Genomic DNA, 109213 nt, shown 5'->3' with positions numbered 1-109213 from the left:
TTTGACGGGGACGGCGCGGCGGTTCGCGTAACAAGATTTAAGCGCCCGGTGTCCGCGTGATCGTACATGACATTCGTGGCCCAGTCGGGGGACGCGGTCACGCGGGAGACGTTCTGGACCATCAGCGGGGTCGGGGAGGTGCTGTTTTACTACCTCGCTGCGGTGGCGGTCCTCGTGTTCCTCTACGGCGTCTACGACCGCGTCGCCCGCTACGCCCGCGGCGCGGACGACCCGTTCGACCGACTCGACGACCTACCGGGACGCGTCCTCGCAGCGACGAGAACCGTCTTCTCGAACGTCAACCAGTTCGACAGAGATCTGTACGGCGGCCTCATGCACGCGTTCATCTTCTGGGGGTTCCTGACGCTGCTCATCGGGACGACGATTCTGGGCATCGACATGGACATCGCCCGCAAGGTCGGCGAGTCGTTCTGGACCGGCGACTTCTATCTCGCCTACTCCCTGACGATGGACGCCATGGGCCTGCTCTTTGTCGTCGGCATCGGCATGGCCCTCTACCGGCGCTACTGGGTCCGCAACGAGCGCCTCTGGGGCAAACACACCGGCCCCGAGGACCATCTGTTCGTCTGGGCGCTGTTCGTCCTCGGCGTCGGCGGCTACCTCACTGAAGGCCTTCGCATCCTCGGCACCGGCTTCCCCGACTTCGAAACCGTCAGTTTCGTCGGCTGGTTCGTCGCCGACGTGTTCGCCCTCGCCGGCATGAGCGAATCGCTGGCCGTCGACCTCTACTGGTGGGCCTGGTGGTCACACGCCTTGGTCGCGCTGGCCTTCGTCGCCGCCATCCCCTACGCCAAACCCTTCCACATGCTCTCCTCCTACGCCAACGTCGTCGCCCGCGACGACCAGGCCGGCAAACGCCTGCCCGGTGTCCCCGACGACGCCAGCCCCGAGGAGATCGGCTACACGGGCGTCGAGGACTTCACCTGGAAGGATCGCCTCGACCAGGACGCCTGTACGAAATGCGGCCGCTGTTCGTCGGTCTGCCCCGCGAAGGCTTCCGGCCGCCCGCTCGACCCCCGCGACGTCATCCTCGACCTCAAAGCCTACCGCGAGGCCCTGGGTGCCGGCGACGCCGAGGAACAGCCGATCATCGCCGACGGCGGGACGAGCGTGATCAACAGCGAGACGATGGAGTCCTGCATGGCGTGTATGGCCTGCATGGACGCCTGTCCGGTCGACATCGAGCACCTCAAGCAGTTCACGGAGATGAACCGGCGGCTGACCGAGTCCGGCCAGATGGACGCCAACGTCCAGGACGCCATGATGAACGTGTTCCAGAACGGCAACACGTTCGGCGACCCCGAGCGCAAGCGCCCCGACTGGACCGACGACCTCGACTTCGACGTGCCCGACGCCCGCGACCAGCCGGTCGAGTACGTCTGGTACGTCGGCGACTACCCCAGTTACGACGAGCGCAACCGCCGGATCGCCCGCGCGCTGGCGACCGTCTTCGAACGCGCCGGCGTCGACTACGGCATCCTCTACGAGGACGAACAGACCGCCGGCAACGACGTCCGTCGCGTCGGCGAGGAAGGCCTCTACGAGATGCTCGTCGAGGACAACGCGGCCGCCATCCAGGACTGCGAGTTCGAAAGCATCGTCTGTACGGACCCCCACGCGTACAACACGTTCGCGAACGAGTACCCCGAGTTCGACGCCTGCGAGTGGACCGGCCACGACGTGTTCCACTACACCCAGGTCGTCGCGGACCTGGCCGAACGGGGCGCGCTCGGCCTCGACGGAACGGAACTGGACTACACGGTCACCTACCACGACCCGTGTCATCTCGGGCGGTACAACGACGTGTTCGAGGCACCGCGCGAGTTGGTGCGGGCGACCGGCGCGGACCTGTTCGAGATGCCGCGGAACCGGTCGGACTCGTTCTGTTGCGGCGGTGGTGGCGGCGGCCTCTGGATGGAAGTTGAGGAGGAGACGAAACCGAGCGAGGAGCGCCTGCGCGAGGCCCTGGAGGACACGGACGCGGGCGACGCGGTCGAGAAGTTCGTCGTCGCCTGCCCGATGTGCGCGACGATGTACGAGGACGGGCGCAAGACCGGCGGCTACGAGGACGACATCGAGGTCGTCGGCCTGACCGAACTCCTCGCCGAGGCGATCGGCGCGGACGGGCGGGCTTCGGTGTCGGCCTGACGACAGGTTTATTTTCCCACGCTCGCGGGCTACGTGTACATGTCGAGAAACGACGCCGACGGGCGGGCGGTTCAGCAACAGTCCCAGGAGCCACAACGGGGACGCGGTCAGTCGATCGACCCCGACATCGCCTCCATCCTGATCCGCGGCGAGGAGGTGCTGATAAGCACTCGCCCGGCGTGGTCGGCGTGGAGCCTCCACCTGTTCGTCGCGGCGCTGGCCGTCCTCGCGTCGCTCGCCGTCGGCGAGACGGAGGTGATCGCCGTCGGGTTCCTCGCCGCGGGCGGCATCGTCGGCTACGTCTGGTACCAGCGCAAGAAGGTCCGGTATCTCGTCACGGACCGCCGGCTGATCGTCGTCACGGGCATCTCCTCGAAACAGACGAACGAGACGTGGATGGAGGACGTCCGCGGCATGCAGACCGGCGCGTCGTTCATCGAGCGCTTCCTGGGGCACGGTCACATCACCGTCTCGGAGTCGATCCTCCCGCGCGGGAGCCTGCTCGCGCTGAGCGGCTTCCGGGGCCTGACCCTCGGCGGGATCCCGGACTACGAGGAGATAGCGAACGTCGTCCGCCAGCGCCAGGCCGAGCGGAAGGGCGGGAACTACTGACCGCCGCGCCGGTCCCAGCCGGACCACTCCCCGCGGAGCACGCCGAAGTACACCATGTCGACGTACTCGCCGTCGACGTTCTCGGCCTCGCGGGCGACGCCCTCGCGCTCCATGCCGCATTTCTGCAGGACGCGCTTCGACCCCTCGTTGGTCGCCAGCGCCCGCCCCCGGACGCGGTGGAGGCGCAACTCCTCGAACGCGTAGCGGACCATGAGCCGTGCCGCCTCGGTCATGATGCCCCGCCCGTGGACGTCGGGCGCGAGCCAGTAGGCGATCTCGGCGTGGCCCGCCGTCCCGTCCACGTCGAACAGGGTGACGGTGCCGAGGATGTCGCCGTCGCGCGGGCCGTCGCTCTCGGCGTCCTCGAAACTGCGCGCCCCGTCGTCGACGCAGACGGCCAGTTCGACGCCCGCGTCGTCCGAGGAGATCCGCTCCTCGAAGTGCTGGCGGGTGGTTTCGAGGTTCGTCGGGGCGGCGTTCGTCAGCGGGCGGCGGACGCGCGGGTCGTCGATGTTGTCACGGATGAACTCCAGGTCGTCCTCCTCGATGGTGCGGAGGGTGACGCGGTCGCCCCGCAGGAAGGCCGCGCCGGGCATCAGGCCGTCACCTCCCCGTTCCACTCCCGGGCGAGCAGCCCGTACGTGTGGGTGTCGACGTGCTTACCGTCGACGTACTCCTCGTCGCGCAGGACGCCCTCGGCGGCGAAGCCGAGGCGGTCCAGCAGGGCCCGCGAGGCGTCGTTGGTCTCTATCGCGCGGGCACGTACCCGGTGGAGGCGGCGCTCGTCGAACGCGTAATCGAGCAGGAGCGAGACGGCCTCGGTCGCGTAGCCCTCGCCCTGCGCCCCGGGGGTGAGCCAGTAGCCGACCTCGGCGTGGCCCGCCGAGTCGTCGACGTGGAAGAGTGCGACGTGGCCGACCGGCTCGCCGTCGACGCAGGCCAGCAAAACGACGTCGTCGCCGTCGTACAGGTCCTCGAAGCGGTCGCGCTGCTGTTCCAGGTTGGTCGGCCGATCGAACGTCATCGGACGGCGGACCGCGGGGTCGTTCCGGTGGTCGCGGAGGAAGGGGAGGTCCTCCTCCTCGACGGTCCGGAGGGCGACGCGGTCGCCGGAAAGGAAGGTGCCGCCGGGCATGCACGCATCTCTCCCTCCGGCGAAAATAGTTCTACCGAAGGTGTGTCGACGGTTCCCAGCCCGACGCGGCGACCGGTCAGAACAGCGCGGTGACGTACTCGCCGAGGTAGACCCACGTCAGCGCGATCCACGTCTGGAACAGGAGGCTCCCGAGCGCGGAGAGGGCGACGAACTCCCGGTCGCTCATCTCCGCCAGGCCGGCCGGGACGGTGAGCATCCCGCGGGTGAACAGCAGGGCGTTGCTCACGGGGACGACGACACGGCCCCAGCGGTCGAACCAGCGGTCGAACCGGTCGAGCGACGACGCGCTCACGCGGAACCAGGCCTTGTCCAGCAGGTAGCCCCGGCCGTAGCGCTTGGCGACGGTAAACAGCGCGAACTGGCCCACCGTCGCGCCCGCCACCGCGGCGAGGATGATGAGCGCCGTGTCGACCGTCGAGTCGGCGAGCAACGCGATCCCCGCGGGGACGAGCGCCTCGCTCGGCGCGAAGTACAGCAACATCGCGCCCTCCAGGATCAGGATGCAAAACAGCGCGGCGAGGCCGTACTGGTCGAGCCAGCGGCGGGCCAGTTCCTCGTCGCCGAGGAACACGAGCGCTATCCCGACGAGCGCGGCGACCGCGACCCCGGCGGCGAGCGCAAGCGGCCCGTACTCGGAGAGGAACCGCCTGATGCGGCCCCGCTCGACGGTTGAGACGTCCGACTGCATTCGTCAGCGTAAACCACCACGCCGGTAATAGGCCTTGTGACACGTCCCGGCGGGCCGTCACGTCGGCGGACCGCGCCGCCTTTTATCGCCGCGCCCCAAGGGCCGGCCATGACCCCCACCCGACGGCCGCGCCGCCTGCGGCAGGACGGCGTCCGCGAACTCGTCAGCGAGACCGACCTCGACGCGAGCGACCTGATCGCCCCGGTGTTCGTCGACGCCACCGTCGACGAGCGCCGCCCCATCGAGTCGATGCCCGGCCACGAGCGCGTCCCGGTCGAGGAGGCCGTCGCGCGCGTAGAGGAACTGCTCGGCGTCGGCGTCGAGTCCGTGATGCTGTTCGGGATCCCGGAGTCCAAAGACGAGCGCGGCACGCGCGCCTGGGCCGAGGACGGCGTCGTCCAGCGCGCGACCCGCCGGATCACCGAGGCGACGGACGCCTACGTGATCACGGACGTCTGCCTCTGTGAGTACACCGACCACGGCCACTGCGGCGTGATCGAGGACGCGGCCGCCGAGGACCCCGACGTGACGGTCCGGAACGACGAGACGCTCGACCTGCTCTCGAAGACCGCCGTCTCGCACGCGGACGCGGGCGCGGACATGGTCGCCCCGTCGAGCATGACCGACGGGATGGTCGGCGCGATCCGGGCGGGGCTGGACGACGCCGGCCACGAGCACGTGCCGGTCATGAGCTACGCCGTCAAGTACGAGAGCGCGTTCTACGGGCCGTTCCGCGACGCCGCGGACGGCGCGCCCGCGTTCGGCGACCGCCGCCACTACCAGATGGACCCCGGAAACCGCCGCGAGGCGATGCGCGAGGCGGAACTGGACGTCGAACAGGGCGCGGACGCGCTGATGGTCAAGCCCGCGCTCCCCTACCTCGACGTCGTCAGCGACGTGCGCGAGGCGTTCGACCACCCCGTCGCGGCGTACAACGTCAGCGGCGAGTACGCCATGCTGCACGCCGCCGCGGAAAAGGGGTGGCTGGACCTCGAAGGGACCGCCGTGGAGTCCCTGCTGTCGATCAAGCGGGCCGGCGCGGACCTGATCCTCACGTACTTCGCGGAGGACATCGCGGACGCGCTGTAGGCGCGCCGGCCCCGCGCGAGGGCGGCCGTCGCCCGCGTCGCCCCCGGACGGCGCGCCCCGCCGGCTGATTTCTGCCCGATCGTTGGGCGGAGTTCGGTAGACGAATGAACGATTATCCGGTGTACATACTGTCGCCCATGAACCTTATATTCGTAATATCGGGTATTACTCCGGACGCCTGTCGATCAATGTGGTTGTATTGTGGCTAAACGTTAACGCTAAGGGTTATATTGTTACCGATATTGTCCATCTACCGTGAGCTGGAACACGAACATGGCGTTTGAACCCGGAATAGAGAACGAACGTATACCTTCGGTACGTGCGTCGGGGACCCCGGCGGTGGTCGCCTGATGTTCGCGGACGTACTGCTGCAGGCGACGGTCGAGGACCTGGAGACGATCGTGGAGGGGGTGAACCTGCTGTGGGTGCTCGTCGTCACCTTCCTCATCTTCTTCATGCACGCCGGCTTCGCCATGCTGGAGGCGGGGCAGGTACGCTCGAAGAACGTGGCGAACCAGCTGACGAAGAACCTGCTGACCTGGAGCGTCGGCGTCCTCGCGTTCTTCATCGTCGGCGCGGGCGTCTCGACGGTCGTCGGGACGCTGACCAGTAGCGGGAGCATCACGGTCTCGGACCTCTACGCCACGATGACGACCAGCGCGGTCAACGACTGGGTCGGCTGGCTGTTCGGCGCGGTGTTCGCGATGACCGCCGCGACGATCGTCTCCGGCGCGGTGGCCGGCCGCGCGAAGCTCCGCGCGTACGTCAGCTACACCGTCCTGCTGGCCGCGGTCATCTACCCCGTCGTCACCGGCTTCACCTGGGGCGGCGGCCTGCTCGCGGTCACCGACGGCGCGGCGAACGGCTACATCGCCGACGCGCTCGGCGCGACCGGCTTCGCGGACTTCGCGGGCGGCATGATCGTCCACGGCATGGGCGGCATCGCCGGCCTCACGGCGGCGTACGTCATCGGCCCGCGGATGGACCGCTACAACTCCGACGGCTCCGCGAACGTCATCCCCGGTCACTCGATGACGTTCGCGGCGCTCGGCACGCTCATCCTCGCGTTCGGCTGGTACGGCTTCAACGTCGGCACGGCCGCGACGGTGTTCGCCGTCGAGGACGGCTCGATCGTGCTCGGCGCGTTCGACTACGTCGGCCGCGTCGCGCTGAACACCACGCTCGGCATGGCCGCGGGTGCGGTCGGTGCCGGGCTGGCCGCGCTGTACAAGTCCGGCAAGGTCGACACGCTGTACGTCGCGAACGGCCTGCTTGCGGGCCTGGTCGGCGTGACCGCGTCCGCGAACGTCGTCGTCTGGTACGGCGGCATCATCTCCGGCTTCGTCGCCGGGGCGCAGCTGCCGTTCGTGTTCGAGTTCGTCGAGAAGCGCCTGAAGATCGACGACGTCTGCGCCGTCTTCCCCGTCCACGGCTCGGCCGGCGTCATCGGCGCGCTGCTGCTCCCGTTCTTCCACGTCGACGGCTTCAGCGCGAGCCTGCTGGCCGCACAGGTCGTCGGCGTCGTCGTCATCTCCGCGTGGACGATCCTGGCGACCGCCGCGGTGTTCGGGCTGTTCAAGTCCGCGGGTCAGGCCCGCGTCTCGCCGGAGCACGAGCGTGACGGCCTCGACGTCTCCGAGCACGGCGTCGACACCTACCCCGAGTTCGGCAAGCCCGACACCGTCACTGACGGCGGGATGGACGTCGTGCGCACCGACGGCGGGTCGGACGCGGGCGGCATCAAGATGATCACCGCCATCGTGCGCCCCGACCGCCTCGGCGACGTGAAGCAGTCGCTCGCGGAGGTCGGCGCGCCGTCGCTGACCGTGACGAACGTCTCCGGCCGCGGCAGCCAGCCCGCCAAGAAGGGCCAGTGGCGCGGCGAGGAGTACACGGTCGACCTGCACCAGAAGGTGAAAGTCGAGTGCGTCGTCGCCGACATCCCGGCCGACGACGTGGTCGAGGCGATCGCCGACGGCGCGAAGACCGGCGAGCCCGGCGACGGGAAGATCTTCGTGATGCCCGTCGAGGACGCGCTGCAGGTCCGCACCGGCAACCGCGGTCCGGAAGCGGTGTAGGCCGCGTCGACTGCAGTCGCACTCACGGCCCGCGCGGAGCCGCGATCCGCGCCCTTTCCTGTCGCGTTTCGTTCCCGTCCGATCCACCCCGTCCCGTTTGCCCCTTCCTGTACTGTTGTGGTACCCGGTAGCGTACCCCGCCCCGTGCAACCGATCACCGATCGTCCGGTGCGGTTCGGCGAACTCGCCGGCCCGCTCGTACACGGCGCGTCGTTTTTCGACTGGCAACTGGTCGCCACACAGGAGGTGGCTGCGGCGGTCGACTACCCCTTCGAGGCGATCCTCGCGGACGACGGCATCCCCTTCGCCCCGGTCGTCGTCGCCACCTCGGTCGACCGCTACCCCGGCGTCGGCGACGAGGTCACGGTCGAGGTGGTCCCGCTCTCGGTCGGGGACACCAGCGTCGAACTGCTGTACGAGGTCGTCGACGGCGGCGGCGACCGGTTCGCGGCGGCGCGGATGACCCACGTCACCATCGCGCCGGACGGGGGCGCGCGGGAACTGCCCGACGACGCCCGTGCGGCACTCTCCGACGCGCGGGTCGACCGGTCCGTCGAGGTCGGACCGGCGGCGGATGGGGACGCGGGCGACGACCTGCCGACGCTCGCGACGTCGTTCCCGGTCCGCAGCCCCCACATCGAGGGGGCGGAGCTGGCCTACTTCGAGGAGTACCCGCGCTTCGCCGGGATCGTGCTGGAGGAGTATCTGGAGGACTGCGGGACGAGCCTCGGCGAGCTAGGCGGCGAGAAGCAGCCGTTCCGGCTCCGGGACTGGGAGTGGGAGTTCCGCGCGCCCGTGCCGTTCGAGACGACCCTCCGGGTCGAGTGCGACGTGCGGTCGGTCGACGAGGGAGCGGTCCGCGTCGCCCACGAACTGTCGAGCGGCGGCCGGACGAACATCTCGGGCGTCACCGAGTACGGCTGCTTCGACCGGGAGGGCAACCCCGTCCCGTTCGACGACGCGATGCTGGAGCCGTTCCGGGGGTGAGGCGGCGACCCGGCAGAGTGCGGGCCTACGTCGCGGTCCGCGCCCGCAGTTCCGCCTGCAGCGCCCGGCGCTTGACCAGCGCGAACCCGGCGAACACGACGACGAAGCCGACGACGGTCGCCGCGGTGAGGGACTCGCCCAGCGCGACCCACCCCGTCAGCGCGGCGAACACCGGCACGAGGTAGTTGACGAGGTTGATCTCGACCGAGCCGAGCAGGTCGAGCAGCGAGAAGTACAGCAGGTAGCCCGCGCCGCCGGCGACGACGACGAGGTACGCCATCGCGACGGCCGCCCGCGGGGTCCACGCCACGGACTGCGGTTCGCCGAGCGCGAGGCTGGCGAGGTGGAGCAGGGGCGCGCCGACGACCATCGCCCACCCCTGGAGGGCGGGGGCCGGGAGGTCCGTCCGCACGCGCTCTATCGCCACCGCGCCGACCGCCCAGGCGAGCGCGGACCCGAACACGAGCGCCACGCCGACCGCCGAGGCGTCGGCCGACCCGGGGTCCGGCCGCGCGACGACGACCACGCCGGCGAGGCCGAGCAACAGCCCCGCCACCGTCGTCGGCCCGAGGCGCTGGGTCGGGAGCGCGACGCTGGACGCGCCGGCCGTGATGACGGGGATGGCGCTCACCACCACGGCCGCGACGGCGCTGGTGACGTACTGCTGGCCGGCGAACAGCAGCGCGTGGTGGGCGGCGATGAGGCAGACGCCCGCGGCGACGACGGCCAGCCAGTCCCGGCCCCTCGGCCGCCACCGCCCCGCCCCGACCGCGGCGTACCCGAGCACGAGCACGGCGACTGCGTCGAACCGGAACGCGGCGAGCAGCGCCGGCGGGAGCACCGACAGCGACGCCTTCGCCGCGGGAAACGAGGTGCCCCAGAGGACGCCCAGGAGGACGAACCCGGCCGCCGTTCGGTACCGTGCCATACCCGCCCCTCGCCGGGCGGGGGCAAAACGATTTTCATCGTGTTGATAATTGTTGACACGGACACCTGCCGCGTCCGGAAACGGTTTTCCCGGGGCCGCACCAAGGCCGACGTATGACCCACGAGCAGTCCCGCGACCTCTACGACCGCGCGCTGTCGGTGATGCCCGGCGGCGTCAACTCCTCGGTGCGGGCGGCGATCGAACCGTACCCGCCCTTCGCCGAGCGCGGCGACGGCGGCCACCTGATCGACGCGGACGGCAACCGCTACGTCGACTGGGTGCTGGGCCTCGGGCCGCTGCTGTACGGCCACGACACGCCCGACCCGGTGCAGGCGGCGGTGCAGTCCCGCGCGAGCGAGGGGCCGATGTACGGGATGCCGACCGAGGTGGAGGTCGAACACGCCGAGTTCGTCGCCCGGCACGTGCCGAGCGTCGAGATGATCCGCTTCGTCAACAGCGGCACCGAGGCGACGGTGTCGGCGGTCCGCCTCGCCCGCGGCTACACCGGGCGGAACAAGATCGTCGTCATGCAGGGCGGCTACCACGGCGCACAGGAGTCGACGCTCGTCGAGGGCGACGCCGACCACCCGCGCCCCTCGACCGCCGGCATCCCGCAGTCGTTCGCCCAGCACACGCTCCCGGTCCCGTTCAACGACGCGGAGGCCGCCCGCGAGGTGTTCGAGGAGCACGGCGACGACATCGCGGCCGTGCTGGTCGAACCGCTCCTCGCCAACAAGGGGATCGTGACGCCGGTCGAGGGCTACCACGAGACGCTCCGGGACCTCACGGAGGACCACGGCTCCCTGCTCATCTGGGACGAGGTGATCACGGGCTTCCGCGTCGGCGGCCTCCAGTGCGCCCAGGGGAAGTACGGGATCACGCCCGACGTGACGACGTTCGGCAAGATCATCGGCGGCGGCTACCCGGTCGGTGCGATCGGCGGCCGCTCGGAGATAATCGAGCACTTCACTCCCTCGGGCGACGTGTTCCAGGCCGGCACGTTCTCGGGCCACCCCGTGACGATGGCCGCGGGCCTCGAAAGCCTGCGCTACGCCGCCGAGAACGACGTGTACGAGCACGTCAACGCGCTGGGCGAACAGCTACGGAGCGGGCTCACCGACATCGTCGCCGACCAGGCCCCCGAGTACACCGTCGCCGGGGTCGACAGCATGTTCAAACTGCTGTTCACCCGCGACGCCCCCGACTCGTTCGACGGGCACTGCGAGGCCGGCTGCCAGCAGCGCCCCGACTGCCCGCGCTACGACACCTGTCCGAAGAACGGTGCGGACGTGGCCGCCGGCGAGACCGACCGCTGGCGGCGGGTGTTCTGGCCGAAGATGAAAGAGCAGGGCGTGTTCCTCAGCCAGAACCAGTTCGAGTCCCAGTTCGTCAGCTACGCCCACACCGAGGAGGACGTGGAGACGACGCTGGAAGCGTACAAGGAGGCGCTGTAGCGCGAAATTCGCTGATCGCTTGACGGCCAGCGCGAGGTCGCTCGCCGGGAGGCGAGCGTCCGAGCGTCCGGGGAAGGGCAGGCGGTCACCACGTTAGCACCCGCGAACGAGCGCAGCGAGTGAGCGGTCCAAGGAACCATCGAGGGGCGGCGGAGCCGCCCCGAGGTGGGTGACGCCGTGATTTTGGTCGAGCTTTTGCCGAGGGAGCGCGCCGACGGCGCGCGACCGCAGCGCAAAAGGTCGTCGTGTCGTCGTTCTATTCCGGTTTGAGCCCGCCGTCCTCGACGCGCATGACGGCCTCGCCGTCGGGGAGGTTCGGCGCGTCGACCATCTTGACGATCCGCTTGTCGCCCTTGGACTTGCGGAGGTAGATGCGGAACGTGGACTTGTGGCCGAGAATGTTCCCGCCGATGGGCTGGGTCGGGTCACCGAAGAAGGAGTCGGGGTTCGACGCGACCTGGTTGGTCACGAGAACTGCGACGTTGTGGAGGTTGCCGACCTTGTCCAGGTCGTGGAGGTGTTTGTTGAGCTTCTGCTGGCGCTCGGCGAGTTCGCCCCGTCCCACGTACTCCGCACGGAAGTGGGCGGTCAGCGAGTCGACACAGAGCAGGCGGATGGGGTACTCGTCGTCCTGTGTCTCGCTGGCGAGCTCCTGGGCCTTCTCGGCCAGCAGCATCTGGTGGTTGGAGTTGAACGCCTTGGCGACGTGGATCTGGTCGAGGACGCTCTCGATCAGTTCGTCCATCGCCTCGTCGTCGTCGGGGCTGCCCTCTATCTCCCGGTCCTCCATGAACGCCTCCAGCGTCTCGTCGGAGAGGCCACGGACCATGTCGTCGATGCGCTCGGGGCGGAACGTGTCCTCGCTGTCGACGAACATCGCGGCGCCGCCGAGGCCGCCGTGCTCCTTGGGGAGCTGGACGTTGACGCAGAGCTGGTGGGTGACCTGCGACTTCCCGGAGCCGAACTCGCCGTACACCTCGGTGATCGACTGGGTCTCGACGCCGCCGCCGAGCAGTTCGTCGACCTCGTCTATCTTCCAGCTGAGCTTGCCGATCTTCTCGCGGCGCTCCAGTACGTCCGCGCCGGTCTCGAAGCCGCCGACGTCGGCGGCCTCGCGGGCGGCCTGGACGATGTCCGAGGCGGTGCTGTCGCCGACGTCGGCCGTGTTCGACAGTTCGCTGGGGCTCGCGACGGCGAGGCCCTGGAACGAGTCGAAGCCGGCGTCCTTGAGCTTCTCCGCGGTTGCGGGGCCGACGCCCGGCAGGGTTTCGAGGTCTGCATCTGCTGCCATACCTACCCCTAAGCTACCCCTGCTACATAAACCCCGGTTAACAGGAGAGTGAAAGTGAAACTACCGGACGTGAACGGGGCTGCCCCAGTCCACGTGCCAAGGTTTAGAAGGGAATCCGCGCCGGACGGCCGCGGCGAGCGCGCGGCGCACCGACGCGCTGCGGGCGAGCCGACGGGGAAGGGCAGGCGGTAGCGTCACAGCATCCGCGAGCGAAGCGAGCGGGGATCACTCGCACCGGCATACGGCGGCGAAGCCGCCGTTTCGCCGCGGCCGAGCGCAGCGAGTGAGCGGCCTTTTTGGCCGAGCTTTTTGCCGGGAGGGTCGCCGAAGGCGACCCGACCGAGAAAAAGGTCGTTGTCAAAAGGTCGTCTTAGTCCCAGGGATGTGCGCCGTCCTCGCTGGGCCACAGCGGGTACCAGTACTCCTTGTCGCCCTCGACTTCGAGTTCGCCGTCGAGGACGCTCTCCAGTTTGAACTCGGTCGCGTTGTCGCGCTCGTTGCCGGCCCGGGGGGCGAAGGGGTAGTACGCGCCGCGGCGGAAGGAGTAGATCCAGTAGGCGGGGTCGCCGTGGCGCTCGAACCCGAAGACGGCGGCCAGCAGCCGGGAGCCGTAGTCCCGCTCGATGAACGTGTCGGCGGCGAAGTGGAGGCTGGTCACGAGGTCCTCGTAGTCGTCGTCGGCGAGGACGACCCAGCGGTAGCCGTGGTCGTCCTCGTGGAGTTCGGCCTCGGTGCCGGTCTCCTCCTCGCCGGCTTCGAGGATGGCGACGACTTCGTCGACGGCGTCGGCGAAGTCCGTGCTGTCCACGCCGGCGAAACAGAGCGCGGCCTCGCCGACGGCGTCGTACCCGAGGTCGGCCTGCATCGTCAGATACGCCGTGCTCATCCCGAACAGGTCCTCCGGGTCGGCGTCGCGCGCGGCGTCGGACTCGGCGCGGACGCCGAGGATCTCCCGCAACCCGTCGAGCAGTCCCATGCGTGTCAGTCCGGCGGCCCGCGCCTTAGTCCGTTCCCCGCGGGCGTCGCCTTGTGGCGGTTGCCCTCGCCGAGCATCGGTGAGAGAAACCGGTATCAGTACCCCTCCATCTGCCGTTCGAGGTCGCGCAGGCGCTCGACGCGTTTCTCCGTCGGAGGGTGCGTGCTGAACAGCCGCGAGATCATCCCCTTGGAGATGGGGATGATGAAGAAGGCGTTCATCTCCGCCTCGTCGCGCATGTCCCGCGTGGGGATGTTGTCCATCTCGCCGGAGATCTTCAGCAGGGCGTTTGCAAGCGCGGAGGGCTGGCCCGTGATCGTCGCGCCCCCGCGGTCCGCCGCGTACTCGCGGTACCGGGACAGCGCCCGGATGAGGACGTAGCTGATGATCCAGACGAGCAGCGAGACGCCGATGGCGACGATGACGCCGCCACCGCCCTGCCGGCGGCGGCCGCCGCCGAAGAACGCGCCCCAGCGGACGACGACGAACGCGATCGTCGAGAGGAAGGAGGCGAGCGTCATCACCATCATGTCCCGGTTCTTGATGTGGGCGAGTTCGTGGGCGATCACGCCCTCCAGTTCCTCCCGGTTCAGCGTCCGCATCAGGCCCGTCGTCACGCAGACTGCGGCCTTGCGCTGGGAGCGGCCGGTGGCGAAGGCGTTCGGCACCTTGTCGTCGGCGACGGCGACCGTCGGCTTCGGCAGGTTGGCCTGCTGGGAGAGCCGCGAGACGGCGGCGTGCAGTTCGGGGTACTCGTCCTCGGACACCTCCGAGGCCCCCATGCTCCACAGCGTCAGTCGGTCGCTGAAGAAGTACTGCGTCAGCGAGAACCCGCCGAAGATCAGCGCCATCACCAGGATGCCGCCGCCGATGTACGAGACGATCACCGCCGCGAAGACGATGTACAGCGCGAACAGCAGGAACATCGTCAGGAACATCCGCAGGCGAAGCCCCCAGTCCGTTTTCCACTGCATACCCTCCGTAGGACGGCGGTCGCCTAAAGGGTCGCGCCGGCGAGGGCTTCGCGCCGGGCGGGTGCCCCGCGGTGACCGCCGAGCAAGCGGTTTAAAGGCGAGAGCGCCGTACGACGCGGTAATGAGCGAATCACGCGCGTTCTGCCCGCGCTGTGGCGACGCCGTCGCCGAGCGCGAGGGCCTGCGCCCGGGCGAGGCCCGCAGCGACCCGAACCTCTGTGACGCCTGCTACTTCGAGGACTTCGAACTCGTGTCCGCGCCCGACCGCATCGAGGTGCAAGTTTGCTCGCAGTGCGGGGCGGTCCACCGCGGCAACCGCTGGGTCGACGTCGACGCCCGGGACTACACCGACGTCGCCATCGACGAGGTCAGCGAGGCGCTCGGCGTCCACGTCGACGCCCGCGAGGTGACCTGGCAGGTCGACCCCGAGCAGGTCGACCAGAACACAATCCGGATGCACTGTTACTTCACGGGGATCGTCCGCGAGACGCCCCTGGAGGAACAGGTCGTCGTCCCGGTGAAGATATCCCGGGGCACCTGCGACCGCTGTGGCCGCATCGCGGGCGACTACTACGCCAGCATCGTCCAGGTCCGCGCGGCCGACCGCGACCCGACCGCCGAGGAGGTCGAGCGGGCGGAGGCCATCGCCCACGAGGTCGTCGCCGAGATGGAGGAGACGGGCGACCGCAACGCCTTCGTCACGGAGGCGACCGAGACGGACGACGGCCTGAACCTCAAGGTGTCGACCAACAAGATCGGCCGAAAGATCGCCCGCCGGGTGACGGCGGAGTTCGGCGGGTCGTTCGAGGACCACGAGACGCTCGTCACCGAGGACGAGGACGGCAACGAGGTGTACCGCGTCACCTACGCCGTCCGCCTGCCGCCGTTCACGCCGGGCGACGTGATCGACCCGGAGGACGGCGACGGCCCGGTCCTCGTCCGGAGCGTGCAGGGCAACCTGAAGGGGCGGCGGCTGGCCTCCGGCGAGGCCTACGAGGCGTCGTTCGAGGACGGCGACGCGCCCGAGGCACGGACGCTCGGTACGGTCGACGACGCGGCGGAGACGACGCTCGTCGCCGTCGAGGACGAACACGCCGTGCAGGTGTTGGACCCCGAGACGTACGAGTCGAAGACCGTCGCGCGCCCCGACTACCTCGACCCGGACGCGGACGCGGTCCCTGTGCTGAAGAGCCGGGCGGGCCTGCACGTGCTCCCGGCGGACGCCGTCCCGGACGATGAGTGAGGGCGACCCCGCCGCGGCCGAGGACCTCGCCGCCGTCGTGGAGAAGCCCCGCGCGGAGGTCGCCATCGAGTCGTTCCGCGCCGAGGGCGTGTACGACGACGCCCGGAAGGTCCGGTCGTACGGCGACGCCGTCGCCCTCCCGGTGACGGCACCGCCCGAGGAGACGGACGTGCGCGAGGTCGTGCGGCAGGTCGACCCGGAGCCGCGCGCCCCCGACCTCGAAACCCTGCTCCGGGAGCGCGGCTGGACGGACGACGAACTCGCCCGCGCGCCGGGGTCGTGGGCCGTCGTCGGCAGCGTGATCCTCGTCAAGTTCGACGACTGTCCGCGCGAGGGCGAGGTCGGCGAGGCCCTGCTGGAACTGCACGGCGCGGCCGACACCGTCGTCGCCAGCGAGGGCGTCGCCGGCGAGCGCCGCGAGCCATCGGTCCGGGTCGTCGCGGGCGACGGCGACACCGAGACGGTCCACACGGAACACGGGACGCGCTACGCGCTGGACCTCGCCGAGGTGATGTTCAGCCCCGGGAACAAGGCCGAGCGCGCCCGGATGGGCGACGTCGTCGACGCCGACGAGCGCGTCTTCGACATGTTCGCCGGGATCGGTTACTTCACGCTCCCGATGGCCCGCGCCGGGGCGCAGGTCACCGCCGCCGAGATCAACCCGACGGCGTTTCGCTACCTCACGGAGAACGCCGTCCTCAACGAGGTACAGGACCGCGTCAGCCCGTACCGCGCGGACTGCCGGGACGTGGAGGTGACCGCCGACCGCGTCGTGATGGGGTACTACGACGCCCACGAGTACCTGGACGCCGCGCTCGCCGCGCTCGAACCGGGCGGCGTCGTCCACATGCACGAGGCCTGCCCCGAGGACCTGCTGTGGGACCGCCCCGTCTCGCGGATCGAGGCGGCGGCCGACGAGCGCGGCCGGACGGTCGAGGTACTGGACAGACGGCGCGTCAAGAGCCACAGCGAGGGCGTCGCGCACGTCGTCGTCGACGCGCGGGTGGAGTAGGCGACCGGCGGACCGCGGCCGCTCGCCGCGGGGATCCGACCGATATCAGTCGAAGCCGCGCGGCCGCACGCCGCCGTGGTACAGCAGGTGCGCACCCGCCGCGACCATCCCGAGGCCGAGCAGTCGCACCCGCCGGCGCGTCGCGTCGCCGGGGTCGAACCGGGCGTCGAGCACCGCGCCGTACCCCACCTGCGCCGTCCGGAGGAGGAGGCCGGGCACGAGCAGGTGGGCCGTCCCGGTCAGCACCATGGCGAGGCCGGCGAGTCGCGCGTAGTCCGTCTCGGCGGCGTCGGCGTCCATGCCGCCGGCTAGGGGCCGTCGGAACAAACCTTTCATGGTGTTCCGCGCGCACGTTCGGGTATGGACCGTCAGCAACTCATCTCCCTGCTGCTCGTGGGGCTGATGCTCATGTCCTCCGTCGCGTACGCGGCAAGCGTGATCTGAGCGACGTCCGCGTCGCTACTCCGTGTCCCACACGTCCGCGATGGGGCTTTTCTTCTCGGAGCGGCCGCTCGACCCGCCGGACCCCCCCGTCGACCCCGACGACCCGCCGGCGCCTCGGCCGCCGTCGCGTCCGCTGTCGCCGGTTCGGCCGCCGCTCGTCCCCCGTCGGTCGGCGGACTGCGACCGCCCGGAACCGCCCGCGCCGCCGCTGGCGTCGCCGGGGTCGAACGCGGGCAGGTCCGGGCGGCTCATCCGGTCGACCTGGTCGCGGAACCAGTCGGGCATGTCGGTGCGGGCGCGGTCGAACAGGTCCAGCAGCGACGAGTCCGCGAGGTAGGTCGCGCCGTGGTCGTCGGGCGCGCGGACGACGCGGCCGCAGGCCTGGATGACGGTGCGCAGGGTCGTCCGGTAGTACCACGCCCACTGGTCGTCCGCGAGGCGGTGGGCGACCCGCGAGTCGTTCGTGTTCGGGAACGGGGCCTTGCAGAGCACCTGCCAGCGGGCCAGATCGCCCTCCAGGTCGAGGGCCTCCTCCATCTTCACCGAGAGGAACACGTCGGGGTCGTCGGTCGCCTTCCACGTTTCGAGGGCGTCATCGCGGCCGTCCCGGTCGTGCGAGCGGACGCGGTCGGCGACGCCGAAGTCCGCCAGGCGGTCCCGCAGGCGCTCCTGGATCGCGTAGGAGTGACAGTGGACCAGCCCCTTCTCGTCGCGGTGTTCGGCCATGATCCGGACGAGGACGCGGGCCAGGTCCGGGAGCGTCTCGTCGCGCTCGGCGTACGTCATCTTCCCCTGGGTCACGTCGTACAGCGGTCGGTGCTCGACGGGGAACGTGTGCCCGACGTCGACGAGCGCGACGTCGGCGGGGTCGAGGCCGACCTGCCGGCAGAACGCGGCCTTGTCGAGGATCGTCGCCGAGAGGAGGGCAAAGCGGTTGCCCCGGTCCCAGACGGTGTGCTTGAGGTACTTCTCGGGGTTCATCGGCTTGATCGTCAGCGGGCCGCCGTCGCCGGACGCGCCGCCGTCGCCGTCGACCGGGTCGGCCTGGTCGACGAGCCACTCCGTCGCGCTGTCGGGGTCGCGGTAGTCGTCGACGAACCAGTCGAGTTCGGAGATGAGTTCCTGCAGGCGGTCGCGGGTGCGGGCCTCCTCGGGCGTCAGTTCGGCCTGCGCGAGCAGGTCGTCCTTGCGGCGCTTGCAGGTGTCGACCAGGGCGTCGGCGTACTCGACGGCGCGCTCGACGGAGTCGACCGCCGGCACCCGGAGGTCCTCCCAGATGGGGACCGAGCGCGGCCCGAGTTCCACCGTCGCGTACATCTCGGCCCACTCCGCGAGGCCGTGTGCCTCGTCGATCACGCAGACGTCGCGCTTGCGGAACACGTCCGAGCCGGCGGTCTGCATGAAGTACGCGAGCGTCATCGCGGCGATGCGGCGGTTCGACGCGATGGCCCGGTCCGAGAAGTACGGGCAGCGGTGTTTCACGGAGCAGTCGTAGCCCGACTCCCGCACGCAGGGGGCCTGGTTGACGGGCGTGTGCTCCTCGTTGGGCAGGATGCAGGTGTAGTTGCCCTTCCCGCGGATCACGTTCAGGTCGTCCAGCAGCGGGTCGGCGGCGGCGTCGTCCAGTTGCGACACCTGCGGCGTGGTGTAGTAGGCGTCGGTCGCGTCGCTGGGCGAGGCCTCGTCGGTCCGGCGGGCGCAGCCGGCTATCGCCCGCGCGAGCAGCGACTTGCCGCTCCCGGTCGGCGCGCGCACGAGCACCACGTCGTTCCCGGCGGCGAAGGCGTCCCGGACGTCGTCGAGCGCGGTCCGCTGGTTCCCGCGGTAGGAGGGGGCGGGGAACTCGTCGTGGATCCGCTCGGGGTTCACTGTCGGAAGTCGAACACGCGCGGCGTCCTAAGGCTATCGACTCGTGGGGGTCGGCGGCCCGCCGCTTACTCCTCGCCCGGGAGGGCGGCCACGTCCGCGGCGGACGGGTCCTCCGGCAGGTCCTCGATGCAGTCGTAACAGAGGAAGTGCTCGGAGCCGTCGGCGTCGAACTCCAGCGTGACGCCGCCGGTCTCGTCGCCGTCGAACGTCCAGAGGTTGGCGATGCCGCCCGCGATCTTCACGGGGCGGCCGCAGCCGTCGCACGGGTCCGTGGTCATGCCCCTCGATCCGCGCTCGCGGGTGAAAAGGGGTTCCCCGCCGCGCTTTTGCTCCGCGCCCGCGTAGCGCCCGCGCATGGAGGTGGACTGCGAGGGCTGTGCCGGCTGTTGCATCGACTGGCGGGCGCTCGCGGACCGGGAGCTCGACCACGAGCGCCGCGGGCCGTACGAGCCGTTCGACGACGCGTACAACCTCGTCGCGCTCACCCGCGGGGAGGTGCGGACGCTCGTGGACTGCGGGATGGCCGACGCCCTGCGGCCGCGCCTCTGGCGCGACGAGGACGGGGTGACGGTCGACGGCGTCCCGCTGGCGGCGGTCGGCGGCCGCCCGGCGTTCTACGTCGGCCTGCGCAACGCGCCGAAGCCGGTCGCGCCGTTCGGCCGCGAGTCGGCGACGTGGCTCCCGACCTGTGCCTTCCTCGACCCGGAGACCCTCCAGTGTCGGGTCCACGGCGACGCGGCGTACCCGAGCGAGTGCGCGGAGTACCCCGGCCACAACCTCGAACTCGACGCCGAGGCGGAGTGCGAGCGCGTCGAGGACGCCGTCGGCGGCGAGCGGCTACTCGACGACGAGCCGCCCGACGGGATGACGGGGCCGCTGTTCGGGCCGCAGGCGGTCGGGCAGAAGGTGTTCGTCCACCCCGAGCCGGACCGCCTCGCCGGGACAGTCGAGCGCCTCGTCGCGGGCGAACTCACCGCGGGGGACCGCGCCGAGTTCGTCGCCGTCGCGGCGGCCGCCAGCCCCGGCACTACCGCGGTCGACGACGACACGTACGAACGCACCCGCGAGGCGGCGCTTTCGGCGGACTCGTGGGTCGGCCGCGCTATCGCGGACTGGCGGGAGCGGGCCGACCGCGACGCGGCGGAGGCGGCCCCGCCGGAGCCGTCGCTGGCCGAGCGTGTCGAGGAGCGGCGCGGCGCGCCCGGGACGCCGGGCTGGTAGGCGACCCGACGCCGAACCGGCGGCTTCGGTGCCGGATCGGCCGTCCCGGACCGCCGGCCGCGCGGCTCGCGGGGGTCGGGGTCACGTGCGGGTGTGAAACCCGCGAGGCGGTAGGACTGCAGGAGAAGCGGCCCTACGAGGATTTGATCTGCTCGAACTGGTTCAGCAGGTCTTCGGTCGACTCGCCGGAGTCGTACTCGACGGAGCCGTTGTACACGGTCCGCTCGTCGTCGAAGTCGGCGTCGACCTCGCTGTTTTTCTGCTCGCGCCGCTCGTGTTCGTCCTCGTCATAGGCACCCATTGACATGGCACTTACAACCATGATAAGCAACTGTCGCATTTCAATGTAACGGTCGATCAGGTTATCCGTCGGCGATTTTTTCTCCGACCGGACGACAAGAGGTTTATCAGCGGCCGTCGTACCGGCGAACGTGGCACGTCCGCTCCGATTTCGCCGATCCCCGGAACGCTGGAGCGCGTCCCGGGTCCACGACCAGTTGTTCACCGACCTCGACGACAACCTCGGAGCGACGGCCGTCGACCCGCACTTCCGGCCCGCGGGCGACTGGGAGACGCGGCGGTTCGAGATGGACAACGGCGACGTCGCCCTGTTCATCTGGGACGGCGACGCGGCGTACTGGATGGGGAACACGGAGACGCCGAGCGCCCTCTGGCGGACGGACAAGTACGGCTGGGAGGAGGTGCCGTATCAGGTCGCCCGCTGGGCGCAGCGCGAACTGCTGGCGGACCTCCACGACGAGTCGCCGTGGCTGGAGCCGTACCCGCACGTCTCGTGGTTCTTCCTGCCCGTGTTCATGTCGAAGGATGGGCGACACACCACCCGGGAGTTCTTCCGGGACCACGCCGCCGGCTTCCCCGACGCCGGGCGCGACGAGGGGCTGGGCTTCTACGAGCGGTTCCTCTCGACCGGCGTGCTGGACCCACACCGCGACGAGATGTCCGGGAAACTCGGCACGAGCCCGCAGTTCGACCTCGTCCGGATGAGTTCCGCGATGGCCGAGTTCACGGCCGCGAAGCTCCTGACCGACGCGGGCTACCGGGTCACGCCCGAGATAGAGGTAACGACGGGACACTCGCTGGACTTCCGCGCCGCGAAGGGGGACCACCAGCCGCTCGTCGAGGTGACCCGGCCGCTCCCGCCGACACAGCGCGCGGCCGACACGGCCGTCGCCGCGGTCCGCGAGACGGCCGAGACGAAAACCAGCGGCCAGCTATCCGAGCACGGCGGCGGCGCGGTGCTGTTCGTCGACTGCTCCAGCTTCCACGACGACCAGTGGCAGGCGGTCCGCGGCGAGCAGCCGGAGGTCCACCACCGCCCCGCCGTCGTCTACCGCGTCCGCCCCGACGGCCGCGCCGAGGGCTACTCGAAGGGGGCGGTCCCGCTCGACCTCGACGGCACTATCGAGTGGGTGTAGGCGGATTGCGGTGTGGTAGAGCGGGGTCGCAGGAAGCATACGGCGGCGAAGCCGCCGTTTCACCGCCGGAGCGGGGCGGAGCCCCGCGGAGGCGGCCTTTTTTCATCGACGTTTTTTGGCCGAGTGGTTTGCTCGCTGTGCGAGCGAACCCGAGGCGAAAAAAGGTCGTTTAGAACGAAACCTGGTCCGGGCCGTGCGGGCTGCCGGGCGGCGTGGGGTCGCGGTCGCTGTACCCCTTTCGACCGATCGCCTTGCTGCTGAGGGCGTTGTAGACGGCGAAGCGGGCGTCCTCGGCGGCCTCGTACGTCTCGCCGCTGGTGCGCCCGAGGACCTCGCCGAGCGTCTCGGAGCCGTTCGGCAGCTCCAGTTCCTCGTCGCCGTGTCGGGCGACGAACTGCTCGGTGGTCAGCGGGTAGTCGGCGTCGTCGAACAGGCGGTCGGTGGTTCGGTGAAGCATCGTACCCGGTACTGGGTGAAAGATAATTATAAACATTGTCCATATACGACCTTGGTCGTCGGGGTACACCTATGCTTCATTATTCGTCCTAATATGCCGCGGAATGGTCAGGGCTAAACCGCTGGCAGGGAAAGCGGACGCATGGTGTACGCGGACCTCCACGCACACACGAGGCGCTCCGACGGCGAGATGACGCTGTCGGAGGTGCCCGACGCGGCCCGCGAGGCCGGGGTGAGCGTCGTGGCGATCACGGACCACGACCGCATCCACCCCGACCTGGACGCGCCCGTGACCGAGCGCGACGGCGTCACCGTCGTCCGCGGGATCGAACTCCGCGTCTCGGCGGGCGACCAGCGGGTCGACCTGCTCGGCTACGGCGTCTCCGCCACCCCGGAACTGGAGCGCGAACTGGACCGCCTCCAGCGCGACCGGGTCGAGCGGGGCCGCGCCATCGTCGAGAACGTCGAGGACCGCCTAGGCCTCACGCTGGACGTCGACGTGAGCGAGGGGATCGGGCGACCCCACATCGCCCGGGCCATCGACGCCCACCCCGACGCGCCCCAGGACTACGAGGGCGCGTTCGACGAACTGATCGGCAGCGGCTGCGACTGCTTCGTCGCGCGGGACGTGACGCCGTTCGAGCGCGGCCGCGACCTGCTAACCGGGGCCTGCGGCCTCGTCTCGCTTGCCCACCCGCTGCGCTACCCCGACCCGGCCTCGGCGCTGGCGCTGACCGCCGACCTCGACGCAGTCGAACGGTTCTACCCCTACGGGCGGCAGGTCGACACGACACCCGTTGAGCGCGCCGTCGACGAGCACGACCTGGTCGTCACCGGCGGGAGCGACGCCCACGACCACACGCTCGGCGTCGCCGGCCTGTCGGCGGACGCGTACCGGGTCGTCGGCGAGCGGATCGGGTAGCGCAGGGTTCAAACGCGCTCGTCACCTACTGTGGGTATGCACTGCCACTACTGCGACCGGGAGGCCGCCTTCGCCGCGGAGTCGGACGGCGTCCGGGTCGGGCTCTGCGAGGAGCACTTCCGCGACCGGCTGGAGGAGCTGGCTGATTCGGAGGCGCTGGAGCAGATCCGGGAGACGGTCGACGTGGACCGAGCGGAGTAGAGTTTCAGCGGAACTCCGCGGTCGGCGTCGAGTTTGGTCGACCGAGCGGAGTAGAGTTTTAGCGGAACTCCGCGGAGTGATTCTCGCGTCCGCATGCTGCAGAGCCGTCAGTCCGACTCGCCGCGGTCCGCGCGGTGCTCGCTGATGAGCCGGTCTAACTGCTCGGCCTTGCGGTCCTTGCGCCGCTGCTCGGCGCGGTCCTCCCAGTCGGCGATAACCGCCTCCACGTCGCCCTCGCGGGCGACGGCGAGTTCGTCGACTTCCTGCATCGCCACGTCGTCGGCCGGGCCGACCGGGATCCCCGCCTCGAACAGTTTCTCGTCGGCGATATCCGAGAGGCCGCCGTTCTTGAGGACGACCCGCGGCGCGACGTCGACGAGGCGTTCGGCGGTGCTGCGGCCCGCGCCGCTGGCGTCCCGGAGGTACACCACGTCGCCCTCGGCGAGGCCGTAGGCCTCGTTCGCGGCGGCCAGCGCGTCCTTGGTGAACTCCTCGACGGGCTTTACGGGTATCAGGTCCTTCTTCTCGGCGGCGACGTCGCTGAAGTTCGAGTGGTCGAGCTTCCACAGTTCCTTCAGGCGGTCCAGCTTTCCCTCCAGCGACTCGGTGCGCTCGCGCTCCTCATCCAGTTCGCGTTCGAGCCGCTCGGTCTCGCGCTGCAGCCGGGTCACCTCGCGGTCCTTGCGGACCTCCTGGCGCTCCCGGCTCCGGGCGGCGTCGAGTTCGTCTTCCAGTTCCGCGATGCGGTCGTCCTTCTCGGTGACCGTCGATTCGAGGTCCTCGACGTGGTCCTGCAGGCGCTCGACCTGGCGTTCGAGGTCGCGGATGCGCTTTTCCTCGTCGGTGAGTTCGCGCGGGACGTGCTCGGTGCTCTCGTCCTCCTCGTCGTCGGACTCCGAGAGGTCGTCGACGACCGCCTCGACGGATTCCTCGCCGGTCAGCACGCGCGCGGTGATCTCGCCGCGGTCCATCCGCGGCGGCACCTTCCGGGCGATCCGCTCGAACTGGTCGCGGTGGTCGTCGTACGCGAACAGGGCCGCGGCGACGGCGTCGCGCTCGTGGTCGTTGTCGTAGCCGACCTCGCGGGTCCGGTGTTGCTTCTCGTCGACCGGGAGGTCGCTGACCGGGGCCCACGCCGCGGCGTCGAAGCTACGGCGGATCTTCTCGACGGTCTCGGGCATCGGCGTCACGTCCGCGGCGACGAGTATCGGGCGGCCGCGCTCGACGATCCACTCGATCACGTCGGCGGTGTCGGCGGTCCGCGTCGAGAGCACGTCCAGCACGTTCCCGTCCAGGTCGACGACGCCGACCGCCGTCGTCGTTCCGGGGTCGATCCCGACGAGCACGTGGTCGCGGCGCTTGACCAGCGGCCGGAACTCGATGCCGTCACGGCGGACGCGCTCTATCTCGACGCGGGTGTCGCCGTTCCGGCCGCGCGAGACCGGGATGTCCTCGGGCCGGCCCTCGACCTCGAAGACGGCGTTCGAGTAGCCGCCGTACTTCTCCGTGGCGTCCATCTCGTATTCGAGGCCGGCGTCGTCCAGCGCCGACTCCACCTCGCGGGCGCGGGTGCGGACCGCGCCGTGGATCCGTCGGGTGTAGCGGTCCTGGCTCCACCCGCCGCTCCCCGTCGAGCGGCCGCGGGACACCTTCACCTCGGTCGTGTCGGTGAACGCCGATACCTCCTGGCCGACGTTGCGGGCGGCGAGGCGGGCCGCCGCCTCGGCCTCCTGCATCGGGTCCTTGCCGTACGGGACGCCGTGGCGGCTGGCGACCCGCGAGAGCGGTTCGGGCTGTTCGGCCCCCGTCACCTGCACGAGGCGGGTACCGTCCGGGAGGTCCCCGAGGAAGTGCACGAGTGCGTCCTTGTTCTCCGCGAGTTCGTACATGTTGTCCGTCGCGACGATGTCCGGGCACTCGTCGTCGATCCGGCGGCGGAGCTTGCGGTACGTCACCACGTCGCGTTCTAGCTCCTCGCCGTCGAAGACGACCAGCGCGTATGAGGGCGCGTCACCCCGGACGTCCCCGCTCTGGATGTCGACGCCGAAAACCACCGTGTCGAGAGCACTCGTGCGGGTACTCACAGGACCGGGTACGGGAGGGATCGATATAAAGAACAGGACGGCGGCGGGGACCGGCTACCGGCGGCCCGCGTCCCGCCTCACTCGTCGCTCGGGAACGGCACGTCGACGACCTGCCCGTCGTCGGGGACGAACGCCTCGCCGTCGAAGGTCTCGCGGGCCTGTCGCTCGTGGGCGGCCACGTCGCCGGTGTACCGCGAGGAGACGTGCGTCATCGCTAGGCGCTTCGTGCCCGCCCGGCGGGCGATCTCCGCGGCCTCGCGGGCGGTCGAGTGGCCCGTCGCCCCGGCCCGCTCGGCGCGGTCGTCGGCGAACGTCGCGTCATGGACCAGCAGGTCGGCGTCGGCGGCCACCTCGGCGGTCCGCGACGTCGGCCGGGTGTCGCCCGTGTAGACGACTTTTCGGCCGGGCCGCGGGTCGCCGACGACCTGCTCGGGGCGGACGACGGTGCCGTCGTCGAGTTCGACGGGGTTGCCCTCGTGGAGTTCGGAGAACTTCGGGCCGACCGGAACGCCCAGTTCCTCCGCGCGCTCGCGGTCGAACCGTCCCTTGCGGTCGTCCTCGACGAGCGCGTACCCGACCGCCGTGGTGCGGTGGTCGACCTCGAAGGCGCGCACCTCGTAGTCCTCGCCCGACAGCGCGACGTCGCCCGGGCCGACCTCGTTGACCCGGACCCGGAACGTCGGCCGGGTGTTGGCGGCGAACAGCAGGTCCTCGACGTCCGAACGGGTGCCCTTCGGCGCGTGGACGGCGAGCGGATCCTCGCGGTCGTTGAAGTCCATCGTCTGGAGCAGCCCCGGGAGGCCGAGCACGTGGTCGCCGTGGAGGTGCGTGACGAACACGTGCGATATCGCGAAGCCGGTCCCGAACCGCATCATCTGGCGCTGGGTCCCCTCGCCGGCGTCGAACAGCAGGCGGTCACCCTCGCGGTTGACCACGAGGCTGCTGGGGTTGCGCTCTGTCGTCGGCACGGCCCCGCTGGTCCCGAGGAAGGTGACGCGCATGGTCATGCTCGTAGCCTCGGCCGCCCACCAGTAAACCGCCTTCGGAACGCACCCCGCGACCCCCGAACCGACCGATTCTTACCGCCGCCGCGACTACCGGGATGTGATGGACGCGCCGCTGTGGACCGACACCCACGCCCCCGACCTGGCGGACCTGCCGCAGGACGACGTGCGCGAGTACCTCCAGCGCGCCGTCGACGAGCCGCTGAACCTCGTCGTCCACGGGCCGAAGGGGAGCGGCAAGACGGCCGCGGTGCGGGCGCTCGCCCGCGCGGCCCACGAGGACCCGGACAACGACCTCGTCGAGATCAACGTCGCCGACTTCTTCGGGCGGACGAAGACCGAGATCAAGAACGACCCGCGTTTCGCCTCCTTCCTCCAGGGTCGGAGCAGCATGGCCAAGCGGGACATGATAAACCACGTCCTCAAGGAGTCCGCGAGCTACGCCCCGGTCTCGGGGACGTACAAGACGGTCGTGCTCGACAACGCCGAGGGGATCCGGGTGGACTTCCAGCAGGCGCTGCGCCGCGTGATGGAGCGCCACCACCGGACGACGCAGTTCGTGGTCGCGACCCGCCAGCCGACCAAGCTCATCCCGCCGATCCGGTCGCGCTGTTTCCCGGTCCCGATGCGTTCCCCGGCCGACGACGAGATAGCGAGCGTGCTCGAAGGGATCGTACAGGCGGAAGGCGTCGACTACGAGGCCGACGGCCTCGAATACGTCGCGGGCTACGCCGACGGCGACCTCCGCCGGGCGATCCTCGCGGCCCAGACCACCGCCGAGGCCGAGGGCGAGGTCACGATGAACGCCGCCTACGAGACGCTCGGCGAGGTCGGCGCGGACGACCAGGTCAAGGAGATGCTGGACGACGCCGAGGCCGGCGAGTTCACCGACGCCCGCTCGACACTGGACGACCTGCTCGTCGACGAGGGGTTCAGCGGCGAGGAGGTGCTCGACGACATCCTCCGGATCGCACGCTCGCGCTACGGCGGCGACCGCCTCGCCGAACTTCACCGCCTCGCCGGCGAGATAGACCTCGACCTGGCCGAGGGGACGAACGACAGGCTGCACGTCTCGCACCTACTGGCAGAGTTGGGGCGGTAAGCAGGCTGTCGTGAATGAACGACAGGCTGCACGTCTCGCACCTGCTAGCGGAACTGGGACGGTAATTCTACGTCCCGCCACACGTTTTTGTACGAAGCCGCGGCCAGCGCCGCCATGCTCTGACCGGTCGCCGCGGAGCGGTCGAGGCGGGTGCGCGACGCGCCGCTCCGCGGGCGAGTTCCGTCGCCTGCTCGTGTCCCTGTCCAGAAACGTTATCGGTGCCCCGGACGAGGCCGAACCATGACGACGCGCGGACCCCTCCACGGTTCCGGTACACCGCCCCTGAGGTGGACCATCCCATGACCGACGGCACGACCGCGACTGTCGAAACCTCCCTCCCCGAGCGGCTGGAACGGGTCGGCATCGTCGCCGGGGCGACGCTCCTGCTCGCGCTCCCGATGGGCGTCGTCGGGTCGCTCCTCGTCGCCCGCGGCTGGCCCGCTTGGGCGGCTGCGATCCCGGTGCTCGGGCCCGGACTCGCCGTCGGGGTTCTCGCTGCGACGGACCGGATACCCGTCTCCTACGGCCAGATCTGGTCGTTCTCGCTGAGCAGCTGGTTCGTCACGCTGTTGCTACTGCAGGCCAGCGGGTCGAACTCGCTGACCGCCGAGCGGTCCGTCGTCCTCGGAGCCTGGGCCGTCGGACTCCTCGTCGGCGCGGTCGTCGCGTCCCGCGGCTGGCTCCACGACCGGTTACTCTAGCACCAGCACGTACCGCGTCAGCGACCGGTGGACGCGGCGCTCGAACGCGGATTCGATCTCCCAGCCCGCGTCACGGGCGACGCCGGCCCACGAGCGGTCCGCGACCATCACGGTCCGCGGCGCGACCCGCCGGGCCTCGGCGAGCGCGCCGGCGACGAGGTCGTCCAGGTCGTGGGTCGCGATCTTCGACTGGCGGCCGTACGGCGCGTCGAACACGACGCCGTCGGCGGCGTCGTCGCGGAACGGGAGCCGCGTCGCGTCGCCGCGGAGCACGGCGTAGTCGCCGGCGAGGAACTGGTCCAGGTTCTCCCGGGTTCCCCGGACCATCCGCGCCTGCGCGTCGCTCCCGAGGACGCGCGCGCCGGCGAGTCCGGCCTCGATGAGGACGCCGCCGGTGCCACACATCGGGTCGAGTATCGTCCGGCCCGGCCCGGCCCCCGCGACGTTCGCCAGCGCCCTGGCGAGCAGCGGGTCCATGCTCCCGGGCTGGAAGAAGGCCCGATCGGTCGGCTTGCGGTCGCCGTAGTCCCGGCGGCTCTCGGCGACCTGCCACCCGAGCACGCAGGCGTCGGCCGCCTCGGCGTCGGCGACCCCGGTCGGCTCGCCCCGGGCGAACAGCGCGCGGAGTTCGTGGTCGGGGTCGTCCAGGTCCACCGCGAAGCCGCGGTCGACGAGGACGCCGCCGAGTTCGCGCTCGACGGCCTGGGTGTCGACGCCCGCGCTCCCCCGGACGTCGCGCGCCCGGACGGCGACGGTCCCCTCGCGGTCGAGCGACGCGGCCGACAGCAGCGCCCGCGCGCCGGCCACGCTCGCGTCCGTCCGGCCGACCACCTCGCTCGCGCGGTGGGTGTAGGCGAGCGTCCGGACGGCCTCGCGGTCGACGGCGGCGGCCGTCGCGAGGCCGGGCGCGACGACGGTCACGTCGGCCGCGGCGCTCTCGGCCTCCCGCGCGGCGAACGCGTCGTCCTCCCCGCCGAGTTCCAGCAGGTACACGCGAGGGCGTCCGAGCGGGGCGCAAATCAGGGTGTTGGTCCGTCGCCGACGGGGATTTATACCCCTCCGTAGCCCTGTCTCGGCGGCGACCTGTCCGCGGACGGCACCAACCTTTATAAACCTTAAATACGTCTTTTAAGTCGACTCATGACTGATCCCAAGGAAACCATCAATATCGAAAACGTGGTGGCCTCGACGGGAATCGGGCAGGAACTGGATCTGCAGAGCGTCGCGATGGACCTGGAGGGGGCCGACTACGATCCGGAGCAGTTCCCGGGGCTGGTCTACCGCACGCAGGAGCCCAAATCCGCCGCGCTCATCTTCCGGTCGGGCAAGATCGTCTGTACCGGCGCGAAGTCGACCGACGACGTCCACGAGAGCCTGCGGATCGTCTTTGACAAGCTCCGCGAACTGGAGATAAACGTCAACGAGGACCCGGAGATCGTCGTCCAGAACATCGTCACCAGCGCCGACCTGGGCCGCAACCTGAACCTGAACGCGATCGCCATCGGCCTCGGCCTGGAGAACATCGAGTACGAACCGGAGCAGTTCCCCGGCCTCGTCTACCGCCTCGACGAGCCGGAGGTCGTCGCGCTCCTGTTCGGCAGCGGGAAGCTCGTCATCACGGGCGGGAAGAAGCCCGAGGACGCCGAGCACGCGGTCGACAAGATCGTCTCGCGGCTCGAGGACCTCGGCCTCCTCGAGTAGAACCGGCACGCACAACTCGGCGGCGTCCGAACCCCCGCCATGCCAATCGTCGCGCAGCTGGACCCAGCCCCGGGCACGCCGGTCGCCTACGTCGGCACGTTCCTCCTCTCGGCCGCGTTCTACGCGTTCACCGCCCACATCGCCGCCAGGTACGTCCTCGGCGACGTGCTCGCGCGGAAGGCGCTGCTCGTCGGGGTCGTCCCGGCCGCCGCCTCGCTGTTGCTCCAGCAGTACGGGCCGGCGGTGACGATCATCGTGACGCTGCTCGCCGACTTCTTCGCCATCCGCGGCGTCTACCGCCTCGGGAACCGGTTGGCGGTGCTCGTCTCCGTGATCCACTACACGGTGACCGCGATCCTCGGGATCACGATCTACAACCTCGTCGCCCTGCTGTCGACCGCCCCGACGTAGCTGGTTTTTAGTTCCGCGTCCCCGGAGTCGGCGTATGGACCAGGCACAGCGGACGCGGATCGCGCGGGGCGGCCTGTCGCTGCTGGTCGCGGGCGCGCTGATCGCCGCGGTCGCGGCGCTCGAACTGGGGGCGTCGACCGGGGTACTCGTCGCGCTCGCGGCCGCCGGCGTCGCGCTCGCCGTCGCCGGCCGCGCGTGGGACCAGCCGGTGCTCGCGGCGGTGTGGCCCGCGCCGCTGTTCGCGGCCGTCGGGCTCGCCCTCTTCGCGGGCGACGGCCGGACCGCGCTGTTCGTGGAGGCGGGGCTGTTCGTCGTCGTCGGCGTCGCACAGCTGATCCTCTCGCAGGTGTGGGACTGACGGCGGTGGTATCCGCCGTCCTCACTCCACCAGCCGCTCTATCTCGGTGACGAGGATGTCGCTCGCGCCCTCCTGTTTCACCTCGGTGATCGTCTCGAACACGTCGCGCTCGTCGACGACGGCGTGGACCGCGACCTTCCCGTTCCCGTCGTCGTCCGCGATGTCCATCACGGTCGGCCCGCCGAGCCCGGGGATCACGTCGCGCACCGAGTCGAGGCTGTCCTCGGGGACGTTCATCATCAGGTAGCGCTTCCCGTCGGCCGACAGCACGGATTCGAGCGCCGTCTCGACCTGCCGGGCCTTCGGGTCGTCGACGGCGTCCTCGCGGGCGAACAGGTAGACGGAGCTTTCGAGCACCTCGTCGATGATCCCGAGGTTGTTCACCCGGAGGGTCGTCCCGGTGGAGGTGATGTCGATGATGGCGTCGGCCATGTCGACGTGGGGCGTGAGTTCGGTCGCGCCGGTCACCTCGACGATGTCGGGCGAGACGCCGGTTCCGGCGAAGTAGTTCCGCGCCACGTTGGGGAACTCGGTGGCGACCTTGCCGCCCGCCAGATCCGCGACGGACTCGACGGGTCCGTCGTTGGGGGCGGCGAGGACGAGCCGGCAGCGGCCGAACTCCAGGTCGAGGCGCTCGACGACGTTGCCCGGTTCGGCCTCGCGGACCTGGTCGAGCCCGGTGATCCCCAGGTCGGCCGCGCCGTCGCTGACGTACTCGGGGATGTCGGCGGCGCGGGCAAAGAGGAGGGTGACCTCCGGGTCGACCGTGTCGGCGTACAGCTTCCGGTCCGCGCCGTCGACGACGTGGAGGCCGGCGCGTTCGAGCAACTCGATCGCCGGGTCGTGCAGTCGCCCCTTGTTGGGCACGGCAATGCGCATACGCGGCGTTGGGCCGCCCCGGGCAACTACTTTTCCCTCGCGGCTCAGCCGTACAGCGCCTCGACCAGCCGGAAGGTGACGTGTATCTCGACGACGGCGGCGACCGCGAGGGCGATCCACGCGGCGGCGACGAAGCCGAACGTCCGCCGCCACTCGGCGCGGGTCTGGACGGTGTCGCGGCGGCCGGCAACGCGGAGCGCGGTCCGGGCGACGACGCGGAACGCCACGGCGCTGGCGGCGAACAGCGCCGGCAGTTCGAGCACCCCGTGGGGTGCGATGGCGACGAACACGAAGTCCCAGCCCTGCTGGCTCCCGGCGAGCGCGCCGACGTAGCCGAGCAGGATCCCGTTGACGACGAGGCCGAGGACGGTGACCAGCCCGAGCGTGAGCGCGCCGAGCAGGAAGACGGCGAACGCCCGCGTGTTGTTGGCGAGCAGGAACGGGACGGTCGGTTCGGCGGGGAACACGCCGCCGGGGCCGTCGAGGCCGATCGCCGCGAACAGGTCGACGCCGTCGACGACGAGCGCGACGCCGCCGGCCGCCCCGAGGAGGAACAGCGCGACCGACAGGAGGAGGTACCGGCGGTGTTCGCGGGCGGCGAGGGCGAGCCACTGGAGGTCCATACGGGCCACGAGGGTCGCGGGGGGAATAAATCCGGCCGCCGCGACCCGGTAGATTGACGCCGCGGGCGGGTCACGTGTCGCCCATGACAACGATGCTGGTCGCGGGCGGGCGGGTGCTCCGCCCGGACCTGACGGTGACGCGCGCCGACGTACTGGTCGACCGCGGGAGCGGCGAGATACGGGCGGTCGGCGAGGACCTCGACGCGGACGCCGACGAGACGCTGGACGCCGAGGGCGGCCTCGTCATCCCGGGGCTGGTCAACGCTCACTCCCACGTCGCGATGACGCTCCTGCGGGGCTACGCCGACGACAAGCCGCTGGACGCGTGGCTTCGGGAGGACGTCTGGCCGGTCGAGGGGGCGATGACGGCCGAGGACGTCCGGGCGGGCGCGGACCTCGGACTGGTCGAGATGATCAAGGCCGGGACGACGGCGTTCGCGGACATGTACTTCGACGTGGGCGAGGTCGTCGACGCCGTCGCCGCGGCCGGGGTGCGCGCCCGGGTCGGCCACGGCGTCGTCACCGTCGCCAAGGACGACGACGCCGCGGTCGCGGACTTCGAGGAGAGCCTCGACGTCGCCGCCGAGTACGACGGCGCGGCCGACGGCCGCGTCTCGACGGCCGTGATGCCCCACAGCCTCACGACGGTCGGCGACGAGTACCTGCGGGAGTACGTCGCCCGGGCCCGCGAGGCCGGCGTCCCGCTGCACTACCACGCCAACGAGACGGTCGACGAGGTCGACCCGATCGTCTCCGAGCGCGGCGAGCGGCCGCTCGAATACGCCGACGACCGCGACATGCTGAGTTCGGACGACTTCGTCGCCCACGGCGTCCACGTCGACGGGACGGAGATCGACCTGCTGGCCGAGCGCGGCACCGCCGTCGTCCACTGCCCGGCGTCGAACATGAAACTCGCCAGCGGGACGGCCCCGGTCCAGCGCATGCGGGAGGCGGGCGTCACCGTCGCGCTCGGGACCGACGGCGCGGCCTCGAACAACGACCTGGACATGTTCGACGAACTGCGCGACGCCGCGATGCTGGGCAAACTCGCGGCCGACGACGCCAGCGCGGTGCCCGCCGCGGCGGCCGTCGAGATGGCGACTGCGGGCGGCGCGGCGGCCATGGGCATCGACGCCGGCCGGATCGAACCCGGCGCGAAGGCGGACCTCGCAGTGGTCGACCTGGAGGCGGCGCACCTGACGCCCCGCCACGACCTCGTGAGCCACCTCGCGTACGCCGCCCGCGGGAGCGACGTGCGCCACACGGTCTGTGACGGCGAGGTGTTGATGTGCGACCGCGAGGTGCTGACGCTGGACGAGCGGGCGGTCCGGGAGCGCGCCGAGGACCGGGCGCGGGACCTGGTCGAGCGCGCCGAGGCGTAGCGTCAGTTCCCGTCGACGCGCGGGTCAAGCGAGACGTGCGCCAGGTCCTGGATCAGGCTCCCGACGACGCCCGCGGTGGCGGTGACGATGGCGATGCCGAGCACCAGCGGGATGTCCCGGTCGTGGATCGCCTGCAGGCCGACCCGACCGATCCCCTGGATGGGGAGTATCTGCTCCAAGACGAACACGTTCACCACGAGGACGCCGAGCAGTTCCACGAAGAACAGCGAGAACAGCGGGAGCGCGGCGTTTTTCAGCACGTGGCGGGCGACCCGCCGGTTCGACGCGCCCTTCGCGCGGAGCAGTTTCACGAACTCGGTGTTGACGTACTCGCTGGACTCGGCGCGGGCGTAGCGCAGTTGGCCGGCGATGAGGCTGGCTCCGAGGACGCTCGCCGGGAGGACCACCGTTCGGAAGTCGGGGATGGCGGCGATCAGTTCGGGGACGTGGTCCGCGCCGACGATCGGTATCACGATCACCCACCAGAAGTTCGGGACGCCGTAACTCACCGAGAACGCCGCGGTCGAGAGCCGCTCGACCGCGGACCCGTCGTTCATCGCCGAGAACACGCCGAGGCCGACGCCGCCGACGATGGCAAACAGCATCGCCGGCACCACGTACGCGAGCGTCGCCGGCAGCGTGCGCGAGAGCACGTCCGTCACCGGGGCGTTCTGGCTGTAGGACTGGCCCCAGTCCAGCGTGGCGACCCCGACGACCCACCGGAGATACCGCTCGTGGAGCGGCGCGTCGAGGTTGCGGCTCTCCCGGTACTCCCGGATCGCCTCCTTTCCGGCCGCGTCGGCGTCCTCGGCCGAGTCGACCTCGGGCCCCGTCGCCGCGCCCCAGGCGATGGCTCCTTCGTTCGGGTCGTCGGTCAGCGCGACGAACGCGAACGTGACCGAGACGACGAGGTACAGCGCGAACACGGCGAACAGCACCCGCTTCGTGACGTGCTTCCAAGGCGGCATGGTGGAGGGTTGCCTCGAAGGTGACGGAGCGATCATAAAAATTTAATGAACGTTACTGAGACACGTGGCACCGTACCGCGAGCGACATCCGCGACCGACCGCCCAACGATGACCCCCCGCCTTCCCGAGCGGTCCCCGCCGCTCACCGAACGAGGTGTACAGCGACGTGAGTAACGACGGCGACACGGCCCCGCTGGAGCCCGTCGACTGGGACCGGGTCGACGACGCCCGGTCGGTGCCCTGGCGGCTCGTCGGCCTGCTCGGCTGTCTTGGCCTGCTGGCGGCGGCCAGGCTCCACTACGGCGAACACGGCGACATCTTCCTCGAGTTCCCGTCGCGGCTGACCTGGGTGTACCGCGCGAGCCTCGTCGTCCTCGCGTTCCTCGTCGTCCCGCCGCTCGTCCGGAACCCGGCGCGGACGCGCCGCCGGTGGGAGCGGTTCAAGTCGAACCGCTTCGCCGTCGTCTGCCTCGCCTTTCTCGCCGGCTACACCCTGCTCGTGCTGGTCGGGCCGGCGTTCATCGACCGCCCGAATCTCGGGGTCGGCAACGGCTTTCAGCCCCCCGCGTTCCTCACGGCGCCGCTGAGCGGCGACTGCCTCGGCCCGGTCGTCTCGTCCGGCGGGGGGAAGCTGTGTCGCGGGACGCTCACCTACCCGCTCGGCTCGGCGCATCTGGGCTACGACATGCGGCCGCTCCTGTTCTGGGGGATGCGGACGACGTTCCAGGTGGCCGCGATCACGACGGTGATCATGGTGCCGCTCGCGACCGCGGTCGGCGTCGTCAGCGGCTACGTCGGCGGCTGGGTCGACACGCTTCTGATGGGGTACGTCGACGTCCAGCAGTCCGTCCCGGCGTTCGTCGTCTACATCATCCTCGCGTTCGTGTTCCGGACGAGCCTCCTGTTGCTGGTCGTCGTGTTCGGCCTGTTGAGCTGGGGGAGCATGGCCCGGCTCGTCCGGAGCGAGACGCTCCAGCGGACCGAGGAGTCGTACGTCGAGGCGGCCAGGGCGGCGGGCGTGAGCCACCTGACCGTCCTGCGGCGGCACGTCCTCCCGAACGTCTCGAACACGGTCGTCGTCGGCGCGACCCAGAAGATCCCCCAGATCGTCCTGATCGAGGCCGCGCTGACCTACATCGCCCTCGGCGACGTGGGGCAGTGGTACCCCTCGTTCGGCCAGACGATCCGCACCGGGCTCGACCCGTACTACCGCGCGACGTCGCCGGGCGTGATGGACATGTGGTGGGTGTGGCTGTTCCCGGCGGTCGTTCTGGCGGCGACCGTGATAGCGCTCAACGTCGTCGGCGACGCGCTGCGGGACGCGCTCGACCCGCGGGGTGAAGCATGACCCTGCTCTCGGCGTCGGACCTGACGGTGACGTTTGAGGCCGACCGCGGCACCGTCCGGGCGCTCGACGGGGTCGACTTCGCCGTCGAGCGCGGCGAGACGGTGTGTCTCGTCGGCGAGAGCGGCTCCGGGAAGACCGTCGCCTGCGAGACGCTGACCCGCCTGCTGCCGTCGACGGCCGCGGCCGAGGGGACGGTCCGGTTCGACGGGCGCGACCTGCTGTCGGTCCCCGAGCGCGAGATCCGGGCGATCCGCGGCGACCGGATCGCCCACGTGTTCCAGAACCCGCAGGGGGCCCTAGACCCCGTCTACACCGTCGGCGAGCAGATCGCCGAGGCGGTCCGCATCCACCGCGACGCCTCGAAGTCGGCCGCGCGCAAGCGCGCCGTCTCCCTGCTCGACCGCGTGGGGATCCCCGACCCGGCCGAGCGCGTCGACGAGTACCCCCACGAGTTCTCCGGCGGGATGAAACAGCGGGTCGTCATCGCGATGGCGCTGGCGACCGACCCGGACGTGCTCGTCGCCGACGAGCCGACGACCGCCGTCGACGTGACGACCCAGGCCGGCATCCTGGAACTGATCCGCGAACTGCAGGCCGAGCGCGGGATGGCGGTCGTGTTCGTCACCCACGACCTCGGCGTCGTCGCGCAGGTGGCCGACCGCGTCGTCGTCCTCTACGCCGGGAAGGTGATGGAGCGCGCGTCGGTCGGGGACCTGTTCGACGACCCGGCCCACCCCTACACCGAGGCGCTGCTCTCCTGCCTCCCGCGCCGCGGGCGCGCGCCGGAGCCGATCCCCGGCGACTTCCCGGACCCGACCGACCCGCCGGACGGCTGCCGGTTCCACCCGCGGTGTCCCCACGCCGTCGAGGAGTGCCGTGCGGGCGACCAGCCGCCGATCGTGCCCGCCGACGCCGCCGACCACGTCGCGTCCTGCGTCCACTACGGCGCGGACGGCGACCCGAGCGTGCTGGCCGGCGACGCCGACGGGTCCGCTCCCGACGGCGACGACCGCGCCGCGGCGGAGGGGGTGAGCGAGGATGAGTGACCCGCTGCTGTCGGTCCGGGACCTCAAGCGACACTACCCGATCCGCGGGGGCTGGCTGCGCCGGGTGACCGGCCAGATCCGGGCCGTCGACGGCGTCTCGTTCGACCTCCGGCGGGGGGAGACGCTCGGGCTGGTCGGCGAGTCCGGCTGCGGCAAGTCGACGGTCGCCCGGTCGGCGCTGGGGCTCGAACCGCCGACCGAGGGGACCGTGGCGTTCGACGGTGACGACGTCGCCGACCACTCCCGCGGGGAGCGGACGGCGTTCCGCCGCCGCGCCGGGATCGTGTTCCAGGATCCCGCCTCAAGCTTCGACCCGCGGATGACCGTCGGCGAGTCCGTCGCCGAGCCGATGGCCGCCCACGGGCTCGGCGCGGAGCGCCGCGCCGACCGCGTCGACTCACTGCTCGAAACCGTCGGCCTCGACCCCGCGGACGGGGACCGGTACCCCCACGAACTCTCCGGCGGGCAGAAACAGCGGGCGGCGCTGGCGCGGGCGCTGTCGCTCTCCCCGGACCTGCTCGTGCTGGACGAGCCGGTGAGCGCGCTCGACGTCTCCGTGCAGGCGGAGATCCTCGCGCTCGTTGCGGAGCTTCAGGAGGCGTTCGACCTCGCTGTCCTGCTCGTCAGCCACGACATGAGCGTCGTCTCGCAGCTCTGTGACCGCGTCGCGGTGATGTACCTCGGCGAGATCGTCGAGCGCGGCCCGGCCGACGCGCTGTTCGACGACCCGGCCCACCCCTACACCGAGGCGCTGCTCTCGGCGGTCCCCGCGCCGGACCCGGACGACCGGCTCGAGGACGCCGCGCTCGACGGCGAGGTGCCCGACCCGTCGGACCCGCCGTCGGGCTGCCGGTTCCACACGCGCTGTCCGTCGGTGATCCCGCCGGACGACGCCGCGGTCGACGACGGGACGTTCCGCGCGGGGTTCGCGCTCCGGGTCGCGCTCCGGAACGGCAACGTCGGCGCGCGGTCGGTCCGCGAGCGCCTCGCCGACGGCGGGGACCCGGACGACGTGTCGCGGTCGGCGGTCCGGGCGGCGATCCGCGAGGAGTACGGTCTCCCACCGGAACTCGACGCCGACCCCGCCGAGCGCGCCGTCGCGGACGCGCTCGACGCAGTGGCCGCCGGCGACCCCGACGCGGCGGCGGAGCGGCTGTCGGACCGCTTTCACAGCATCTGCGAGCGCGAACCGCCCACGAACCACGGGTCGGGCGAGCGCGAGGTTGCCTGCCACCTCCACCGGCAGTCGGCCGAGGCCGACGCAGTCGCCGGGCGCGACCGCCGCTGACCGCCGGTAGCGCCGGCGACCGTGCCCCTGATCCGGCAGCCGTTTGAACGCTGAGAACGGTTTTTGAACGTTCTAACGTTCTCTGCGCCCTCCGAACCGCAACCAAAACGGTCTGAACGGGAGGGGTGGTTTATTCATCGGACTCCCGATGTATCGCTCGTCATGCACCGAAGCACTCTGTTCGCACTGGTGGGGGTCGCCGTGCTGGTTCTGTCGGCCGTCGGGCCGGCGGCCGCGGCGGCGGACGCCCCGGCCGACGTGTCGGCCGACGACGGGACGACGTACGACGCCGCGACCCTCGTCGACGACAACGAGACGGACGACAACGGGACAGTCGACGACAACGAAACCGCGGACGACAACGACACGGTGGAGGATAACGAGACCGTCGACGATAACGAGACGGTCGATGGGAACGACACTGTCGACGACAACGAAACCGTCGACGAGAACGATTCCGTCGAGGACAACGAAACCGTCGACGACAACGAGACGGTCGAGAACGCCACCGACAGCTTCGGGTTCGAGGTGACGTCGTTCATCGAGAGCCTGAACGAGACGAACTCGACGCAGCCCCGCGGCCTGCTGATCGCACAGTTCGTCGTGGCGAACAACCCCGGCAACGCGCTGGCACACGCCGGCCCGCCGGCCCACGCCGGTCCGGGCGGTGACGACGTGAACGAGTCCGACGACAAGCGCGGCCCGCCGGAGCACGCCGGCCAGGGTGCTGACGGGAACGAGTCCGACGACAAGCGCGGCCCGCCGGCCGACGCCGGTCCGGGCGGCGACGACGCTGACGATGACGACACGGACGATGACGACGCGGACGACGACGCTGATACTGACGATACGGACGATGACGACGCGGACGACGAAGAGGAGGAAACCGAGGACGACGGTGACGACGAGGACGGCGGGCCGGGCAACGGCAACGGGAACGGTCCCAAGAACTAACCCCCGGTAGCTGCGGTCGACTCTTCTGCGGCATTTTCGACGCGCTGCCGTCCCGCGTCCCGGCGCGGTTCGGTAGCGTTTTCCCGCCGGTCGCCCACGTGTCGTTCATGACAGACGGCTATCCGCCGATCACCGAGCAGTTGTCCGACGCGGACGCGGCCCGCGAGGAGGGCCGCCGGAAGATGGATTGGGCGCGCCAGCACATGCCGATCCTCGCCGAACTGCGCGAGGAGTTCGTCGAGGAGCAGCCGCTGGCCGGCCAGCGCGTCGGGATGGCGATGCACGTCGAGGCCAAGACGGCCTGCCTCGTCGAACTGCTCGCCGACGCCGGCGCGGAAGTCGCCATCACCGGCTGCAACCCGCTGTCGACCCACGACGACGTGAGCGCGGCGCTGGACGCCCACGACTCGATCATCAGCTACGCGAAGCGGGAGGTCGACGACGAGGAGTACTACGCCGCCATCGAGGCGGTCATCGACCACGAGCCGACGGTGACCGTCGACGACGGGATGGACATGGTCGCGGCGATCCACGACGACTACCCCGAACTCATCGACTCCATCGTCGGCGGCTGCGAGGAGACGACGACGGGCGTCCACCGCCTGCGCGCGATGGACGAGGACGACGCGCTCGACTACCCCGTCTTCGCCGTCAACGACACGCCGATGAAGCGGCTGTTCGACAACGTCCACGGCACCGGCGAGTCGTCGCTGGCGAACATCGCCATGACGACGAACCTCTCGTGGGCCGGGAAGAACGTCGTCGTCGCGGGCTACGGCGACTGCGGCCGCGGCGTCGCCAAGAAGGCGTCGGGCCAGAACGCGAACGTCATCGTGACCGAGGTCGAGCCCCGGCGCGCGCTCGAGGCCCACATGGAGGGGTACGACGTGATGCCGATGGCCGAGGCCGCCGAGGTCGGCGACGTGTTCCTGACGACGACGGGCAACCGCGACGTGGTCACCGAGGAGCACTTCCCGCGGATGAAAGACGGCGTCCTGCTGGCCAACGCCGGCCACTTCGACGTGGAGGTCGACCTCGACGCCCTCTCCGATCTGGCCGTCGCCGAGCGGGAGGCCCGCGACGGCGTCCGCGAGTACGAGATGGACGACGGCCGTCGGCTCAACGTGCTCGCCGAGGGGCGGCTGGTCAACCTCGCCGGCCCCATCGCGCTGGGCCACCCCGTCGAGGTCATGGACCAGAGCTTCGGCGTGCAGGCGGTCTGCGTCCGCGAACTCGTCGAGAACCCCGACGCGTACGACGCCGGCGTCCACGAGGTGCCCGACGCGCTTGACCGCGAGGTCGCGGAGGTGAAACTCGCGGCCGAGGGCGTCGAGTTCGACGACCTCACCGACGACCAGCGCGAGTACATGGACTCCTGGCAGCACGGCACCTGATGTCGAACGCGAAGGGCGACCGCCGCGAGCGCGAACTCGTCAACGAACTCGACGACGCGGGCTTTGCGGTGATGCGCGCCCCGGCCAGCGGCAGCGCCACCGAGCGCGAACTGCCGGACGTGCTGGCGGGCGACGGCGAGACGTTCTATGCGGTCGAGGCGAAATCGAGCGCCGGCGACCCCATCTACCTCGACGGCGAGGAGGTCGAGGCGCTCGTCTACTTCTCGCGGAACTTCGGCGCGAAGCCCCGCATCGGCGTCCGGTTCGACCGCGAGGACTGGTACTTCTTCCACCCCGGCGACCTCCACCGGACCGACGGCGGCAACTACCGCGTCAAGAAGGAGACGGCGCTCGCCGACGGCACCGACTTCGCGGAGTTCACGGGGGAGTCCGAGAAGGTGACCCTCGACGAAGTCGGCGACGACAGCGGGCGCGACGGCCCCGACGAGCGGGTCGTGAACGTGCTGGAAGCGGTCGAGCGCGGCGACGTGTCGGTCGAGGAGGCGGCGGCGCTGCTCGACGAGTAGGCCCCCGGATCACTCCAGCATCGCCGCCGCGGCGTCCGGGTCGACGGTCGCGTACCGCACGACGCCGTCGAACGCGTCGAGCGGGAGGCGGTCGCCGCCCGGGACGCCGCGGCCGTCGCGCTCGCGCAGGTGTCGGTCGACGAACCGCCGGGCGACCAGCGCCGTGCGGGCGTCGCCCCGCGCTTCGATGTCCTCGCGCGCCGTCGCGAGCAGCAGCGCCGCGGTGAACACGTCGAACACGTAGTGCAACACGCGCTTGGCCGACAGTTCGGCGTACGCCTCGCCCTCCGTCGCCAGCGCGGCCAGCGCGCTCGCCAGGGCGTTCGTCTCCGCCCGGACGGTCTCCACGTCCGCCGAGAGGGGCCCGCCGTCGGCGGCGTCCAGCCGCTCGGTCACCGTTTCGAGCAGCGGCTCGTGGGCGGCCTCGCGGTCCAGCGCCCGGAGCACGTCGAGCGAGAGGACGTTCTCGGTCCCCTCCCAGATCGGCAGCACCTGCGCGTCCCGGAGCAGGCGGTGGGTCGGGAAGTCGCTCACGTAGCCGTTCCCGCCCTGCACCTCCATCGCGTACGAGGCGGTGTCGACGGCCATGCGGCCGGTGCGGGCCTTCGCGATGGGGATCAGCAGCCGCATCAGCCGGTAGACGTCGGTGTCGTCGGGGTCGGCGGCCGAGCCGTCCCCCTCGCGGGCCGCGCGGACCGCGCGCTCGCGCTCCGAGAACAGGCGGGCCGCCTCGAACGTAAAGGCCGTCGCCGCCTCGTGGTCGATAGCCATGTCGACGAGGTCGGCGGCCATCAGCGGGTGCTCGTCGAGGCGCTTGCCGAAGGCCTCGCGGTCCGCGGCGTGGACCTTGCTCTCCAGGAGCGCCCGGCCCATCAGCCCGCAGGCGGCGGCCGCGTTCGACAGGCGTTCGAGGTTCAGCATCTCGGCCATCTGCTTGAAGCCGCGTTCCCGGTCGCCGATCAGGTGCGCGCCCGCGCCGTGTAGCTCCACCTCGCCGGTCGGGACCGATATCGTTCCCAGTTTGTCCTTCAGGCGGCGGTACGTCTGGTCGTTAAGCTCGCCGGTGGCGGGGTCGCCCGCGGCCTTCGTGGCGGGACCGCCCTCGGGCGCGGTGTGGGGCACGAGGAACAGCGAGAGGCCGTCGGTGCCCTCTGGCGCGCCCGACGGCCGGGCGAGCGCGAGCGTCCCCTCAGCGTCGACGTTCGAGCAGAACCACTTCTCGCCGTCCAGCCGCCAGACGCCGTCGGCGGCGTCGTAGCGCGCGGTCGTCTCGGTCGCGCCCACGTCGCTGCCGCCCTGGCGCTCGGTGAGGAACATCGCGCCCTCGATCAGGTCGTCGTAGTCGCGGGCGGTCAGCGCCTCGTAGTACTCCCGGGCCGGCCCGTCGCGGTCGGCGAACTTTTCCAGCACCAGGGCGACGCCGGTCGTCATCGCCACCGGGCAGTCGAAGCCGGGGTCGGCGTACGACAGCAGGTACTGCATCGCCAGGTTGTGCGTGAACGGCAGCGGCTCGTCGCGGCCGGGCGGCGCGCGGAAGCAGTCGGCGACGATCCCCGACTCGTAGACGAGGCGCTCGTTCTCGTACTGCGCCGGGTGGTAGCGCACGTCGTTCGCGGGGTCGCCGTACTCGTCGTAGGTCCGCAGTTCCGGGCCGTGTTCCTCGACGGCCGCCGCGTTCTCGACGACCGTGGTGCCGACGAGCGCGCCGAACTCGGCGAGCCGCGGCTCCGCCCAGTCGAGCGCGTCGTCGCCGTAGACGCGCCGGACCGTCGACTGCAGGGTCCGGTCGAGCGCCCAGTAGTCGACGCCGCGGCCGCCGTCGAGGTCGCCGTAGTCGATCGGCGTGTCCATGCCGGACGTCCGTGAAGGACTCACATAATACGCCGGGGGATCAACGGCCCGCGGGTTGCACGCGGTTCATCCGCCGGCCGTCCCCCCGGCCGCCCCGCGGAAGCCGCTCCAGCCGGGTGCGGGGGAACGAGTACACCCGGAGCGACTCGGGGACCGGGCCGTCCGCGCCGATCCGCACGGACTGCGGGTAGACGACGCCGACGACGGGGTCGTCGGCCGGGTAGCCGCGGTTCGACGGGTAGTCCGCGACGGTGTAGACGGAGTTCTCGACGGCCACCTCGTCGGCGCGCCGGTCCGAGAGGGCGACGACCTGGAGGCGGTCGCCCGTCTCGCGGTCCCGGACGCGGTCGCCGGGCCGGAGCCGGTGCTCGGAGCAGAAGTGCGGTCCGGGTGCGTCGCGGGCGACGAACGTCGTCGCGCCGCAGGTCGCGCAGTCGACGGCCACCTCGCCTGGCGGCGGGACCCGACCCTCGTTGACCTCGATGGCGACGCGGCGGACGTGCTTGCAGCGCTCGCCGCGGAAGGCGTGGTCCGGGCAGGTACAGCGCCCGGCCGGCAGGTTCACGTGGTACGTCTCGCCGCTCGCGCTCTCGACCTCGTAGAGGTCGGTGCCGAAGGCGGTGACGGACATCGGCTCGGTGCGCGCACGGAGCGACCGCTCGTCGAGTTCGGCCCCGCGCGGAACCGGGAGGGTCGTTCGCGATGACGCGGCTGTGGTTCCTGATTGCGTCATGGTGATGCGGGCCGGCGAACCGCCGAATCCGGGCGGCTCGACCGTGTTCCCGTACGGATCCTTGGTGCCGGAGACGGGTAAGTCTTGCACGTCCGTGGATCGATATGACGCGGCAACAAGGGGTTGGTATCTATGCCATCTCGGGTAATATCGTAGCAACCACAGTTACCAATCCGATAATATGTAACTCCTAACCGTGCGGATACGGATCCGATAGCTACGTTTAGGATAAAGTCACTCCGTGTGACGCTGTTTTGTTATATTTCGTTTATATGAATCGGAATTATATATATATACTAAACCGAATTTATAGAGGTTGGGGGCAGTTATTCGCGACTCAGCGCATACACATTACCGTCTCTACTTCCCACATAGATAGCCCCGTTCGTAACTACCGGTGAAGAAACTAATTCTCCACCTGTATCGTAGGTCCATCGTTGCTCGCCGGAACTTGCATTCAGTGCGTACACATTGTTATCCCAGTTTCCAAGATATACGGTACCGTTAGTGACTGTTGGCGAAGAAGCTTCAGATCCAGTGTCGATAGCCCATTGTTGCTCACCGGTACTTGCATTTAGTGCGTACACGCGGTCATCACTTCCGATGTAAACCGTACCGTCAACGACCGTCGGTGACGAGAAGGCCGGGGAAGACGTTTCAAAGGTCCACTGTTCCTCGCCGGAACTGGCATTCAGTGCATACACGATACTGTCACCACTTCCAATATAGACAGTACCGTCACTAACTGCTGGAGATTCATTCCGAATATTTCCGCCCGTTTTGAAGACCCACTGTTCGGTACCTTCGCTCGCGTCGAGAGCGAACACGCTGCCCTCAAAGTTCCCGACGTAGACTGTATTCTCAACGACCGTTGGTGTAGAAAACACACTTTCGCCCGTTTCGAAGGCCCATTGATAATTACCATCGGTACTTAGTGCGTACACCTTCCCGTCTCGGCTTCCAATGTAAACGGTTCCATCAACGACTGTTGGTGACGAGAACCCCTCACTATAGCTTTCAAAAGTACCCCGCTGCTCTCCGGTGTTTGCATCCAGCGCGTATAGCTTACCGTTGCTACTCCCGACATAGAGAGTCCCGTCCATAACTGCTGGCGATGTATTTATCGATCCACCCGTCCCGTAGGCCCATTGTTCGGTACCGTCGTTCGCATCAATAGCGTAGATATTGTTATCCGTACTTCCGACAAAGATCGTATCGTCAACAACTGTCGGCGATGACACTATCCGATTGTTTGTCTTGAAGTCCCATATCTGAGTGACATTTGGCGTGTCCTCGGATTCATTGGTCGTCTCATTACTCTCCGACTGGGTTTCTGTATGATCCGCGATCTTACTGCTGGTCGTCTTGGCCCCGTCTTCGCCAGGATTTCCGGCATCAGATTCGTTCCCAGTGCAGCCTGCGCTTCCTATTGCGACCGCCGCGCCGAGCGTGGTCAAATACTCCCGCCGCGAGTGCTCCATATATTCCTGAACTCACGTCAAACACATAAAGATGTTCAGATAGTTAATAGGTTCTCACCGAGAATTAGCGGTTCGTGACTACGTGGGTTCTATTACCCCAACTCGCGAGGCACACCGTTTCGTCAACAACCGCCGGTAAAGTGGCTACGGGCCCACCAATCTCAAACGCCCACTGTTGCATGCTGTCCGTCAGATCTGTCCGATCGGTGCGTTGGCAGGTTACCGAGGTCGTATCCAAACAAGGACGTCCGAATAGATATCGCGTCGGGGCCTGAAATGAATTCAGTCAACTCACCGGAACACGACGCTCCGGGTCCGACAGGGTAAGATGCCCGGGGGTCCTATCCGGGTGCATGAACCCGCTCCACGCCTCCCCGTCGGCGGGCGACCCGGTGCTCGCGGCCGTCGTCGGGGTCGCCGCCGTCGCCTCCGCAGTCGTCCTCGGCCTCGCGCTCGCCGCGCTGCTCCGCCGGCGGTCGCGGTCGTATCTGCTGGTCGCGCTGGCGCTGGCGACGCTTGCCGCCCGAACCGCCGTCGCCGTCCTGACGATGGCCGGCGTCCTGCCCGACGCCTCCCACCACCTGTTCGAACACGCGCTCGACGTCGTCATGGCGGGGCTGGTGATCGCCGCCGTGTACGCCGCGCGGACGACCGCCCCGAGCGTCGCGGAGGGCGAGGCATGAGCGAGCACCGCGCGCGCATCGAGGACCGCGTCGCGGCGGACCCGGGGATCCACTTCAACGAACTCGTCCGGACGCTCGACCTCGCCCCCGGGCAGGTCCAGCACCACGTGCGGCGGCTGCTCGACGCGGACCGCCTCGTCCGCGAGCGCCTCTACGGCCGCACCCACTACTACCCGCCGAACGTCGACGAGCGGGAGCGCGCCGCGCTGGCGCTGTGCCGGCGCGAGACGGCGCGGGACGCGCTCGCGGCGCTCGTCGTTGGCGGCCCCCAGCGCCCGGGCGACCTGGCCGACGACCTCGGCGTCGCGCGGAGCACGCTGGAGTACCACCTCGACCGCCTCGTCGAGCGCGACCTCGTCCGCAAGGAGCGCGGCGACGGGGGGCGGGTGACGCTGGTGCTCGTCGACCCCGAACGCACCGTCCGCCTGCTGGACGCCGTCGAGCCGACGGTCTCCGAGCGCCTCGTCGACCGGTTCACCCGCCTTGTCGACGACCTGCTCCCGGAGTGACCTCAGACCCCCGTTTCGAGGGGCGGACCAGAACGGGTTTTCACGCAGGGCCCCGAGGGGGACGCATGCAACGACGCGACGCGCTGCGCGCCGCCGGCGGCCTCGCCGTCGCCGGGCTGGCCGGCTGTCTCGACGGCGTCCTCCAGACGCGGTCGGCCGGGATGCCGCCGGTCCTCGACGACCGCCCGGACGCGGTGTACCTGCCGACCCACGTCGAGGGGATGGAGATGGTCGGGAGCGCCGCCAGCGGCGACTACGAGTTCGCGCTGACCTACAGCTACGCCCACCGGTTCTGGACGGTCACCGGGAACGAGGCGTCGAAACACGCCCTCACCGACGAGGACGACGTACACCTGATGGCGACCGTCTGGGACCCGGAGACGCGCACCGTCCTCCCGGACACCGGCCTCTCGCTGGAGATCCGCGACGATTCCGGGAACCTCGTCTCGGAGGAGGTCATCTACGCCATGCTCTCCCAGCGGATGGGCTTTCACTACGGCGCGAACTTCGGCCTCGACGGCGACGGGAGCTACGAGGTGACGGTGAGCGTCGGCGGGATGGGCACCCGCCGGACTCGCGGGTTCGAGGGGCGCTTCGGCGACCCCGCGAGCGTGACGATCGACTGGGAGTACAGCGAGGACGACCGCGAGTCGATCAGCTACCGCGAACTCGACGACGCCGGCGACCAGGACGCGCTCGCGCCGATGGCGATGTCGTTCCCGAACGCCGTCGCGCCGGAGTCGCTGCCCGGCGAGGCGCTCGGCACCGCCGAAATCGGCGACGCCATCTTCGTCGCGACGGCCGTCGACGCCGCGCCGTTCGGCGGCGACGGCACGTACGTCGCGCTGTCGGCCCGGACGCGCCACAACCGGATGCTCCTCCCGGAGATGGCGGTGTCCGGCTCGCTCACCCGCGGCGGCGACGCCGTGTACGAGGGCGAGTTCCGGCGGACGCTCGACCCCGAACTCGGCTACCACTACGGCGCGGTCGTCGACGGCGTCGAGTCCGGCGACGAACTGACGGTCGGGATCGACACGCCGCCCCAGACCGCCCGCCACGAGGGGTACGAGACGGCCTTCTTCGGCGGCTCGACGGCGACGCTCACCGTCGAGTGAGCCGGGCCGGCGGTCCATCGCCGCCCTCAACCGGACCCGGCGCGCCACGGCCCGTCCGCCGGCGGGACGGCTTTCGAAGCGCTTTTCGCCGGCGACGCTGTCGTTCCGGACATGGACCGACAGACGCTGACCGAGATCGTCGTCTCCGTGGGGGCCGTCGGGACGATGATCGGCGCGATGATGTTCGTCGGGTCGAGCTACACGACGGACGGCGAACTGACGACGACGGGCGGGCAGGTGCTCGTCGGCGTCATCTTCCTGTTCATACTGCTGATGTTCGCGGTCGGCTTCGCGCTCTCGAAGGCCGACTTCGAGTCCGACGCCGAGCAGGCCGACCCGGACGGCGCGAACGGGGCGTAGTCGCCGGCCGCTCGCCGCCCCCTCCCGGCGCTAGTCGCGCCAGTCCGCCGCCGCGTCGGCCGCGTCGAGCCGCTTCTCGTAGTACTTCAGCGGGTGTGGCACCGTTTCGCAGACGTCGTCCTTGTTCACGCAGAGGCCGTACTCCGCCATCGTCTCGCAGGACGGCGGCGGGTACTCCGTCCCGCCGTCCGCGGTCGCTATCCTGTCGGCGCGGTAGTCGTCGCCGTCGGCACAGAACGCCGCGACCTCGCTCCCGTCCATCCCGATGGCGGTCAGGAACGACGTGAGCACGAACCGGTCGGGCTCGGGGAGCGCGCCGTCGCGCTCGCGCTCCGCGAGACGCTGGAGGCAGGGCGGGAACAGGTCCGGGACGACGGCGTCGATATCGCCGGAGAGTTCGAGGTCCGCGAGCAGGTCCTCGACGGCCTCGACCGCGTCCGCCAGTTCGGTCGCGATGGCCTCGGGGACGGCGAGGGGTAGCCCCTCGCTCACCCGGCGCTCGACGGCCTGCCGGAGCAGGAGGTGGAGTTCCTCCTCGTCGACGGGGACGCCGCCGTCCGCGAGCGCCCGGCTCGCCAGCCGCCAGCGGTCGCCCGGGAGGTCGCCGGACAGCGTCAGGTAGTCGCCGACCGGGACGCGGTAGCCGTCGCCGGCCGCCGTCGCCGTCAGGTCGAACTCGCGGAGCAACCGGTCGCGGCTCATGCGCTCGCTGCTGGCGCTGCGCAGTTCGTCCGCGTCGAAGTCCTCGGTGAACCGGCGGTGGGCGGTAACCGCCTCGGCGCGGGCGTACTTGCGGGTCAACACGGGGTCGTCGACGAGCGAGACGAGGACGCGCGCGACGGGGTAGGAGAGCAGTTCGACCCGCGGGCGGCGGAGGTCGGGTTCGCCGGTCGTGTCCCCCGACAGCGCCGCCTCGACGCGGCCGACGGCGCGCTCGACCGCGGCGGGGTCGTCCCGGGCGACGAGGTCGGCCAGATCGACAGCCGCCTCGTCGACCGCCTCGCGGGCGGCGTCGAGGAAGGGGTACCGGGCGTGGAAGCGTTGCATCGGCGACCCGTTACTTCCGCCACCCGATAAATAACTCGGTCGGCCGGCCAGTCGGGCGGCCGGGGTCGGCGGCGTCGCCACCGACCGGACGAACTAAGTCCGATCGCTCGCCTACCAGCGTGCGAGTGCCGTACTTCGACTACCCCTGCCCCGACTGCCGGACCACGAACAACCTCCACGAGACGGACTGCCGGTTCGCGGGCACGTCGTGGGCGACCATCGAGAAGGCGTACGTCGACATCGTCGCGGCGCTGTCGGCCGAGCCGCGACCGGAGGCTGCGCTCCGCGACGCCGTCGACGGTGACTGGGGCGCGCTCCACGCGGCGGCGCTGTCGCTGTTGCGCGACGAGTTCCGCGTCTTCGAGGTCGGGAGCGGCGACGAGGCCGACGCGGCCGCCAACCGCGTCCGCGGGTCGGACGGCGACCTGGCGCTGACCAGCCCGGAACAGCGCCGCGAACACCTCAGCCAGCCCGACCGCGAGCCGCTGCGCACCATCTACCGCGAGGGGTCGGTGCCCGGCTGTCACGACAACGCCGTGTTCGCGATGATCGCCTACTACGAGATGGTCGGCTTCTCCTGGCGCGAAACCAAGGAGCGGGTCGTCGAGTGGCTCCACGACAGCGGCACGTGGGCCCGCGGCGGCTTCGAGGAGTCCTCGCCCGAGCAACTCGTCGAGAGCAAGCGCCACGTGTACGAGGAGGGGTACGGCTGGAAGGAGAAGGCGACGGCGGCGAAACGCGTCATCGACCGCCGGGGGTAGGCCGGCGGCGACGCCGCGGCGGTCCGCGGTCGGACGGTCGCTTGTCCGGACGAATCAGCGCCAGTCAGCGTCCGGGTCGACGACGTGTTCCGGATCCTCGCCCGCCAGCACCGCCTGCACGTCCGCGAGCAGCGTCTCGTTCAGGTCCGCCAGCGACCGCTCCGAGTAGAACCCGGCGTGGGGCGTCACGACGACGTTCTCCAGGTCGAACAGCGGCGACCCGTCCGGCGGCTCCTCGGCGAGCACGTCCAGCCCCGCCGCGGCCAGGTCGCCGCCCGTCAGCGCGTCGTACAGGGCGTCCTCGTCGACGATCCCGCCCCGGCCGACGTTGACCAGCACCGCGCCGTCGTCCAGCCGCTCGAACGCGTCGGCGTCGAACATCCCGCGCGTCTCGTCGGTGAGCGGCGCGTGGACCGAGACGGCGTCGGACTCGTCGAGCAGCGTGCCGAAGTCGACGCGGCGCGCGCCGTACTCCGCGACGGTCGCCTCGTCGACGTACGGGTCGTAGACGGCCACGTCGAGGTCGAACCCGTCGGCCAGTTCGACCAGCCGCCGAGCGATCGCGCCGAAGGAGACGACGCCGAGCGTCGACCCGACGACGGGCGAGAGCGGGCGGCCCGCCTCCCAGGCCCACTCCCCGTCCCGCACCTCGGCGTCGTACGGCCGCAGGCGTCGCTTGCAGGCCAGCAGGAGGGACAGCGCGTGGGTCGCCACCTCGTCGGTGGAGTAGTCGGGCACGTTCGTCACCGTCACGCCGTGCTCGGCGGCGGCCGCCACGTCAACGTTGTCGACGCCCGTCCCGGCGCGGGCCACCAGCCGCAGGGACTCGCACGCCTCGAACACCGCCGCGGTGGCCGGCGTGTTCACGTCGACCACCAGCGCGTCGGCGGTCGCGGCGGCCGCCGAGACGGCGGCCTCCGTGCTCGTGTCCGCGACGGTCACGTCGGCGTCCAGCCGGTCGCGGAACAGTTCGGCGTCGACGAAGGGGGTGTCGCTTACGACGACTTCCATTGACGATCGGACGTTCGTCCGCCGGGATAAAAGACGATCGGGCTATTCTCGGCGGCTAATAACGTACGATCGATCACTACATTGCCCGGGTCAGCCGGCCGCCCGGCGACGCGCCCACCGACGGCCGAGCACGGCGACGGCGGCGAAGAGGCCGGCCAGCAGGCCGGCGTGGACGGCCGAGTCGAGGGCGCCGGCCCCGACAGCGCCGCCGACCCCGCCGGCGACGGCGGCGAGTCCGGCACCGCGGCCGACACCGGACGCGGGGGGCATGGCGACTCAGTCGCTCTGGATCCGGGGCGCGAGCATGAACGTGACCTGCCCGTTGCCCTCGGCGATGTCGAAGTGGATCTTGACGGGGAACTCCTCGCCCAGTTCCAGGGTGACCTCGGCGTCCTTGGCGATCGCCTTGTTCATGTCCTTCAGGTAGTCGAGGCTGAACAGCGAGTAGGCGGGGCCGGCCTGCAGGTCGATGAGGTCCTCCCGGTCGAGTTCGAGGTGGACGTCGTCGGTGTCGCCCTCGGCGTCGACGTAGAACAGTTCCTTCTCCTCGTCGACGCCCAGCGCGATGTGGTCCGACACCATGTCGGCGGCGGTGACCGCCCGGTCGATGTCCGCGCCCTCGATGACGATCTCGGAGGCGAGGTCGAGGTCGGGGATGTCCGGCTCCTGCCGGATCGAGTCTGGGTCGATGAGCGCCAGCGTGTACTCTAGCCCGTCGATCTGGATGTGGAGCTTGCGGGTCTCCTCGTCGAGTTCGAGCTCGACGAGCTGGTCGGAGTCGGCCATCCCGACGATGTCCTCCAGCCGCGAGAGGTTGACGCCGATGACGCCGCCGTCGGCCTCGTAGGACTCGAACGCGTCGGCCGACAGCGAGAGGTCGACCATGCCGACGTTCGCGGGGTCGACCGCCCGGATTTCAATGCCGTCGTCGTCGAGATGGATCTTACACTCGTCGACCAACACGCTCACGGAGTCGAGCGCGGTCCCGAGCGTCTCCGCGCTCACTATCGCCTTGAACATTCTTGGGTCGAGATTTGGCGGCCCCACATAAAAAACCGCGCGTTCCGCGTGCGCGCGGGAGGCGTCGGTACCGTTATCCGACAGGTCCGCGGTACGTGTCCCTATGCCGTCCGTCACGACCAACGGCGTGGAGACGCACTACGAACGGACCGGTTCGGGACCGCCGGTCGTGTTCATCCACGGGCTCGGCTGGGACCGCCGGTCCTGGCGGCCACAGCTGGCGGCGCTCGCCGACGAGTACGACCTGGTGGCGTACGACTACCGCGACCACGGCGAGAGCGAGGGGGCCCCCGGAACGGCGTACTCGATCGGGCTTCTGGCGGAGGACCTCCACGCGCTCGTTGAGGCGCTGTCGCTGGACAGCCCCGTCCTCTGTGCGCACTCCTACGGCGGGCTGATCGCCGCGGAGTACGCCGTCCGGTACCCGGACGACGTGGCAGGCATCGCGTTCGCCGACGCGCGGACGGCGATCGGGGAGAGCGCGTTCGAGCGAGCGATGTTCCGGCTCCAGCCCGTGCTCGCCCGCCTCGAATCCGTCGTCGGGCGGGAGCGGTACGACCGGTTCATGGAGTTCGTCGCCGAACGCGTCGCCGACGCCGAACAGGGCTCCGACGAGGAGGTACCCGAACTCGGCTGTACCCCGTCCGAGTACGCGGAGGCGGTCACGGACGGGATGTCGCTCGACGTCGAGGGGAAGTTCGTGACCGCCGGCCGCGAGTACGTGGGCGCGAGCCCGACGGACTTCCACGTCCCGGTGCTGTACGCCTACGGCGAACTGACGAGCGACGTCATCGCCGGCAAGGCCGACCGGCTGGACCGGGCCCCGACCGACGTCCGGGTCCGCGAGGTCGCAAACGCGGGCCACGGGCTGATGCTGGAACAGCCGGAGGCGTTCACGGCGGTGCTCGAATCGTTCCTCCGGGACGTGACCGGCGATGGCTCGCCGCGCGCCGCCGCCGACGGCGACTGAAGACGGCGGTTCATCCGATGTGCCTTTCCGGGTCGACGGCGTCTCCCCGTGTATGAACGCACGTTCGCACGCGGCTCGGCGTCCGTACGCGGCCCGAAACCCGGTGACGACAGCATGACGGGGAAGGACCACTACTACAACAAGTCCAAACAGGAGGGGTACCGGAGCCGCGCGGCGTACAAGCTCAAGCAGCTAGACCGGCTGGAGGGGCTGATCGGGCCCGGCAACACGGTCGTCGACCTCGGGGCGGCCCCCGGCGGCTGGATGCAGGTCGCCGCGGAGATGGCCGGCGAGGGCGGCACCGTCGTCGGCGTCGACCGCCAGCGGATCGACCCGCTGGAGGACCCCGACGCGACCGTCGAGTACGTCCGCGGCGACATGACCGACGAGTCGACCCGCGAGGAGGTCGTCGACCTCGTCGGGGACGCGGACGTGGTCGTCTCCGACCTCGCGCCGAACATGACCGGCGAGTACGGCCTCGACCACGCCCGCTCGGTCCACCTCGCGCGGCAGGCGTTCGAGACGGCGCTGGAACTGCTCGACAGCGGCGGCGACTTCGCGGTGAAGGTGTTCGAAGGGCAGGACCTCGACGACCTCCGGGAGGAGATGGAGGCGGAGTTCGAGTACGTCCGCACGACCAGCCCCGACGCCTCCCGCGACGAGTCCTCGGAGGTGTACCTGATCGCCAAGGGGCGGCTGACCGCGCCCGTCCGCGAGGGCGACCGGCTGACCGTCGAGATAGTCGACGAGGGCAGCGAGGGCGACGGCGTCGCCAAGGTCGAGGAGTACACGCTGTTCGTCCGCGACGGCGAGGTCGGCGACGAACTGGAGGTCGAGGTGACCGACGTGAAGCCCCGGTTCGGCTTCGCCAAGCGCGCGGACTGACGCCTCAGGGCCCTCCGGCCGCCGGGCCACCCGATACCAGCAGCACGTCTGAACGCCGCGAAGGCGACGCGAGACGCCGTTCTCGACGGTCAGTAGCGTCCGGTCCGGCGCGGTCGCCCGGGTGAGCAACAGGAGCGTGGCGAACGCCGTGCTCGACGAGGAGGCGCACTTCGCTGGGCCGTCCAGCACTCCCGGTCACGTTCGACGATCCCGTCGCTACCATGGTCGGGCGACGACGGCCGCAGGAGGAAGCGTCGGCCCGCTCAGAGCCGGCTCGGCAGCGTGATCACGTAGAGGATCCCCAGCCCGAGCACGTACGTCAGCGCCACCGGGATGGCGACGATGAGCATCGTGAGGACGCCCGACGGCGTCAGCAGGCCGGCGAGCGCGAAGATCAGGATGGTGACGATCCGCCAGCGCCTGTACATCGACTCGAACGAGACGATCCCCCCGAGGTGGAACATGACCTGCGTGACGAGGATGTTCCCGAGGATGCCGATCCCGGCGGTGGTGAGGAAGATGAGCCAGAAGAAGTTCTTCAGGCGGTAGGAGATCACCATCCCGGCCTGGTAGGCGTCGGCGACCAGATAGGAGATGATCGTCGGCGCGACGAAGAGGTAGCCGACGGCGCTCCCGCCGACGATACCGCCGAGGATCGCCAGCCCCCACACGCCGAACACGCGGCGGTCGCCGCTGACGAACCCGCGTTCGGACATGGCCGGCCAGGCGTAGTAGACGACCAGCGGCGCGACGGCGACGGCCGCGAGGATCGTCGACACCTTCACCTCGAAGATGAGCGCCTCGACGGGGTGCATGGCGATGACGGGGTCCTGCACGTTGCCGATCACCTCCGGGGGCATCTTCCGGAGGAAGTCCTCCCGGATCCGCCCGATGCCGCCCTGGTAGAGCCAGAAGAACGTGCCCGCGAGGACGACCATGAAGAGGCCGACGATGCGGAACATCTTCGACGTGAGGCTCTGCAGGATAAAGGAGAGGTCGTAGTAGTAGCCGCCGATGTCCTCCTCGGTCGTCTCCTCCTCGGTGAAGGCGTCGACCATGCCCGCGGCGGTGCTGGTCGCGGTGCCGCCCGGTCCCTCCCCGCCACCGCCGTCGCCGCCCTCGCCGTCCGTGCCGTCGGCGCTCGCGGCCGCCGCGGCTTCGTCGTCGTCGGCCATCGCCTCGGCCTCGTCGAAGCGGTCGAGGATCGCCTCGGCCTTCTCCGGCCGGTCGGCGTCCATCGCCTCGCGGGCGCGGGCCAGCGCCTCGTCCTCGGTCAGGTCAGCGAACACCTCCGGCGGGGCCGCCCGGACGCCGGCGGCGTCGAGCGGCCCGAGGTCGATGTCGGCGGGGTCCGGGGTGCCGGTCGCGGCGTCGTACCGCGGTGCGACGGGCTCCCGGAGCACCTTGACCGTGTAGGCGAGCACGAGCAGCAGGGCGACGACGAGGGCGACTTCGCCGGCGACGACCGCCTGCTCGGCGAGGCCGGCCGGCGTCGACAGCGGCCGCGTCGTCACGGCGTCGGGGCCGAACGGCAGCGACGGGAGGACCGAGCCGTTGAGCGCGTCGACGACAGTTCGGTCAACTATCGGGAGCAGTTCGCGGTTGAGGTAGCCGACGGCGCCGGCGCGGATCGCGCCGACCGTGGCGGCGAACGTCGCGGCGACCGCGAGCGCGCCGATGCCAACGGTCCGTCGTCCCGACCCCGCCCCGACGGCGTCCGGGGCGGCCCCGGTCCGGCGGACGTTCGTCACCAGCTTCGCGAGGCCGAGGCTGACGACGTAGAGGACCACGAGCGGCGCGGCCCACATGATCTGGGTGAACGGGTCGGGCGGCGAGAACAGCGCGCCGAACGCGAAGATGCCGACGACCGCGTAGCGCCACTTGTCGCGGAACGTCTCGTAGGGGACTATCTCAGCGTACGAGAGGACGCTCATCACGAGCGGGAGCTGGGCCGCGAGGCCGAACGAGACGGTCAACAGCAGGAGGAACTGCGTGTAGAGGACGATCCCGTAACTGGGCTTTATCTCCGCGCGGACGGCGTTGACCGCGAGGAACTCGAACATGAAGGGGAAGAACACGCCGTAGGCGTACACGACGCCGCCGACGAACAGGCCGATAGAGAGGACGACGAAGCCGGCGACCCGGCCGCGGGTGACGGGGACGACGGAGGTGTACCCCCGTTCGCGCAGGGCGTCCCGGGAGAAGTACAGCAGGAAGGGGACGGCGAGCAACACGCCGACGAGCAACCCGATCTTCACCTGCAGCAGTATCACGTCGAACGGCGTCCGGACGATGAAGTCCACCTGCCCCTCCGCGGGCGTGCCGCCGAGCTGCGAGGTGGTGTTTGACTTCAGGAACTCCCAGACGAACGTCCGGAGGCCCCAGATCGTCGCCATCATGCCGACGACGAAGACGATGAACACCTTCTGGAGGTGGGACTGCGCGGACGACAGCATCGCGCCGATCGTCTCGCGGCCCGCGTTGACGGCTTGGACCGTGTCGTCGTCGACGGCCGAACTCATTACTCGTCGGTGGATTCCCCTGTCGTGGTTATCAATCTTCTTCTCTCGCCGCCGTGGCGGACGGTACAAAAAGGCCTATAAGAAGCCGTCCGCGTACACACGGACGAATGGCGGACGAGCCGGAGGACGGTTCTGGGCGGGAGACGAACGACCCCGACGAGCCGTGGGACTCCCCCGAGCAGGACGTGCCCGACCACACCGTGCCCGGCGCCGACGACCCGATCGAGCGGGCGACGCCGGACGCCGGGGCGGGCGGTCCCTCGTTCGACGCCGCCGACGACGTGGACGCCACGCCGCCGGCACACGGCGGCCCCGAGACGGGCACCGGCGTCGGCGAGGACGTCGAGGAAGAGTGGACCCAGCCGCCGGACGACGAGGAACTCCCGCTGGCCGCCCACATCGAGGAGATGGTCAAGCGGCTCGGGGTCGTCGTGGTCATCGCGGCCGTCGTCACCACCGTCGCCTTCCCCTTCGCCGAGGACTTCATCACGACCATCTGGTACCACATCCACCCGGGGACGGTGACGACCTGTCCCGGCCAGGAGTCGTGTGCGCCGCCCCACGTCTACGGGCCGCTGGAGCTGAAACTGGCGGAGCTGAAACTCGCCAGCCTCGCCGGCTTCGTCCTCGCGTTGCCCGTGTTCGTCTACGAGACGTACCTGTTCATGCGGCCCGGCCTCTACCCGCAGGAGCGCCGGTACTACCTCGCGGCGGTCCCGACGAGCCTCGTGCTGGCGCTTTTCGGCGTCGCGTTCGCGTACTTCCTCGTGCTGCCCGCGCTGTTTACCTACTTCCTCTACTACTCGCAGGCGACGGCCGACATCGCCTTCGCACTCCGGGACACGTTCAACCTGATCCTCATGATGATGGGGATGCTGGCGCTGGTCTTCCAGATCCCGCTTTTCATCATGCTCGCGATCATGATGGGGATCACCACCCGGAAGTGGCTCGCCGACCGCCGCCTCTACTTCTGGGGCGCGTTCCTCGGCATCGCCTTCCTCTTCAGCCCCGACCCGACCGGGATGGCCCCCATCCTCGTCGCGTCGACGATGGTGATCCTGTTCGAGGGGACGCTGTTCCTGCTCCGCTGGGTCGGCCGCTGACGCCGGCGGGCCGGCCGTCCGGTTCCGCTCGACGACGCCCGACAGCGCCGCAACCGTTGGGGCCGTGTGGTTTGGCCGGCCAGCGCCCGTCGGTCCGTGCGGTTAACGCGGTTATATCCCCTTCAAGACCGACCGCTCGGCCACGGGACGGGGCGTTTATTCGACGATCCGTAACGGTCAGGGTTATAAAATGGCGCACCGTGCAACTCGATATGAATCTGAGGTCGTTCGTTTCGAATTTCTCCGGGGAACTGATCGAACGGCGGATCGGATGCGGTCGGGGCGGGGTGGGCCGCCCGTGACGGGCCAGGTGCCGACGACCTGCGTCCGCTGTGCCGTCGGCTGCGGGCACGTCCAGCAGGCGGCCGACCAGGGGTACGGGCTGGACCTGGTCCGGGGCGACCCGAGCCACCCCGTCAACCGCGGGCTCGCCTGCCAGCGCGGCGTCGACGAGACGGCGAACCCGGACGGCGAGTGGCTGACGCGGCCGCTCGTCCGGGCGAACGGCGAACTGACGGCGACGACGTGGGACGTGGCGCTGACCGCCGCCGCCGAGGGGATCGCGGCGGCGGCCGAGCGCGACCCGGACTCGGTGGCCGTCCTCGGGAGCGGCCAGCAGACCAACGAGGCGGCGTACGCGCTCGGCAAACTCGCGCGGGCCGGCATTGGCACCCGGCACTACGACGCGAACACGACGCTGTGCATGGCGAGCGCGGTGACGGCGTACTACGACGCGTTCGGGAGCGACGCGCCGCCGCCGACGTACGACGACGTCCCGGAGGCGGAGACCCACCTCGTCTGGGGGGCGAACCCCGCGGCGGCCCACCCGGTCATGTTCCGGTGGATCGCCGACTCGGCGGACGACGCGGGGAGCGAACTCGTCGTCGTCGACCCCGTCGAGAGCGAGACGGCCGAGATGGCCGACGCACACGTCGCGCCGGACCCGGGGACCGACCTCGCGCTCGCCCGGGCCGTGCTGGCGCGCCTCGTCGACCGGGGCCGCGTCGACGACGCGTTCGTCGAGCGGGCGACGACGGGCTTTGCCGCCCTCCGGGACGCGCTGCCCGACGCGGCCGACGCCGCCGCGACGGCCGGGGTGTCCCTCGACGCGGTCGACCGCCTCGCGGCCGCGCTGGAGCGGGACGCGCTGCTGTACTGGGGAATGGGCGTCAATCAGTCCGTCCAGGGGACGGCCACCGCCGGCGCGCTGGTCGACCTCTGTCTCGCCTCGGGCAACCTCGGTCCCGGCACCGGGCCGTTCTCGCTGACCGGGCAGGCCAACTCGATGGGCACCCGCGTCTGCTCCTCGAAGGGGACGTGGCCGGGCCACCGGTCGTTCGACGACCCCGAAGCCCGCGGACGGGTGGCCGAGGCGTGGAGCGTCGACCCGTCGGTCCTGCCGGACGACCCCGGCCCCGGCCCCGTGGGGATCGTCGACGCGGTCGACGACGGCCCCGTGGAGGTCTGTTGGACCGTGGCGACCAACCCCGCGGCGGGCCTGCCGGACGCGGGGCGGGCGCGGGAACTGCTCGACGACGCGTTCCTCGTCGTCCAGGACGCCTTCCGCTCGGAGACGGTCGAGCACGCCGACGTGGTGCTGCCGGCCGCGACGTGGGGCGAGACCGAGGGGACCGTGACGAACATGGAGCGGCGCGTCTCCCGGGTCCGCGCGGCGACGGACACGCCGAGCGGGGTGTGGTCGGACCTGGACATCGTCGCGGCCGTGGCCGCCCGCGTCGCGCCGGGGCTGCTCGACCGGCCGCCGGTCGACCCGGAGGCCGTCTTCGACGAGTTCGCCGCGCTCACCGCCGGGACGCCCGCGGACCTGTCGGGGATCACCTACGACCGCCTCGACGCGGCGGGCGCGGTGCGCTGGCCCGCGCCCGACGCCGCCAGCGAGGGCGGTTACCGCTACCACGACGACGGCGACTGGTCGTTCCCCACGCCGTCGGGCCGCGCGCGGTTCTCGACCGCGAGCCACGGCGGCCTCCCGGAGCCGCCGGACGAGGAGTACCCGCTCACGCTGACGACGGCGCGGTCGCCGGACGCGTACAACACCGGCGTCAGGACGCGCTCCGGCGACCCGCCCGCCGCCAGGGTCAGCCCGGCCACCGCGGCGGCGTTCGACGGGGACGTCGCCGGCGAGGGGGGCGACGACCGCCGCGTGACGGTCGTCTCGCGCCGCGGCTCGGTCGACGCGGCCGTCAGCGTCGACGAGGGCGTGCCCGACGGCGTCGTCTGGCTGCCGATCCACCACCCCGCGGTGAACGACCTGACGCTCCCGGCGACCGACCCGCGGTCGGACGAGCCGAACTTCAAGCAGTGCGCGGTCAGGCTGGCGACGCCGGACGGCACGGCCGAGCGCGCAAAGGGGGTGCCACAGTGACCGTCGCCGGGATCGTCGCGGGCGGCTGTCGCCCCGACGGCGCGGAGCGGCCGGCCGACGGCGACGGGACGCTCGTCCGTCGCGTGGCGGGGACGCTCTCGGGCCGGACCGACCGGCTGGTCGTCACCTGCCGGCCCGACCGGCGGGACGCGGTCGCCGGCGCGCTGGACGGGCTGGATGCCCGACTCGCGCCGGACCCGGCGGCGGCCGGCGGCCCCGCGGCGACGCTCCGGGCCGGCCTGCGGACGTGTGGCTGTCACCGCGCCGCCGTCGTCGCCCCCGACGTGGCGGCGGTCGACGGCCGCGCGGTCGGCCTGCTCGTGGAGGCCCTCGACGCGAGCGACGCCGACGCCGCGGTCCCGCGGATCGACGGCCGCCAGCGCCCGCTGTGTGCGGTGTACGACGTGGCCGCCGCGGTCGACGCCTGCACGACGGCGCTGCGGCGCGGCGAGGGCGACGTTCGGGGCGTGCTGACGGCGCTGTCGGTCGCCGACGTGGACGAGGCGCGGTTCCGGTCGCGGGTCGACCCGGCGACGCTCCGGCGCGTGGACTCGCCCGCGGCGCTGCGCGCGCCCCGCGACCCGTCGGTCGAGGGCCGCAGCGAGTCGGATTGACGAACCGGCCGTTCCCGGCCGGACGACCGGCCGATTATCGGACGTTCATTGACCTAAAACACCATTAATACGGCTTAACTCCGACCGCACGTCGCCGGAACCGGGATAGTTCCGTAATTGTTCAACGATTAGTCTTTTGTTAGCCTTTGGCGTACTCTCTCCCGTATTACCGACATGAACGCAGGGAAATCACAGCGTGATATGAACGAACGTTCACAACCATTCGCCGAGGTGGCCGCCGATGGCGCATAAGAAGGAGGCCTGGAAGGCCGACTGCTACGGCGACGAGGTCCGCGAGAAGATACTGGAGTTCGCCGAGCGCGGGTGGGAGTCGGTGCCGGAGGACGAGCGCGACGCGTGGTTCTCCCGGTTCAAGTTCTGGGGGCTGTTCCACCAGCGCTCCGGGCAGGAGAGCTACTTCATGATGCGCCTGACCAACTGCGGCGGCGTGCTGGAGCCGGGCCAGCTCCGGGCGATCGGCGAGGTGGCCGACGAGTACGCGACCGGCCCGGCCGCAAACCCCGAGTGGGGGAACGGGTTCATCGACCTGACGACGCGGCAGTCGGTCCAGCTCCACTGGCTCAAGCTGGAAGACGTGCCCGCCATCTGGGAGAAGCTGGAGGCCGTCGGCGTCTCCTCGCGCTCGGCCGGCGGGGACACGATGCGCAACATCTCCGGCTGCCCGGTCGCCGGGAAGGACAGACACGAGTACGTCGAGAGCCGGGGGCTGCTGGACGAGATACAGGAGACGATCCGCGGCGACGACGCGCTGTCGAACATGCCCCGGAAGTTCAACATCAGCGTGACGGGCTGTCGCGAGGGCTGCGCCCAGGACAGCATCAACGACGTGGCGCTTGAACCGGCGCGGAAGCTGGAGGGCGGCGAGCAGGTGACCGGCTTCAACGTGCGGGCCGGCGGCGGGCTGGGCGGGCGCGAGCCGCGCCCCGCACGGCCGCTGGACGTCTTCGTCCGCCCGGGGAACGCGGTCGAACTGGTCCGGGCGTTCGTCGAACTGTACCACGAGGAGGGCGGCCGCGAGAACCGCTCGAAGAACCGCGCCCGCTTCTTCGTCGACGAGTGGGGCACCGACGCGATCCGCGAGGAACTCGCCGAGCGGGTCGACTTCGACCTCGGCCGCGCGGGGACGGACCTGCGCGACGAGTACACGTACAACGCCGGCCGGAAGGCCGAGCGCGGCAAGCACGACCACGTCGGCGTCCACGAGCAGGCCGACGGCAACTACTACGTCGGCCTGAGCGTCCCGGTCGGCCGGCTCCGGGCGGCGGAGGTCATGGAACTGGCCGACCTCGCCCACGCCTACGGCTCCGGCGAGGTCCGGCTCACCCGGCGGCAGAACCCGCTGATCGTGGACGTGCCGGAGGCTGAGCTGGACGGCCTGCTCGCCGAGCCGCTGCTCGACGACCTGCCGCCGGAGCCAAACGCCTTCGAGCGCGGCGCGGTCGCCTGCACGGGGACGGAGTTCTGCTCGCTCGCGCTGACGGAGACGAAGGTCCGCACCGCCGAACTGCTCCGCTGGCTGCGGGCCAACGTCGACCTGCCGGACGACGTGAGCCGACTGAAGATCCACTTCTCGGGCTGTACCGCCGACTGCGGGCAGGCGATGACCGCCGACATCGGCCTCCAGGGCATGCGCGCCCGCAAGGACGGCGAGATGGTCGAGGCCGTCGACGTCGGCGTCGGCGGCGGGATCGGCGAGGAGCCGACGTTCATCGAGTGGGTCCGCCAGCGCGTGCCCGCCGACGAACTGCCGGGGCTGATCCGCAACCTCGTCGAGGCCTTTGCCGCGCTCCGGACGGAGGGCCAGACGTTCCGCGAGTGGGTCGAGGCGACGGGCCACGAGACCATCATCGAACTCGCGGAGCCCGAGGAGACCGACTACGAGGACCCCTGCCTGACCGACGCCAAGCAGTCGTGGTACCCGTTCGAGGACGGCGAGAGCCCCGCGCCGACCGCGCCGGACGGCACGCCGCTCTCGGCCGATGACTGACGCCCGGGAGGAGCGCGACGTCGAGCGCCGGGCACAGCCCGCGCCGTTCGACGCCGCGCCGGAACTCGTCGAGCAGCGGGACGCGTAGGCGGCCGCGGTCAGTCGCCGCCGTCCGACGCCCGCCGGACCTCGTCCGCGAGGTGCAGCGAGTACGACGGCTGCTTGCCGTTCCCGCCGCGGACGCCCGGCGTCGGCGGGACCGTCCGCTTGTGGAGGGTGTCGACGTACATCGCGGCGACGCGCTCGGCTGTTTCCACGTCCACGCCGGCCTCGTCGGCGGCCCGCTCGACGCGCTCGCCCTCGTCGACCAGCCGCCGGAGGAGGGGGTCGACCGCGTCGTAGCCGGCACCGATCTCCGCCTCGTCTGTCTGGCCCGCCCACAGGCCCGCGGTGGGCTCCTTCTCGATGATCCGCGGGGGGACATCGAGGTGGCGCGCGAGCGTCCTGACCTCCGTCTTGTACAGGTCGCCGATCGGGTAGAGGTCCGCCGCCCCGTCGCCGTGTTTCGTGAAGTAGCCGAGCAGCAGCTCCGAGCGGTTGGCCGTGCCGACGACGAGCCGCGACCGGGCGTTGGCCGCGTAGTACGTACACGCCATCCGGAGCCGCGCGATGGCGTTGCCGACCGCGTCCTTGTCCCCCGCCGGCGCGACTGTCGGGGCGACGACGTCCTCGAACATGTCGAGCAGCGGGCGGAGCTGGACCTCCCGGAACTCGATGCCGAGGTCCTCCGCGACCGTCCGGGCCTCCGCGGCGTGGGCGCTGTCGACCTTGGTGCAGGGCATCCCGAGGCCGAGTACGCGGTCGGGGCCGAGCGCGTCCGCCGCCAGCGTCGCCGTCACGGTCGAGTCGATCCCGCCGCTCATCGCGACGACGGCACCGCTCGCCCCCGCGTCGGCGACCTTCCCCCGGAGGAACGTGCGGATGTCCGAGTGCGCCCGCTCGGCCGCCTCCTCGGTCGCGACGGCGTCGGCCGTCGTCCGTCCGTGCCCGTACTCGTCGTTCGTGTCCGTATCAAACATACTGTATCAAAACCGCGCAGCGCTCGTCCGTCGAAGCAGGGAGATGGGAGAGACTGTCGTCGCGGCAGACGTCGCCGTCGCACGAAATACCGCCGACGATGGGGGATCGCGCACAGGTCAACGACGATCGGCCCGCGTCGGCGCAGGTGGCTGGTGTCGACAGGCGTGGCTGACATCCCACTGGTGACAGCGTACAACGACGTCGCTCCCGGGTCAGCGTCCGTCGAGTCCGAAACCTGCGGTCGTGTAGCCTCGTGTTCTCACCTCCGGCAGTTGTGAGGTCGTGACGAGGGCATAAGTATTTTTCCTAAAACGTCCTATGTCTACCCGAATACCTACCCTATCGTTAGTCGATCGCTCATCAAACACAACGTCTAACCACAGATTCAGAGTTTAGCTGGACGAACGGACTCACGACTGTGCCCGGAGCTACGCGACGGTCGTTCGCGTCGTCGGACGGGCGGGGGACCGCGCACCGGCCGCGTGCCCACGGGCGGTCGGATGCCGGCGTGGGCTGTCGTGGGGTTCGGGCGGCCGTCGGGTTCGAGCAGGTGGGGTTCAGGCGGTCGTGAGGTTCGAGCGGCCGTCGGGGTCGTGCGTATCGGCACAGGGGACGGCGGGCCGCGCCGTCACTCGTCCCGGGAGGGCACCTGCATCCCGACGGCGTCGGTGGGGCGCGTCCGCTCCAGCGCGTAGGCGACGGCGTCCTCGACGGGCATCTCGCCGCCGCCGTCGCCGCCGGGGCCGCCGTACGCGCCGTCGAACAGCGAGGCGAACTCGAGGGCGATCCGGTCGGCGCGGCGGCCGGAGGCGACCGTCCGCACGTCGTACTCCTCCGCGAGGCTCGTGTGGGGAAACAGAGTGGCGTCGACGGCGTACGCGCCGTCGTCGGTGTTCTCGGGCGGGGTGATCCGCACCCGTACGTCCCCGGAGGCGTGGACGTAGTCCACGAACTCGGCTGTCCGCGTCTCGTGTACTTCCCGATCCCAGGCGGCCGGGATGTCGTCGTCGTCCATCGAGTGATCGTATCGACACGCGACCTTACGTGCGTAGAGACTCAGTCAATATTCGCGGACGGAACGCGTGTTTCTGGACGGATATCACACTTCCTTCCGGGTACAGCGCGCAATAGGTGCCCGTTCGTCTACCGTACGTCGCGGAAATACGTCGGTCAGTCATCCCGGCGGCTCGCCCGCCCGGGGCCGGGCCGAAACGGCGGTCGGTCGCGCCGGCGTCGTCACTCGGCCTGCGGGTAGTCGGCGGCCAGCGGGTCGTCGTCCCCGTCGTCGAACACGTCGGCGACGACCGGCTCGTCGTCCGGGCTGACGCTGCCCGTCCGGTAGCCGTGGAGGTCCAGCGTGACGTGGTCGAAGCCAAGGTCCGCGAGGTGCTCCCGGACGGTCTCGACGAACTCGCGGTTCAGCGCGGCGTCCAGTTCCTCGGGCGCGATCTCGATGCGGGCGAGGCCGTCGTGGTCGCGGACGCGGAACTGCGAGAACCCCCACTGCCGGAGGACCGTCTCGGCCTTCTCGACGCGGGTGAGCCGCTCCTCGGTCACTTCGAGCCCGGTCGGGATCCGCGAGGAGAGGCAGGCCATCGACGGCTTGTCGGCGACCGAGAGGTCGTAGCGGTCGGCGATCTCACGGACCTCCTCCTTCGTGATGCCGTGGGCCAGAAGCGGCGAGTAGGCGTCGAGTTCGTCGACGGCCTGGAGGCCGGGCCGGTGGCCGTCGCCGGGGTCGCTGGCGTTCGTCCCGTCGCAGACGACCTCGATCCCCATGCGCTCGGCGGCGTCGAACATCTCACCGAGGCGCATCGTCCGGCAGTGGTAACAGCGGTCGCCGTCGTTCTCGACGAACGCCGGGCTGTCGAGTTCGCTGAACTCGACTATCTCGTGGCGGATCCCGATCTCCCCCGCGACGCGCTTTGCGTCGTCGAGTTCCGCGTCCGGCAGCGTCTCGCTTTTGGCGGTGCAGGCGACGGCGTCGTCGCCCAGCGCCTCCGCGGCCAGCGTCGCGACGACGCTGGAGTCCACGCCGCCGCTGAACGCCACGAGCACGCCGTCGCGCTCCGCGAGGTCGTCGCGGACGGCCGCCATCTTCTCCTCGACGGATGTCATACCGCGGTCGTAGCCGTCGCGCGGCCAAAAGCGCGTTGCACGCGGTACGCGGCCGACGCGTCCGGCGCGTGCCCGACGTCTTTCCGCGTCGCCGCGGGACCGGTTCGACCCCCGAAACGGGCGTTTCGGGCCGTTCTCCACCCGAAACGCAGGGGTTTCCTTTCTATTTGCCAATGTTTCTCACGGTGGCGGTCCCCGGGCGGGAGATTTTTCCCCTCCCCTCCGAATTGGCGAGGTGATGGAGTTCGAGGCGATCCCCGGCGTCGGCGAGAAGACCGCGGCGTCGCTCGCCGAACTGGACGACGCCGAGCGCGCCCTGCGGACGGGCGACGTGGCCGCGCTCGCTGACGCGCCGGGCATCAGCGAGGGGCGCGCCGCCCGCATCGCCCGGGCGGCGATCCGGCTGGAACACGACGACCCCGGCGGCTTCCTGGCGACCGACAGGGCGCGGGAGGTGTACGACGAGGTGCTAGAACTGCTGTGTGACCGCACCGTCACCGACTACGCGGCCCGGCGGCTGGAGACGTTCTACCCCAGCCCCACCGCCTCTCGGATCGCGGAGGTCCGCGAGTTCGTCGAGCGGGCGACCGACCGGGAACCGACGCCCGCCGTGACCGAGGCGCTGCAGGGCGTCGAGCCGCTGTCGACCCCCGGGGACCTCAGGGTGCGGGACCGCTGTCTCGCCACCAGCGACGCCGAACTGTACAGCGAGGCCCGCGAGGCGGTCCCGGAACTGAGCGTGGAAGTCGTCGAGGACGCCCGCGACCTGGCGGAACTGGCCCGCGGTTACGCCACCGTCATCGCGCTGGACGAGGCGTTCGCCGGCATCGACGTCGAGGGCGACGTGCGGGTGCAACCGGACGCCCTGGAGACCCCCGCGGAGGTGGTGCCCGAGCGCGTGCTCGCCTTCTTCGCCGCGAACCGCGAGCCGCTGCGGGCCGCCGCCGCGGTCCACCGCGAGGCCGGCATGGACGCCCCCTGCGACCTGGATGCGCTGGAGGGCGCGCTGGAGCGCCTCGCGGCGGACGGCACGGTCGTCGGCGACGACGAACTCGACCGCCTGACGACCGCGGTCGACGACCTGGACGCCGCCGTCGGCACGGCCGAGAGCGTCGCCAACGACCGCCTCCGCGACTCGATCCGGGAGCGCGACGTGACCGTCGAGGGGTCGGACCTGCTCTCGCTGGTCGAGCAGGGCGCGGGCGTCGACTCGCTGCTGTCGCGGGAACTGGCCGACGAGTACGCCGCTGCGGTCGCCGCCGCCCGCGACCACGTCGTCGACGCGCTCGACCTGGAGTCCGGCGAGGCGGAGGTCGCCCGGCGGGCGTTCCCCGACGAGCCGACGTTCCCCGTCGAGCGCAACGACGAGGCCGTCTCGCGGCTCCGCGACGACCTGACCGCCGCGAAGGAGCGCCGGGCGACCCGGCTGAAGCGCGAACTCGCCGACGACCTGGCCGACCTGCGTGAGCCGGCCGAGAAGCTCGTCCGCGCGGCGCTGGAACTCGACGTGGAACTCGCCGTCGCCCGGTTCGCCGACGACTTCGACTGCACGCTCCCGACGGTCGTCGACCCCGACGACGGCCCCGGCGGCTTCGATATCGAGGGCGGGCGGTCGCCGCTGCTCGACGTGCCCCACGACGAGGTCGACCCCGTCGACTACGGCGTCGACGGCGTCGCGCTGCTGTCGGGCGTCAACAGCGGCGGGAAGACGTCGACGCTCGACCTCGTGGCGACGGTCGTCGTGCTCGCCCACATGGGGCTCCCGGTGCCGGCGGACGCCGCCCGGATCGAGCGCGTCGAGGAGTTGCACTACCACGCCAAGACCCAGGGGACGCTCGACGCGGGCGCGTTCGAGTCCACCGTCCGCCAGTTCGCCGACCTGGCGACCGGCGGCGAGGGGTCGCTCGTCCTCGTCGACGAACTGGAGAGCATCACCGAACCCGGCGCGAGCGCGAAGATAATCGCGGGCATCCTGGAGGCGCTCCACGAGAACGGCGCGACCGGCGTCTTCGTCTCTCACCTCGCGGGCGAGATACGGGACGCCGCCGACTTCCCCGTCACCGTCGACGGCATCGAGGCCCGCGGGCTGGAAGACGGCGAACTGCAGGTGAACCGCTCGCCCGTGAAGGACCACCTCGCGCGGTCGACGCCGGAGCTCATCGTCGAGAAACTGGCGACGGAGGCCGGCGACGGGGCCGGGGGAACGGACAGCGACGAACCGCCGGACGCGGCCGGTGCCGCGGCGGACCACGAGGCGGCGTTCTACGGCGGCCTGCTGGAGAAGTTCGAGTCCGCGGGCGACTGATCGGCACCGACGTTTACGCCGCTGCGCGTCGTCCGCCGAACACATGCCGTACAGCTACGACTGTCCCGCGTCGGACTGCGAGTACACCGCGCAGGACAACGAGATGGGCGTCGTCGTGGAGAACGCCCAGCAGCACCGTCAGGACAAACACGGGGAGTCGGCGACGCGCGACGACGTGGAGGAACTGATCCTCGGGCCGTAGGGCGGATCCCCGACCACCGGTTCCAGCCGTGGTACGTCCGGCCGGAAGTCCCGAAAACGTCCGAATGCGGCGGGTATGACGCCCGTCTGCCGAAAGACTAAGTAGCTCCGGCAGCGTGGTGAAAGTGATGGCCGACGACCCCGAGGAGGGGATGTTGTCCTGGGACGAGTCGGTGTTCCGGAACGAGCACGTCTTCGAGATAGACTACGTTCCGGAGACGTTCAAGCACCGCGAGAGCCAGGTCGACAGCCTCAAACACTGCCTCCGGCCGGCGGTCCGGGGCTCCCGGCCGCTGAACGCCATGGTGCGGGGGCCGCCCGGCACCGGCAAGACGACGGCGGTCCAGAAGCTGTTCGGCGAGCTGTCGGGCAAGACCGGCGTGCGGACGACCCGGGTGAACTGCCAGGTCAACGCCACCCGCTACTCCGTGTTCTCGCAGCTGTTCGAGACGATGTTCGACTACGAGCCGCCGTCCAGCGGCATCTCGTTCAAGAAGCTGTTCGACCAGATCACCGAGAAGCTCGTCGAGGAGGAGGAGGTGCTGGTCGTCGCCCTGGACGACGTGAACTACCTCTTCTACGAGAGCGAGGCGTCGGACACGCTGTACTCGTTGCTGCGCGCCCACGAGGAACACAGCGGCGCGCGCATCGGCGTGATCGTCATCTCGTCGGACCCCGACCTGGACGTCATCGAGGAACTCGACGGGCGCGTCCAGAGCGTGTTCCGGCCCGAGGACATCTACTTCCCCGTCTACGGCGAGCGCGAGATCGCCGAGATCCTCGCCGAGCGGGTCGAGCGTGGCTTCCACGACGACGTCGTGAGCGCGCCGGTGCTCGACCGGGTCGCCGAACTCACGGCCGAGAGCGGCGACCTGCGGGTCGGCATCGACCTGCTCCGGCGCGCCGGGCTGAACGCCGAGATGCGCGCCAGCCGCACCGTCTCCGTCGAGGACGTCGACGACGCCTACGAGAAGTCCAAGTACGTCCACCTCTCGCGGAGCCTGGAGAACCTGAGCGACAGCGAGGCCGAACTCGTCCGCGTCATCGCCGAGCACGAGGGCAAGCAGGCCGGCGACGTGTACGAGGCGTTCCACGACGAGACGGACCTGGGCTACACGCGCTACTCCGAGATCATCAACAAGCTCGACAACCTCGGGCTGGTCGAGGCCGAGTACACCGACGTGGAGGGGCGGGGCCGCTCGCGCTCGCTCGCGCTGGCGTACGACCCGCAGGCCGTGATCGACCGGCTCTAGCGGTCCTCCTGCCGGCCGAACGCGCCGTCGATGCCCCGCGAGAGCACCGTCGCGACGCCGTCGAAGTACCCCGTTCCCCACAGCGCGACCGCCACCGCGCCGAGCGTGTTGAACGTCAGGTCGAGCACGATGTCGCGTTTCCCGTACTGCGCGAGCACCGCGTCCCCGCCGACGAGGCTCGCCAGGCCGCCCGAGGCGAACTCCGCGATCTCCCAGACGACGCCGAACGCGAGCACGAACAGGAGGATGAAGAGGAAGCGAAACTCCGCCGGGAAGTCGACGGCGTCCGAGGACTCGTCCAGCGCCCGGACGACGGCGTAGCCGACGCCGGCGACGAGCGTCGCGGACAGGGTGTGGGTCACCTGGTCGTACCAGCCGATCCACTGGTACGGGCCGAGCGCGCCCACGGTGTGGAGGAACGCGGCCGTCGCGATCCACAGCGCCAGCCCCCCGCCCATCTCGTGGTCGTAGCGCCACTCGACGAGTTCCGGCGTGAACGACACCGCCAGCGGGAGGACGGCGTTGACGAGGAGGCCGGGGTCGACCGTCACCAGCGCGTAGCCGGCGATGCCCGCGAGCGCGACCTGCATCCCCCGGACGACCAGCCACAGCACGCCGTCGGGGAGGCCGACGGCGTCGCGGAGGTTCACTGGAGTTCCTCCCGCCCGTCGGCGGTGACCGTCGCCGACGGACTGTGCCGCCGGAAGTACAGTTCGAACCCGACCCCCGCCAGCAGGCCGACCGCCGCGGCGAGCACCATGTCCCACATCATATCGGGCACGTCGGCGATGTACGCCGTGCCGAGCGTCGCGTCGGAGACGAATCGGACGACCGTCCAGACGCCCGAGACGGCGAGCGTCGTGATGACGACGAACGCGATGGCGAACCGGGCCGTCATCTCCACCTCGGTGAACGCGTCGAGTTCGACCGCCACAAGCAGCGCCAGCGAGGCGACGGCGACGTAGCCGGCCAGTTGCGTGTACAGCCCGTACGTCCGGACGACCGCCGGCAGCGCCGCCAGCCCGAGCAGTTCGGGCGGCGGGATCGCCGTCACCGACCGCCGGACGACCGCCGGGATCAGCGCCACGCCGGCGACGACGGCGGCGAAGCCGGCCCACAGCGGCGCGCCGGTCACCAGGCTCTCGACGACCGCGAACAGCAGGAAGCCGACGAACAGCCACGCGAGCGCGACGCCGATCCGCCGGTCGTCGAGCAGCGTGCTTCGGGACGTCATGGCCGCCGTACCACGGGGAGCGGCAAAAGGGTCGGTCGCCGTCCGGGCGGCCGGGAACGACGGGCCGCCCCGTCAGGTCGCGTCGGCGACGAGCGCGGCGGCCTCGTCGAAGACCCCGTCGGCGCGGTCGGGGTCGCGGGCCTCCGCGGTGATCCGCACCAGCGGCTGGGTGCCGCTCGCGCGGACGAGGAACCACGCGTCGCCCAGGTCCACCCGGACGCCGTCGACCGTCTGCACGTCGTCGTACCGGGCGAGGACGGCCTCGCGGACGCGCTCCATGACGGCGGCCTTCTCGCCGGTCTCCACGCTGTCCCGGCGGATGGGGTACGTCTCGACGCCGTCGACCAGGTCGCCCAGCGGGCCCCGCTCGGCGACGAGTTCGACGAGTTTGCAGGCCGCCAGCGGCCCGTCGGGGCACAGCGTCTCGTCGGGCCAGATCCACGCGCCGCTCTCCTCGCCGCCGAAGGCGACCGCGGGGTCGGTCGCGGCCTCGGCGACGAACACGTCGCCGACCCGGGTGCGGGTGAGCGACGCGCCCACCTCGGCGAGCGCATCGTCGACGGCGAGGCTGGTGTTCAGCGGCGCGGCGACGCGGTCGCCCTCGCCCGCCGCGGCGCGGCCGAACAGCGCGAGCAACACGTCGCCGGACACGAACGCGCCGTCGCCGGTCACCGCCTGCATGCGGTCGGCGTCGCCGTCGTGGGCGATGCCCAGGTCCGCGTCCGTCCGCTCGACCAGCGCGCACAGCGACCGGCAGTTGTCGGCGGTCGGTTCGCTGGGCCGCCCCGGGAACGCGCCGTCCTCCTGGGCGTTCAGCGTCTCCACCTCGCAGCCCAGCCGCGAGAGCGCCGCGACGGTGACGCCGCCCATCCCGTTGCCCACGTCGACGGCGACGCTGGGCGGGTCGTCGACCGTCACGGCGTCGGCGAGCGTGTCGACGTGGCGGTCGAACGCGCCGTCCCACGACCGCCGGTCGCCGACGCCGTCCCACCCCGACAGGTCCGGGTCGTCGGCGCGGACCCGCTCGGCGACCGCCTCGCGCTCGGCCTCGTCGAACGCCTGCCCGCTGGGTGACCAGAGCTTGATCCCGTTGTCGGGCGCGGGGTTGTGGCTGGCCGTGACCGAGACGCCCGCGTCGGCGTCCCGCCACGCGACCGAGCGCGCGACGGTCGGCGTCGCCGCGCGCCCGAGGTCCACCACGTCCGTGCCGCACTCCCGCAGGCCCGCCGCCAGCGCGTCCGCGAGGAACTCGCCGCTCTCCCGGGGGTCGCGCCCGACGACGACGCGGTCGGCCTCGGCCGCCACCGCCCGGCCCACCGACAGCGCCAGGTCCGCCGTCACGTCCTCGCCGACTCGTCCCCGGATCCCGCTCGTGCCGAACATAGCCGAGGTGACAACACGGGGCGGCAAAAGCGGTGCGGGTCGGCCGCCGTGCGCTCCACTTTCACCGAGGCCGGCGGGGGTTCTTGTGGCGGGCGCGAGTGGGTCGGCCATGGACGAGAGGGTCAGGCGACACGCCGAGATACTGGTCGACCACTGCACCGACATCGCCGCCGAGGACGACGTGTTGATCCGCGCGCCGACGCCCGCCGAGGACCTGGTCGTCGCGCTCCACGAGCGGATCGGCGAGGTCGGCGCGTGCCCGTCGCTCTCCTGGCTCAACTCCCGCGCTGGCCGGGCGTACGCCCGGGCGATGGACGCCGATGACTTCCGACTCAACGAACCCCGCCTCGCGGCGATGGAGGAGACTGACGTCGTCATCATGGTCACCGGGGCGACGAACGCCTTCGAGACGAGCGACGTGGATCCGGGGAAGTCGGCCGCCGCGAGTCGGGCGAACGGCCCGATCCTGGAGGAACGGCTCGACACGCGGTGGGTCATCACCCAGCACCCGACGCCGGCCGACGCCCAGCAGGCCGAGATGAGCACCGAGGCGTGGGAGGCGTTCGTGTACGACGCCGTGAACCGCGACTGGGACGCCCAGCGGGCGTTTCAGGAGCGGATGGTGGAGATACTCGACCCCGCCGAGGAGGTGCGGATCGTCTCCGGCGACGCGACCGACGTGACCCTCTCGGTCGACGGCATGGCGGCGGCGAACGACTACGCGAAGGAGAACCTGCCGGGCGGCGAGGTGTACACGTCGCCGGTGCCCGACGGCGTCGACGGCGAGGTGACGTTCGACCTGCCGGTGGTCCGCAACGGCCGTGAGGTCGAGGGCGCGACCCTGCGGTTCGAGGACGGCGAAGTCGTCGACCACGGCGCGGAGAAAAACGGGGACGTGCTGACGAGCGTGCTGGAGACGGACGAGGGCGCGCGCCGCGTCGGCGAACTCGGAATCGGCATGAACCGGGGCATCGACGAGTTCTCCTACAACATGCTGTTCGACGAGAAGATGGGCGACACCGTCCACCTCGCGCTCGGGAAGGCCATCGAGGAGTGCGTCCCCGAGGGTCGCGAGTTCAACGACAGCGCCGTCCACGTCGACATGCTCGTGGACATGAGCGAGGACTCCCGGATCGAGGTCGACGGCGAGGTGGTCCAGCGCAACGGGACCTTCGCGTTCGAGGGGAGCGAGACCGAGTGACGGGTGCTACAACCCCTCACCGTGGATCGACACACTCGCCGGCCACCTCGACGAGTTCATCGGTCACTCTCACCCGGCCGTCGAACAGCCCGCACGTGTCGGCGCTCCACGCGAGTTGCCCGCGGAAATCGTCGCCGGACACGGTCACCTCGTGTCGCCCCTCGGACCCAACCACTACCTCGAAGGCGCGCGCTACCCCGCTGTCGACCTGGTCGGATTCGTCCTCGTAGGTTGTGCCCTCCATATCGACGACATCGACCTGGACGGTAACCGGCTCGACGCGTTCGTTCTGGACGGTGAGATCGAGCCGACTGCTCTCCTCAGTCCCGAACAAACCCGTACAGCCAGCCAGCGAAGTCGCACCCGCGACCGCGAGGACCTGACGACGGTTCATACGATATGCACACGAGCGTGACACTTGAACCTCCGTCTCGGTCGAAGTGCCTGCCGAGCGACCGATGGCTCTCACGTGCGCGACACCGACCCGTCCTGTCGATGACTGGACGATCGCGGAGAAAACCCCCTTGATGGACGGGCGGACGGCGAGGCCCTGCTGCGGGCCGAGCCGTCCAACCCGGGGAAGGGCAGGCTGGCAGGAGTCGGCGTAGAGGCGAACTGAGTAAGCATACGGCGGCGAAGCCGCCGTTTCGCCGCGAACGAGCGGTAGCGAGTGAGCGGGGTTTTTTGATCGACATTTTTGCCGGGAGCGGTGCGCCGCAGGCGCACCCGACCGGGAAAAAGGTCGTCGTCCCTACTCGTACCGAAGCGCCTCGATCGGGTCAGTCCGGGCGGCGCGCCACGCCGGGTAGAGGCCGGCGGCGACCCCGACGAGGATCCCGACGGCGACGGCGATCCCGAACCACTCGAACGGGTAGGAGAGCGGCAGGTCGGCGTACTCGGTGACCGCCCAGCCGCCGGCCGCCCCGAGCAGGACGCCGCCGACCGCGCCGAGGACGCCGAGGATCACCGCCTCGGTCAGGAACAGCGTCAGCACGTCGCGGTTCCGCGCGCCGACGGCCTTCATGATCCCGATCTCGCGGGTGCGCTCGGTGACGCTGACGAGCATGATGTTGGCGATGCCGATCGCGCCGACGAGTAGCGAGATGACGGCGATCCCGGTGACGAAGGCGGTGAGCTGGTCGAGGACGGTCCGGAGCTGGTCCAGCAACTCCTCGCTTGTCTGCAGCGTCAGTTCGAGGTCGTCGCCGAGGAACTCGCTGGCGTCGGACTCGTCGCTCTCCAGGTACGCCCGGGTCTCCTCGCGGGCGGCGTCGACGTCCTCGACGCCGGTCGCCCGGACGGCGATGGAGTAGTAGCGGGCCTCGTCGCCGCCGGCGAGTGCGGTGTAGTACGGGTCCGCCGGGAGGTAGGCGCGGGGCTCGCTGCCGAAGCCCTCGAACGGGCTCTGGCCCTCCGAGGTGGCGAGGATCCCCACGACGGTGGCGTTCTGCCGGCCGACGCCCGGGACGGTCACGCCTATCTCGTCGCCGACCGAGACGTTGCGGTCGAACCGCTCGGCCATCGCGGGGTTGATCACGGCCTCGCGCTGGCCCGATGCGAAGCGGCGGCCCTCGCCCACGTCCGCCGGGTCGAGGTACGCCTCGCCGGTGGCGTACACCCCCTGCCTGAGCGGCACCGTCTCGTTGCCGGCGGCGACGGATTCGGTGGGCACCGGCGACCACGGGAACGCGGCCTCGACGTGTTCGAGGTCGTTAAGGCGCTCGACGTCCCGCGGCGTGAACACGAGTTCCGCGCCCTGCCCGGGGCCGCCCTCCTGGTCCGGCGGGCTGGCCCAGACGTAGACCGTGCTGGCGTCCTCCGCGCCGACCTCCCCGAGGATGCCCGCCGAGAGGCTGACGCCGAGCGTGACGAACGTGATGACCGCGGCGACGCCGATGATCACCCCGAGCGTGGTCAGCGTCGACCGGAGCTTGTGGCCGCGGATCGACCGCCAGGCGAGCCGGGCGCTCTCGCGGAGCCTCATCCGGCCACCTCGGCGTCGCCGACGCGCTCGACCCGCTCGACGCGGCCGTCCAGCAGGTGGACGATCCGCTCGGCGCGCTCGGCGATGTGGCGCTCGTGGGTGACGACCAGCAGGGTGTTCCCGTCGGCGTGTATCTCGTCGAGCAGGTCCATGATCGTCGCGCCCGTCTCCGTGTCCAGATTGCCGGTCGGCTCGTCGGCCAGCACGAGCGTCGGCTCGGTCACCAGCGCGCGGGCGAGCGCGACGCGCTGGCGCTGGCCGCCCGACAGCTCGTTCGGGCGGTGGTCGCCGCGGTCCCCGAGGCCGACGCGGTCCAGTATCGCGGTGGCCCGCCGCTCGCGCTCGGCGGCGGGCACGCCCTGGAACACGAGCGGCATGGCGACGTTCTCCCGCGCGGTGAGGCGGGGCATGAGGTTGAACGTCTGGAACACGAACCCGATCTCGTCGCCGCGGAGGTCGGTCCGGGCCCCCTCGGACAGCGCCGTCACGTCCGTGCCGCCGACGGCGACGGTCCCCTCCGTCGGCGTGTCGAGGCAGCCGACGAGGTTCAGCAGCGTGCTCTTGCCCGACCCGCTCGGCCCCATGACGGCGGTGTAGGAGCCGCGGGGGAGCGTCAGGTCGACGCCGTCCAGCGCGTGGACGGGTTCGCCGACGCGGTACGTCTTGCGGACGCCCGACAGCGAGATGGCGGGGTCGGCCGCCGTGTCGTCGCGCTCGGCGGCCGTGGCGGCGGGATCGTCTGCCATGCACGCGCTAGGGCGGGATCGAGGAAAAGCGTGACCCGCGCCACCCCGCGGTCCCGGGCCATGAGCGGCGCTCGGACCGCCCGGGCTTTTTGCCCCTGCGGCGCGGGGTCGTCGGTATGAAGCAACGCGGCGGATCGACGGCGGCGAAGCGCAGGGCGGGCGAGCGGGCGGCCGAGGCGGTCGCGGACGGGATGGTCGTCGGGCTGGGCACAGGGAGCACGGCGGCCCACGCCATCCGGGCGGTCGGCGAGGCGGTCGACGCGGGGGCGGACGTCCGCGGCGTGCCGACCTCGTTTCAGTCGCGTCAACTCGCCATCGACGCCGGGATCCCGCTGGTCGGGCTGGACGAGGTCGAGACGGTCCACCTCGCCATCGACGGCGCGGACCAGTTCGCCGGCGGCGACCTCGTGAAGGGCGGCGGCGCGGCACACGCCCGCGAGAAGGTCGTCGACGCGACGGCCGAGCGGTTCGTGGTCGTCGCGGACCCCTCGAAGGCGGCCGACGCGCTGGACCATCCGGTCCCGGTGGAGGTGTTGCCGGACGCCCGGTCGCTCGCCGCCGAGAGGGTACGCGGGTTCGGCGGCGAGCCGACGCTCCGGGCGGCCGAGGGGAAGGACGGCCCGGTCGTCACGGACAACGGCAACCTCGTGCTCGACTGCGACTTCGGGGCGATTGACGACCCCGGCGGGCTGGCGGCGCGGCTGTCGGCGGTGCCGGGCGTCGTGGAGCACGGGCTGTTCGTCGGGATGGCGGACGAGATACTCGTCGGTCACGGGGACGGCGTCGACGCCAAAAAACCCTGAGCGGCTACGCCGGTCAGGTTCGAAGGTCGGAGAGCCTGCTTACAGGTCGCGCGGCTGCACCGTCTTCCGGTCGTTGGCCTCGGCGCGGTCCGCGGCGTCGGCGAGGAGCTCGTCGACCTCCTCGTCGAGGGCCTCGTAGAAGTCCGAGGCAACGTTCTTGTCGTCGAGCGCTTCCTTGACGGCTGCTTTGACAATGAGGTCTGCCATACGAACTGGAGTTGCCCGCCACCCTTTATAAGGTTTCCCAAATAGAGCGGCGAGCGGCCCTGAGTCGGGCGTACAGCGTGGGATCGTGTCGCAGGCGTGAGGGGTGGCCACCCGGGGGAACGTCGCCGGCGGGGAACGACAGGCAGGAGTGGCTCGGCCGCCCACGGGGTGGTATGCGCGAGCTACTGGAGGCCGTCGCGGCCGGCGACTGCACGCCGGCCCAGGCCGAGGCCGAACTGCGGGGGTACGCGACCGGCGAGGCCGGCCGGTTCGACGCGGCGCGCGAGCAGCGCAGCGGCGTCCCGGAGGCCGTCTACGGCGAGGGGAAGACGTCCGACGAGGTCGCCGAACTCGTCGCGACGGCCGTCGAGACGACCGGCCGGGGGATCGCCACCCGCGTCGACGGCGACGACGTGGCGGCGGTCCGCGAGCGACTGGGCGACGAGCGCCCCGACGCGTCCGTGGAGTACCGGGAGCGCTCCCGGGTGCTCGTCGCCCGCGACGAGGGGTTCGAACCGCCGGACCTCGACGCGATCGTCGGGGTCGTCACCGGCGGGACCGCCGATGCGGGGCCGGCGGGCGAGGCCGCCGCCATCGCGTCGGAGATGGGCGCGTCCGTCGAGCGGGTCGACGACGTGGGCGTCGCGAGCATCGTCCGCGTGCTGGACCAGGTGGACGCGCTCCGGGAACTGGACGTGCTCGTCGTCGCGGCCGGCCGCGAGGGGGCGCTGCCGACCGTCGTCGCGGGGCTGGTCGACACGCCCGTGATCGGGCTGCCGGTCGACAGTGGCTACGGCCACGGCGGCGACGGCGAGGCGGCGCTTTCCGGGATGCTCCAGTCGTGTACGGCGATGACGACGGTCAACGTCGACGCCGGCTTCGTCGCCGGCGCGCAGGCCGGTCTCATCGCCCGCGCCGTCGACGGATCTACCCGGAACGGAAAACAGTAGTTTCGGTTCTCGGTGTTTACCTCGCGATCGACGTGGTTTGATTTCCGAAGGAGAAACGGAAGTTTGCAAACTACGAAATTGGGTCCCATTTTGGAAAGGATATATACCGTAGTAAGCCGTAGCACGGGGTGCCGGCCAACGAAGTGCCGGTTGACAACAATGCCCACATGCGACCACTGCGACGCACACGTTTCCGAGCGGTTCGCGCGTGTGTTCGCAGACGAGCACGGGCGCATCTTCGCCTGTCCAGGCTGCTCGGCGAACGCAGGAATCGCCGAGGCCGCACGACAGCGTGCCCGGGGCTCGTGAGGCCACTGAGACCGATAGCGGAAGACCACCACGCGAAGCCTTCCTCTATCACGCCGTTTTTGGCCGCCGCCGCCGATCGAACCTGACAGTGTCCCACTACGTGTACGTCCTCGAGTGCGCCGACGACACGCTCTACACCGGCTACACCACGGACGTCCAGCGCCGCGTCCGCGAACACGACGCCGGCGACGGCGCGAAGTACACCCGCGGGCGGACGCCCGTGGAACTCGTCCACGTCGAGTCGTTCGACTCGAAGTCCGCCGCGATGTCCCGAGAGCACGAGGTCAAGTCGCTGTCCCGGGCGGCCAAGGAGCGCCTGATCGACGGCGACCGCGGCCCGGGCGGCGACGCGCCGTGACGGCGCTTTCCGGCCGCCCGAATGGTTTATGATTACAGTGTGGTAACTACGACCCGATGACCGAACCCGCCACGGCGGCCGAGACGGCGGACGTCGGCAGGTCCGGGCGGAGCATCGCCGACCTCCGGGCGGACCTCGCCCGGAGCGACCTCGCCCGCCACCTGGCGCTTTTCTACGAGTCGACCGACGCGCAACTGGCGGCCGTGGCCGCCTACGTTGACCGGGGACTGCAGGCCGGGCACCGCTGTCTGTATCTGGTCGACGACAACGACGCGGCCCGGATCAGGGCGGCGCTTCGCTCCCTCGAGATCGACGTCGACGCCCGGATCGAGGCCGGCGACCTGGCGATCCGCGACGCGTCGGAGGTGTATCTCGACGCCGGGTTCGACCCCGACCGCATGATAGACGAACTGCGGGCGGCCTGCGAGGGGAGCGTGGCGGACGGGTACGACGGGCTCTGGGTGGCGGGGGAGAACACGTGGTCGTTCCACACGGACGAGACGTTCGACCACGTCGTCGACTTCGAGGCCGACTTCGACGCCTGCTGTCCGGACCTCCCCGTCATGGCGCTGTGCCAGTACGACCTCCGGCGGTTCAGCGGCGAGTCGGCGGCCAAGGCGCTGTGGACCCACGAGCAGATCGTCTACCGCAACGCCGTCTGCGAGAACCCGTACTACATCCCGCCGAAGCAGTACCGGTCCATGGCCGACCCGCAGACGAACGCCAGGCTCATGCTCGAACAGACGTACGACCTGGCCCAGGCCAGGCGGCAGATACACCGCCGGGAGCAGCGCCTGTCGGTCGTCACGCGGGTCCTCCGGCACAACATCCGGAACGACCTGAACGCGATCCACGGCCTGCTCGAACTCGTCGAGGAGAGCGCGGGGCTGGACGACGCCGGCCGGGAGCGGCTGGCGAGCGCGCGGCAGTGCGCCGAGGACGTCGTCGACCTCGCGGAGAAAGCCAGGTACGTCGAGCGGAGCATCGCCGAACCGGACGTCGAGCGGGTCGCCCTCGGCTCGGTGGTCGACCGGGCCGTCGGCCGGGTCGCGGACGCCCACCCGGACGCCGAAGTCGCGGTCACGGGCGACGCCGACGTGCGGGTCCACGCCGACAAGCACCTCGACCGGGCGCTCGAGGAGGTGGTCACGAACGCCGTCGTCCACGCCGACGCCGACCCCCCGTCGGTCGCCCTGCGCATCTCGGCCCCGTCCCCCGCGCTCGTGCGGCTCGACGTCCGGAACCCCGGCGGCCCCATCCCGGAGATCGACCGGCGGGCGCTCCGTCAGGAGTACGAGACGCAACTCGACCACGGGAGCAGCCTCGGCCTCTGGCTCGTCAAGTGGATCGTCGAAAACAGCGGCGGGAGCCTCTCGTTCCCCGACGACGGGGACTGTCAGGTCCGGATCGAACTGCGCCGCGCCTTCGAGTGACCGTCCCGGCGGTCGGCCCAGCCCCCGGATCGCGGGGGTTTTTTCGCCCTCGGCGGCGTTGGGCCGGTATGGAGACGCCGATATCGTTCGGGACCGACGGGTGGCGGACGACCCTGGAGGAGTTCACCGCCCCCCGCGTGCGGATGGTCGGGCAGGCCGTCGCGACGTACCTCGCCGACGAGGGCCGGGGGGACGACTCCGTCGCGGTGGGGTACGACGCCCGCGAGAGCTCCCGCGGGTTCGCCGAGGAACTCGCCCGCGTGCTCGCCGCCAACGGCCACGACGTGCTGTTGCCCGAGCGCGACCGCCCGACGCCGCTGGTCGCCTGGGCCATCGTCGAGCGGGACCTGGCTGGCGCGATGATGGTGACGGCCTCGCACAACCCGCCGGAGTACAACGGCGTGAAGTTCATCCCCGCCGACGGCGCGCCGGCGCTGCCGGAGGTCACGGACGCCGTCGAGGCCCGCCTCGCCGAGCCGGACCCGCTCCCGGAGGCCGACCACGGGACGGTCCGGGAGGTCGACCTGGCGACCCCCCACGCCGACCACGCGATGGACCTGGTCGACGCCGACCTCTCGGACCTGACGGTCGCCTACGACGCCATCCACGGGAGCGGCCGCGGGACGACCGACGCCCTGCTGGAGCGGGCGGGCGCGACCGTCGAGCGCCTGCGCTGCGACCGCGACCCCGAGTTCGGCGGCGCGTCCCCCGAGCCCAGCGAGGAGCACCTGTCGGACCTGATAGCGGCCGTCCGCGACGGCGACGCGGACCTGGGGATCGCCAACGACGGCGACGCCGACCGGCTCGCCGTCGTCACGCCGGAGCGGGGCTTCCTCGACGAGAACCTCTTTTTCGCGGCGCTGTACGACTACCTGCTGGAGAGCGACACCGGCCCGGCCGTCCGCAGCGTCTCGACCACGTTCCTGGTCGACCGCGTCGCCGAGGCCCACGGCGAGGCCGTCGTCGAGACGCCGGTCGGCTTCAAGTGGGTCGCCGAGGCGATGGCCGACCACGACGCGCTGGTCGGCGGCGAGGAGAGCGGCGGCTTCACCGTCCGCGGCCACGTCCGCGAGAAGGACGGCGTGCTGACGGCGCTGCTGGCGGGGGCCGTCGCGGCCGAGGAGCCGTTCGACGCCCGCGTGGACCACCTGCTCGACGAGCACGGCGAGATCCACCAGGGGAAGGTCAGCGTCGACTGCCCGGACGCCGAGAAGGAGCGCGTCATCGCGGACCTGGAGGAGGTCATCCCCGACGCGGTCGCCGGCGCGGCCGTCGAGGACGTCGTCACCGTCGACGGGTTCAAACTCCTGCTTTCGGACGGCTCGTGGACGCTCGTCCGCCCGAGCGGCACGGAGCCGAAGCTCCGCGTGTACGCGGAGGCCGACAGCGAGGAGCGCGTCGAGGCGCTGCTCGCCGAGGGGCGCGAACTGGTCGAGCCGCTGGTCTGAGCGGCGCGGCGGCGTCCGCTATCGAACGCCACGCAACCGTCCGTCACCGGCCGGCTCGACGGCGAAGCCGAGCGACTCGTAGAACGGCCGCACGGACGGGTCGAACGCGGCGGTGAGCCGGGCGGCGCGCTCGCCGGCCACCTCGACCAGCGCGGTCCCGATCCCCTGCCCGCGGCGGGAGCGCGTCACGGCGACCGCGGCGACGTGTGCGCCCTCCGTCCGCGGTTCGAGGACGAGCGCGCCGACGACCCGGCCGTCCGCGACGGCGACGAGCGCGTCCCCGCGGTCGATCGCGCCCGCCACGTCGCCGGGTTCGAGCATCGCGGCATCGATCACGCGCCTGACGGCGACGCGCTCGTCGGGGCGGGCCTCGCGGACGGCGACGCCGTCCGGCGGCCCCGCGTCGCTCCCGCCGCTCATCCGCCCTTTATCAGCCTGACCACGGTGACGCGCTCGGCCTCGACCGGCTGGTCCTCCGGCACCGGCCGGCCGTCGACCATCGCCGTCGCCTCGTGGGGCGAGAGGTCGACCGCGGCGAGCAGGTCGGCGTACGTCGGGTCCTCGACGGACACCTCCCGCGTCCCCTCGCCGGCGACCTCGACGGTGACGTTCATGACGAGCGGTTGCCGTCGGCGGGCCGTAAGCGTGTCGTCCCGGCCGCCGGGACCGCAAACGATACGCGTCCGGGAAGTATGTGGTCAGCTATGACGAAGCAGACCCGCTCCCGACGGGAGTACCTCGCGCTGATCGGGTCGGCCAGCGCCGTCGGCGTCGCCGGCTGTTCGTCGTCCGACGACGACGGCTCGGCGTTCGACACCGACGCGAGCACGGCCGGCGACACCGATACGGCCGCCACCACGGACCGGGCCGCCACCGGCACCGACGGGGAGACGAGCACCGAACGCGAGAGCGAGACGACGGAGGAGTCCCCCGCCGACGGCGAGGCCGTCACGGTGGCGCACCTGGCCCCGACGAGCGGCGGGATCGCCGAACTCGGGCAGCGACAGCGGCGGGGCGCGGATCTCGCCGTCGAGTGGGTCAACCAGCGGGACGCCTACGACTTCGAGCTGGAACTGGTCGGGGGCAACACGGAGGCCGTCCCCGACACGGCGGCGGCGGAGATGGGACGCGTCGTCGCGGAGGAGGACGCCCGGTTCGTCACCGGCGGGCTGACCGTCCCGGTGGCGGGGGTGCTCGCCGAGCGGGCGGTCGAGAACGCGGTCGTCTACCTCTCGTCGGGACGGGGCCCCCAGCTTTTCGGCTCCGCGTGCAACGAGTGGACCTTCTGGTGTGAGACCACCGCCGCGCAGCTGGCTGCGTCGATGGGGCGACACGTCGCGACCGAACTGGGGTCGGACGTCTGGTTCCACTACGGCGACTTCGCCTACGGCCGGCGGGTGTACGAGTGGACCAGCGAGGCGATGGCGAGCGCGGCCGACGGCTTCACCGAGGTCGGACAGACGCGGTCGGGGCCGGCCGACTCCGACTTCCGGTCCGTCATCGACCGGATCCGCTCGTCCGACGCCGAGGCCGTCGTGCTGGGGCTGTCCCAGCCGACCCTCGTCAACTTCCTCAACCAGGCCGCCGACCTCGGCCTGACCGAGGAGACGGCGGTCGTCAGCCCCAACGGCGCGTCCCGGGCGGTGCGCAACGGTGCCGGAGACAGCGCCGTCGGGACGTACGGCGGCGTCCGCTACCTCCCGTCGCTCGCCACCGGCGACAACCGGGCGTTCGTCGACGCGTACCGCACGCGGTACGGCGGCCGCCCCGACACCCAGGCCCGCCTGGGGTTCGACTCGGTCCGGTTCGTCGCGAACGGGATCCGGGCGGCCGGCAGCACGGATCGGGAGGCCGTCAGCGACGCCCTCGAAGGCGGCACGTTCACCACCGCCCTCGGCGACGTGACGTTCCGGGAAGGCGACCGGCTGGCGACCAACCCGGCGTGGATCGGCGAGGTGACGGCCGGCTCCGGCACCCCCGGCGTCGAACGCCTGGCGCAGGTGTCCGACGGCCGGTCGCTGCCACCGGCCACCGACCTCGACTGTCGCTGACGACGCGACCGGCAGGGCGGCTCCCGCTTACGCGGTCCCGCTCCCGCCGTCGGCGTCCGGTTCCGGCGTTGTGTCCCCGGTCCGGCGGTCGCGCCGCCGCCGGCGGTAGCCGCCGGTCAGCACGCCCAGCAGCGCGCCGAGGCCGATCAGGAACACGAGCAGGCCGAACAGCCCGCCGAGCAGCGGTACCTGCGTGACGAGCGCGACGACGACCAGACCGACCACGAGCGCCAGCCAGCGGCTGCTCATGTCGGTGAGCGCGAGGAGGGCGACGCCGACGACGAAGGCCCCGTACACGCTCCCGATCCACGCCAGCAGGAGGAAGGCGAACAGCCAGGCGAAGGCGATCGGGATGCCGATGATCGTGATCAGGAAGAGGACGAACACGATCGGCGCGGCGACCACGGCGAGCAGCCCGATTCCCCCCGCTCGGAGCGTGTTGTCGACGCCGTACTCGCCGACCCGGGCGGAGAACGTCGGGAGCGCGAGCAACAGCAGCGCGCCGAGCAGGAGGTTCATCAGGAACCCGAACAGCGTCCCGAGCCACGGCAGTTCGGGGAACTGCGGCCCCACGTCGAGCGACCCGTCCCGGATCGTCTCGCCGGCGACCGTCGCCCCGTCGGCGACGGTGAGGTTGCCGTCGTAGCGCAGGTCGCCCTCGACCGTGCCCGTCGAGGCGACGGTGATCGTCCCGGCCGCCAGGCGCGCGTCGCCGACGGAGCCGGCGATCGTGACGGTGCCGGCGGCCGCCTCCAGCGTGCCGCCGACGGAGCCGCTCTCGCCGACGAAGACGTTGCCGCCGACGGCCGTCACGTCGCCGCCGACGTCGCCGGTGATCCGGACGTTCCCCGAGAACGCCTCCACGTCGCCCTGCACCTCGCCGGCGACGATCACGTTGCCCGCGAACGCCCGGAGGTCCCCGGTGACGGTCCCCCTGATGATCACGTTGCCGGCGCTCGCCGAGAGGTCGTCGTCTATCGTCTCGCCGGCCTCGACGACGACGGTGTCGCCCGTGCGGTTCTCCTGGGCGGCGGCGACGCCCGGCACCATGGCGACGACGGCGAGGACGGCGAGCGTCAGTGCGAGCAGGTGCGAGCGGCGGTCCGTGGACATGGTCGAACGACGACGGCGGCGACCAAAAGTGTAACTGGCGCAACCTGACTCGCGGGTCGGGACAGCGGTCTCGGGGGCTTTATGCCCGTCAGGGGCCTTGCCCGTCGTATGAGCACGGCGGACGCCGAGAGCGACCCCGCGGGGGGGCGATCGGAGATCTGGATCGAGAAGTACCGCCCGACAACGCTGGACGAGGTCGTCGGCCAGGAGGAGATCACCGACCGGCTGCAGAGCTACATCGAGCGCGACGACCTGCCGAACCTGATGTTCTCCGGCGAGGCCGGCATCGGGAAGACCACCTCCGCGATCGCCATCGCCCGGGCCGTCTACGGCGACGACTGGCAGGAGAACTTCCTCGAACTGAACGCCTCCGACGAGCGCGGCATCGACGTGGTTCGGGGCCGCATCAAGGACTTCGCGCGGGCGAGTTTCGGCGACTACGACTACCGGATCATCTTCCTCGACGAGGCGGACTCGCTGACCAGCGACGCCCAGTCCGCGCTCCGCCGGACGATGGAGCAGTTCTCGGGCAACACGCGCTTCATCCTCTCGTGTAACTACTCCAGCCAGATCATCGACCCGATCCAGTCCCGGTGTGCCGTCTTCCGGTTCTCGCCGCTGTCGGACGAGGCGGTCGAGTCGGAGGTCCGCCGCATCGCCGACGCCGAGGGGATCGAGGTGACCCAGGACGGCGTCGACGCCATCGCCTACGCCGCCGACGGCGACATGCGCAAGGCGATCAACGCGCTCCAGGCCGCCGCCGTGATGGGCGAGACGGTCGACGAGGACGCCGTGTTCACCATCACCAGCACCGCCCGCCCGGAGGAGGTCAAGGAGATGGTGACGAAGGCGCTGGACGGCGACTTCGTCGCCGCGCGCTCGACGCTGGACGAACTGCTGACCGAGAAGGGGATCGCCGGCGGCGACGTCATCGACCAGCTCCACCGCTCGGTCTGGGAGTTCGACCTGGACGACGAGGCCGCCGTCCGCGTGATGGACCGCGTCGGCGAGGCCGACTACCGGATCACCGAGGGCGCGAACGAGCGCGTCCAGCTTGAGGCGCTGCTGGCGTCGCTGGCGCTCGAAGGCTGAGCCGTCCGGCTACGTCTCGAACTCGAACCGCGCCCCGCCCTCCGCAGACTCCGTCAGGGCGACCGTCCAGCCGTGGGCCTCCGCGACCTGTTCGACGATCGCGAGCCCGTAGCCGGTCCCGTTCTTCCGCGTCGTGTACCCGGACTCGAACACCGACTCGCGCTCCTCGGGGGGGATCCCCGGGCCGTCGTCGGCGACGTAGAACCCGCTTTCCGTCCCGCCGACGCGGACGGTAATGCGGTCGTCGCCCGGCCCCCGGGTGAACGCGCCGGCGGCCGCCGGTTCGGCGGTCGCGTCGGGGTCGAACACGTCCGGGGAATCGGCGGCGGAGCCGTTGACCGCGTCGGCGACCGGGGAGGCGTCGTCCGCGGCGGCGGCCCCGTGCTCCGCCGAGTTCCGGAAGAGGTTCGCCAGCAGGTCGCGCAGGCGGTCGGGGTCGGCGTCGACGACGCGGTCGGTGTCGACCACCAGCCCGCAGTCGTCGGCCTCGACGTCGTTCCAGGCCTCGGTCGCCGCGGTCCGGAGTTCGACGGGCCGGGTGTCGCCGACGATCTCGCCCTGCCGGGCCAGCGAGAGCAGTTCGTCGATCATCCGGCTCATCCGCTCGTGTGCCCCCTCGACCCGGTCGAAGTGCTCGGGGTCGCCGGTTTCCCGGGCGAGTTCGAGGTAGCCGTCGGCGACGTTGAGCGGGTTCCGGAGGTCGTGGCTGACGATGCTCGTGAACTCGTCCAGCCGCTCGTTTTTCCGCTCTAGCTCGCGCTCGTGGCGCTTCTGCTCGGTGATGTCCGTGTAGATGGAGTACCCCTGCACGCTCCGCTCGCCGATCCGCAGCGGGACAACGTGGAGCAGGAAGTCGCGCACCCCGTCGGCGGTCTGGCGGCGGGTGGTCGTCCGCAGGCGCTCGCCGGCCAGCAGCGCCTGGTTGAGGTTCTCGGCCTCCCGCTCGCGCTCGGGCGGGACGATGTACTCGTCGATGACCTCGCCGACGACCTCGGCCGCGTCGTAGCCGAACGTATCCTCGAACTGTGAGTTCACGTCGCGGACGACCGGCGTGTCGCCCTCGAACTCGTAGCCGACGACGGCGTCGGGGACGTTCTCGAACAGGGCGGCAAAGCGGTCGCGCTCGGCGACCAGTTCGGCCTCGTGGTCGCGGCGGGCCGCCTCCGCCCGGATGCGCGACAGCGTCTCCTCGACGTGTGCGAGGAGCATCTCCGCCAGTTCGCGGTCCCGGGCGTCGAACGCGCCGACCTCGCGGGCGGCCGCCTGGAACAGCGCGTCGTCGCCGATCGGCACCGAGAGGATCGAGCGGTACGTCTCGGCGGCGGCCGCCGCGTCGGGGTCCTCCCGGAGGTCGTCTATCAGGATCGACTCCCCGCGCTCGTAGGTGCGCCCGGCGATCCCCTCGTCGGCCGGGATGCGCTCGTAGCCCGACTCGGACATCCCATCCGAGACGGACTGCGGGACGAACCAGCCGTCCTCGACGACGTCGATGCCGCAGATGTCGAACTCGAGGACGCGTTCGGCGGCCTCGACGGCGCGCTGGAACAGTTCCGCCTCGGTCCGGGCGCCGACGATGTCCGCCGCGCTGGCGTGGAGCTGTTCGATCTTCGTCCGCGACGTCTCCCGCCGGCGCACCCACGTGACCTCGTCGATTACGGGGCCGAGGGACCGGCCGTCGCGGCCCGCGCGGACGTAGCCGGCGACCTCGGTCGTCGGGACCGCCGACGGGGGCCGCACGCTCCAGACGACGACCGGGACCGAGCGGTTCCGGTGGCGGCAGTCGTCGGTGCAGTCGGCGTCGACGACGAGGCAGTCGGCGTCGACCGCCTCGGGGATGTCCTCGGGCGCGACGACCTCAGCCCGTACGTCGTCGCGGTCCGCCGTGGCCGCCGCTACCTCCGCGCGGCGGTCTCCGTCTGCGAGTGCGAACAGCACGGTCGGCGGCTCGGTCATCTGTGTTCGGACTTGTTGTTAATATTACTCACGACCGGCCTGTATAACCGTTCTGGTTGATCGGCCGCGTTCCGGTCGATCAGCCGTTCATCGCCAGCAGCGCGTAGTTGAGCGCCCCGGCGAAGGCGATCCAGCCGAGATACGGGACGAGCAGCGCCCCGGCCCGGCGGTCGACCCGGGCGAACGCGCGGGCCGTCGCGGCCGCGAGGACGAACAGGACGACGATCACCGCGAGCGCCAGCCCGAGGTCCCGGAGGACGAAGAAGGCGGGCGTCCAGACGACGTTGCACGCGAACTGGAGCGCGAAGAGGCCGAGCGCGACCCGCACGGCGGGGTCGTCGGTCCCGCGCCGCCAGACCAGATACAGGGCCACCCCGAGCAGCGTGAACAGGAGGGTCCAGACGACCCCGAACGCCGCCCCGGGCGGGTAGAACCACGGCTTCTCCAGCGCCCGGAACCAGTCGCTCCCGGGGCCGCCGAGCAGCGCCGGCGCGGCCCCCACCGCGTTGACGAGGACGACGCTCGCGAGGAGGCCGGGCAGGTCGTCCCTGCCGAGCGGTTGCGGGGCGTCGGCGGAGCGGGTTCGCATGCGTGAGCGGACGGGCCGCGGCGGCAAATCGGTTCCCCTCGATGGCGGGAGCGGGGCCGCCCCCGCGGCCAGTTCCGCGGTTGCGGAACTGTTATACGGACTGCGCGGCCACGTTGCCGTATCATGAGCGAACTCGAAGCGGAGTACCGTCTCGAGTATTTCGAGACGAACGACTTCGTCCGCCGGGAGTGTACGGAGTGTGGCGCGCACTTCTGGACGCGCGACGAGGACCGCACGACCTGCGGGGAACCCCCCTGCGAGGACTACGGGTTTATCGACAACGCGGGGTTCGACGAGGAGTACAGCCTGACGGAGATGCGCGAGGCGTTCCTCTCCTTCTTCGAGGAGCACGGGCACGAGCGGATCGACCCCTACCCCGTGGCGGCGAACCGCTGGCGCGACGACGTGTTGCTCACGCAGGCGTCGATCTACGACTTCCAGCCGCTTGTCACCAGCGGGCAGACGCCGCCGCCGGCGAACCCGCTGACCATCTCCCAGCCCTGCATCCGGATGCAGGACATCGACAACGTCGGGAAGACGGGCCGGCACACGATGGCGTTCGAGATGATGGCCCACCACGCGTTCAACACGCGCGAGGAGGTCGACGAGGACGAGTACGCCTACCACGGCGAGGTGTACTGGAAGGACCAGACCGTCGAGTACTGCGACGACTTCTTCACGTCGATGGGGGCCGACCCCGAGGAGATCACCTACATCGAGGACCCGTGGGTCGGCGGCGGCAACGCCGGGCCGGCGATCGAGGTCATCTACCGCGGCGCGGAGCTTGCCACCCTCGTCTTCATGTGCATGGAGCAGGACCCCGACGGCGAGTACGAGATGAAGGACGGGAACCGCTACTCGTACATGGACACCTACGTCGTCGACACCGGCTACGGGCTGGAGCGCTGGACGTGGGTGAGCCAGGGGACGCCGACCGTCTACGAGGCGGTGTACCCGGACATGATCGAGTTCCTCAAGGACAACGCCGGGATCGACCTCTCCGAGGAGGAGGCGGAACTGGTCCACCGCGCGTCGAAGCTCGCCGGCCACATGGACATCGACGAGGCCGAGGACATGGACGCGGCCCGCGACAACATCGCGGAACAGCTCGACGTCGAGACGGCCGATCTGGAGGCGCTGATGGAGCCCCTGGAGGACATCTACGCCATCGCCGACCACTGCCGGACGCTGGCGTACATGCTCGGCGACGAGATCGTTCCCTCGAACGTCGGGACGGGCTACCTCGCGCGGATGGTGCTGCGCCGCACGAAGCGGCTCTGTGACACCGTCGGCGTCGACGCGCCGCTGGACGAACTGGTCGACATGCAGGCCGAGCGCCTGGGCTACGAGAACCGCGACACGGTCCGCGACATCGTCCGCACGGAGGTCGAGAAGTACCGCGAGACGCTGGAGCGCGGCTCGCGCCGCGTCGAGAGCCTCGCCGAGGAGTACAGCGAGCGCGACGAGCCGATCCCGACCGACGAGCTGATCGAGCTGTACGACTCCCACGGCATCCAGCCCGACATGGTCGAGGAGATAGCCGCCGAGAAGGGCGCGGACGTGGAGACGCCCGACGACTTCTACGGGCTCGTCGCCGAGCGCCACGACACCGGCGGCGGCGCGGTCGAGCAGGCCGAGGCCGACGAGCGCTTCGAGGACCTGCCCGAGACGGAGAAGCTGTACTACGACGACCAGCAGGGAACGGAGTTCGAGGCGGTCGTGCTCGACGTGTTCGACCGCGAGGACGGCTACGACGTGGTGCTCGACCAGACGATGTTCTACCCCGAGGGCGGCGGCCAGCCGGCCGACGCCGGGACGCTCGCCTCCGACGAGGCGACCGTCGAGGTGACCGACGTCCAGATCGAGGACGGCGTCGTCCTCCACCGGACCGACGACGACCCCGGCAAGGGCGAGTTCGTCCGCGGGCAGATAGACGCCGGGCGGCGGCGACAGCTGATGCGCCACCACACTGCGACACACGTCGTCATCCACGCCGCCCGCCGGGTGCTTGGCGACCACGTCCGGCAGGCCGGCGCGCAGAAGGGCGTCGACTCCTCCCGGATCGACGTCAGCCACTACGACCGCATCTCCCGCGAGGAGATAAAGGAGATAGAGCGGGTCGCCAACGGCATCGTGATGGAGAACACGTCGGTCACCCAGGAGTGGCCCCACCGCAACGAGGCCGAGGCCGAACACGGCTTCGACCTCTACCAGGGCGGCATCCCGCCGGGGACGAACATCCGCCTCATCCACGTCGCGGAGGACGTCCAGGCCTGCGGCGGGACGCACGTGAACCGCACCGGCGACATCGGCGCGATCAAGGTGCTCTCGACCGAGCGCGTCCAGGACGGCGTCGAGCGGCTCACCTTCGCCGCGGGCGAGGCCGCCATCGAGGGCACGCAGGCGACCGAGGACGCGCTGTACGGCGCCGCCGACGTGCTCGACGTCTCGCCCCAGGAGGTGCCCGACACCGCCGAGCGGTTCTTCTCCGAGTGGAAGGAGCGGGGCAAGCGCATCGAGGAGCTGAAGGAGGAACTCGCCGCGGCCCGCGCGGGTGGCTCCGGCGGCGGCGAGGAGGTCGAGGTCGGCGACGCGACGGCCGTCGTCCAGCGCCTCGACGCCGACATGGACGAACTCCGCGCGACGGCGAACGCGCTCGTCGACGAGGGGAAGATCGCCGTGATCGGGAGCGGCGCGGACGGCGCGACGTTCGTCGTCGCGGTGCCGGACGGCGCGGGCGTCAACGCCGGCGACGTCGTCGGCGAACTCGCCGGGAAGGTCGGCGGCGGCGGGGGCGGCCCGCCGGACTTCGCGCAGGGCGGCGGCCCCGACGTCGACGCGCTCGACGACGCGCTGGAGGACGCGCCCGACGTGCTCCGGCAGGTGCGAAACGCCTGATGGGCCCCGACGAGTACGCGGCGCTCGTCGACGGACTGGCCGACGACGTCGAGGGCGCGCTGGCGGGCGCCGACGGCCCCGACGAGCGGGAGGACGCGCTCTGGGCGGCCGTCGGCGCGTTCGTCCCGGAGATGGAGCGGCCGGTCTGCGAGGCCGTGCTCGCCAACGCCGACGCGGAGCCGATGGACGACCTCGTCGACGAGGTCGCGGCGATGCGGGACTCCGACGACGACGAGCAGGTGCGGGCGGAGGCGTTCACCGCGCTCTTACAGGACGTGAACGCCCGCGTCGCCGCCCGCGGCGGCTACGAGTAGGAACGGGGCGGTTCGCAGGGCCGGATCTCACCGCGGCGCGCCGTTCGAGAGGTCGATGGACGCGCCGTCCTCGTCGAGTCCGAGCACCCGCACCGCCGCCTCGCCGACCTCGGCGGCCCGCTCTTCCGGCGCGTACACGCCGAGTCGCCACTGGGTGCGCTGGGCGCTGCGCAGCCCCTGGACCAGCGCGGACTGCTCGTGGAGGCGGCGCACGTCGCCGTTGACGACGACCCGCGTCGAGGACTCGGGCATGCTCGGCTCGCCGGGGCTGTCGAGGAGGACCGCCCGTTCGGGGGCGTCGGCGGCGGCCGCTATCTCCCGCTCCAGTTCCCGGACGCGGCCGTGGTCGACGCCGACGACGTCGTCCGGCACCGCATCGATCTCGGCCCACGCGGCGCGCTTGTAGAGGTCGCGCGTGGCGAGGCGGGCCGCCGCGTCCGCGGTCCCGTCGTGTCGCCGGAGCGCCGCGAGCAGTTCGTCGTCGGTCATCCGCGCGAACCGCTCGGCGGCGAGGTCCGTCCCGTCGAGCAGGCGCTCGCAGACCCGCTCCAGCATCGCGCCGGCGATCCGGGAGACGTGGTGGCGGTACACCGTCGCGTTCATCAGCGCCCGCGCGACCAGCACGCTCTCGGCGGTCGGGACGTTCCCCTCCGCGAGCGCGAGGTCGCCGTCGACAAGCGCTAGCGACCGGAGCAGCCGGCCGTGGTCGATGGTGCCGTAGGGGACGCCGGTGTGGTGGGCGTCCCGGACGAGGTAGTCCATGCGGTCGACGTCCAGTTCGCCCGAGACGAGCTGGCCGAGTTCGCCCTCGCCGGCGACGAGGTCGGCGACCGCGTCCGTGTCGAGGCCGTGCGATTCGAGGACGGCGGCGAGTTCGCCCGAGCCGAGCAGGTCGTGGACGTCGTCGTGGTGGCGGCCGAGCCGTCGCTCGATGACCGCCTCCGTCTGGTGGCCGTACGGGCCGTGGCCCACGTCGTGCAGCAGGGCGGCGGCCCGGACCGCCTCCGCCCGCGCGCCGTCGACGCCAAGCCGATCCAAGGCCCGGCCGGCGAGGTGGTAGACGCCGAGGCTGTGCTCGAAGCGCGTGTGGTTCGCGGAGGGGTAGACGAGCCGGACCGTCGACAGCTGCTTGATGTTCCGCAGGCGCTGGAACGCCTCGGTGTCCAGCAGGTCCCGCGCGACGCCGTCCACGTCGACGTGGCCGTGGACGGAATCCTTGATCGCGTTCATGGCCGACCGGTGTCGCCGCGGGGGCAAAAACCGGGCGGGTTCGCGGGGCGGGCCGGGCACCGACGACCGATTTATCACGGCTCCGGGCGAGATGGGACCCGTGACGCCGAAACGACTGGTCGACCTCCTGTTTCTCTACGCCGGCCTCCTGAACGCCGCCCAGTACGCGCTCGCCCACGGGCTGCGGGTGGAACTCGGGTCCGCGTGGCAGCTTCTCGCCGGGCTGATCTTCTGTCTGATCGCCGCGACGCGGTGGAACAGGACGCCGGAGGAGGTCGGGCCGAACGAGTACGGGCCGCTGATCTACGCGCTCGTCGCCCTCTGTGCGGTCCTGACGCTGCTCACGGCCGGGATCGCGGTCGCCTGACGCCTGCGCCCCGAAGCGTGGGGCCGGCCCGCGGGCGGAGGACGAGCGGATTAAGGGCCGGGAGCGCACAGGTCCGGACGAATGCCGACCGCGAACAACGACGGCGCGACGCTGTACTACGAGGCGGACGGGGAGGGCGAGACCGTCGCGTTTGTCGGCGACGCCGGCTACGGCGCGTGGCAGTGGGGGTGGACCGCGCCGGCCGTCGCCGGCCCGTTCGAGACGCTCGTGTACGACCACCGCGGGACGGGGCGCTCGGACGCGCCGGCCGGCCCGTACGACGTGGAAACGCTCGCCGCCGACCTCGACGCGGTGCTTGCCGCCGCCGGCGCGCGGAGCGCCCACCTCGTCGGCGCGGGGCTCGGCGGGCTGGTCGCGCTGGCGTACGCCCACCGCCACTCCCGGGCCGAGACGCTGACGCTGCTCGCCACCCCCGCCAGCGGCGGCGACCTTCGGGAGCCGGCCGACCGCCTCCTTGCCGACCCGTCGGACCCCGCCGCGCTCCGCGGGACGCTGGACGCGGCGTTCTCGCCCGACTTCGTCGACCGGCAGCCGGAGGTGGTCGACGGCGTCGTCGAGTGGCGCGCCGCGGGCGACGCCGGCCCGGACGCGAGCCGCGCGCAGGCCGCCGCGGCCGAGGCGTACGACCCCGAGCCACTGTACGAGGTCACCCTCCCGGCGCTCGTGCTCGCCGGGGAGGACGATCCCGTGGTGCCCGTCGCCTCGGCGGAGCGGCTGGCCGCGGACCTCCCGCGGGGCGAGTTCGCGTCGTTCGCGGGGCGGCACCTCTTCTTCGCCGAGCGCTCGCGGCCGGTCAACGACCGGGTGCAGGGGTTCCTGGAGTCGCAGTCGGACGTGGACCTGGAGTAGGCCGGGCGGGGCCGACCGGCATCGCCGTTCGTGCCTGCGCGGACCCAGCCCGTCCCGGACGCCGGCAGATTTCCCGGCGGTGCGTAACGCACTTGTCCCTCTCCCTACTGTACGGAACTGATGAGTCGACCGCGCATCGCCGTGTTGAACGCCGCGCACGACCCCGAGCACAACCGTCGAAACTTCCGGCGGGAGCTCGACGCCGACGTCACGGAGTTCGACGTCGTCGGCCAGGAGCTCCCGGAGACGTTCGACTTCGACGGCTGTCTGGTCACCGGGTCGCGCGCGTCGGTCTACTGGGACGAGGAGTGGATCGACCCCACGAAGGAGTGGGTCGAGACCGCCATCGACCGCGGCCTCCCGTTCCTCGGCGTCTGTTGGGGACACCAGCTCCTGGCGGACGTGCTCGGCGGGCGCGTCGAGCCGATGGGCGAGTACGAGATCGGTTACCGCGAGGTCCGCCACTCCGGCGACTCGCGGCTGTTCGAGGGGATCGACGAGGAGTTCACCGCCTTCACGACCCACTCCGACGCCGTCGTCGAACTCCCGCCCGGGGCGGAGCGCATCGCCGAGAACGACTACTCGGTCCACGGCTTCCGCAAGGACCGCGCCTTCGGCGTGCAGTTCCACCCCGAGTACGACACCGAGACCGCCGAGTCGGTGACGAAGGGGAAAGACCTGCCGGAGCCGCGGATCCAGTCGGTGCTGGAGGGGATCAACGCGGAGAACTATGCGGCCGCCTGCGAGGCGAAGGCGCTGTTCGACAACTACCTTGACTTCGTCGAGGAGGTCCGCGCCGACGCGCCCGCGGCCGCCGACTGACGGCCCGTCCGCGGTGCCGTTCGCGGCGACGACAAGGCCTATGTCGCGCGCCCGAGACCGCCGAGGCATGGTCCCCGCGATCGAACTGCGGAACGTCGAGAAGCGGTACGGCGACGTGGCCGCCCTCCGCGGCATCGACCTGACGGTCGAATCGGGCGAGGTGTACGGCTTCCTCGGGCCGAACGGCGCCGGGAAGTCGACGACCATCGACGTCATCCTGAACTACGTCCGGCCGACGAGCGGCGAGGTCAGGGTGCTCGGGCACGACGCGGTCGCCGAGAGCGAGCGCGTCCGCCAGCGGACCGGCGTCCTCCCGGACGCCGTCGCCGCCTTCGGCCACCTCACGCCCCGCCAGCACCTCCGCTTTGCCGCCGAGTCGAAGGGGGTCGACGCCGACCCCGACGCGCTGCTGGCCCGGGTCGGCATCCGCGACGTCGCGGACCGCGAGGTCGGCGGCTTCTCGAAGGGGATGGTCCAGCGCCTCCTGCTGGCGATGGCGCTGGTCGGCGAACCGGACCTCCTGATCCTCGACGAGCCCTCGACCGGCCTCGACCCGAACGGGGCCCGGGACATGCGGGAGATAGTCCGGGAGGAGCGGGACCGCGGCGCGACGGTGTTTTTCTCCAGCCACATCCTCGGGCAGGTCGAGGCGGTGTGTGACCGCGTCGGCATCCTCCGCGACGGCGAACTCGTCGCCCAGGACAGCATCGAGGGGCTCCGCGAGACGGCCGGGACGGAGGCGACGCTCCGCGTGACGACCGACGGCGTCCCCGACGGGGCGCTGGGGGCCGTCCGCGCCGTCGACGGCGTCACGGGCGTCGCGGCCGACGGGCACACCGTGACGGTGCGGTGTGGTCCCGGGGCGAAGCTCCCGGCGCTCGACGCGCTCCGCGACGCGGGCGTCGCCGTCCGCGACTTCGAGACCGAGCGGGCCTCGCTGGAGGACCTGTTCGACGCCCACACGCGGGCCGAGGCCGCGGAGGTGTCGGCGTGAGCGTCCGCGTCATCGTCCGCAAGAGCGTCCGCGACGCCTACCGCTCGCGGTCGCTGGCGGTCGGCATCGGCGGGTTCGTCCTGCTGTTCGCGCTGTCCGGGTACTTCCAGGCCAACAGCTACGAGCCGGCACTCGTCAGCGACGGCCTCGTCGGCGCGGCGACGTTCCTGGTGCCCCTGGCGTGTCTCCCGCTCGCGGCGACGGCGATATCGGGGTCGCGGGAGGCGGGCGACCTCCGCCTCGTGCTGGCGTACCCCCACTCCCGGGACGACGTGGTGGTCGGCACCGCGATCGGGCGAACGCTCGTCCTCTGTGCGGCGCTCGGGAGCGGCGTCGCGGTCGCCACCGTCGCCTTCCTGGTCGCCGGCGGCAACGCGGCGGACGTCGGTCCGCTCGGTTCCTACCTCGCCGTCACCGTCGCGTACGCGGCGACGCTGTCCTGCCTGACCGTCGGCCTGTCGGCGCTCACGTCGACGGCGACCCGGAGCATCGCGGTCACCCTCGTCGCGTACGCCATGTTCGCCTTCGGGTGGGGGACGATCGTCCGACGGCTCGTCGCCCTCCGGAGCGGGGGCCGACGCATCGAGTACCCGTATCCGGAGTGGGCGCGGGCGGCGCTGGAACTGACGCCGCTGCAGGCCTACGAGAACCTCACCGCCGACTTCACCGGCGTCGCGTCGTACGCGCCCGAGACCGGGGTGTACCGGAGCGAGCCGTTCGCGCTCGCCGTCCTCGCCGTCTGGCTCGTCGTCCCGCTGGCCGTGGGGCTCTACCGCTTCCGGACCGCGAACGTGTAGCGCGGGGCAACGCTCTTGGTCGGACGAAACGAGACGAAAACGATGAGTTCACCGTCCGTCGTCGACTCGCTCCGCCAGCCCGAGTACACCGGGGAGAACCGATGTACGCCGTGTACGGCCGTGAACGTCGTCATCGCGGCGCTCGGGAGCGGCGCGGTCGGCTGGCTCGCGGCGGGCGCGGCCGGGACGACCGTCGGCGCGGCCGTCGGGTCCGCCGCCTTCGCGTGCTGTGTGGCCGCTATCTACCTGCGGGGCTACCTCGTGCCGGGGACGCCGGCGCTCACGAAGCGGTACCTCCCCGAGCGCGTCCTCGCGTGGTTCGACAAAGCGCCCGAACCGGTCGACCGGGCGGCCGCGTCGCCGGGCGACGCCGAAGGGGACGCCGACGGGGAGTTCGACCCCGTCGACCCCGAGCGGGTGCTGCTGGACGCGGGCGCAGTCGAACCGTGCGCGGACGTCGACGACCTCTGTCTCGCCGACGGCTTCCGGGAGACGTGGCTGGCGGGGATGGACGGGGACGTGGACGCCGACGACGCCGTCGCGGCGCTGGGCCTCGACCTGTCGGACTGCACGCTCGACGCGTTCGGCGACGCGTACCGCCTCGAACGGGACGGCCTCCGCGTCGCACAGTGGCCGTCGGAGGCGGCGCTGGTCGCCGACGTGGCGGGCGCGAGGGCGCTCGCCCGGCACTACGACGAGTGGGGGTCGCTGTCCTCGGAGGACCGCGGCCAGTTGCTCTCCGCCCTCCGCCTCTTCGCCGACACCTGCCCGGTCTGTGGCGGCCCCGTCGCGCTCGGCGAGGACACCGTCGAGTCCTGCTGTCGGTCGTACGACGTGGTGGCGGTGACCTGCGGCGACTGCGACGCCCGCCTGCTGGAGGAGCGCTGGGACGGCGCGCCCGCCGGCGCGTAGGGGCAAAAATTACGGAGCGCTTTTGGGCCGCCGGCCGCGAGTGTACCCCATGCTCGATTATGTGGGACTGGAGGCGGATCTGGACGAGGAGGAGCGCCTGATCCGCGACACCGCACGGGAGTTCGTCGAGGACCGCGTCAAGCCCGACATCGGGGAGCACTTCGAGGCGGGGACGTTCCCCGAGGACCTCATCCCCGAGATGGGCGAACTCGGGTTCTACGCGCCGAACCTGGAGGGGTACGGCTCGCCGAACGTCAGCGAGCGGGCGTACGGCCTCCTGATGCAGGAACTGGAGGCCGGCGACTCCGGGATCCGCTCGATGGCCAGCGTCCAGGGCGCGCTGGTGATGTACCCCATCCACGCCTACGGCAGCGAGGACCAGAAGGAGCGCTGGCTGCCGGACCTGGGCACCGGCGACGCCGTCGGCTGCTTCGGGCTCACGGAGCCGGACCACGGCTCGAACCCGTCGGGGATGGAGACCCACGCCGAGCGCGACGCCGGCGAATACGTCCTCAACGGCTCGAAGACGTGGATCACCAACTCCCCCATCGCGGACGTGGCCGTCGTCTGGGCGCGGGACCGCTCCGCCGAGGACGACCCCGTCCGCGGGTTCCTCGTCGAGACGGACCGCGACGGGGTGTCGACCAACAAGATAGACGACAAGCTGTCGATGCGGGCCTCGATCACGGGCGAGATAGCCCTGAACGACGTGTACGTCCCCGAGGAGAACGTCCTGCCGGGCGTCTCCGGCATGAAGGGGCCGCTCTCCTGTCTCACGCAGGCCCGCTACGGCATCGCGTGGGGCGCGGTCGGCGCGGCCCGGGACTGCTTCGAAACCGCGCGGCAGTACGCCAAGGACCGCGACCAGTTCGGCGGTCCGATCGGCCGGTTCCAGCTCCAGCAGCGGAAGCTGGCGGAGCTGGCGACCCAGATCACGACCGCGCAACTGCTCGCCCACCGCCTCGCGGACCTGAAGGAGCGCGGTGACCTCCGCCCGCAGCACGTCTCGATGGCCAAGCGCAACAACGTCCGGATGGCCCGCGAGGGGTCGAAGGTCGCCAGGGAGATGCTCGGCGGCAACGGGATCACAACGGACTACTCGCCGATGCGCCACATGGCGAACATGGAGACGGTGTACACGTACGAGGGGACCCACGACATCCACACGCTGATCCTCGGGGAGGACCTCACCGGGTTCGCCGCCTACGAGTAGCGAGGCGACGCAGTCGTCTCGAATGCACGGCGAACCCGCGCCGACTCGCGGCTCCGGTCAACGCCACCGGGATCGACGCCCTCTTTGACGGCTCGGGCGAAGTCTCGCCCAAGCGAGAGTTGAATCTTTGATGCAGTGGCGATACAGGGAGACGGTGCTCGTGTTGAGTACGCTGGCCTTTTTCGCGACGATGGCGGCGCGGCTGGCGATCAGTCCGGTCGTGCCGGCGATCACCGACGCCTTCGACGTGTCGAACGGCGTCGTCGGGCTCGCCCTGACGGGGCTGTGGATGGCGTACTTCGCCTCCCAGTTCCCGAGCGGGATCCTCGCGGACCGCTTCGGCGAGCGGAAGGTGATCCTCGTCGCGGTCGGCGGGACGGCCGTCACGAGCCTGCTGCTTGCGGTTTCGCCGTTGTTTTCCGTGTTCGTCATCGCGACGGTGCTGCTCGGCGGGGTGGCGGGCCTGCACTACAGCGTCGCGTCGACGCTTTTGGCCCGCACGTACGACGGCAACCTCGGCGCGGCGATCGGGTTCCACAACTCCGGCGGGCCGGCGGCGGGGCTGGTCGCGCCCGTCGCCGCGGCGTGGGTCGGCGTGCGGTACGGCTGGCGGCCCGCCGTGGCGCTCGGGGCCGTCATCGCGGTTCCGATCTTCGTCCTGTTCGCGTGGCGCGTCCGGCCGACGGAGCCGCGCCGCCCGGACGACCCGATGCGGGAGCGGTTCGAGCGCGGGCCGATCGTCGAACTGCTGTCGCGCCGCCGGATCGCCTTCACCGTCTGTCTCGCCGCGGCGGGTGCGTTCGTCTGGCAGGCGACGTCGTCGTTTCTCCCCACGTTCCTCGTCGCGTACCGCGGGCAGTCGTCCACGATGGCCGGCGCGGTGTTCTCGGCGTACTTCGTCGTACAGGCAGTGACGCAGGTCGGCGTCGGCGCCGCCTCGGACCGCTTCGGCCGGGAGCAGGCGACCGCCGGGTGTATGGTGCTTGCCGTCGCGGGGTTCGCGCTGCTCATCCTCGCCCCCGGCGTCCTCGCGCTGGCGCTCGCCGTGGTGCTCGTCGGGACGGGGATGGGCTGGGGCGGCGCGCTCATCCCACGGTTCATGGACGAACTGAGCGACGAGGAACAGGGCGCGGGCTTCGGCCTCGTCCGCACGGTGTACGGCGTCGTCGGATCGCTTGGCTCCGTGGCGACCGGCACGCTCGCCGACCTGTTCGGCTGGGCCGTCTCCTTCGGCGTGCTCACGGCGCTGCTCGCGCTCGTGTTCGTCGCCCTCGTCGTCAACTGGGCGCTGGACCTGGGCTACTGACTCGCCGGACGGCCCCCGGACTGTCGGCGCTAGTCGCTCGGCTCGACGAGCGCGGCCGCCAGGTCCCGCGCGGCGGTCAGCGGGAGCGCGGTCGTCGCCCCCTCGGGCGTCGCGGCGTCCCACTCCCGGTAGGCCTCGCGCGACGGGAACGCGTGGACGTACGGACACAACTGGCCGTAGACGGCGGCTGGCGTCGGCTCGTCGGGCACGTCCGGGTCGGCCGCCGCGCCCACCGAGAGCACCGCCGTCCCGGGGTCGGCATCGACGCCGTCGGCCGTGACGGTCGCCCGGACCTCGCCGCCGCCCGGCGGCGTCGACTCGACCGTCACCGCCGCGTCGACGAGCGCCTGCAACACGAACGCGTCCAGGACGCAGACGAAGCGGAACGACTGGTCGGGGTTCCGAGCGACGTGGCGGCCCTCGGCGTCGTGACAGAGGTCGCCGACGCTCGGTGGCATCCACTCGGTCCCGTCGAGGGCGTCGCGGACGGCCGCGACCCAGTCGCCGACCGTCCCCGCCGGTCGCTCCGCGCCGTACACCTCGCCGAGTGCCCGCCCGACCTCCTCCGGGAGCGGCCGGGCCATCGGGTCAGCGTCCGTCGCCGCCAGCGCGTGTCCGCCGTGGTCCGTTCCGTCGCTGGTCGCACCGGTCGATACCTCCGTCGAACCGCAGCAGTCGCAGTCGGTCACGGCTTTACTTTGAAAGCCGAAGTGCTTATACTGTCGAGTCCAAAGTATAGAACCGACTTCGAATGACCGAAGCCACCGCAGCGGACCGAACCGACCCGTCCTGCTACTGCCCGCTGTCGGGCGTCGTCGAGACGCTCGCCGGGAAGTACGCGATGCAACTGGTCTGTGTCATCGGCGCGCTCGAACCCGTCCGCTTCTCGACGGTGGAGGAGCACCTGCCGGACGCCAGCACCTCGACGCTCTCGGCCCGGCTCGACGAACTGGCCGAGGAGGGGCTGGTGACGCGGACGCAGTACGACGAGATACCGCCACGGGTGGAGTACGCGCTCACCGACGACGGCCGCGAACTGTGCGAGCGGCTGGAGCCGGTGCTCGCGTGGGCCGAGGCGCGGGACGGCGGGTCGGCGTGAACGGCCCGCCCCTCAGCGGCTGACGAGCCGCCCCAGCAGCCCGCGGTTGTCCGCCACCAGCCGGTACAGCGGCTCGCGGGCGCGCTCGCTCCCCGGTACCGCGCGGAACGCCGCCACCGCAAGACTGTACGGCGGCCCGAGGCGCTCGACGGCCATCTCGGTCGCCTTCCCGCAGGAGTACACCGCGTCGGCGGTCAGCAGGTGGGCGCACGTCTCGTAGTCGTCGGGCAGACGGGCCAACTGATCGGGCGAGAGCTCCGAGAACCCGACGAGTTCGAACTCGCCGCGGGCGGCCGCGAACTCCGCCGACCACGTACAGAAGCCGCAGTCGTCGTCGTAGACGAGCCGCGGCGGGGCGTCGGGCATCAGTCGAAGCGACCCGTCTCGGCGTCGCAGTCCTCACACAGCGTCACGACGGCGTCGCGGTCGTCGGTCATCTCGACCCGCTGGCGCGTCGCCTCGCCGCAGTCGGGGCACTCGCGGCGGATCTCCGTCTCGCCGGCGTCCTGGGGCGCGCCCATCGCCAGCGCGACGACGCGCTCCTCGCCGCGGTTGACGCCACGCTGGAACTCGCCGGGGCCGAAGCGGACCAGTTCGTTCGGCCCGACCTCGACGTCGCCGTCGAGCGTGGCGAACGTCACTGTCCCCGCCTGCACGTAGAACACCTCCTCCTGCTTTTCGTGGGCGTGGAAGCCGTACGCGAAGCTCTCGCCGGGGGCCAGTTCGTAGTAGTTCAGCGCCAGCTCCGCCGCGCCGAGCGCGTCGGTCAGCGGCCGCACCACGTCCGCCGGCCCCATGCGGCTCTCCATGTCGTCGAGCGACTGCCGTTTCATGCCCGGAGCAAGGCCGTCGACCGGGAAAAGCCACGCGACCGCGGTCGGCGGGGGCCGCCCGCGCGGCGGCGGCCCGAACGCCTCGCCCGTCCCCGACTGATGGGTTTAAGAGCGCGACGGCCCGCGTGACACACATGGCGATCGACCCGCAGTTCGACGAGCACCGCGAGGTAGTCGAGGAACACGAGGGCCACGACGTGTGGGGACCGGTCGAGGAGCCGGAGACGCTGGGGATCCACGGCACCCACGTCGCGGTGGACTTCGACATCTGTCTGGCCGACGGCGCGTGTCTGGAGGACTGCCCGGTCGACGTGTTCGAGTGGGTCGACACGCCGGACCATCCCGAGAGCGAGATCAAGGCCGACCCGGCCAACGAGGCCCAGTGCATCGACTGCATGCTCTGTGTCGACGTCTGCCCCGTCGACGCCATCGACGTCGACGGGAGCCGGTCGGCGTAGGCGGCACCGCCGTGACCGCCCGGACCGCGCTCCCGCGGCGTCCGACACCGTAGCGCCTAAACGGGCGCTCCGCCTCGCCGTAGGTATGGACACGTACGACCTGATCACCCGGAACGCGGCCGAGGTGGTCACGGAGGACGAGGCGGAGGCGCTGGCCGAGGACCCCGACGGGAAGCGGGCGTACGTCGGCTACGAGCCCTCCGGCGTGCTCCACATCGGTCACATGCTGACCGCGAACAAGCTGATCGACCTGCAGGAGGCCGGCTTCGAGGTGACCGTCCTGCTGGCGGACGTCCACGCCTACCTCAACGACAAGGGCACGTTCGAGGAGATCCGCGAGACGGCCGAGCGGATGCAGGAGCAGTTCATCGCGTACGGCCTCGACGAGTCACAGACCGAGTTCGTCTACGGCTCGACCTACCAGATGGACGAGGACTACGAACTGGACCTGCACGCCCTGCAGGTGGAGACGACGCTCAACCGCGCCCAGCGCGCGATGGCGGAGATCCAGAGCGGCGAGACGGCGAAGGTGAGCCACGTCGTCTACCCGCTGATGCAGGCGCTCGACATCGAGTACCTCGACGTCGACCTCGCGGTCGGCGGGATGGACCAGCGCAAGGTCCACATGCTCGCCCGCGAGAACCTGCCGGAACTGGGCTACGACTCGCCGACCAGCCTCCACACGCACATCCTCGCGGACCTCGAAACCGGCATCGGCAAGATGTCCTCCAGTTCCGGCGTCACCATCTCGATGGAGGACACGACCGCGGACATCGAGGAGAAGGTAAACGCCGCGTACTGCCCGCGGACGCGGGACCCCGACCCGACCGACGACGGCGAGGAGCGCGAGAACCCCGTGCTGGAGGTCTTCCAGTACCACGTGTTCCCGCGGTTCGAGACGGTCGTCGTCGAGCGCCCCGACGAGTACGGCGGCGACCTGGAGTACGGGGAGTACGAGGCGCTGGCCGCCGACCTGGAGGGCGGCGAACTCCACCCCGCCGACGCGAAGTCGGCGCTGGCCGAGTACCTCGACCGGCTGATCGAACCCGGGCGGCGGAAGCTGTAAGCGTCGGCGGCGAGTTCCGGGGCGGCCGGGTTACACCATCCCGCCCATCCCGAGCGAGCCGAGCAGGTTGCTGACGAGGGCCTTCACCGTGAGGCCGAAGCCGAACAGCACCAGCGCCATGCCGGCGGCGACGATCGGGTCCGCGTACGCGATCAGACCGAGGCCGCCGAGGACGACGACGACGCCGACGATGCCGCTGATTCCGAGTTTGTCGAACATGGGTGCGCCGACGGCGGCCGAGGTATAAAGGTCGGCGATCCCGCCGACGACTCCCGCGATTTTAAAAGCCTGCCGTGCCTTGGTAGAGGCATGAGCGACAACCAGGGACGCAAAGACCTCCGCATGCCAGACGACGACGAGGTGTTCGCAACAGTGACCGAGATGCTGGGCGCGAACCGCGTCCAGGTCCGCTGTGCGGACGGCACGGAACGAACCGCTCGCATCCCGGGCAAGATGCAGAAACGCATCTGGATCCGCGAGGACGACGTCGTGCTCGTCGAGCCGTGGGACTGGCAGGACGAGAAGGCCGACATCACCTGGCGCTACGAGAAGCAGGACGCCGACCAGCTCCGCGAGGAAGGCCACATTCAGTAGCTCTTCTATGGCGACACCGCGAACCCACCACCCCGTAGCCGGTGATCCGTCCCCCCGACCATGACCGACGAGTACGGGCTGGTCGACCGGGAAAACGCCGACGCGCCGGGCGACGAGTGGGAGGAACTGGACGTCTCGGACACGGAGGCCGACCGCATCGCCCGCCGGCGGGACCGGGAGTTCGACGAGTTCCGGAAGAAGATAAAGAACAGCGAGCGGTTCAAGGTGGAGGCGTCGGTGTTCGACGACGCCACCTTCGCCGCGCTGTACAAGCTCGTACAGGACGGGTACGTCGACGCCCTGGGCGGCCCCGTCTCCACGGGCAAGGAGGCGAACGTGTACGCCGCGCTGGGCAGCGGCGGCGAGGTGGCGATCAAGGTGTACCGGATCAACGCCAGCGACTTCCGGGACATGCGGGACTACCTCACCGGCGACCCCCGGATCGAGGAACTCGGCGGCGACAAGAAGCGGGTCGTCCTCGCGTGGACGAAAAAGGAGTACGCCAACCTGAAGCGCGCGCAGGCGGCGGGCGTCCGCGTCCCCGACCCCATCGCCGTCGAGCGCAACGCCCTGGTCATGGAGTTCCTCGGCCACGACGGCGAGCGGGCGAAACGGCTCGCCGAGGTCCACGTCGAGAACCCGGAGACGGCCTACGAGGTGCTCCGGGAGTACGTCCGCCGGCTGTACGACGCCGGCCTCGTCCACGGCGACCTCTCGGAGTACAACGTCGTCGTGTACGACGGCCACCTCGTCGTCATCGACGTCGGCCAGGCGGTGACGATCCACCACCCCAACGCCGAGGAGTTCCTCGAACGCGACTGCGAGAACGTGGCCGCCTTCTTCGCCCGGCAGGGCGTCGACGTCACCGGCGACGACCTGCTTGCGTACGTGCGGGAACACGCCGACCCGCGGGAGAACTGACCCGCCCTAGTCGGCGAGCCACTCGACGGCCGCGGCGCGGCGCTCGACCAGCGTCGACAGGTGGTCGTCGTCGGGCAACCGGGTCAGTTCGGCGTCCGGCAGTTCGTCGGCGAGGTACGCCGCCCCCGAGAGCGGCGCGTTCGTGTCGCCCGCGCCGTGCCAGAGCCGGACCGGGGCCGCCGCGTCCGCGAGGTCGAACCCCCAGTCGCGGACGAACAGGCGCGTCTCGCGGGCGGCGGCCGCCGTCCCCTGGCGGTACGCCTCCTGCAGGTTCGCCGCGACGAGCGGGCCGAACGGCCGCTCGGTCCGCGCCTCGAACGCCGACAGCGGCCGGTCGCTGAACTGCCCGACGAGCGCCTCGGGGTCGGACCGCTCGACGGCGAACGACTGCAGTCGGAACAGCGCGCCCGTCAGCAGTGCCGACCGGCGCGCGACCGCGTTCACCGCCCGGTTCATCCCGCTGACCCCCTCCGACGGGGCGTCCGGCGGCGCGACGGTGCTGACGAGGGCGACGCGGGCGACGCGGTCTGGGCGGCGCGCAGCGACCGCGAGCGCGTGCGGGCCGCCGCCGGAGAACCCGAGCAGGCCGAACTCGTCGACGCCGAGCGCGTCCGCGAGCGCGGCGGCGTCGGCCCCCCAGTCGCCGAGCGTCCGGTCGGGGTCGGGGTCCGACCGGCCGACGCCGGGGCGGTCCGGGGCGACCAGCCGCACCCCGCGGCGCTCGGCGGCGTCGTCGAAGACCGCCGCGAGGAGCCGCGATCCCGGCGTCCCGTGGCAGTAGAGGACCGGCGTCCCGTCGCTCGCGCCGTACTCGGCGTAGGCGAGCGACCGTCCGTCGGGGAGGGCGACGCTGTCGTCGGGTTCGTGGAGGGCGTCTCGTGTCACGACACGGCGGGTTTCCCGCGACCGGAATAAGTCGGTTTCGTCACGGGACGGCTCTCGCTCCGCGCGCTACCGCGGCTCCGCGTCGACCCCGTCGGCCGCGGGGTCGCCCGCTTCGGCGCGGTCGTGGATGTGGCCCTCGCGCTCCCGCAGGTGGCGGGGCTCGCGGCCGTGTTCGACGGCGAGGGCCTCCGCGACGATGCTGTGTGCGATCTGGTAGGGCGTCCCGCCGCCCAGGTCCAGGCCGACCGGCGTGTACAGCGAGTCGAGGTCGGACTCGTCGACCCCGTCGAACGCCTCGCGCATCCGCTCGAACCGCTCGCGTGGCCCCATGAGGCCGACGTACGGGGCCGACGAGGCGAGCAGCGCCTCGACGGTGATCCGGTCGTCGACGAAGTTGTGGGTCATAACCACCGCGTGCGTCCGCTCGTCCAACGGCACGTCCGCCGCGACGCTCCCGGGCGAAGTCGTCACCGTCCGGTCGGCCGCGGGGAACCGCTCGGCGAGGTCGACGCCGCCGCGGAAGCCGACGACGGTCACGCGGAAGTCGTTCCGGACCGCCAGTTCGGTGACGGGGCCGACGTCGTGTCCGGAGCCGAACACCACCAGGTCCGCCGGGGCCGCGAGGCCGTCGACGAACAGGTCCAGCCCCGCCGACTCGACGCGCAGCGTGTCCGAACGCCCGCGCTCGGCGAGGTCGGCCGCCGGCCCCGCGATCCGGTCGGCCGGCCACCCGTCGGCCGGCGACCCGTCGGGCAGTTCGAGCCGGTCCTCGTCGGGGTAGTAGTACGCGCGGTCGCCCCGCTCGAAGCCCTCCTCGGCGTCGAGCACGGTGACGACGCCCACGTCGCGCCCGGCCTCGAACGCGTCGACGGCCGGCCGGTACGTCGCGTCCAGCGGTTCGAGCAGGACTTCGATGACCCCGTTGCAGCCGACGCCGAGGCCCCAGACGTCCTCCTCGTCGTCCTCCATCAGGTCGTAGGTGACCAGTTCCGGCCGGCCGCGCTCCCGGATCCGATCGGCGGCCGACAGGAGTTCGTGTTCGAGGCAGCCGGCGGTGATCGAGCCGACCCCCTCGCCGTCGGCGTCGAGGAGCATCTTCGCCCCCGGCCGGCGGTAGGCGTTGCCCTCGACGTCGACGACCGTCGCGAGGACGTCGGGCCCGCCGGCATCGAGGCTGTCGGCGACGTGCTGTACCACTTCCGTCTCCGGAACGCTCCAGTTGTGCTCGGACATGTCAGGTTGTCTCCCGCAGTTCGATGGTCGAGGGCCGTTCGCGCGCCGCGTACACCTTCCGGACGCCGCTGTCGTGGAGGTCGGTCCCGCAGGCCCCGCCCGCGACGGCCGCGCGGACGCCGGCCGGGTCGTCGACGCTGGCCCCCGCGACCACGTCGACGCCGGCGTCGAACAGCGGCTCCGGCAGGCACGACGCCGTCGCGCCGACGAGGACCACCGCGGCGTCGTCGGGGGCCGCCGCGAGGTACCGCTCGGTCCCGCCGTACACGAGCGTCGACCCGGTGACGAACACGACGTCGGCGTCGGCCATCGCCGCCGCCGTCCCCGCCGGGCGGAACGTCCGGACGTCGACGCTCGCCGGGGCCGACACGTCGCCGACGGCTCCGCGCTCGACGACCCGGACCTCCACGTCGGCGAACTTCCGGAACGCCGGGCGGAACAGCCCGACGGTGACGACGACGTCGACGGACCCCGCCAGCAGCGCCATCGGGTCGCCCGTCCGCCACCGGACGTGCGGGGCCGAGAGGGCGTTCAGCGTCGCGACGGCCACGGCGCGCGCCCCGCGCCCTTCCGCCGTGTCGCCCCCGGTCCCGTCCCTAATCGGGTCGAGCAGCGCCGCGACGGTGTCGCCGACGGGCGGCTCCCCGCCGGAGGGCCGGTGTGCCAGCCCCGCCGGCCGCGCGCCGTCGGCTCCCCCGTCGACGAGTTCCACGAACACCGCTGCGTCGCCGACGGTCACCCGGTCGAGCCGGGGGCCGGCGAGCGCGCCCCGCGCCCGGAGCGCGTCGACTACCGCCGGCAGGAGGCGGTCGCTCACGCCGGGTCACCCCCGTCCGCGGCGCTCCGCGACCGGCCACCGTCGCGCTCGTAGCCGACCGCGCCGGCGAGCCCCCGCGTCTCCAGCTGGCGGGCCGCCTCGGCCAGGTCGTCCGCCGCGGCGAAGCCGAACAGCGCGTCGACGTACGGCAGCACCGTCGCCATCCCGCGGGACGTCGGCTCGTACGCTGGCGAGACGGCGAGCGGGTTGAGCCAGACGACCGCGCTCGCCCGGTCGGCGAGCCAGGTGATCCCGTCGGCCAGGTCCGCGGAGTCGCCCACGTCGAGGCCGTCGCTGACGACCACGACGACGGTCCGGCGGTCGACCGCGTACGGGGCCGTCCGCCGGAGCGCGTCGAACGCGTGGCCGATGCGGGTGCCGCCGCCCCACTCCACGTTGGCGGCCCGGAGGGCGGCGGCCGGCTCGCCGTCGGCCCGCGCGAACGCGTCGGTCGCCTCGACGAGGTCCGTGTCGAACAGGAACACCCGGGCGTCGAGCGCGCGGGTCGTCGCCCGCTCGGCCAGCGCGAGCAGCGCGCTCCGGTCGACGGTGTCGAGGACGGAGCCGCTGACGTCCACGAGCAGGCAACAGCGCAGTTCGCTGGGCGTCGGCTCGCGCCGCGGCAGGTCCACCGGCACGCCGCCGGTCGCCAGGCTCGCCCGGAGCGCGCCCCGCGCGTCCACGTCCGGCCCGGCCGTCGCCCGCCGGCGACGGCGGCCGGGGAGCGACGACAGGGCGTCGACGAACCGGTCTATCGCCGCGGCGTCGTCGGGGCCGGACGGCGTCGCGGCGTCGACCGGCTGGCTCTCGCCGGCGCGGCTGTACCGCCGGGCGTCCCCCTCGCCGTCGGCCGGCCGGTCGCCGGACGCGCGGCGGCGGTCGGTCGGGATCCGGACCTCGATTTCCCCGTCGCCCCCGCCGTCTAGCTCGGGCGGGTCGGCGTCGGCGAGCAGGTCCGCGTCGCCGTCGTCCGCCCCGCCGTCCGCCGACGAGCCGGCGGTTTCTCCTTCGTCGTCGCCCGACGGGGACGGCCCGTCCGCGGCCGTGGCGATCCGGTCGAGCCCGGTCCGCAGGCGGTGCCAGAACGTCGGGAACGCCTCGTCGAACGCCTCGGCGTCGGCCCTCTCCGAGAGCAGGGTCGCGCGGAGCGCGGCCGCGACGCGGCGCTCGTCGTCCAACCCGACCGCGGCCAGCGCCCGGGCGGCGTCGAGGGTCGCGGACCCGGCGACGCTCGCGCCCTCGGCCCGCAGGTCGGCGACGAACCGGAACAGCTCGGTCAGGACGTGTTTCCGGGCGGCGGGGAAGTCCGGCACGCCCCCGTCGTCGCCGCGGTCGTTGAGGCCGGCCGGGCGGTCGCCGGCGTCGGTCGGCCCGTCCGGTCCGTCGTTCCGGGGCATGGGTCAGTCGACCCGTTCGCTCGCCGCGGCCGCCGCCTCCCGGAGCCGCTCTAAGAGTTCGGTGTCGACGCGCGAGACGTCCTCGGCCTCCTTCAGCAGGCAGCCGATCGTCCGGTCGATGGCGTCCGCGGGGATCGGTTCGTCCCCCTCGTGGCGGAGCCGCGCGACGGCGCGGGCCCAGTCCAGCGTCTCGGCGACGCCGGGCTGCTTGAGGAACGACTCCTCGCGCAACCGCTCGACGACGGCACACACCTCGGCCGCGACGGCGGCGTCGAGCTCCGGCACCTTGCGGCGGACGATCTCGTACTCCGTCTCGAACGACGGCGGCTCGACGTGGAGATACAGGCAGCGCCGCTTCAGCGCGTCGCCCAGCCCGCGGGTCCGGTTCGACGTGAGCACCA

The 109213-nt window shown here is 71.1% G+C and carries 113 protein-coding genes (1 of these 113 running past the window's edge); 62 read left to right on the top strand and 51 right to left on the bottom strand.

Features of this window, described 5'->3' with window-relative positions; genetic code table 11:
• The first annotated feature begins 66 nt into the window (after window positions 1-66).
• Complete coding sequence (locus EYW40_RS11750; RefSeq protein ID WP_135821788.1) at window positions 67-2169, top strand: (Fe-S)-binding protein; 2103 nt, start codon at window positions 67-69, stop codon at window positions 2167-2169.
• A gap of 39 nt (window positions 2170-2208) precedes the next feature.
• Complete coding sequence (locus EYW40_RS11745) at window positions 2209-2781, top strand: PH domain-containing protein (protein ID WP_135821787.1); 573 nt, start codon at window positions 2209-2211, stop codon at window positions 2779-2781.
• Here the strand turns inward: EYW40_RS11745 and EYW40_RS11740 are convergent.
• The 3 genes from EYW40_RS11740 to EYW40_RS11730 form a co-directional block, all read right to left on the bottom strand.
• Complete coding sequence (locus EYW40_RS11740; RefSeq protein WP_135821786.1) at window positions 2775-3377, bottom strand: GNAT family N-acetyltransferase; 603 nt, start codon at window positions 3375-3377, stop codon at window positions 2775-2777. The genes EYW40_RS11745 and EYW40_RS11740 overlap by 7 nt on opposite strands.
• Window positions 3377-3916, bottom strand: coding sequence for a GNAT family N-acetyltransferase (locus tag EYW40_RS11735; protein ID WP_135821785.1), 540 nt, complete (start codon window positions 3914-3916; stop codon window positions 3377-3379). Before EYW40_RS11735 ends, EYW40_RS11740 begins: the two co-directional genes overlap by 1 nt.
• A 76-nt stretch (window positions 3917-3992) precedes the next feature.
• Window positions 3993-4625, bottom strand: a complete 633-nt coding sequence (locus EYW40_RS11730; RefSeq protein WP_135821784.1) for a DedA family protein — start codon at window positions 4623-4625, stop codon at window positions 3993-3995.
• Between the two features lie 108 nt (window positions 4626-4733).
• Between EYW40_RS11730 and hemB the strand changes: the two genes are divergently transcribed.
• The 3 genes from hemB (at window position 4734) to EYW40_RS11715 (ending at window position 8779) form a co-directional block, all read left to right on the top strand.
• A complete protein-coding gene (gene hemB, locus EYW40_RS11725; RefSeq protein WP_135821783.1) occupies window positions 4734-5714 on the top strand; it encodes a porphobilinogen synthase in 981 nt (326 codons plus the stop codon).
• A gap of 350 nt (window positions 5715-6064) precedes the next feature.
• On the top strand, window positions 6065-7792 hold the full coding sequence (locus EYW40_RS11720) for an ammonium transporter (protein WP_135821782.1): 1728 nt from the start codon (window positions 6065-6067) through the stop codon (window positions 7790-7792).
• 144 nt (window positions 7793-7936) lie between these two features.
• Complete coding sequence (locus EYW40_RS11715) at window positions 7937-8779, top strand: thioesterase family protein (RefSeq protein WP_135821781.1); 843 nt, start codon at window positions 7937-7939, stop codon at window positions 8777-8779.
• A 25-nt stretch (window positions 8780-8804) separates the two neighbouring features.
• On the opposite strand, the gene EYW40_RS11710 is transcribed toward EYW40_RS11715, so the two are convergent.
• Window positions 8805-9707 (bottom strand): DMT family transporter, encoded by a 903-nt coding sequence (locus EYW40_RS11710; RefSeq protein WP_135821780.1) that lies wholly within the window; start codon window positions 9705-9707, stop codon window positions 8805-8807.
• Between the two features lie 113 nt (window positions 9708-9820).
• Between EYW40_RS11710 and hemL the strand changes: the two genes are divergently transcribed.
• Window positions 9821-11161 (top strand): glutamate-1-semialdehyde 2,1-aminomutase, encoded by a 1341-nt coding sequence (gene hemL, locus EYW40_RS11705; RefSeq protein WP_135821779.1) that lies wholly within the window; start codon window positions 9821-9823, stop codon window positions 11159-11161.
• Between the two features lie 256 nt (window positions 11162-11417).
• Here hemL and radA read toward each other — a convergent pair whose 3' ends face one another.
• The 3 genes from radA to htpX all read right to left on the bottom strand — a co-directional run bounded on the left by radA (window position 11418) and on the right by htpX (window position 14402).
• A complete protein-coding gene (gene radA, locus EYW40_RS11700; protein WP_135821778.1) occupies window positions 11418-12452 on the bottom strand; it encodes a DNA repair and recombination protein RadA in 1035 nt (344 codons plus the stop codon).
• Between the two features lie 370 nt (window positions 12453-12822).
• Complete coding sequence (gene pspAB, locus EYW40_RS11695) at window positions 12823-13428, bottom strand: PspA-associated protein PspAB (RefSeq protein ID WP_135821777.1); 606 nt, start codon at window positions 13426-13428, stop codon at window positions 12823-12825.
• A gap of 95 nt (window positions 13429-13523) precedes the next feature.
• Entirely contained in the window at window positions 13524-14402 is an 879-nt protein-coding gene (gene htpX, locus EYW40_RS11690) for a zinc metalloprotease HtpX (protein WP_135821776.1), read from the bottom strand.
• A 121-nt stretch (window positions 14403-14523) separates the two neighbouring features.
• Here htpX and EYW40_RS11685 point away from each other — a divergent pair, with 121 nt between their 5' ends.
• Together EYW40_RS11685 and EYW40_RS11680 are read left to right on the top strand one after the other, a co-directional pair.
• Entirely contained in the window at window positions 14524-15645 is a 1122-nt protein-coding gene (locus EYW40_RS11685; protein ID WP_135821775.1) for a 60S ribosomal export protein NMD3, read from the top strand.
• On the top strand, window positions 15638-16657 hold the full coding sequence (locus EYW40_RS11680) for a class I SAM-dependent methyltransferase (protein ID WP_135821774.1): 1020 nt from the start codon (window positions 15638-15640) through the stop codon (window positions 16655-16657). Before EYW40_RS11685 ends, EYW40_RS11680 begins: the two co-directional genes overlap by 8 nt.
• Before the next feature lie 45 nt (window positions 16658-16702).
• Here EYW40_RS11680 and EYW40_RS11675 read toward each other — a convergent pair whose 3' ends face one another.
• The 3 genes from EYW40_RS11675 to EYW40_RS11665 all read right to left on the bottom strand — a co-directional run bounded on the left by EYW40_RS11675 (window position 16703) and on the right by EYW40_RS11665 (window position 19248).
• Complete coding sequence (locus tag EYW40_RS11675) at window positions 16703-16957, bottom strand: hypothetical protein (protein ID WP_135821773.1); 255 nt, start codon at window positions 16955-16957, stop codon at window positions 16703-16705.
• A gap of 159 nt (window positions 16958-17116) precedes the next feature.
• Window positions 17117-18970 (bottom strand): ATP-dependent DNA helicase, encoded by a 1854-nt coding sequence (locus EYW40_RS11670; RefSeq protein WP_135821772.1) that lies wholly within the window; start codon window positions 18968-18970, stop codon window positions 17117-17119.
• 65 nt (window positions 18971-19035) lie between these two features.
• Window positions 19036-19248 carry a DUF7561 family protein gene (locus EYW40_RS11665; RefSeq protein WP_135821771.1) on the bottom strand — a complete coding sequence of 71 codons (213 nt, stop codon included), beginning with the start codon at window positions 19246-19248 and terminating at the stop codon, window positions 19036-19038.
• Window positions 19249-19324: 76 nt separating this feature from the next.
• Between EYW40_RS11665 and EYW40_RS11660 the strand changes: the two genes are divergently transcribed.
• On the top strand, window positions 19325-20191 hold the full coding sequence (locus EYW40_RS11660; RefSeq protein ID WP_135821770.1) for a YkgJ family cysteine cluster protein: 867 nt from the start codon (window positions 19325-19327) through the stop codon (window positions 20189-20191).
• A 133-nt stretch (window positions 20192-20324) separates the two neighbouring features.
• On the opposite strand, the gene EYW40_RS20005 is transcribed toward EYW40_RS11660, so the two are convergent.
• Window positions 20325-20498, bottom strand: a complete 174-nt coding sequence (locus tag EYW40_RS20005; RefSeq protein WP_237560598.1) for a DUF5786 family protein — start codon at window positions 20496-20498, stop codon at window positions 20325-20327.
• A 124-nt stretch (window positions 20499-20622) separates the two neighbouring features.
• Between EYW40_RS20005 and EYW40_RS11655 the strand changes: the two genes are divergently transcribed.
• Complete coding sequence (locus EYW40_RS11655) at window positions 20623-21627, top strand: DUF5784 family protein (protein ID WP_135821769.1); 1005 nt, start codon at window positions 20623-20625, stop codon at window positions 21625-21627.
• A gap of 169 nt (window positions 21628-21796) precedes the next feature.
• Here EYW40_RS11655 and EYW40_RS11650 read toward each other — a convergent pair whose 3' ends face one another.
• The gene (locus tag EYW40_RS11650; RefSeq protein ID WP_135821768.1) at window positions 21797-22084 is read right to left on the bottom strand and encodes a DUF5789 family protein; all 288 of its coding nucleotides are present in this window, start codon (window positions 22082-22084) and stop codon (window positions 21797-21799) included.
• A 141-nt stretch (window positions 22085-22225) separates the two neighbouring features.
• On the opposite strand from EYW40_RS11650, the gene EYW40_RS11645 reads away from it, so the two are divergent.
• Both EYW40_RS11645 and EYW40_RS20000 read left to right on the top strand, forming a co-directional pair.
• Window positions 22226-23005 (top strand): PHP domain-containing protein, encoded by a 780-nt coding sequence (locus EYW40_RS11645; RefSeq protein WP_135821767.1) that lies wholly within the window; start codon window positions 22226-22228, stop codon window positions 23003-23005.
• Between the two features lie 36 nt (window positions 23006-23041).
• Entirely contained in the window at window positions 23042-23206 is a 165-nt protein-coding gene (locus EYW40_RS20000; protein WP_202614506.1) for a DUF6757 family protein, read from the top strand.
• A 107-nt stretch (window positions 23207-23313) separates the two neighbouring features.
• Here EYW40_RS20000 and EYW40_RS11640 read toward each other — a convergent pair whose 3' ends face one another.
• Both EYW40_RS11640 and rnz read right to left on the bottom strand, forming a co-directional pair.
• On the bottom strand, window positions 23314-25290 hold the full coding sequence (locus EYW40_RS11640) for a DUF460 domain-containing protein (RefSeq protein WP_135821766.1): 1977 nt from the start codon (window positions 25288-25290) through the stop codon (window positions 23314-23316).
• 77 nt (window positions 25291-25367) lie between these two features.
• Window positions 25368-26297: a ribonuclease Z gene (gene rnz / locus EYW40_RS11635; RefSeq protein ID WP_135821765.1), complete on the bottom strand. Its 930-nt coding sequence runs from the start codon at window positions 26295-26297 to the stop codon at window positions 25368-25370.
• 100 nt (window positions 26298-26397) lie between these two features.
• Here rnz and EYW40_RS11630 point away from each other — a divergent pair, with 100 nt between their 5' ends.
• A complete protein-coding gene (locus tag EYW40_RS11630) occupies window positions 26398-27396 on the top strand; it encodes an AAA family ATPase (protein ID WP_135821764.1) in 999 nt (332 codons plus the stop codon).
• Between the two features lie 299 nt (window positions 27397-27695).
• Window positions 27696-28097 carry a hypothetical protein gene (locus tag EYW40_RS11625; protein ID WP_135821763.1) on the top strand — a complete coding sequence of 134 codons (402 nt, stop codon included), beginning with the start codon at window positions 27696-27698 and terminating at the stop codon, window positions 28095-28097.
• On the opposite strand, the gene EYW40_RS11620 is transcribed toward EYW40_RS11625, so the two are convergent.
• Window positions 28089-29090, bottom strand: coding sequence for a methyltransferase domain-containing protein (locus tag EYW40_RS11620; RefSeq protein WP_135821762.1), 1002 nt, complete (start codon window positions 29088-29090; stop codon window positions 28089-28091). The two genes, EYW40_RS11625 and EYW40_RS11620, sit on opposite strands and share 9 nt — an antisense overlap.
• A gap of 147 nt (window positions 29091-29237) precedes the next feature.
• On the opposite strand from EYW40_RS11620, the gene EYW40_RS11615 reads away from it, so the two are divergent.
• From EYW40_RS11615 to EYW40_RS11605, 3 genes are read left to right on the top strand one after another with little or no spacing between them, the layout of a single operon-like run.
• Window positions 29238-29798, top strand: coding sequence for a TATA-box-binding protein (locus EYW40_RS11615; protein WP_121820993.1), 561 nt, complete (start codon window positions 29238-29240; stop codon window positions 29796-29798).
• A 39-nt stretch (window positions 29799-29837) separates the two neighbouring features.
• The gene (locus EYW40_RS11610) at window positions 29838-30209 is read left to right on the top strand and encodes a DUF7473 family protein (RefSeq protein WP_135821761.1); all 372 of its coding nucleotides are present in this window, start codon (window positions 29838-29840) and stop codon (window positions 30207-30209) included.
• Window positions 30210-30243: 34 nt separating this feature from the next.
• On the top strand, window positions 30244-30567 hold the full coding sequence (locus tag EYW40_RS11605; protein WP_135821760.1) for a hypothetical protein: 324 nt from the start codon (window positions 30244-30246) through the stop codon (window positions 30565-30567).
• A 21-nt stretch (window positions 30568-30588) separates the two neighbouring features.
• On the opposite strand, the gene hisG is transcribed toward EYW40_RS11605, so the two are convergent.
• The gene (gene hisG / locus EYW40_RS11600; RefSeq protein ID WP_135821759.1) at window positions 30589-31446 is read right to left on the bottom strand and encodes an ATP phosphoribosyltransferase; all 858 of its coding nucleotides are present in this window, start codon (window positions 31444-31446) and stop codon (window positions 30589-30591) included.
• 44 nt (window positions 31447-31490) lie between these two features.
• Window positions 31491-32069 (bottom strand): stage II sporulation protein M, encoded by a 579-nt coding sequence (locus EYW40_RS11595; RefSeq protein ID WP_135821758.1) that lies wholly within the window; start codon window positions 32067-32069, stop codon window positions 31491-31493.
• Window positions 32070-32152: 83 nt separating this feature from the next.
• On the opposite strand from EYW40_RS11595, the gene EYW40_RS11590 reads away from it, so the two are divergent.
• Window positions 32153-33451: an amidohydrolase gene (locus tag EYW40_RS11590; RefSeq protein ID WP_135821757.1), complete on the top strand. Its 1299-nt coding sequence runs from the start codon at window positions 32153-32155 to the stop codon at window positions 33449-33451.
• A 2-nt stretch (window positions 33452-33453) separates the two neighbouring features.
• On the opposite strand, the gene EYW40_RS11585 is transcribed toward EYW40_RS11590, so the two are convergent.
• Window positions 33454-34419 carry an ABC transporter permease gene (locus tag EYW40_RS11585; RefSeq protein ID WP_161973202.1) on the bottom strand — a complete coding sequence of 322 codons (966 nt, stop codon included), beginning with the start codon at window positions 34417-34419 and terminating at the stop codon, window positions 33454-33456.
• A 166-nt stretch (window positions 34420-34585) separates the two neighbouring features.
• Between EYW40_RS11585 and EYW40_RS11580 the strand changes: the two genes are divergently transcribed.
• The 6 genes from EYW40_RS11580 (at window position 34586) to hjc (ending at window position 40976) form a co-directional block, all read left to right on the top strand.
• Window positions 34586-35767, top strand: coding sequence for an ABC transporter permease (locus EYW40_RS11580; RefSeq protein WP_161973201.1), 1182 nt, complete (start codon window positions 34586-34588; stop codon window positions 35765-35767).
• Window positions 35764-36813, top strand: coding sequence for an ABC transporter ATP-binding protein (locus tag EYW40_RS11575; protein ID WP_135821754.1), 1050 nt, complete (start codon window positions 35764-35766; stop codon window positions 36811-36813). The genes EYW40_RS11580 and EYW40_RS11575 overlap by 4 nt, the downstream gene beginning before the upstream one ends.
• The gene (locus tag EYW40_RS11570) at window positions 36806-38101 is read left to right on the top strand and encodes an ABC transporter ATP-binding protein (RefSeq protein WP_135821753.1); all 1296 of its coding nucleotides are present in this window, start codon (window positions 36806-36808) and stop codon (window positions 38099-38101) included. The genes EYW40_RS11575 and EYW40_RS11570 overlap by 8 nt, the downstream gene beginning before the upstream one ends.
• A 162-nt stretch (window positions 38102-38263) precedes the next feature.
• The gene (locus tag EYW40_RS11565) at window positions 38264-39055 is read left to right on the top strand and encodes a hypothetical protein (protein WP_202614505.1); all 792 of its coding nucleotides are present in this window, start codon (window positions 38264-38266) and stop codon (window positions 39053-39055) included.
• Window positions 39056-39162: 107 nt separating this feature from the next.
• Window positions 39163-40449, top strand: a complete 1287-nt coding sequence (locus EYW40_RS11560; protein ID WP_135821752.1) for an adenosylhomocysteinase — start codon at window positions 39163-39165, stop codon at window positions 40447-40449.
• Window positions 40449-40976 (top strand): Holliday junction resolvase Hjc, encoded by a 528-nt coding sequence (gene hjc, locus EYW40_RS11555; protein WP_135821751.1) that lies wholly within the window; start codon window positions 40449-40451, stop codon window positions 40974-40976. The genes EYW40_RS11560 and hjc overlap by 1 nt, the downstream gene beginning before the upstream one ends.
• A gap of 9 nt (window positions 40977-40985) precedes the next feature.
• Here the strand turns inward: hjc and EYW40_RS11550 are convergent, their stop codons facing one another.
• The 3 genes from EYW40_RS11550 to EYW40_RS11540 all read right to left on the bottom strand — a co-directional run bounded on the left by EYW40_RS11550 (window position 40986) and on the right by EYW40_RS11540 (window position 45041).
• Entirely contained in the window at window positions 40986-42827 is a 1842-nt protein-coding gene (locus tag EYW40_RS11550; protein ID WP_135821750.1) for an acyl-CoA dehydrogenase family protein, read from the bottom strand.
• Between the two features lie 40 nt (window positions 42828-42867).
• On the bottom strand, window positions 42868-43560 hold the full coding sequence (locus tag EYW40_RS11545; RefSeq protein WP_135822063.1) for an SWIM zinc finger family protein: 693 nt from the start codon (window positions 43558-43560) through the stop codon (window positions 42868-42870).
• 326 nt (window positions 43561-43886) lie between these two features.
• Window positions 43887-45041 (bottom strand): outer membrane protein assembly factor BamB family protein, encoded by a 1155-nt coding sequence (locus tag EYW40_RS11540; RefSeq protein WP_135821749.1) that lies wholly within the window; start codon window positions 45039-45041, stop codon window positions 43887-43889.
• Window positions 45042-45394: 353 nt separating this feature from the next.
• Here EYW40_RS11540 and EYW40_RS11535 point away from each other — a divergent pair, with 353 nt between their 5' ends.
• From EYW40_RS11535 to EYW40_RS11520, 4 genes are all read left to right on the top strand, one after another.
• Window positions 45395-45724: a DUF7471 family protein gene (locus tag EYW40_RS11535; RefSeq protein ID WP_135821748.1), complete on the top strand. Its 330-nt coding sequence runs from the start codon at window positions 45395-45397 to the stop codon at window positions 45722-45724.
• Window positions 45721-46233 (top strand): winged helix-turn-helix transcriptional regulator, encoded by a 513-nt coding sequence (locus tag EYW40_RS11530; RefSeq protein WP_135821747.1) that lies wholly within the window; start codon window positions 45721-45723, stop codon window positions 46231-46233. The genes EYW40_RS11535 and EYW40_RS11530 overlap by 4 nt, the downstream gene beginning before the upstream one ends.
• 65 nt (window positions 46234-46298) lie before the next feature.
• On the top strand, window positions 46299-47348 hold the full coding sequence (locus tag EYW40_RS11525) for a DUF7350 domain-containing protein (RefSeq protein WP_135821746.1): 1050 nt from the start codon (window positions 46299-46301) through the stop codon (window positions 47346-47348).
• Between the two features lie 111 nt (window positions 47349-47459).
• On the top strand, window positions 47460-47708 hold the full coding sequence (locus EYW40_RS11520; protein WP_135821745.1) for a DUF7472 family protein: 249 nt from the start codon (window positions 47460-47462) through the stop codon (window positions 47706-47708).
• A 30-nt stretch (window positions 47709-47738) separates the two neighbouring features.
• Here EYW40_RS11520 and EYW40_RS11515 read toward each other — a convergent pair whose 3' ends face one another.
• Window positions 47739-48755: a DNA primase large subunit PriL gene (locus EYW40_RS11515; protein WP_135821744.1), complete on the bottom strand. Its 1017-nt coding sequence runs from the start codon at window positions 48753-48755 to the stop codon at window positions 47739-47741.
• 125 nt (window positions 48756-48880) lie between these two features.
• Between EYW40_RS11515 and EYW40_RS11510 the strand changes: the two genes are divergently transcribed.
• Entirely contained in the window at window positions 48881-49516 is a 636-nt protein-coding gene (locus EYW40_RS11510) for a DUF7474 family protein (RefSeq protein WP_135821743.1), read from the top strand.
• 54 nt (window positions 49517-49570) lie between these two features.
• On the opposite strand, the gene EYW40_RS11505 is transcribed toward EYW40_RS11510, so the two are convergent.
• The 3 genes from EYW40_RS11505 to EYW40_RS11495 all read right to left on the bottom strand — a co-directional run bounded on the left by EYW40_RS11505 (window position 49571) and on the right by EYW40_RS11495 (window position 51547).
• Entirely contained in the window at window positions 49571-50527 is a 957-nt protein-coding gene (locus EYW40_RS11505; RefSeq protein WP_135821742.1) for a C-terminal binding protein, read from the bottom strand.
• Window positions 50528-50617: 90 nt separating this feature from the next.
• Entirely contained in the window at window positions 50618-50797 is a 180-nt protein-coding gene (locus tag EYW40_RS11500; RefSeq protein ID WP_135821741.1) for a hypothetical protein, read from the bottom strand.
• A 6-nt stretch (window positions 50798-50803) separates the two neighbouring features.
• Window positions 50804-51547, bottom strand: coding sequence for a DNA polymerase sliding clamp (locus EYW40_RS11495; RefSeq protein WP_135821740.1), 744 nt, complete (start codon window positions 51545-51547; stop codon window positions 50804-50806).
• Between the two features lie 103 nt (window positions 51548-51650).
• Here EYW40_RS11495 and EYW40_RS11490 point away from each other — a divergent pair, with 103 nt between their 5' ends.
• Window positions 51651-52517 carry an alpha/beta fold hydrolase gene (locus EYW40_RS11490; protein WP_135821739.1) on the top strand — a complete coding sequence of 289 codons (867 nt, stop codon included), beginning with the start codon at window positions 51651-51653 and terminating at the stop codon, window positions 52515-52517.
• Between the two features lie 114 nt (window positions 52518-52631).
• Window positions 52632-53402: an RlmE family RNA methyltransferase gene (locus tag EYW40_RS11485; RefSeq protein WP_135821738.1), complete on the top strand. Its 771-nt coding sequence runs from the start codon at window positions 52632-52634 to the stop codon at window positions 53400-53402.
• A gap of 263 nt (window positions 53403-53665) precedes the next feature.
• On the opposite strand, the gene EYW40_RS11480 is transcribed toward EYW40_RS11485, so the two are convergent.
• Window positions 53666-55924, bottom strand: coding sequence for a twin-arginine translocase subunit TatC (locus EYW40_RS11480; protein WP_135821737.1), 2259 nt, complete (start codon window positions 55922-55924; stop codon window positions 53666-53668).
• 107 nt (window positions 55925-56031) lie between these two features.
• Between EYW40_RS11480 and EYW40_RS11475 the strand changes: the two genes are divergently transcribed.
• The 4 genes from EYW40_RS11475 to EYW40_RS11460 all read left to right on the top strand — a co-directional run bounded on the left by EYW40_RS11475 (window position 56032) and on the right by EYW40_RS11460 (window position 62035).
• On the top strand, window positions 56032-57027 hold the full coding sequence (locus EYW40_RS11475) for a twin-arginine translocase subunit TatC (protein ID WP_135821736.1): 996 nt from the start codon (window positions 56032-56034) through the stop codon (window positions 57025-57027).
• Window positions 57028-57325: 298 nt separating this feature from the next.
• Entirely contained in the window at window positions 57326-59413 is a 2088-nt protein-coding gene (gene nasA / locus EYW40_RS11470) for an assimilatory nitrate reductase NasA (protein WP_135821735.1), read from the top strand.
• Window positions 59410-60027 (top strand): NTP transferase domain-containing protein, encoded by a 618-nt coding sequence (locus EYW40_RS11465; RefSeq protein ID WP_161973200.1) that lies wholly within the window; start codon window positions 59410-59412, stop codon window positions 60025-60027. The genes nasA and EYW40_RS11465 overlap by 4 nt, the downstream gene beginning before the upstream one ends.
• A gap of 241 nt (window positions 60028-60268) precedes the next feature.
• Window positions 60269-62035, top strand: coding sequence for a nitrite/sulfite reductase (locus EYW40_RS11460; RefSeq protein WP_135821734.1), 1767 nt, complete (start codon window positions 60269-60271; stop codon window positions 62033-62035).
• A gap of 98 nt (window positions 62036-62133) precedes the next feature.
• On the opposite strand, the gene EYW40_RS11455 is transcribed toward EYW40_RS11460, so the two are convergent.
• The 3 genes from EYW40_RS11455 to larE all read right to left on the bottom strand — a co-directional run bounded on the left by EYW40_RS11455 (window position 62134) and on the right by larE (window position 65173).
• A complete protein-coding gene (locus EYW40_RS11455) occupies window positions 62134-63054 on the bottom strand; it encodes an NAD+ synthase (RefSeq protein ID WP_135821733.1) in 921 nt (306 codons plus the stop codon).
• A 629-nt stretch (window positions 63055-63683) separates the two neighbouring features.
• Entirely contained in the window at window positions 63684-64070 is a 387-nt protein-coding gene (locus tag EYW40_RS19635; RefSeq protein WP_161973199.1) for a hypothetical protein, read from the bottom strand.
• 221 nt (window positions 64071-64291) lie between these two features.
• The gene (larE, locus tag EYW40_RS11445; RefSeq protein WP_135821732.1) at window positions 64292-65173 is read right to left on the bottom strand and encodes an ATP-dependent sacrificial sulfur transferase LarE; all 882 of its coding nucleotides are present in this window, start codon (window positions 65171-65173) and stop codon (window positions 64292-64294) included.
• Window positions 65174-65411: 238 nt separating this feature from the next.
• Here larE and EYW40_RS11440 point away from each other — a divergent pair, with 238 nt between their 5' ends.
• The 3 genes from EYW40_RS11440 to EYW40_RS11435 all read left to right on the top strand — a co-directional run bounded on the left by EYW40_RS11440 (window position 65412) and on the right by EYW40_RS11435 (window position 68932).
• Entirely contained in the window at window positions 65412-67478 is a 2067-nt protein-coding gene (locus EYW40_RS11440; protein ID WP_135821731.1) for a MutS-related protein, read from the top strand.
• A 43-nt stretch (window positions 67479-67521) separates the two neighbouring features.
• Window positions 67522-67680: a hypothetical protein gene (locus EYW40_RS19630; RefSeq protein ID WP_161973198.1), complete on the top strand. Its 159-nt coding sequence runs from the start codon at window positions 67522-67524 to the stop codon at window positions 67678-67680.
• Between the two features lie 127 nt (window positions 67681-67807).
• The gene (locus tag EYW40_RS11435; RefSeq protein ID WP_135821730.1) at window positions 67808-68932 is read left to right on the top strand and encodes an ORC1-type DNA replication protein; all 1125 of its coding nucleotides are present in this window, start codon (window positions 67808-67810) and stop codon (window positions 68930-68932) included.
• On the opposite strand, the gene EYW40_RS11430 is transcribed toward EYW40_RS11435, so the two are convergent.
• From EYW40_RS11430 to glmM, 3 genes are all read right to left on the bottom strand, one after another.
• On the bottom strand, window positions 68929-69582 hold the full coding sequence (locus tag EYW40_RS11430; protein WP_135821729.1) for a DUF2238 domain-containing protein: 654 nt from the start codon (window positions 69580-69582) through the stop codon (window positions 68929-68931). The two genes, EYW40_RS11435 and EYW40_RS11430, sit on opposite strands and share 4 nt — an antisense overlap.
• The gene (locus EYW40_RS11425; RefSeq protein ID WP_135821728.1) at window positions 69579-70166 is read right to left on the bottom strand and encodes a hypothetical protein; all 588 of its coding nucleotides are present in this window, start codon (window positions 70164-70166) and stop codon (window positions 69579-69581) included. Before EYW40_RS11425 ends, EYW40_RS11430 begins: the two co-directional genes overlap by 4 nt.
• 72 nt (window positions 70167-70238) lie before the next feature.
• The gene (gene glmM / locus EYW40_RS11420) at window positions 70239-71549 is read right to left on the bottom strand and encodes a phosphoglucosamine mutase (protein ID WP_135821727.1); all 1311 of its coding nucleotides are present in this window, start codon (window positions 71547-71549) and stop codon (window positions 70239-70241) included.
• Window positions 71550-71658: 109 nt separating this feature from the next.
• Here glmM and EYW40_RS11415 point away from each other — a divergent pair, with 109 nt between their 5' ends.
• Complete coding sequence (locus tag EYW40_RS11415; RefSeq protein WP_135821726.1) at window positions 71659-72750, top strand: aminopeptidase; 1092 nt, start codon at window positions 71659-71661, stop codon at window positions 72748-72750.
• Window positions 72751-72766: 16 nt separating this feature from the next.
• Here the strand turns inward: EYW40_RS11415 and EYW40_RS11410 are convergent, their stop codons facing one another.
• From EYW40_RS11410 to EYW40_RS11400, 3 genes are all read right to left on the bottom strand, one after another.
• The gene (locus tag EYW40_RS11410) at window positions 72767-73144 is read right to left on the bottom strand and encodes a hypothetical protein (RefSeq protein WP_135821725.1); all 378 of its coding nucleotides are present in this window, start codon (window positions 73142-73144) and stop codon (window positions 72767-72769) included.
• Window positions 73145-73501: 357 nt separating this feature from the next.
• Window positions 73502-74734 carry an ABC transporter permease gene (locus tag EYW40_RS11405; protein WP_135821724.1) on the bottom strand — a complete coding sequence of 411 codons (1233 nt, stop codon included), beginning with the start codon at window positions 74732-74734 and terminating at the stop codon, window positions 73502-73504.
• Entirely contained in the window at window positions 74731-75480 is a 750-nt protein-coding gene (locus EYW40_RS11400) for an ABC transporter ATP-binding protein (RefSeq protein ID WP_135821723.1), read from the bottom strand. Before EYW40_RS11400 ends, EYW40_RS11405 begins: the two co-directional genes overlap by 4 nt.
• A gap of 116 nt (window positions 75481-75596) precedes the next feature.
• On the opposite strand from EYW40_RS11400, the gene rpiA reads away from it, so the two are divergent.
• A complete protein-coding gene (gene rpiA / locus EYW40_RS11395; protein ID WP_135821722.1) occupies window positions 75597-76283 on the top strand; it encodes a ribose-5-phosphate isomerase RpiA in 687 nt (228 codons plus the stop codon).
• A gap of 39 nt (window positions 76284-76322) precedes the next feature.
• On the opposite strand, the gene EYW40_RS11390 is transcribed toward rpiA, so the two are convergent.
• Window positions 76323-76490, bottom strand: coding sequence for a DUF1931 family protein (locus tag EYW40_RS11390; RefSeq protein ID WP_121816411.1), 168 nt, complete (start codon window positions 76488-76490; stop codon window positions 76323-76325).
• Between the two features lie 173 nt (window positions 76491-76663).
• Here EYW40_RS11390 and larB point away from each other — a divergent pair, with 173 nt between their 5' ends.
• The 5 genes from larB to EYW40_RS11370 all read left to right on the top strand — a co-directional run bounded on the left by larB (window position 76664) and on the right by EYW40_RS11370 (window position 80988).
• On the top strand, window positions 76664-77440 hold the full coding sequence (larB, locus tag EYW40_RS11385) for a nickel pincer cofactor biosynthesis protein LarB (protein ID WP_135821721.1): 777 nt from the start codon (window positions 76664-76666) through the stop codon (window positions 77438-77440).
• 159 nt (window positions 77441-77599) lie between these two features.
• A complete protein-coding gene (locus EYW40_RS20510) occupies window positions 77600-77749 on the top strand; it encodes a DUF7563 family protein (RefSeq protein WP_162991479.1) in 150 nt (49 codons plus the stop codon).
• Between the two features lie 82 nt (window positions 77750-77831).
• Window positions 77832-78107 (top strand): GIY-YIG nuclease family protein, encoded by a 276-nt coding sequence (locus EYW40_RS11380; protein ID WP_135822061.1) that lies wholly within the window; start codon window positions 77832-77834, stop codon window positions 78105-78107.
• Between the two features lie 56 nt (window positions 78108-78163).
• Entirely contained in the window at window positions 78164-79540 is a 1377-nt protein-coding gene (locus EYW40_RS11375; protein WP_135821720.1) for an MEDS domain-containing protein, read from the top strand.
• Between the two features lie 68 nt (window positions 79541-79608).
• Window positions 79609-80988, top strand: a complete 1380-nt coding sequence (locus tag EYW40_RS11370; RefSeq protein WP_135821719.1) for a phosphoglucomutase/phosphomannomutase family protein — start codon at window positions 79609-79611, stop codon at window positions 80986-80988.
• An 18-nt stretch (window positions 80989-81006) separates the two neighbouring features.
• Here the strand turns inward: EYW40_RS11370 and EYW40_RS11365 are convergent, their stop codons facing one another.
• Both EYW40_RS11365 and samp2 read right to left on the bottom strand, forming a co-directional pair.
• Window positions 81007-81408, bottom strand: a complete 402-nt coding sequence (locus EYW40_RS11365) for a GNAT family N-acetyltransferase (protein WP_135821718.1) — start codon at window positions 81406-81408, stop codon at window positions 81007-81009.
• Window positions 81405-81602, bottom strand: coding sequence for a ubiquitin-like small modifier protein SAMP2 (samp2, locus tag EYW40_RS11360; RefSeq protein WP_135821717.1), 198 nt, complete (start codon window positions 81600-81602; stop codon window positions 81405-81407). The genes EYW40_RS11365 and samp2 overlap by 4 nt, the downstream gene beginning before the upstream one ends.
• 90 nt (window positions 81603-81692) lie before the next feature.
• Between samp2 and EYW40_RS11355 the strand changes: the two genes are divergently transcribed.
• Window positions 81693-83039 (top strand): ABC transporter substrate-binding protein, encoded by a 1347-nt coding sequence (locus tag EYW40_RS11355; protein ID WP_161973197.1) that lies wholly within the window; start codon window positions 81693-81695, stop codon window positions 83037-83039.
• Window positions 83040-83066: 27 nt separating this feature from the next.
• Here EYW40_RS11355 and EYW40_RS11350 read toward each other — a convergent pair whose 3' ends face one another.
• Window positions 83067-84152 (bottom strand): bactofilin family protein, encoded by a 1086-nt coding sequence (locus EYW40_RS11350; RefSeq protein ID WP_135821715.1) that lies wholly within the window; start codon window positions 84150-84152, stop codon window positions 83067-83069.
• Between the two features lie 108 nt (window positions 84153-84260).
• Between EYW40_RS11350 and EYW40_RS11345 the strand changes: the two genes are divergently transcribed.
• Window positions 84261-85244, top strand: coding sequence for a replication factor C small subunit (locus tag EYW40_RS11345; protein ID WP_135821714.1), 984 nt, complete (start codon window positions 84261-84263; stop codon window positions 85242-85244).
• A gap of 9 nt (window positions 85245-85253) precedes the next feature.
• On the opposite strand, the gene EYW40_RS11340 is transcribed toward EYW40_RS11345, so the two are convergent.
• Together EYW40_RS11340 and EYW40_RS11335 are read right to left on the bottom strand one after the other, a co-directional pair.
• Window positions 85254-87197 (bottom strand): ATP-binding protein, encoded by a 1944-nt coding sequence (locus tag EYW40_RS11340; protein ID WP_135821713.1) that lies wholly within the window; start codon window positions 87195-87197, stop codon window positions 85254-85256.
• Window positions 87198-87276: 79 nt separating this feature from the next.
• Complete coding sequence (locus tag EYW40_RS11335; RefSeq protein ID WP_135821712.1) at window positions 87277-87786, bottom strand: TspO/MBR family protein; 510 nt, start codon at window positions 87784-87786, stop codon at window positions 87277-87279.
• A 123-nt stretch (window positions 87787-87909) separates the two neighbouring features.
• On the opposite strand from EYW40_RS11335, the gene alaS reads away from it, so the two are divergent.
• Together alaS and EYW40_RS11325 are read left to right on the top strand one after the other, a co-directional pair.
• The gene (gene alaS / locus EYW40_RS11330) at window positions 87910-90684 is read left to right on the top strand and encodes an alanine--tRNA ligase (RefSeq protein WP_135821711.1); all 2775 of its coding nucleotides are present in this window, start codon (window positions 87910-87912) and stop codon (window positions 90682-90684) included.
• The gene (locus EYW40_RS11325; protein ID WP_135821710.1) at window positions 90684-90998 is read left to right on the top strand and encodes a hypothetical protein; all 315 of its coding nucleotides are present in this window, start codon (window positions 90684-90686) and stop codon (window positions 90996-90998) included. Before alaS ends, EYW40_RS11325 begins: the two co-directional genes overlap by 1 nt.
• A gap of 27 nt (window positions 90999-91025) precedes the next feature.
• Here EYW40_RS11325 and EYW40_RS11320 read toward each other — a convergent pair whose 3' ends face one another.
• On the bottom strand, window positions 91026-92228 hold the full coding sequence (locus EYW40_RS11320; RefSeq protein WP_135821709.1) for an HD domain-containing protein: 1203 nt from the start codon (window positions 92226-92228) through the stop codon (window positions 91026-91028).
• Between the two features lie 100 nt (window positions 92229-92328).
• On the opposite strand from EYW40_RS11320, the gene EYW40_RS11315 reads away from it, so the two are divergent.
• The 8 genes from EYW40_RS11315 (at window position 92329) to EYW40_RS11280 (ending at window position 99509) form a co-directional block, all read left to right on the top strand.
• The gene (locus tag EYW40_RS11315) at window positions 92329-92595 is read left to right on the top strand and encodes a hypothetical protein (RefSeq protein ID WP_135821708.1); all 267 of its coding nucleotides are present in this window, start codon (window positions 92329-92331) and stop codon (window positions 92593-92595) included.
• An 81-nt stretch (window positions 92596-92676) separates the two neighbouring features.
• The gene (locus tag EYW40_RS11310; protein WP_135821707.1) at window positions 92677-93465 is read left to right on the top strand and encodes an alpha/beta fold hydrolase; all 789 of its coding nucleotides are present in this window, start codon (window positions 92677-92679) and stop codon (window positions 93463-93465) included.
• A 120-nt stretch (window positions 93466-93585) separates the two neighbouring features.
• Window positions 93586-94287 (top strand): type 1 glutamine amidotransferase, encoded by a 702-nt coding sequence (locus EYW40_RS11305; RefSeq protein WP_135821706.1) that lies wholly within the window; start codon window positions 93586-93588, stop codon window positions 94285-94287.
• 67 nt (window positions 94288-94354) lie between these two features.
• Window positions 94355-95281 carry an ABC transporter ATP-binding protein gene (locus EYW40_RS11300; RefSeq protein ID WP_135821705.1) on the top strand — a complete coding sequence of 309 codons (927 nt, stop codon included), beginning with the start codon at window positions 94355-94357 and terminating at the stop codon, window positions 95279-95281.
• Entirely contained in the window at window positions 95278-96078 is an 801-nt protein-coding gene (locus EYW40_RS11295; RefSeq protein WP_135821704.1) for an ABC transporter permease subunit, read from the top strand. The genes EYW40_RS11300 and EYW40_RS11295 overlap by 4 nt, the downstream gene beginning before the upstream one ends.
• 42 nt (window positions 96079-96120) lie before the next feature.
• Window positions 96121-96990: a DUF8054 domain-containing protein gene (locus EYW40_RS11290; RefSeq protein WP_135821703.1), complete on the top strand. Its 870-nt coding sequence runs from the start codon at window positions 96121-96123 to the stop codon at window positions 96988-96990.
• Window positions 96991-97039: 49 nt separating this feature from the next.
• Complete coding sequence (locus EYW40_RS11285) at window positions 97040-98203, top strand: acyl-CoA dehydrogenase family protein (protein ID WP_135821702.1); 1164 nt, start codon at window positions 97040-97042, stop codon at window positions 98201-98203.
• A 130-nt stretch (window positions 98204-98333) separates the two neighbouring features.
• On the top strand, window positions 98334-99509 hold the full coding sequence (locus tag EYW40_RS11280) for an MFS transporter (RefSeq protein WP_135821701.1): 1176 nt from the start codon (window positions 98334-98336) through the stop codon (window positions 99507-99509).
• A 29-nt stretch (window positions 99510-99538) separates the two neighbouring features.
• Here EYW40_RS11280 and merB read toward each other — a convergent pair whose 3' ends face one another.
• The gene (gene merB / locus EYW40_RS11275; protein WP_135821700.1) at window positions 99539-100198 is read right to left on the bottom strand and encodes an organomercurial lyase; all 660 of its coding nucleotides are present in this window, start codon (window positions 100196-100198) and stop codon (window positions 99539-99541) included.
• A gap of 62 nt (window positions 100199-100260) precedes the next feature.
• On the opposite strand from merB, the gene EYW40_RS11270 reads away from it, so the two are divergent.
• On the top strand, window positions 100261-100608 hold the full coding sequence (locus tag EYW40_RS11270; protein ID WP_135821699.1) for a winged helix-turn-helix transcriptional regulator: 348 nt from the start codon (window positions 100261-100263) through the stop codon (window positions 100606-100608).
• A gap of 12 nt (window positions 100609-100620) precedes the next feature.
• Here EYW40_RS11270 and EYW40_RS11265 read toward each other — a convergent pair whose 3' ends face one another.
• Window positions 100621-100974 (bottom strand): thiol-disulfide oxidoreductase DCC family protein, encoded by a 354-nt coding sequence (locus EYW40_RS11265; RefSeq protein WP_135821698.1) that lies wholly within the window; start codon window positions 100972-100974, stop codon window positions 100621-100623.
• Window positions 100974-101441, bottom strand: a complete 468-nt coding sequence (locus EYW40_RS11260) for a cupin domain-containing protein (RefSeq protein WP_135821697.1) — start codon at window positions 101439-101441, stop codon at window positions 100974-100976. The genes EYW40_RS11265 and EYW40_RS11260 overlap by 1 nt, the downstream gene beginning before the upstream one ends.
• Before the next feature lie 134 nt (window positions 101442-101575).
• Between EYW40_RS11260 and EYW40_RS11255 the strand changes: the two genes are divergently transcribed.
• Window positions 101576-101899, top strand: a complete 324-nt coding sequence (locus EYW40_RS11255) for a 4Fe-4S dicluster domain-containing protein (protein WP_135821696.1) — start codon at window positions 101576-101578, stop codon at window positions 101897-101899.
• 85 nt (window positions 101900-101984) lie between these two features.
• Window positions 101985-102965 (top strand): tyrosine--tRNA ligase, encoded by a 981-nt coding sequence (locus tag EYW40_RS11250; RefSeq protein WP_135821695.1) that lies wholly within the window; start codon window positions 101985-101987, stop codon window positions 102963-102965.
• A gap of 30 nt (window positions 102966-102995) precedes the next feature.
• Here EYW40_RS11250 and EYW40_RS11245 read toward each other — a convergent pair whose 3' ends face one another.
• Complete coding sequence (locus EYW40_RS11245) at window positions 102996-103184, bottom strand: DUF7470 family protein (RefSeq protein WP_135821694.1); 189 nt, start codon at window positions 103182-103184, stop codon at window positions 102996-102998.
• A 90-nt stretch (window positions 103185-103274) separates the two neighbouring features.
• Here EYW40_RS11245 and eif1A point away from each other — a divergent pair, with 90 nt between their 5' ends.
• Together eif1A and rio1 are read left to right on the top strand one after the other, a co-directional pair.
• Window positions 103275-103559, top strand: coding sequence for a translation initiation factor eIF-1A (gene eif1A / locus EYW40_RS11240; RefSeq protein WP_135821693.1), 285 nt, complete (start codon window positions 103275-103277; stop codon window positions 103557-103559).
• A gap of 60 nt (window positions 103560-103619) precedes the next feature.
• Window positions 103620-104480 carry a serine/threonine-protein kinase Rio1 gene (gene rio1 / locus EYW40_RS11235; protein ID WP_135821692.1) on the top strand — a complete coding sequence of 287 codons (861 nt, stop codon included), beginning with the start codon at window positions 103620-103622 and terminating at the stop codon, window positions 104478-104480.
• A 6-nt stretch (window positions 104481-104486) separates the two neighbouring features.
• Here the strand turns inward: rio1 and EYW40_RS11230 are convergent, their stop codons facing one another.
• From EYW40_RS11230 to EYW40_RS11210, 5 genes are all read right to left on the bottom strand, one after another.
• Window positions 104487-105365, bottom strand: a complete 879-nt coding sequence (locus EYW40_RS11230) for an alpha/beta fold hydrolase (protein WP_135821691.1) — start codon at window positions 105363-105365, stop codon at window positions 104487-104489.
• A 66-nt stretch (window positions 105366-105431) separates the two neighbouring features.
• Complete coding sequence (locus EYW40_RS11225; RefSeq protein WP_135821690.1) at window positions 105432-106598, bottom strand: XdhC family protein; 1167 nt, start codon at window positions 106596-106598, stop codon at window positions 105432-105434.
• 1 nt (window position 106599) lies between these two features.
• Entirely contained in the window at window positions 106600-107415 is an 816-nt protein-coding gene (locus EYW40_RS11220; RefSeq protein WP_135821689.1) for a Rossmann-like domain-containing protein, read from the bottom strand.
• Entirely contained in the window at window positions 107412-108812 is a 1401-nt protein-coding gene (locus tag EYW40_RS11215) for a VWA domain-containing protein (RefSeq protein WP_135821688.1), read from the bottom strand. The genes EYW40_RS11220 and EYW40_RS11215 overlap by 4 nt, the downstream gene beginning before the upstream one ends.
• Window positions 108813-108815: 3 nt before the next feature.
• Window positions 108816-109213: the end of an AAA family ATPase gene (locus tag EYW40_RS11210; protein ID WP_135821687.1), read on the bottom strand. It continues 571 nt past the right edge of the window; 398 of the gene's 969 nt are visible here — the last part of the coding sequence; its start codon lies beyond the right edge, outside the window; it ends in the stop codon at window positions 108816-108818.

Source organism: Halostella litorea (assembly GCF_004785955.1).
In the GTDB taxonomy this organism is placed as follows: Archaea; Halobacteriota; Halobacteria; order Halobacteriales; family Natronoarchaeaceae; genus Halostella; species Halostella litorea.
This window is presented reverse-complemented; position numbering and strand designations above follow the sequence as displayed.

Coding starts and splice junctions, on each gene's coding strand:
- EYW40_RS11260 (WP_135821697.1), bottom strand. CDS start 101,441: ATGAAACGGCAGTCGCTCGACGACATGGAGAGCCGCATGGGGCCGGCG.
- EYW40_RS11550 (WP_135821750.1), bottom strand. CDS start 42,827: ATGGACACGCCGATCGACTACGGCGACCTCGACGGCGGCCGCGGCGTC.
- EYW40_RS11750 (WP_135821788.1), top strand. CDS start 67: ATGACATTCGTGGCCCAGTCGGGGGACGCGGTCACGCGGGAGACGTTC.
- EYW40_RS11540 (WP_135821749.1), bottom strand. CDS start 45,041: ATGGAGCACTCGCGGCGGGAGTATTTGACCACGCTCGGCGCGGCGGTC.
- EYW40_RS11605 (WP_135821760.1), top strand. CDS start 30,244: ATGGACCAGGCACAGCGGACGCGGATCGCGCGGGGCGGCCTGTCGCTG.
- EYW40_RS11650 (WP_135821768.1), bottom strand. CDS start 22,084: ATGCTTCACCGAACCACCGACCGCCTGTTCGACGACGCCGACTACCCG.
- EYW40_RS11590 (WP_135821757.1), top strand. CDS start 32,153: ATGACAACGATGCTGGTCGCGGGCGGGCGGGTGCTCCGCCCGGACCTG.
- EYW40_RS11490 (WP_135821739.1), top strand. CDS start 51,651: ATGCCGTCCGTCACGACCAACGGCGTGGAGACGCACTACGAACGGACC.
- EYW40_RS11595 (WP_135821758.1), bottom strand. CDS start 32,069: ATGGACCTCCAGTGGCTCGCCCTCGCCGCCCGCGAACACCGCCGGTAC.
- EYW40_RS19635 (WP_161973199.1), bottom strand. CDS start 64,070: ATGGACGACGACGACATCCCGGCCGCCTGGGATCGGGAAGTACACGAG.
- EYW40_RS11255 (WP_135821696.1), top strand. CDS start 101,576: ATGGCGATCGACCCGCAGTTCGACGAGCACCGCGAGGTAGTCGAGGAA.
- EYW40_RS11480 (WP_135821737.1), bottom strand. CDS start 55,924: ATGAGTTCGGCCGTCGACGACGACACGGTCCAAGCCGTCAACGCGGGC.
- larB (WP_135821721.1), top strand. CDS start 76,664: ATGCGCGAGCTACTGGAGGCCGTCGCGGCCGGCGACTGCACGCCGGCC.
- EYW40_RS11525 (WP_135821746.1), top strand. CDS start 46,299: ATGCAACGACGCGACGCGCTGCGCGCCGCCGGCGGCCTCGCCGTCGCC.
- EYW40_RS11250 (WP_135821695.1), top strand. CDS start 101,985: ATGGACACGTACGACCTGATCACCCGGAACGCGGCCGAGGTGGTCACG.
- EYW40_RS11515 (WP_135821744.1), bottom strand. CDS start 48,755: ATGCAACGCTTCCACGCCCGGTACCCCTTCCTCGACGCCGCCCGCGAG.
- EYW40_RS20510 (WP_162991479.1), top strand. CDS start 77,600: ATGCCCACATGCGACCACTGCGACGCACACGTTTCCGAGCGGTTCGCG.
- rnz (WP_135821765.1), bottom strand. CDS start 26,297: ATGACCATGCGCGTCACCTTCCTCGGGACCAGCGGGGCCGTGCCGACG.
- EYW40_RS11495 (WP_135821740.1), bottom strand. CDS start 51,547: ATGTTCAAGGCGATAGTGAGCGCGGAGACGCTCGGGACCGCGCTCGAC.
- EYW40_RS11585 (WP_161973202.1), bottom strand. CDS start 34,419: ATGCCGCCTTGGAAGCACGTCACGAAGCGGGTGCTGTTCGCCGTGTTC.
- EYW40_RS11610 (WP_135821761.1), top strand. CDS start 29,838: ATGCCAATCGTCGCGCAGCTGGACCCAGCCCCGGGCACGCCGGTCGCC.
- EYW40_RS20005 (WP_237560598.1), bottom strand. CDS start 20,498: ATGTCAATGGGTGCCTATGACGAGGACGAACACGAGCGGCGCGAGCAG.
- EYW40_RS11475 (WP_135821736.1), top strand. CDS start 56,032: ATGGCGGACGAGCCGGAGGACGGTTCTGGGCGGGAGACGAACGACCCC.
- hemB (WP_135821783.1), top strand. CDS start 4,734: ATGACCCCCACCCGACGGCCGCGCCGCCTGCGGCAGGACGGCGTCCGC.
- EYW40_RS11630 (WP_135821764.1), top strand. CDS start 26,398: ATGGACGCGCCGCTGTGGACCGACACCCACGCCCCCGACCTGGCGGAC.
- EYW40_RS11745 (WP_135821787.1), top strand. CDS start 2,209: ATGTCGAGAAACGACGCCGACGGGCGGGCGGTTCAGCAACAGTCCCAG.
- EYW40_RS11730 (WP_135821784.1), bottom strand. CDS start 4,625: ATGCAGTCGGACGTCTCAACCGTCGAGCGGGGCCGCATCAGGCGGTTC.
- EYW40_RS11570 (WP_135821753.1), top strand. CDS start 36,806: ATGAGTGACCCGCTGCTGTCGGTCCGGGACCTCAAGCGACACTACCCG.
- eif1A (WP_135821693.1), top strand. CDS start 103,275: ATGAGCGACAACCAGGGACGCAAAGACCTCCGCATGCCAGACGACGAC.
- EYW40_RS19630 (WP_161973198.1), top strand. CDS start 67,522: ATGCCGTACAGCTACGACTGTCCCGCGTCGGACTGCGAGTACACCGCG.
- EYW40_RS11720 (WP_135821782.1), top strand. CDS start 6,065: ATGTTCGCGGACGTACTGCTGCAGGCGACGGTCGAGGACCTGGAGACG.
- EYW40_RS11460 (WP_135821734.1), top strand. CDS start 60,269: ATGGCGCATAAGAAGGAGGCCTGGAAGGCCGACTGCTACGGCGACGAG.
- rpiA (WP_135821722.1), top strand. CDS start 75,597: ATGAAGCAACGCGGCGGATCGACGGCGGCGAAGCGCAGGGCGGGCGAG.
- alaS (WP_135821711.1), top strand. CDS start 87,910: ATGAGCGAACTCGAAGCGGAGTACCGTCTCGAGTATTTCGAGACGAAC.
- EYW40_RS11265 (WP_135821698.1), bottom strand. CDS start 100,974: ATGCCCGACGCCCCGCCGCGGCTCGTCTACGACGACGACTGCGGCTTC.
- EYW40_RS11335 (WP_135821712.1), bottom strand. CDS start 87,786: ATGCGAACCCGCTCCGCCGACGCCCCGCAACCGCTCGGCAGGGACGAC.
- EYW40_RS11660 (WP_135821770.1), top strand. CDS start 19,325: ATGGAGGTGGACTGCGAGGGCTGTGCCGGCTGTTGCATCGACTGGCGG.
- EYW40_RS11350 (WP_135821715.1), bottom strand. CDS start 84,152: ATGTCCACGGACCGCCGCTCGCACCTGCTCGCACTGACGCTCGCCGTC.
- EYW40_RS11415 (WP_135821726.1), top strand. CDS start 71,659: ATGGACGAGAGGGTCAGGCGACACGCCGAGATACTGGTCGACCACTGC.
- EYW40_RS11535 (WP_135821748.1), top strand. CDS start 45,395: ATGAACCCGCTCCACGCCTCCCCGTCGGCGGGCGACCCGGTGCTCGCG.
- EYW40_RS11270 (WP_135821699.1), top strand. CDS start 100,261: ATGACCGAAGCCACCGCAGCGGACCGAACCGACCCGTCCTGCTACTGC.
- EYW40_RS11390 (WP_121816411.1), bottom strand. CDS start 76,490: ATGGCAGACCTCATTGTCAAAGCAGCCGTCAAGGAAGCGCTCGACGAC.
- EYW40_RS11225 (WP_135821690.1), bottom strand. CDS start 106,598: ATGTCCGAGCACAACTGGAGCGTTCCGGAGACGGAAGTGGTACAGCAC.
- EYW40_RS11410 (WP_135821725.1), bottom strand. CDS start 73,144: ATGAACCGTCGTCAGGTCCTCGCGGTCGCGGGTGCGACTTCGCTGGCT.
- EYW40_RS11370 (WP_135821719.1), top strand. CDS start 79,609: ATGGAGACGCCGATATCGTTCGGGACCGACGGGTGGCGGACGACCCTG.
- EYW40_RS11435 (WP_135821730.1), top strand. CDS start 67,808: ATGGCCGACGACCCCGAGGAGGGGATGTTGTCCTGGGACGAGTCGGTG.
- hemL (WP_135821779.1), top strand. CDS start 9,821: ATGACCCACGAGCAGTCCCGCGACCTCTACGACCGCGCGCTGTCGGTG.
- EYW40_RS11485 (WP_135821738.1), top strand. CDS start 52,632: ATGACGGGGAAGGACCACTACTACAACAAGTCCAAACAGGAGGGGTAC.
- EYW40_RS11400 (WP_135821723.1), bottom strand. CDS start 75,480: ATGGCAGACGATCCCGCCGCCACGGCCGCCGAGCGCGACGACACGGCG.
- EYW40_RS11375 (WP_135821720.1), top strand. CDS start 78,164: ATGACCGAACCCGCCACGGCGGCCGAGACGGCGGACGTCGGCAGGTCC.
- samp2 (WP_135821717.1), bottom strand. CDS start 81,602: ATGAACGTCACCGTCGAGGTCGCCGGCGAGGGGACGCGGGAGGTGTCC.
- EYW40_RS11405 (WP_135821724.1), bottom strand. CDS start 74,734: ATGAGGCTCCGCGAGAGCGCCCGGCTCGCCTGGCGGTCGATCCGCGGC.
- EYW40_RS11300 (WP_135821705.1), top strand. CDS start 94,355: ATGGTCCCCGCGATCGAACTGCGGAACGTCGAGAAGCGGTACGGCGAC.
- EYW40_RS11305 (WP_135821706.1), top strand. CDS start 93,586: ATGAGTCGACCGCGCATCGCCGTGTTGAACGCCGCGCACGACCCCGAG.
- glmM (WP_135821727.1), bottom strand. CDS start 71,549: ATGTTCGGCACGAGCGGGATCCGGGGACGAGTCGGCGAGGACGTGACG.
- EYW40_RS11215 (WP_135821688.1), bottom strand. CDS start 108,812: ATGCCCCGGAACGACGGACCGGACGGGCCGACCGACGCCGGCGACCGC.
- EYW40_RS11340 (WP_135821713.1), bottom strand. CDS start 87,197: ATGACCGAGCCGCCGACCGTGCTGTTCGCACTCGCAGACGGAGACCGC.
- EYW40_RS11675 (WP_135821773.1), bottom strand. CDS start 16,957: ATGGACGCCGACGCCGCCGAGACGGACTACGCGCGACTCGCCGGCCTC.
- EYW40_RS11560 (WP_135821752.1), top strand. CDS start 39,163: ATGACAGACGGCTATCCGCCGATCACCGAGCAGTTGTCCGACGCGGAC.
- htpX (WP_135821776.1), bottom strand. CDS start 14,402: ATGCAGTGGAAAACGGACTGGGGGCTTCGCCTGCGGATGTTCCTGACG.
- EYW40_RS11455 (WP_135821733.1), bottom strand. CDS start 63,054: ATGTTTGATACGGACACGAACGACGAGTACGGGCACGGACGGACGACG.
- EYW40_RS11425 (WP_135821728.1), bottom strand. CDS start 70,166: ATGACGTCCCGAAGCACGCTGCTCGACGACCGGCGGATCGGCGTCGCG.
- pspAB (WP_135821777.1), bottom strand. CDS start 13,428: ATGGGACTGCTCGACGGGTTGCGGGAGATCCTCGGCGTCCGCGCCGAG.
- EYW40_RS11710 (WP_135821780.1), bottom strand. CDS start 9,707: ATGGCACGGTACCGAACGGCGGCCGGGTTCGTCCTCCTGGGCGTCCTC.
- radA (WP_135821778.1), bottom strand. CDS start 12,452: ATGGCAGCAGATGCAGACCTCGAAACCCTGCCGGGCGTCGGCCCCGCA.
- EYW40_RS11505 (WP_135821742.1), bottom strand. CDS start 50,527: ATGGAAGTCGTCGTAAGCGACACCCCCTTCGTCGACGCCGAACTGTTC.
- EYW40_RS11320 (WP_135821709.1), bottom strand. CDS start 92,228: ATGAACGCGATCAAGGATTCCGTCCACGGCCACGTCGACGTGGACGGC.
- EYW40_RS11740 (WP_135821786.1), bottom strand. CDS start 3,377: ATGCCCGGCGCGGCCTTCCTGCGGGGCGACCGCGTCACCCTCCGCACC.
- EYW40_RS11680 (WP_135821774.1), top strand. CDS start 15,638: ATGAGTGAGGGCGACCCCGCCGCGGCCGAGGACCTCGCCGCCGTCGTG.
- larE (WP_135821732.1), bottom strand. CDS start 65,173: ATGACATCCGTCGAGGAGAAGATGGCGGCCGTCCGCGACGACCTCGCG.
- hisG (WP_135821759.1), bottom strand. CDS start 31,446: ATGCGCATTGCCGTGCCCAACAAGGGGCGACTGCACGACCCGGCGATC.
- EYW40_RS11285 (WP_135821702.1), top strand. CDS start 97,040: ATGCTCGATTATGTGGGACTGGAGGCGGATCTGGACGAGGAGGAGCGC.
- EYW40_RS11245 (WP_135821694.1), bottom strand. CDS start 103,184: ATGTTCGACAAACTCGGAATCAGCGGCATCGTCGGCGTCGTCGTCGTC.
- EYW40_RS11735 (WP_135821785.1), bottom strand. CDS start 3,916: ATGCCCGGCGGCACCTTCCTTTCCGGCGACCGCGTCGCCCTCCGGACC.
- EYW40_RS11325 (WP_135821710.1), top strand. CDS start 90,684: ATGGGCCCCGACGAGTACGCGGCGCTCGTCGACGGACTGGCCGACGAC.
- EYW40_RS11685 (WP_135821775.1), top strand. CDS start 14,524: ATGAGCGAATCACGCGCGTTCTGCCCGCGCTGTGGCGACGCCGTCGCC.
- EYW40_RS11500 (WP_135821741.1), bottom strand. CDS start 50,797: ATGCCCCCCGCGTCCGGTGTCGGCCGCGGTGCCGGACTCGCCGCCGTC.
- EYW40_RS11290 (WP_135821703.1), top strand. CDS start 96,121: ATGAGTTCACCGTCCGTCGTCGACTCGCTCCGCCAGCCCGAGTACACC.
- EYW40_RS20000 (WP_202614506.1), top strand. CDS start 23,042: ATGCACTGCCACTACTGCGACCGGGAGGCCGCCTTCGCCGCGGAGTCG.
- hjc (WP_135821751.1), top strand. CDS start 40,449: ATGTCGAACGCGAAGGGCGACCGCCGCGAGCGCGAACTCGTCAACGAA.
- EYW40_RS11645 (WP_135821767.1), top strand. CDS start 22,226: ATGGTGTACGCGGACCTCCACGCACACACGAGGCGCTCCGACGGCGAG.
- EYW40_RS11355 (WP_161973197.1), top strand. CDS start 81,693: ATGACGAAGCAGACCCGCTCCCGACGGGAGTACCTCGCGCTGATCGGG.
- EYW40_RS11565 (WP_202614505.1), top strand. CDS start 38,264: ATGCACCGAAGCACTCTGTTCGCACTGGTGGGGGTCGCCGTGCTGGTT.
- EYW40_RS11310 (WP_135821707.1), top strand. CDS start 92,677: ATGCCGACCGCGAACAACGACGGCGCGACGCTGTACTACGAGGCGGAC.
- EYW40_RS11440 (WP_135821731.1), top strand. CDS start 65,412: ATGGAGTTCGAGGCGATCCCCGGCGTCGGCGAGAAGACCGCGGCGTCG.
- EYW40_RS11280 (WP_135821701.1), top strand. CDS start 98,334: ATGCAGTGGCGATACAGGGAGACGGTGCTCGTGTTGAGTACGCTGGCC.
- EYW40_RS11520 (WP_135821745.1), top strand. CDS start 47,460: ATGGACCGACAGACGCTGACCGAGATCGTCGTCTCCGTGGGGGCCGTC.
- rio1 (WP_135821692.1), top strand. CDS start 103,620: ATGACCGACGAGTACGGGCTGGTCGACCGGGAAAACGCCGACGCGCCG.
- EYW40_RS11545 (WP_135822063.1), bottom strand. CDS start 43,560: ATGACGCAATCAGGAACCACAGCCGCGTCATCGCGAACGACCCTCCCG.
- EYW40_RS11665 (WP_135821771.1), bottom strand. CDS start 19,248: ATGACCACGGACCCGTGCGACGGCTGCGGCCGCCCCGTGAAGATCGCG.
- EYW40_RS11575 (WP_135821754.1), top strand. CDS start 35,764: ATGACCCTGCTCTCGGCGTCGGACCTGACGGTGACGTTTGAGGCCGAC.
- EYW40_RS11365 (WP_135821718.1), bottom strand. CDS start 81,408: ATGAGCGGCGGGAGCGACGCGGGGCCGCCGGACGGCGTCGCCGTCCGC.
- EYW40_RS11625 (WP_135821763.1), top strand. CDS start 27,696: ATGACCGACGGCACGACCGCGACTGTCGAAACCTCCCTCCCCGAGCGG.
- EYW40_RS11615 (WP_121820993.1), top strand. CDS start 29,238: ATGACTGATCCCAAGGAAACCATCAATATCGAAAACGTGGTGGCCTCG.
- EYW40_RS11345 (WP_135821714.1), top strand. CDS start 84,261: ATGAGCACGGCGGACGCCGAGAGCGACCCCGCGGGGGGGCGATCGGAG.
- EYW40_RS11530 (WP_135821747.1), top strand. CDS start 45,721: ATGAGCGAGCACCGCGCGCGCATCGAGGACCGCGTCGCGGCGGACCCG.